Genomic DNA, 113970 nt, shown 5'->3' with positions numbered 1-113970 from the left:
CGGCCCCTTCCGCCGCGCTGATTCCTTTATTCTCGATGGATAGCCGGGTCAGCTGAGCAGGCCCGTAACCCACGGGCGGCCGAGGCCGTCGGGCCTCGGCCAGTCGGGTGCCTCACGCGGCTTTCGCCAGTGCGGCCACGACGGCATCGCCCATCTCGCCGGTCGACACCGCATTGGCGCCCGGAGCGGCGATGTCCCGGGTGCGCAGGCCGGCGGCCAGTACGCTGGCGATCGCGGCCTCCAGCCGGTCCGCCGCCTCGACCAGCCCGAACGAATAGCGCAGCGCCATGCCGAACGAGCCCAGCATGGCGATGGGGTTGGCGAGGCCCTGCCCGGCGATGTCGGGCGCCGAGCCGTGCACCGGCTCGTAGAGCGCCTTGCGCTTGCCGGTGGCCGGATCCTCGGCGCCGAGCGAAGCCGATGGCAGCATGCCGAGCGAGCCTGTGAGCATCGCCGCCACATCCGAGAGGATGTCGCCGAACAGATTGTCCGTGACGACGACGTCGTATTGCTTTGGATTGCGCACCAGCTGCATGGCGCAGTTGTCGGCCAGCACGTGCTCCAGCCGGGCGCCGGGATACTCGTCCTTGTGGACGCGGGTCACCACCTCGTTCCAGAGCACGCCCGTGCGCATGACATTGCGCTTCTCCGCCGAGGCGACGTGGTTGCGACGCCGGGCGGCCAGCTCGAAGGCGACGCGGGCGATCCGCTCGATCTCGTGGGTGGTGTAGAGCTGGGTGTCGACGGCGCGCTTCTCGCCGTTCTCCAGGGTCACGATCTCCTTCGGCTCGCCGAAGTAGACGCCGCCGGTGAGCTCGCGCACGATGACGATGTCGAGCCCCTCCACATGCTCGCGCTTGAGCGACGAGGCATCGGCGAGCGCCGGGTAGCAGATCGCCGGGCGCAGATTGGCGAACAGGCCGAGGTCCTTGCGCAGGCGCAGCAGGCCGGCCTCCGGCCGATGGGCATAGGGCACCCCGTCCCACTTCGGGCCGCCCACGGCGCCGAACAGCACCGCGTCCGCCGCCTCGGCCCGGGCCATCGCCGCGTCCGAGATGGCAGCGCCGTGCGCGTCATAGGCGGCGCCGCCGACGAGGTCGTGCTCGACCTCGAACCTGGCGAGGCCCTGCCGGTCGAACCACTTCACCAGCTTTTCCACCTCGGCGGCAACCTCGGGGCCGATGCCGTCACCCGGGAGGAGGAGAAGATTGAACGATGCCATGGCTATCCCTGCGCGGTTGCGCGTGCGCCGGCCAGCGCATGCGAAAAGGAGGAGCTGAATGGCGCGGTTTCTAGAGCATTTCGCGATCAGATGGAATCGCCTGATCGCATAGAGCTGCGCCAAGCGCCTGAATCTGGGGCGCTTCTCTGCGGGCCGCGCTTGGCGCTGACCCGGTCCAAGGGCGGTCACCGGGCAGGCTGCGCAGGAACACGCGATGGCGACGCTGACGGCGAGGGCCGATTGGCAAAGACCACTCGAAGTTAATCGGGCGGATAGCGGACGGCAGATGCCCATCTACTGGTTTGGAAAATGCTCGACGTGGGTTTCGGCGGTACGACCGATATAGAGAGCGCGGCGGCCGGAGAGCGACACGATATAGCCGGCGCACCCGGCCGCAACGGCCCTCTCGCAGAATCGCTTGTAGGTATATCCAGGCACCAGGTGCTGCGCTTCCCTGATCGCAGTCTGCATCAGCGCGACATCGAACGTCGGCGCGACGGCGGCGTCGACGCGGTGGGTCGCCAGTTCGATGCTCTCGCTGCCAGCCAAATAGTAGGTCGCGGTGGCCCGCCGGAAGTCGATGCAGTAGCTTTCGAATCCGGCTTCAATCAGTCTTCCGACGATCTGGGGAAAGGTCATGGTATTGCTCTCGGCGCCGTCGAGACAGGACCGGGCAATTGCTTTCTGCCGATCGTTCATAAGCTGCTCCGGGATGTGGTTCGATCGTCTTCATCCGATCGGGAATGCAGTCATGCGGCGGCGTCGGGCCAGGCTCCTCAGGAGACGCTCGAGCGCTTTCCGTTCATCTGCATCGAGACATTCAAAGAATTCGGCATCATTGCGGTCGGCAAGCGCGGCCAGGTCCGGCACGAGGTTACTGCCGCGATCCGTCAGCGTGAGTGTCTGTGCGCGGCCGTCCCTCGCGCTGGCCTCGCGCGCGATCAGGGACTTCGCGATCAGCCTGTCAGCGAGCTTGGTGATCGCTCCCCGCGTCATGCCCATCTCGTCCGCGAGCCGGCTGGGCGGCGTCGGCTCCTTGCCGTAGAGCGCGCGCATCAGGCTCCATTCGGCTACCGTCACCCGCTTGTCGGCCAGTTTGTCCGCGAAGGCATGGGACACGTGGTTGGATACCATGCGCAGCCAGAAGCCAATATGTGCGGTGAGGTCCGAGACGGGCTGGATCGACGACATGGCAACCTCGTTCATTGACTAGGAAACTATATCGGTATGATTTCCTAGTCAACTAAATCGCGCATCGGTGTATCGGCAGGTTCGCGCAGCCCGGGGCCGCGCGCGTCATTTTCGGTTCAGCCGGGGTCCTCGCCCTGCCGTGCCGGCGATGCGGCCGTCACCGCCGCGGCCAGCAGGGCGGCGGCCGCCATCAGGCCGGCGGCGAGCAGCACCGCCAGCCCCGGCAGCGCCTGGCTGGCGTCGCCTCGAATCGACCAGGCGAAGGCAAGGGTGAAGAGGCCCGGTCCGATGAGACCGGTGAGGCCGATGATGCTGGCGCTGGCGCCCTGCAGCTGGCCCTGCTCCGCTGCGCCGACCCGCCGGGTCATCAGCGCCATCACCGCCGGCTGGATCAGCCCGACCAGGGCGAAGACGGGCAGGCCGAGCCAGTATACGAGAGCGGTCGGCGCCAGCCCGTAGATGGCGAAGCCGAGGGCGCCGCAGGCCAAGCCGGCCAGCAGGGCGCCCCGGTCGCCGACGGCGCGGCTGATGGGCCCGACGAGGAGCGCCTGCACGACGATGTTGGCGACCCCCGTGGCGGCGAGCATCAATCCCAGCTCAGAGGTGCCCCAGCCGTAGCGGTAGGACGTGTAGAGCACGAAGATGCTCGGCAGCACGTGATGGGCGAGCTGGAACAGGAAGGTGACTGCGGCAAGCCCCAGCAGCTCCGGGTGCGAGCGCAGCAGCGCCAGCGAGCCCAGGGGATTGGCGCGCCGCCAGCGGAAGGGGCTGCGCCGCTCCGGCGGCAGGGATTCAGGCAGGACGAAGAGCCCGTAGAGGCCATTGACGAAGGCGAAGGCGGCAGCCGCCCAGAACGGCACGCGCGGCCCCCATTCGCCGAGCAGCCCCCCGATGGCGGGCCCCAGGACGAAGCCGACGCCCCAGGCGGCGCCGACCAGGCCGAAGCTCTTGGCCCGGTCTTCCGGCTTGGTGACATCGGCAATGTAGGCGCCGGCGGCGGAGAAGCTCGCGGCGGTGATGCCGGAGATGACGCGACCGACGAACAGCCAGGCGAGCGAGGGCGCCAGCGCCATCATCACGTAGTCGAAGCCGAAGCCGAAGATCGACAGCAGCAGCACCGGCCGCCGGCCGTAGCGGTCCGACAGCAGACCGAGCACCGGGGCCGCCACGAATTGCATCAGCGCCCAGGCCGTCCCGAACAGCCCGAGCATCTCGGCGGCCCGCGCCGTGTCGCCGGTGAAGCCCTCGACCAGCTTCGGCAGCACGGGAATGATCAGCCCGAGCGACATCACGTCGATCAGCACGGCGACGAAGATGAAGCCGAGCGCCGCATTTCGGCGCGGGGGCGCGGCGGAGGTCGCGACGGGGGCGGGCATGGATCGGACGGGCCCGGATCTGGCTTGGCGGGAGCTCGCGGGAGCGCTGTTTAGGCCGTCCGGGCGGTGCTGCCAACCCGCCGGCCCTGATCCGGGGCGACAGGCGCGCGGCGCGACTTGCCGAGGCGCCCCCCGGGTGGGCACTGTGCGCCCATGCGGCTCGCCGTCGTCCTCCTTGCCCTACCGATCGGCGCCTGCGCGGCGGCGCCCGCGTTTGACACCCCCCGGTGCCCGCAAGGGACACGCGCCGGCACCGTCATCGAGATGGTCTTCGGCCGCAACGTCGGCCCGGCCGAGGCGGTGGGCGAGCGCGCTTTTGCGCGCTTCATCGACGACGAGGTGGTGCCGCGCTTTCCAGGCGGGCTGACGGTGCTGGACGCGGCCGGCTACTGGACCGATGCTGGCCGCCCCGCGCGCGAGCGGTCCAAGGTGGTGGTGATAGCGGTTCCGACCGACCCGCCGCTGGCGGCCGACGCCGACAGCCTCCGTGCCGTCGCCACGGCCTATAAGGCTCGCTTTCGGCAGAAGTCGGTCCTGACCATGACGCGCCGCAGCTGCATCGGCTGGTGAGCCATCGCCCTTCTTGAGCGCCATGATGTCTCGTCGAACCATCAACCCGCTCACCGCCCGCGGCGCAGCGCGGTCACCTCGATCTCGATCTTCGTGGCGGGCTCGAGAAGGCCGGCGACGACCAGCAGGGTCGCGGCCGGGCGGATCTCGGCCGGCCTTTCTCCGCAGACCCGCAGCAGCGGCTCGGCGTGCGACCCGTCGGTCACATAGTAGGTGGCGCGGACGATGTCGTGCAGGCTGAAGCCGACACTCTCCAGGACCTCAGCGATCGTGGTCCAGGCGTTGCGCGCCTGCTGCTCGGCGTCGGCCGGCAGGGTCATGGTCGCATAGTCATATCCGGTCGTGCCGGCTACGAACACGAAGGGTTCGTCCACCAGCGCGCGCGAATAGCCGAACGTCGCCTCCATGGGCGAGCCGGTGGAGACGAGGTTGCGCGGCATTGCGATGGTCCGGGCTGGAGCATTTTCGCGTTTCTCCGAATCGCCGAAATGCTCTATCTATTTGTTTTATCGCATTTTCTTCGCGCGAACCGGCGTCCACTTCGCTCGAAATGCTCCAGAGGGCCGGGCCTGACGACCCGGCCAGGACGACAGCGTGGGGCGGCGCTAGTTGCCGCCTTCGATCAGGCGCCGGGCGATGACCTGGGCCTGGATTTCGGCGGCGCCCTCGAAGATCGACAGGATGCGGGCGTCGCAGAGCACGCGGCTGATGGCGTACTCCAGCGCGAAGCCGTTGCCGCCGTGGATCTGGAGAGCGTTGTCCGCATTGGACCAGGCGACGCGGGCGGCGAGCAGCTTGGCCATGCCGGCCTCCAGGTCGCAGCGCTTGCCCTCGTCTTTGGCGCGGCCGGCGAAATAGGTGAGCTGGCGGGCGATCATCAGCTCCGCCGCCATCATGGCGAGCTTGTCGGCGACGCGCGGGAAGTTGACCAGGGCCTTGGCGAACTGCACGCGCTCGAGCGCGTAGCGCAGGCCAAGCTCGAGGGCGCACTGGGCAACGCCCACGGCGCGCGCCGCGGTCTGGATGCGGGCCGCCTCGAAGGTCTGCATGAGCTGGCGGAAGCCTTCGCCCTCGACGCCGCCGAGCAGGTTCTCGCCCTTCACCTCGAAGCCGTCGAAGGCGAGCTCGAACTCCTTCATGCCGCGGTAGCCGAGCACCTCGATCTCGCCGCCGGTGAGGCCGTCGACCGGGAAGGGGTCCTCGTCGGTGCCGCGCGGCTTCTCGCCGAGCAGCAGCGACAGGCCGCGGTAGCCGGGCGCGTCGGGCTTGGTGCGCACCAGCATGGTCATCAGGTCGGCACGGACCGGATGGGTGATCCAGGTCTTGTTGCCGTAGACCTTCCAGACGTCGCCCTCCTTCACCGCGCGCGTGCGCAGCGAAGCGAGGTCGGAGCCGGTGTTGGGCTCGGTGAACACCGCGGTCGGCAGGATCTCGCCCGAGGCGATCTTGGGCAGGTAGTGCTGCTTTTGCGCGTCGGTGCCCCCGCCCAGGATCAGTTCGGCGGCGATCTCGGAGCGGGTGCCGAGCGAGCCGACACCGATATAGGCGCGCGACAGTTCTTCCGAGACCACGCACATGGAGACCTTGGACAGGCCCATGCCGCCGTATTCCTCGGGGATGGTCAGGCCGAACACGCCGAGCTCGGCCATGTGGGCCACGACCTCGAGTGGGATGTAGGAATTGGTCAGGTGCCACTCGTGCGCATAAGGCACCACCTCCGCATCGGCGAAACGCTTCATCTCCGAGCGGATCGCCTCCAGCGTCTCGTCGAGCCCGGTGGCGCCGATGCTGGAGCCGCCGTCCATATCGCGCATCAAGGTCACCAGGCGGGCGCGTGCCGCCGGCGTGTTGCCGCCGGCGATCAGCTCCTCGATGGCGGCGGTGCGGCGGGCGGCGACGGTGTGGCCGTCGAGGCCGAGGTCGGCCAGCCGCACGATCTCGTTCTGGCTGATCGGGATGCCGCCGAAGATCTGCGCCGTGTACTCGCCGGCGGCGATGGCGAGCAGCAGCTGCTCCACCTCGCCGAATTGGCCGTCGGCGGTCAGCCGCTCGGCCCAGTGCACCGCCTCGCGCACGCCGGTGACGTAGGTGGCGAGCCACGACAGGCCGTGGGTCGCGTGCTGCTCGGCGTCGAGCTGTGCCGAGGAGACCTTGCCGCCCTCGCTCACCCGGTCGCGCACGGCCGCCGTCGCGGCGCTGAGCAACGATTCCAGATCCAGCGACGCCTGGCGCGCGAGCGCGATGATGTCGGTCGCGGGCTGGGCTGTGGCGGTCGCCGCGGAGCTCATGGCAATGTCCTCGAAATCGGTGCTGCGTGGACCGGTTCTGAACCGTCTAACTGCGTCGCAACATAGCCGAGCCACGGGGCGAGGCAACGGCGATATGCGTGGCGGCGGCTCAGCCGCGGGCGAGCGCGACGCCGGCCACGGCGATGGCCATGCCGGCGATCTGCACGAGCCCCAGCTGTTCGCCGAAGAGGGCGTAGGCCATGACCGCGGCCACCGGCGGGACGAGGTAGAACAAGGCGGAGACGCCGGCCACGGCACCACGGCGGATGAGGCCGAGCAGCAGCAGGATGCCGCCGGTCGACAGGCCGAGCACCGCCCAGGCGAGCCCGACCCAGACCTCGGCCGAGGCATCGAACTCGAGGTTCTCGGTCAGCAGCGCCACCGGCAGCGTCACCACCAGGGCCGCGGCGAATTGCACCGCGGCCTGGGTACGCAGGTCGCCGCCGCCGGTGCGCTTCTGCCAGAGGGTGCCCAGCGTCACCGCCAACATCGACACGATGCAGGCGAAGAGCGCGGCGAGGGGAAGGCCGTCGCTCACGCCGAGCTTCGGTGCGAGCACAAGCGCTACGCCCACGACGCCGGCCACGAGGCCGACCCAACGGCGGACGGTCACCTTTTCGCCGAGCAGCGGACCGGCGAGCAGCCCCGTCAGGATCGGCTGCATCGAGGTGATCAGCGCGGCGATGCCCGCCGGCAGGCCGTGCCTCACCGCCCAGAAGACGCCGCCGAGATAGATCGCCTGCAGCAGGATGCCGGCCACGATGGCGTCGAACCACGCCCGGCCGGTCGCGGGCCATGAGGCGCCGGCGATCAGGGCCAGCAGCGTCAGCAGGGCCGTCGTGCCGACGTAGCGGGCGGTCAGGAAGGTCAGCGGCTCCGCGTGCGGCGCCACGAGCCGGGCGACGATGAAGCCACTGGCCCAGATGAGGACGAAGGCGGGTGGCGCGAGGCGGTCGGGAAGCGAGCGGCGCATGACGGCGCCCAGCAACCACGGCGGGCCCGCCGACGCAACGGCGGCTCGTGCAGGCCGGACTGTGCAAGCGGCGCTGCGACGCCATTCGATTGCCGGCTCAACAGATTGTCTCGACACGCCACGGCCCCCGCCGCGCCATTGCGTTGCCGGCCCCCTTCGGCAAACTGCGCGAGTTCGCCCGAATCCAGCGGCGCTCGCTCTGCCGTGCGGCAGATGGCTCAGCCGACGAAGGAGGCCCGGTGTCCCGGATCGCGTTGGTGTTCCGCACCGTCTACACGGCGGCGCTGCGCTTCCTCGAGCATGACGGCTGGGCGCTGGCGAGCCATATCGCCATGTCGATCCTGATGTCGCTGTTTCCGTTCATCATCGTCATGGCGGCCGTGGCGAGCCTGCTCGGCTCGGCCGAGCTGGCGGACAAGGCGGCGGGCTTTCTCTTCGAGGTCTGGCCGGTCGAAGTGGCAGAGCCCATCGCGCGCGAGATCAGGCATGTGCTGACGGTGACCCGCAGGGACGCGCTGACCGTCGGTGCGCTGTTCGCGCTGTATTTCTCGTCGAGCGGGATCGAGGCTCTGCGCGTCGGGCTGAACCGCGCCTACCGCTGCTACGAATGGCGGCCGTGGTACTGGACGCGGGTGGAGTCCATCGTCTTCGTGCTGTTCGGCGCCATCGCCCTGCTGGTGTTCGCCCTGCTCGTCGTGCTCGGGCCGGTGCTGTGGGCGACGCTGACCAGCTACGTGCCGGCGCTCGAGCCGCTCGGCACGCTGGTGGCGCTGGCACGCTTCCTCATCGCCGGCGCCGTCATCTTCGTCGTGCTGCTGTTCGCCCACATGGCGCTGGCGGCCGGGCGGCGGCGGCTGCGGGACGTGCTGCCCGGCGTCTTCGCCACCATGATCCTGTGGCTCGCCGGCGGCACGATCTTCGGCTATTATCTCGAGGACTTCGGCAGCAGGGGCTACGTCACCACCTACGCCGGCCTCGCCTCCGGCGCCATCGCGCTGGTCTTCCTCTACCTGCTGGCCGCGATCTTCCTGTTCGGTGGCGAGCTCAACGCCGCCCTGGCGGACGCCGAGAACGACGGCATCAGCCCGGGATGAGGCGCGTGCGGCGCCCGAGCTGCCATGGCCAGGAGGCCCGGCGATCGCGTAGAGCACGCGACCGCGGGAGCGGGCCGGCCGATAGGTGCCGACGGCCTCGCTGCCGTCCGCCTCAGCCGGCGGCCTCGACCACGTCCTCGAAGGTGCGCAGGCCGGTGCGCGGGGCGTTGACCAGCACCGACATGTTGCCCGGCGCGTGCTGGTTCTTCCACATCTTGGTGTGGGCGAGGGGGATCTCCGCCCAGGGGAAGACCTCCGACATGCACGGGTCGATGCGCTGGTCGAGCACGAACTGGTTGGCGGCGGCCGCCTGCTTCAGGTGCGCGAAGTGCGAGCCCTGGATGCGCTTCTGCCGCATCCAGACGTAGCGGGCATCGAAGGTGATGTTGAAGCCGGAGGTGCCGGCGCAGAACACCACCATGCCGCCGCGCTTCACCACCAGCGCCGACACCGGGAAGGTCGCCTCGCCCGGATGCTCGAAGATGATGTCCACGTCCTTCTTGCCGGTGATGTCCCAGATCGCCTTGCCGAAGCCGCGGGCGTTCTTGAGCCAGGCGTTGTACTCGGGCGAGTTCACCTTGGGCATCTGGCCCCAGCAGTCGAACTCCTTGCGGTTGATCACGCCCTTGGCGCCCAGCTGCATGACGTAGTCGCGCTTGGACTCGTCGGAGATGACGCCGATGGCGTTGGCGCCCGAGGCGGCGCACAGCTGCACGCCGAAGACGCCGAGACCGCCGGAGGCACCCCACACCAGCACGTTGTCTCCCGGCTTCACCGTATGCGGCGCGTGGCCGAACAGCATGCGGTAGGCGGTGGCGAGCGTCAGCGTGTAGGAGGCCGCCTCTTCCCAGGTCAGGTGCCGGGGCTTGGGCATCAACTGGCGCGACTGCACGCGGCAGAACTGGGCGAACGAGCCGTCTGGCGTCTCGTAGCCCCAGATGCGCTGGGAGGGCGAGAACATGGGGTCGCCGCCGTTGCACTCCTCGTCGTCGCCGTCGTCCTGATTGCAGTGGACGACCACCTCGTCGCCGACCTTCCAGCGCTTGACCTTGCTGCCGACGGCCCAGACCACGCCGGACGCATCGGAGCCGGCCACGTGATAGGGGATCTTGTGCACGTCAAGCGGCGAGATCGGCTCGCCCAGCGCCGCCCACACGCCATTGTAGTTGACGCCCGCCGCCATGACGTAGACGAGCACCTCGTCCTCGCCGATCGACCAGGTGGGGATGGTCTCGATCTGCATCGCCGTCTCCGGCGGGCCGTGCCGGTCCTTGCGGACCACCCAGGCCGTCATCGTCTCCGGTACATGGCCGAGCGGCGGCACCTCGCCCATCGCATAGTGGCCCTTGGCGGCATCGGATTTCAGCTTGTGGACGGCGCTCATAGAAATTCCTACTCGTTTCCGGCTGCCTTCAAGCCGGCATCATAGCCCAATGTTGCGGTGCGCAAAACCGGCCCATCCGATTTGTTACATTTGCGACTTCCGCGGGTCGCCGTGCTACTCTCACGAATGGGAGCCAAGGCCAAGACCCCAAATGGCCGCTTAGGCATATGTGATAGCAAGCGCGGCCGGGGCGGCTCGTCTAAAAGCGCGAGGCGAGACAGGACCCACCATTCCCGTCTAGAATGGTGCAGAGCAACATGACGGCGACGAGCAGAAGGTGGACAGCGACATGACCGGAGCGAAAGCGGGCCAGGCGCCCCACTCCTCGGCGCCCGGGCGCGACAAGCCCTGGATCTTCAGGACCTATGCCGGCCACTCCACGGCGGCGGAGTCCAACAAGCTCTATCGCAGCAATCTCGCCAAGGGCCAGACCGGCCTGTCCGTGGCCTTCGACCTGCCGACGCAGACCGGCTACGACCCCGATCACGAGCTGGCGCGCGGCGAGGTCGGGAAGGTGGGCGTGCCGATCTCGCACATCGGCGACATGCGCGCGCTGTTCGCCGACATCCCGCTCGCCACCATGAACACGTCGATGACGATCAACGCGACGGCGGCCTGGCTGCTGGCGCTCTACATCGCCGTGGCCGACGAGCAGGGCGCACCGCGCACGGCGCTGACCGGCACGACGCAGAACGACATCATCAAGGAGTACCTGTCGCGCGGCACTTACGTGTTCCCGCCGGCACCGTCCATGCGGCTGATCAAGGACGTGGCGCTGTTCACCACGCGCGAGCTGCCGAAGTGGAACCCGATGAACGTTTGTTCCTACCACCTGCAGGAGGCGGGAGCGACGCCGGTGCAGGAGCTGTCCTACGCGCTGGCGACCGCGATCGCCGTGCTCGACACGGTGAAGGCCAGCGGCGAGGTCGACGAGGCGACGTTCGGCGAGGTGGTCGGCCGCATCTCCTTCTTCGTCAACGCCGGCCTGCGCTTCATCACCGAGATGTGCAAGATGCGCGCCTTCGCCGAGCTGTGGGACGAGATCTGCACCGAACGTTACGGCATCACCAATCCCAAGCAGAAGCTGTTCCGCTACGGCGTGCAGGTGAACTCGCTCGGCCTCACCGAGCCGCAGCCCGAGAACAACGTCTACCGCATCCTGATCGAGATGCTCGCCGTCGTGCTGTCGAAAAACGCCCGCGCCCGGGCCGTGCAGCTGCCGGCGTGGAACGAGGCGCTCGGCCTGCCGCGGGCCTGGGACCAGCAATGGTCGATCCGCATGCAGCAGATCGTGGCCTACGAGACGGACCTGCTCGACTACGGCGACATCTTCGACGGATCGGCCGAGGTGACGCGCAAGGTCGAGGAGCTGAAGGCCGCCGCGCGCGCCGAGCTTGCCCGCATCGATGCCATGGGCGGCGCCATCGTCGCCGTCGAGAACGGCACGATGAAACGGGCGCTGGTGGAATCCAACGCCGAGCGGCTGACCGCTATCGAGGCCGGCACGCTCACCGTTGTCGGCGTCAACCGCTGGACCGAGACCGAGCCGTCGCCGCTGACCGCCGGCGAGGGCGCCATCCTCACCGTGCCCGAGACGGTCGAGATGGAGGCGGTGGCCCGCATCAAAGAGTGGCGCAGCAAGCGCGACCAGGCCGCGGCCGATACCGCTCTGGCCGAGCTCGCCGCGGCCGCCAGGGAGGGCCGCAACGTCATGGAGCCCTCGATCGCCTGCGCCAAGGCGGGTGTCACCACCGGCGAATGGGGCGAGACGCTGCGCGACATCTTCGGCCAGTACCGGGCGCCGACCGGCGTGACGGTCGAGACCAAGTCGCCCGAGATGGAGCGGGAGGTCAGGCTGCTGGTCGCCGACCTCGCCGCGCGGATCGGCGAGACCCCGCGGCTCGTCGTCGGAAAGCCGGGCCTGGACGGCCATTCCAATGGCGCCGAGCAGGTGGCGCTGCGGGCCCGCGACGTCGGCATGGACGTGACCTACGACGGCATTCGCCAGACGCCCGGCGAGATCGTCGCCAAGGCGCGGGAGACCAACGCGCACGTCATCGGCCTGTCGATCCTCTCGGGGTCCCACGTCCCGCTGGTGCGGGAGGTGAAGGCGCGCCTACGCCTCGAAGGCCTCGACCACATCCCCGTCGTCGTCGGCGGCATCGTGCCGCCGGAGGACGAGCTCGTGCTCAAGAACATCGGCGTCGCCGCGGTCTACACGCCGAAGGACTACGAGCTTGACCAGGTGATGAAGGGCATCGTGCAGGTGGTTCATCGGTCCATCGACAACCACAGGGCCGCCGCCGCCGAGCCACCGGCGGGTGAGCGCCGGCCGGGCGGAGCGGGCCGCGCCGCCAGCCGCGGCTGACTCCCAGGCTGTGCAGTAACTCGCAGCACCTCGAACGCGGGCATGACCCAGATCGGAGCCAACGTTACCGGTCTCCAGCGCTCCGGGTCAGGATTGCGCGTTCGCGATGTGATTGGTCACCGTGGTGATGAAGGCTCGCAGACGGTGCAGACGCCTCATGTCACGATGATAGCCCATCCAGATATCCCGTCCGGGTGGCTCGGCCGGCAGGTTGAGCCGGCGTAGGCCCGCCATCTGATTGCCGACGACTTGTGGCAGAACGGCGATACCGATGCCTTGGCTGCACATGCGCCCCTGCACATTCCGATTGTTCGAACGCAGGACGGGCCTCGCGTTCGGGAACCTCTCCGTGAGCCAGGCGATATCCGGGAACTGGCCCGTCGACGTGTCATGGGTAATGAGCCGAAAGCCAGCTCCATCGCCGTATGCCGGCTCGGGAGAGTCCGCCGCGACGTAGGCGCCATAGGCCAGTCGGACCAGCCGTCGCTGTACGACATCGGGCGTGTCGAACGGGACGATCCGGAAGGCGATGTCGGCCTCCCGCTGGGCGAGGCTGAACAAGCGTGTACCCGTCAGGACCTCGACATCGACATGGGGATACGTCTTTGCATAATCAGCGATGATTGGCGGCAGGACGTAGGCGCCGAACCAGTCGGCAGATGATATGCGCAGGCTGCCCTGCAGCTTTTGCTCCTGCCCGGCAAGCCGCCGCTCCATGGCCAGAGCGCCTTCTTCCATCTGCTCCGCCAGGGCGATGATGGCGGTGCCTTCGTCGGTCAATACGAAACCGTCGGCGGTTCTCTGAAACAGCGTATGGCCTGTGGCCTGTTCCAGCGCCCTAAGCCGGCGCCCGACCGTCGGGTGGCTCAGGTGAAGTAAGCGGGCGGCGGCGCCCAACGTGCCGGATCGGGCTATGGCCAGGAAAATTCTGACGTCGCTCCACTCCACGGCATGACCCCACAAAAATGAACGGCAGAAGTACAATGTTGTCGGTACTAGAACAAATTTAATCGCCTAGATCCTCCTCGTGCCGGTTCGGATTGCGAGCCGTTCGGGTCGCGTTGCGCCGGACTACGTGGCGCTCGACCATCGCAGCGAGGAAGTACAAGATGAAAACTTGGCTGATTACAGGGTGTTCGGCGGGTCTGGGCAAGCAACTCGCCGAGGCCGTCGCAGGGCGTGGCGATCGCCTTGTCGCCACCGCGCGTTCCACCGATCCCTTGCAGACGCTGTGCGAGCGTTACCCCGATACGGTGCGCAGCATGTCGCTCGACGTCACCCGGCCTGGCGATGCCGCAAAGGCGGTCGCGCTGGCCGAAAGCGCGTTCGGGGGGCTCGATGTCCTCGTCAACAATGCCGGCTTCGGCTTGATCGGGGCGATCGAGGAGGGGGAGCCCAGCGAATATCGACCGATGTTCGAGGTCAACGTGTTCGGCCTGATCGAGACGACCCGCGCCGCGCTGCCGGCGCTGCGCAGGCGGGAAGGTGCCCGCATCGTCAACCTCTCCTCCGGCGCCGGTATCGCCGGTTCGGCGGGCTCCGGCTTCTACGATGCGACCAAATTCGCGGTGGAAGGCCTGTCCGAAGCGCTCGCGGAGGAGCTTCGCCCGCTCGGACTGAAGGTCATCATCGTCGAGCCCGGCCCCTTCCGCACCGAGTTTCTCGGTCGCTCGATCGTCACCGCAAGGCGAGAGATCGCCGTCTACGCCGACACGGCGCACGCGAGGCGGCACTATCGTGAAACCAATAACGGGAGGCAGGCAGGCGATCCCGCCAAGGCCGTCACCGTGATGCTGCAGGCCATCGATGCGGAGCATCCGCCGCTGCACCTGCCGCTAGGGCCGATCGCACATCGGATCGCGGAGCGGAAGCTGGAATCCTTCCGCGCCGACATAGCCGCCTGGCGCGACATCTCCGTCGCGACCGACTTCGACACTGACAACCGGCGCGTTCAACCATGATCACCATGTATGTGACCTACGCCGGGACTGCCGATACGCCATTCGACCGCGACCATTGGATCGACGTCCATCTCCCGCTCGTGCGCGAATGTTGGGGCCCCTATGGACTGGAACGCGTCAGCGGATTTTTTCCGCAAGGCGACGGCGGCGGCCTGATCGCTATCGCGCCCTGCGCCTTCCGCGACGAGGGAGCCATGGAAGCGGCGTTGGCATCGCCAGAAACGGCGCGGGTCATGGCCGACGTGGATCTTGTCACCGCCGTCAAGCCGCAACGCAGCCTGGCGACTCCCCTCTGAGCGGCGGCAGGACAGCCGCGTAAGTTCAATGGAAGGCCGGGGATATGGATATCGGCTTTATTGGCTTGGGCTCGATGGGCTCTGCCATGGCGCGAAACGTCGCGGCCGCGGGCCATCACGTGCGGGCCTGGAACCGGTCGGGGGGCTCGGTCGAGGGCGTCACCATGCTTGGCGTGGCTTCCGAAATCTTCGACGCTGACGCGGTCCTGACGATGCTCTCGGACGACGCGGCGATACGCAGCGTGATCCTCGACGCGGATCTGCTCGCCGCCGCCCGCCCCGGTCTGATCCATGTCGTTGCCTCGACGATCTCGGTCGCATTCGCACAAGAGCTTGTTGCCGCCCATGACAAGGCCGGAATCGGCTTCGTATCGGCGCCGGTGTTGGGACGGCCGGATGTCGCTGCAAAGGGCAACCTCAACGTGCTCGTCAGTGGCGCGCCGGCGGCGATCGACCGCGTGCGGCCGCTCCTCGAGGCAATAAGTGGCCGCATCTGGCGGATGGGCGACGAAGCACCCGCGGCAAACGCGGCCAAGATAGCCTGCAACATGATGATCGCGATGGCCATCGAGGCCATGGCGGAGGCGGTGGTGCTGACGGAGGCGAACGGCGTGCCGCGAGACAGCTTTTTCGAGCTGATCCTCGGTACGCTGTTCGGCAGCAGACCTTACCAGACCTACTCCGCCAATATCTCCGCAGACACGTACGAAGCCGGATTCAGGGCCAGATTGGGCCTCAAGGATCTTCGCCTGGCGAGGGAAGCGGCCGGCGGGGCCAATCGCGTGCTGCCGATGCTTGATGCCGCTCATGCCCGCATGGGCGAGGCGGTCGACGCCGGATGGGGCGACTTGGACTGGTCGGCGATAGCGAGGTTCACGATCGAGAACGGCAGGTGCTCGTGAGCACGACAACATCTCAAGCAGGGACCTTGCCGGCCGTCATGTCCCGGGCCGATGGTGCCCCACTCGAACCGCGTCGCTGGGCGATGTTCGTGATTCTGCTGGTCGGCGCGTTCCTGCCACCGCTCGATTTCTTCATCGTCAATGTCGCACTCCCCTCGATCCGGAGAGAATTGGGCAGCTCGTCTTCTGCCGAGCAGCTCGTCATTTCATCTTATGCTGCGCTCTACGCCCTGACGCTGATCACCGGCGGGCGGCTTGGTGATCTGTACGGTCGCGGCCGCGTGTTTTTCCTCGGCCTGATCGGCTTTGCCGCGGCGTCGGCACTGTGCGCCTTCGCATGGTCGCCCTGGGCGCTGGTCGCCGGGCGCGCATTGCAGGGCGTGACGGCGGCCGTGATGGCGCCGCAGGCGCTCGCCTCGGTACAGGCGATCTTCCCTGAATCGGAAAAGCCGCTCGCGCTCAGCCTTTATGGCGCGGTCTTCGGCTTGGCCGCCGTCGTCGGGCAGGCATTGGGCGGCATCCTGATTTCGCTCGATCCGCTCGGCATGGGGTGGCGGGCAATCTTCCTCGTCAACCTGCCGGTGGCGATCCTGGTTGCGCTGTTCGGCATTCCCCTGCTGAAAGAAACGCGCGCGCGCCACGCGCACAAACTGGACCTTGGCGGCATGGCGTTGTCGATGGTGACACTGGGCGCGTTGATCGTGCCGCTGATCGAGGGGCGAGAGGCGGGCTGGCCCTTATGGGCCTGGCTGTCGCTCATCGCGGTGCCGGTGCTGGCGCGGCTCTTCTGGCGTTATGAAACCCGACTGGCTCGCGCGGGCGGCGCCCCCCTGCTCGATCCGGCCGCCTTGCAGGCGCCGGGGCTAGGCCGCGCGCTGCTGGTCGCATTGCTGTTCTACGCGATCGGCGCCTTCTTCCTGCTGTTCTCGGTCTATCTGCAGGGCGCGCTGCACGCGACCGCGCTGAGCGCCGGCCTCGTTTTCCTGCCGTTCGGCGCGGGGTTCCTGCTGGGGCCGCTGTCGACGCCGTTCTGCAGGCGGTTCCTCGGCGCCTATGTCAATCCGGTCGGCATGGGGCTGGAGACCGTCGGGCTCCTCGGCCTGGTCTGGCTCATCGTGGCGACACCGGCCGGCCTGCCCCCTGCGTCCGTGCCGCTTGCCGCCATCCTGTTCGTCATCGGTTTCGGACAAGGGATCGCGCTGCCGACCTTGATGCGGATGGTGACGGGCCGCGTCGCGCCGGCCTTTTCCGGCATGATCGCGGGCATCGCCAGTTCGACCCTGCAGGTCAGCACTGCGCTCAGCGTCGCGGTGATCGGTGGGATCTTCTACACCGTCCTTGGCGCGCGCACCGATCCGGCGGCCATCACGCAAGCCTTCATCGTCGCCATCCTCTGCATCGCCTGCTGCCTCGCCGCCGGCGCGGGTCTGAGCATCGGCCCCGCCTCCCCCCTTCGAGCGGAGAGCACGGCGACTGACGGAGCTGATGCGGCAGCCCGGCGGGCGTGATAAGCGCTGGATGGAGTGCGATGCGAGCGCTCCCGGTTCGAGGGACGCCGCTCCGATCACGCGAGCCCGTCTGGTCGAGGCGTGCTCGAGGGGGAGGTGCATATATGTCTGGCAGCCAGCTGTTCTCCGGCTACCGTCTGCGTGACGTCCGGCTGAAGAACCGCATCGTCGCGTCGCCCATGTGGCAGTATCGCGGCGAGCGGGGCTTCGCCACGGACTGGCACCTGATGCACCTGGGACGCCTCGCCGACGGGGGCGCCGGCCTCGTCTTCCAGGAGGGCACCACGGTCGAGCGGCGCGCCTGCGGCACCGTCGGCGATATCGGCATCTGGGACGACGCATTCGTGCCCCAGCTGGCCCGCATCGTCAGGTTGATCCGCGCCAACGGCGCCGTGCCGGCCATCCAGCTCATGCACGCCGGCCGCAAGGCCCGCACCAAGCGCCCCATCGACGGTCCGGGCCTGCTGGAGCGCACCGCCGACATCGACGATTGGGACGCGTGGGACGTGGTCGCGCCGAGCGCCGTGCCGTTGAAGGAGGGGCTGGCGCCGCCGCGGGAAATGACGGCGGGCGACGTCAAGGCGGTGATCGACGCCTTCGTCGCCGGCGCGCGGCGGGCAGACGAGGCCGGCTACGACGTGCTCGAGCTCCACGGCGCCCACGGCTATCTGATCCATCAGTTCCTGTCGGAGCTGACCAACTGCCGCGGCGATCGCTACGGCGGCGGCTTCGACAATCGCATCCGCTTCCTGACTGAGATCGTGGAGGGCGTCCGCTCGGTGTGGCCCGCCGCCAAGCCGCTCATGCTGCGGCTGTCGTGCATCGATGGCGCCGGCTGGACGCTCGAGCACACGATCAAACTTGTCGAGCGCGTGAAGGCGCTGGGCGTCGACTGCATCGATTGCAGCTCCGGCGGGCTCGTCGGCTCGCCGATCCCGTCGGGCCAGCCGCTCGACTACGGCTATCAGGTGCCTTTCGCGGCCGAGCTGCGTCGCACGGCCGACATCCCGACGGCGGCGGTCGGCCTCATCGTCCACGCCCGTCAGGCCGAGGACATCCTTGCGGCGGGCGCGGCCGATCTGGTGCTGCTCGGCCGCGAGCTGATCTACAATCCCAACTGGCCGATCGACGCGGCCCAGAAACTCGGCGTCGACCCGGCCTTTGCGGCCCAGCCCGCCCATATCGGGCTTTGGCTCGGCAAGCGCGCATCGACCTCGCCCAGCCTGGTGCCCTCCACCTTTCCCCAAGGTCGAGCCTCGGCCTGAGCCTGACCGCGTCCGCGCATCGCCCGATCGGGAGTTTCCATCCGATCGAGCTCTGCCAGCGGCTCCCGTCAGGCCTTCTGCTTTGCCCGCTCGATCGCCTCCACCACGAACTGGCGCGCCTCGTCGGCATCGCCCCAGCCGCGCAGCTTCACCCACTTGCCCGGCTCCAGGTCCTTGTAGTGCAGGAAGAAGTGCTCGATCTGCTTCCAGGTGATCTCGGGCAGGTCCGTATAGCTGTGCACCTTCTCGTAGCGGCGAGTCAGCTTGAGCGAGGGCACGGCGATGATCTTCTCGTCGCCGCCGCCGTCGTCCTCCATCTTCAGCACGCCGATCGGCCGGCAGCTGATCACGGCGCCCGGGATGATCGGGCGGGTGTTGGCGACCAGCACGTCGATCGGGTCCCCATCGTCGGACAGCGTGTGGGGCACGAAGCCGTAGTTCCCGGGATAGCGCATCGGCGTGTAGAGGAAGCGGTCGACGAAGAGGGTGCCGGCGGCCTTGTCCATCTCGTATTTGACCGGCTCGCCCCCCATCGGGACCTCGACGATGACGTTGACGTCGTGGGGCGGGTTCTTGCCGATCGGGATGGCGTCGATACGCATGAGATGAGGCTTTCCAGTCCATCTGTTGGAAGAAGGCGCCAGAGCGCTTCGCGATCGGGGTGGACATAGCCGATCGCAAGGAAGCGCTCCAGATTCAATAAGTTGGAGCATTCCCTATCCGATCGGATGAGCATTCCGATCGGGAAATGCTCCAGCGCGCCGGCGACCGCGACTGTTTATGGCGAGATGCGTCGGTCAACAAGCTTGCGAGCTGACCAAAGTTTTGCCGGGGTTGGCGATTTTGGCGCGGCCGGTCGTCGCGCAGTCAGCCGAAGGCGAAGGCGATGCGGTCGAGCGGCACACCGCCGAAGCGGGTCTCGCCACGCGTGACGGGCTTGCCGCCCAAGCCTTCGTAGAACCGGCAGGCGCGCTCGTTGTCAGCCAGCGACCAGACCACGAAGGTCTTGAAGCCCTGGGTGGCGAGGTCGCGCCGCACGGCCCCGAACAGGCGCCGGCCGAGCCCGATGCCCTGGAACACCGGATCGAGGTAGAGTTCGTCGATCTCGCCGCCCTGCGGCAGCCCGAGCGAGCGGCTCTGCCCATAGCTGGCATAGCCGCCGATGCGCTCGCCCATGTCGAGGACCACGAGCGGCCGCGCTCGCGCTGCTGCCGCGATGCGCCACCAGCGCGGCCCGCGCTTGGTGATCATGCGCTCCAGGACCACGCCGGGGATGAGGCCGCGGTAGGCCTCGCGCCAGGCGGCGTCGTGCACGACGGCAAGGCCCGCGGCATCGGAGGGCTTTGCACGACGGATGCTGGTAACGAGTTCGCGCACGAGGTGAAGGTTAGGAGAGGCCGCAGCCCGGCACAAGAGGAAACGCATGTGACGAACACGTGATGGAATGCCGCGCATGTGCGGACGGGCGCACGGCCGCCACCATCACCATGTTGGCCGTTTCGGCACCGATTTGGGAATCGGTGCCGCCTTTGTTAAACAGCCCGCGCGCCCGCGCCGGGGGCGACATGCGGATGACGACGAGCGTCGATGACTTTCAGCAGGGACATGAGGGACGAAGCGCGTTACGCGCGGCGCATGGCGCGTATCGCACGGTGGGACCGTCCGGTGGGAGGCGCAGGCGACCGGCTCGGTGCCTGGGCCAACATGCTGCTGGTCGACCACGGGCTGTTCCGTATCGTCTATCTGAACCGCGTGCGGGTAACGCCGAAGTTCTGGCGCGCCGCCCAGCCGGCCCCGCACCAGATCGGCGCGCTGGCCCGGGCCGGCGTGAAGACCGTCGTCAACTTGCGCGGCGGCCGTGAATACGGTTCCTGGCCGCTGGAGCGGGAGGCCTGCGAACGCTACGGCGTCGCGCTCACCGAGTTCGTCGTGCGCTCGCGCGAGGCGCCGACTCGGGACACCATCCTGGCGGCGAGGGCCTTCTTCGACGAACTCACCTATCCCGTGCTGGTGCACTGCAAGTCGGGCGCCGACCGGGCCGGCTTCATGGCGGCGCTCTACCTGCTGCTGCACGAGCGGCGGCCGCTTGCCGAGGCCATGCGCCAGCTGTCGATCCGCTACGGCCACTTTCGCTTCGCCAAGACCGGCATTCTCGATGCGTTCTTCGAGGCCTATGCGCGGCAGGGCGAAGCCAAGGGCATCGATTTTCTGACCTGGGTGGAGACGGTCTACGATCCCGACGAGCTCCAGCGCAGCTTCAAGCCCGGCCTGCTGTCGGACCTGCTGGTCGACCGCGTCATGCACCGGGAGTGATCCGGCCGAGCCGGTTGAACCGGATCGCGCCTTGGGTAGGCAACGGCGGTTGCACCGGAAGTCCCACGAGCCCCTTGAAAATGCTCTCGCGGTCACGCCCGCCGGGCATCGGCGTGAGCCGCGAGGTCGACGACCGGCCCGTCGTCGGTGAGCTGGAGCCGGCTCAGCTTGGCATACACGCCGCCGCGGGCGATGAGCTCCTCGTGGTTGCCGACCTCGGCCACGCGGCCATGGTCCATGACGACGATGACGTCCGCATCGCGCACGGTCGATAGGCGGTGGGCGATGACCAGGGTGGTGCGCCCCTTCATCAGCCGGGCCAGGGCCACCTGCACCAGGCCTTCCGATTCCGCGTCGAGCGCGCTCGTCGCCTCGTCCAGCAGCAGGATCGGCGCATCCTTGAGGATGGCGCGCGCCAGCGACACGCGCTGGCGCTCGCCGCCTGAGAGCCGCGAGCCGCCGGGGCCGACACGGGTCTCGTAGCCTTCGGGCAGCCGCGCGATGAAGGGATGGGCCGCCGCCGCCTCAGCCGCCGCCACGATCTGCGCCTCGCTGGCGTCCGGCCGGCCGAAGGCGATGTTGGCCTTCACGGTGTCGTCGAACAGCACCACCTCCTGGCTCACCAAGGCGATCTGGGCGCGCAGGCTGGCGATCGTCGCGTCGCGGACATCGATGCCGTCGATGCGCACGGCGCCATCGGTCACGTCGTAGAGCCGCGGCACCAGCGCCATCAGCGACGACTTGCCCGAGCCGGAACGGCCGACCAGCGCCGTCGTCTTGCCGCCGGACACCGTGAGGTCGATGCCTTCCAGCGCCGGTGCGTCCTCGCGGTAGCGGAAGCGCACCTTGTCGAAGGTGATGGTGCCGGCGGTGACCGCGAGCGTGCCGGCGCCCGGCCGCTCGACGATGGTCGGCGCCTCGTCCATCAGCACGAAATAGCGCTTCAGGGCAGCCATGGCCTCCTGCACGATGGCGTTGAGGTTGCCGATCGAGCGCATCGGCTGGGCGGCGAGCAGCAGCGCCGTGACGAAGCCGGTGAAGGCGCCGACCGTCGACGTGCCGCCCGAGATGCGCAGGCCGATCAGCACCAGCACGCCGGCGACCGCGATGCCGCCGCCGACCTCGAGCAGCGGGTCGAGACGACCGCGCGCGTTGGCGGCCTTCATCTTCAGCCGGCGCACGTCGTCGAAGGCCTTGCTGGCGCGGCCCTTGAGGTAACCCTCCAGCGCGAAGGTCTTGGCGACGCGGGCACCGGCCAGGCTCTCGGTCACGAGGCCGGCCATGGCGCCGATCTGCTCCTGCGTGGAGGTGGCGACGCGGCGCAGCTTGCGGCCGATGCGACCGATGGGGATCGCCGCGAACGGCACCACCAGCCCGGCGACGATGGTCAGCACGGGGTCGATCCACAGCATGGCGCAGACCAGCGCGATGATCTGCGCCACGTCGCGCAGAAACACCGTCGACAGCCGCGTCAGCGCTTCCTTGATGAAGGCGAAGTCGGTGGTGAAGCGCTGGGTGAAGGCCGCCGGGCTCTCGCGGCCGAGCTGGGCGAGGTCGGCATCGATCAGGTGCGCATAGAGCGCACTCTGCATGTCGGCCTCGATCTGCGTCACCACGCGATTGGTGAGGATGGTCTGCGCCAGGAGCGAGAAACCGCGCACCGAGGTGACCGCGATGACGAAGATCGGCGCGTACAGGATCGCCTGGGTGTCCTTGGCGGTGAAGGCGTCGTAGGCGTGGTTGATCAGGATTGGGTAGAGGCCGGTTGCCCCCGCCACCAGCGCGATGCAGGCGAGCACCAGGAGCAGCGTCGGCCAGTGCGGCTGCATCCAGCCGTGCCACAGCCGCCGCAGCGTCGGCAGCGTGTCGCCCGAGAGGTCAAGAGGGGCCTTGCTCATGGCAGGGGGCTAGAGCGCTTCTCGATCGGGCGCAAGTGCGATCGGATCCGCCCGTGCGATCGGGCATGCGCCGGCTGCGCGCGCCCGCCCGGTCAGACGTCGTCGTGGGCGGCAAGAGGCCGGGCGATGCTCTCGAGCGACTTGCGCTCGGCGGCGATGCCCCAGCGCCACATGACCGCCGCGGCGCCGATCATCAGCAGCGCGCCGAACACGTAGCCGCCGAACACCGCCTGGCGCGAGCCGGTCTCGACCAGCCCGGCGAAGACGGCCGGCCCGGCGACGCCGCCGATGCCGGTGCCCACGGCGTAGAAGATGGCGATGGCCAGTGCCCGGATCTCGAGCGGAAAGGTCTCGCTGACGGTGAGGTAGGCGGAGCTCGCCGCGCACGAGGCGAAGAAGAAGATCACCGACCAGCAGAGGGTCTGGGTCGTCGCCGAGAGCAGGCCGGCGGAGAACAGGGCGCCGGTGGCGATCAGCAGCAGGCCGGAGATGAGGTAGGTGGCGCTGATCATGATGCGGCGGCCGACCGTGTCGAACAGACGCCCAAGCAGCAGCGGGCCCAGGAAGTTGCCGGCGGCGAAAGGCAGGATGTACCAGCCGATGTGCGCCGCCGGCACGCCGTAGAAGTCCATCAGCACCAGAGCGTAGGTGAAGAAGATGGCGTTGTAGAAGAAGGCTTGCGCCGCCATCAGCACCAGGCCCACCAGGGCGCGCCGGCGATGGATGACGAACAGCGCGGTAAAGGCCTCTCCTATGGGCGTATGCGTGCGGGGGCGCAGGCGAATGGGCCCGCCTTCGGGCTCCGGCAGCACCTTGCCTTCGGCCTCCAGCGCGGCCTCGATCTCGGCCGCGATGCGGTCGGCCTCGGCCTTGCGGCCGTGGGTGATGAGCCAGCGCGGGCTCTCCGGCAGCCAGGAGCGCAGCACCAGGATGACGAGGCCGATCGCCGCGCCGATGAAGAAGGCGAGGCGCCAGCCGAGCTCCGGATCGATGATCGCTGGATCGAGCAGCACCAGGGAGCCGGCGGCGCCGAGCGCGGCGCCGACCCAGAAGCTGCCGTTGATGACGAGATCGGTCTGGCCGCGGTAGCGCGCCGGGATCAGCTCCTGGATAGTGGAATTGATGGCCGTGTACTCGCCGCCGATGCCGGCCCCGGTGAGGAAGCGGAACAGCATGAAGCTCCACAGGTTCCAGGCGAAGGCCGTGGCCGCCGTGGCCGCGATGTAGACGGCGAGCGTGATGAAGAACAGCTTCTTGCGGCCGAGCCGGTCGGTCAGCCACCCGAAGCCCAGGGCGCCGAGGACGGCGCCGAGCAGATACGCGCTGGCGGCGAAGCCGACGTCGGCGTTGCTGAAGGCCAGCACCGGGCTGCTCGTGAGCGCCCCGGCGAGGGAGCCGGCGAGCGTCACCTCCAGGCCGTCCAGGATCCAGGTGACGCCGAGCGCCACCACCACCAGCGTGTGGAAGCGGCCCCACGGAAGCCGGTCCAGCCGGGCCGGGATGAGCGTCTCCACCGAGGCGGGCGGGGGCGGCGCCTGGCGGTCCGGCGCGAGGACTCCGTCGCTGCTCACTGCGGGCGCCCCGCCATCCACTCCCCCCGCCTTCAGACACCGTTCACCCGGCGCACGCCACATTTCCCGCTGCTGAATCGCTGCTCGTCCGGCAGCGATTCGATCGGAGGAGGGCTCCGGCCACGCCCACATCAACCGGGCGGGCGCCCGGCGGTTCCGTTATGTGGCCGCCCGTGGCAGACTTGCGCGATGAAACGGATCGACGAATGGCTGATGTGGCGTCCCGGAAGGGAATCGAACCCCTGACCCCAGGTTTAGGAAACCTGTGCTCTATCCTGCTGAGCTACCGGGACCTTGCTGCCATCTACCCGCTCGAGCCGGCGCGGAGCCGGACCGTGCGCCGCCTCCCCGCCGGGGAAGAGCCGCCCCGGCGATCGCCGCCCGCTGACGCGGCCGGGGGCGCCGGTTTGGCGTGTTTACCACATCGACGGCGTTTTGGTAGCGCCGAGACACGGGCTCGTGCGTCTGCGACGGTCGCGGGCACGGCGTGCCGCGCCTAATGATGATGCCGCTTCGCCTCACGGGCGCCGCAGCGCTCGCCTGCATCTTTCCGGCGCCTGCGCGCGCCCAGGCGCCCCCCGCGCCGGCATGCCTGGCCGAGGCGGAGCCGGCCCGCGTCGGCGCGGTCGCTCCGGCGGGCGAGATCACCCTGACGGACGGGCGTCAGCTCAGGCTGCCCTGGATCGACATCCCGCCCGAGCTGCGGGCGGAGGCGCAGCCGGCGCTGGCGGCCTTCGTGGGGCGGGACGTGCTGGTGCTGCCCACCGCCGCCGAGGACCGCTGGGGGCGCGTGCCGGCCGAGGTGGCGGCGCTGCGGCCCGATGGGGAAGCCGATGAACGGCTGGCGACGCTGCTCGCCGGGCGCGGCCTGGCGCGCCTGCGGCCCGATGCGGGTACCCGGCTGCCGGCCGCCTGCCTGGAGCCGCTTCGCCGGGCCGAGGCGCTGGCTCGGACCCGGCGGCTCGGCCTTTGGAGCCAACCTCAGTCTCGCATTCATCAGGCGCGTGAGGTGGAGGAACTGCGCGCGCTCGCCGGCCGCTTCGTGGTCATTGAGGGCCGGCCGGCCAGTGTCGGTGAGCGCAAGGCGTTCACTTACATCAATTTTGGCCATCGTTGGACCGACGACACAACGGTTACGGTCCCGAAACCTGTCTGGCGTATTCTCGTCGATCGTGGCATGTCCGCGTCCGTCCTGCGACAGGGTCGGATCCGCGTACGGGGGATCGTCCAGGACCGCGGGGGTCCGCTGATCGAGATCGTAACGCCGGATGAGGTCGAGCTCAGCGGCATGGAAGAGACGCGTTGAGCGTAGGCTTGGTGTTTCATTTCCGGAACTTGCCAGGCGCCCGGACACGGGCGATCGCCCTGGCATGCGTGGCGGCGCTCGGCGGCTGCACGACGGATCAGCAGGGTGGATCCTCCATCGCGCTGCCGGAGGCGGCGCCGCGCATCCTCGGCATCGAACGGGCGGCCGACCGCGAGCACAACCGGCTGGTCGCCACCTTCGGCGGCCAGTATCGCTCGCCCGCCCTCGAGCGGGACCTCGACGACATCGTGCGGCGGGTCGCCGCCGCGAGCGAACAGTCGGACCAGACCTACAAGGTCACCATCCTCAATTCGCCGGTGGTGAACGCCTTTGCGCTGCCGACGGGCCACGTCTACGTCACGCGCGGCCTGCTGGCGCTCGCCAACGACAATTCGGAGGTGGCCGCGGTCCTCGCGCACGAGATCGCCCACGTCACGGCCAAGCACGCGCTGGCGCGCGCCGAGCTGGAGCAACGCTCCGAGCTCGTCAGCCGCGTCGCCTCGGAAGTGCTGAACGACCCAGGAGCCGGCCGGATCGCGCGCAGCGAAGGGCGGGTTACCCTCGCCAGCTTCTCGCGCACCCAGGAGCTGGAGGCCGACCGCATGGGCGTGGCCACCATCGGCCGGGCCGGGTTCGACGCCTACGGTGCCTCTCGCTTCCTGGTCTCGCTCGGCCGCAACGCCGGGACGCCCTCCGGTCAGCGCCGCCGCGGCATGGACTTCCTGTCCTCGCACCCGTCGACGCCGGAGCGTGTGGCTGCCGCCATCGCCGCCGCCCGCCAGATCGGGCCGCCCGGCTCGGGCGACAGCGAGCGCAACCGCTACCTCAGCGCCCTCGAGGGTCTCGTCTACGGCGACGACCCGGCGGAGGGCATGATCCGCGGCCGCCGCTTCGCCCACCCCACCCTGGCGGTGGGCTTCACCGCGCCGCCGGGGTTCACCCTGGAGAACACCGCCGAGGCGGTGCTCGGCGTCAACCATGCCAACGGGCAGGCCCTGCGTTTCGACAACGTGCAGGTCGCCGAGACCGAAAGCCTGGAGTCGTTTCTTGCCTCGGGCTGGATCGATGGCCTCCTGAACGACAGCGTCCAGTCGACGACGGTCGACGGCATGCCCGCCGCCACCGCCGTCGCCCGCGGCAAGGAATGGTCGTTCCTGCTGGGAGCGGCGCGCTCGGGCAGCCGCGTCTTCCGGTTGCTGTTCGCCACGCGGGCGCTGACGCCGGAGGCGCAGGCGGCGTTTCGCACCGCCTTCCATAGCCTGCACCGGCTCAGCCCGGAGGAGGTCGCGGCGATCAGGCCGATGCGGATCGAGGTGCTGACCGCGAGCGAAGGCGACACGACCGAGACGATGGCAGCCCGCATGGCCCCCATCGACAACGCCTACGAGCGCTTCCTGGTCCTCAACAGCCTGAGCCGGGGACAGGCGCTGAAGCCCGGACGACGCTACAAGGTCGTCGCCGAATAGCGGACCGGGCCGACCGCTCTTTAGAGCATTTCCGCTATTCTTCGAATTGCCGAAATGCTCTATCCGTTTGATTTGTCGCGTTTTCTTCAGGCGAACCGGCGTCCACTTCGCTCGAAAGCGCTCTAAGTCTTTGCTTTGAGCCTGATCCCACAGCGCCGCGCGGGCCGTGGGCGTCAGGCGTAGGCCGCCTCGGCGACGGGCTGCCAGTCGCAGAGCGCGGCGCGCAGCTTGGCCAACGCCCGGTTCTCGATCTGCCGCACGCGCTCCTTGGAGATGCCGAGCCGCTGACCGAGCGCCTCGAGCGTCGTCGATTCCTCGGTGAGGCGACGTTCGTAGACGATCTTGAGCTCGCGTTCGTTCAGCATCGACAGCGCTTGGCGCAGGCGCGCCAGCCGGCGCTCGCCGTCGATGGTGTCGCCGACACGCTCGTCCGGTAGCGGCTCGCCGTCGACGAGGAACTCCATGTGCTCCGCCTGGTCGGGCCCCGCGACGGGGGCATTGAGCGACAGGTCGGGCCCCGACAGTCGCGCATCCATTGCCTCGACGTCCCGCCGCGACACCTTGAGCGCGGTGGCAATGTCGCCGTACATCGCGTCGCCGATGCTGTCGCCGTTGCGCTCGGCCCGCGCCTTGACGCGGCGCAGATTGAAGAAGAGCGCCTTCTGCGACGAGCTCGTGCCGCCCCGCACGATCGACCAGTTGCGCAGCACGTAGTCCTGCATCGATGCACGGACCCACCACGCGGCGTAAGTGGAGAAGCGGATGTTGCGCTCCGGCTCGAAGCGCAGCGCCGCCTCCAGCAGGCCGACGCTACCCTCCTGCACCAGGTCGGAGGCCGACAGCCCATAGCGACGGAAGCGGGCGGCGACGGACAGCACCAGGCGCAGGTGGGCGGACGTCAGCCGGTGCAGGGCCGCGTCATCGCGGTGGTCGCGCCAACGCAACGCGAGCTCGCGCTCCTCGTCGTGCTCGAGGTACGGGGCTTTCGTTGCGGCATGCATGACGTGGCGCGCCACCCCAGCGATCTCACCCATCCCCGCTCCCATCTCCGGTCCGGCCGGTCAAGGCGGCGTCGCGAGCGCCTCGTGGCGGGTGGAGGCCCCGGCCGCGAAGGATGCATGATCACCCGCTCGGATACCGCATCCGGACGGGGCCCTGCACCGGCGGCGCTCAGGCCGCGACCCGATGGCCTAAACGCGCCAACCTGACGCAGGTTCCCCGTTCGTGGCGGCACGAGATGGTGTGCGCGCAAAAAAGCCCGGCCTGGGGCCGGGCTTTTTGCAGCGTAGTCTGGAGAGCAGGGCCGCTAGAGCCTTTCCCGCTCAGAACCAGGAATCGGATCGGGAGGAGACGCTCCAGGGCGACCGGCCCGCGCCCGTGCGGCGCTCAGGCCGCCTCTTCCTGCAAGTCGTCGCTGTCGGCGTCGCTGTCCGCGTCGGCCGTCGCTTCGGCCTTGCCGGTATTGCGCGGGCTCTTCGCCAGGTTCTGGTCGACGAGCTTGCGCGCTTCCGTATCGGTGATGCGGTTGACGGCGGCGAGCTCGCGGATAACCCGGTCGAGCGCGGCCTCGTAGAGCTGGCGCTCGCTGTAGGACTGCTCGGGCTGCGCCTCGGACCGGTAGAGGTCGCGCACCACCTCGGCGATGGAGACCAGGTCGCCGGAATTGATCTTGGCCTCGTATTCCTGCGCGCGGCGCGACCACATCGTGCGCTTGACGCGCGCCCGTCCGCACAGCGTCTGCAGCGCCTTCGACACGATGTCCGTATCGGCCAACTTGCGCATGCCCACGCTCGCCGCCTTGGCGGTCGGCACGCGCAGCGTCATTTTGTCCTTCTCGAAACTAATGACGAACAGCTCAAGCTTGAACCCGGCAACCTCCTGTTCCTCAATCGACTGGATGTGTCCCACGCCGTGAGAAGGGTAAACAATCGCTTCGCCTGTCTTGAAACCTAGCCGGTGAGCTGTTTTCTTTGAAGTCATGATTCGGAACGCCTCCTGATCACGGTCCGTGAAGGACACAGCCGACGCCAAAATGTCATCAGGCGTCGCTATATGCCGGCCGACAGCCTTCGCTGCCGTCCGCCGAACAGTCGATGAAGTCAAAAACCCATCGCTGCGGCCGGACAGCGCATCCGAGCCGCGTGTTGGGGTATCAATCTTCTGGAAACGCGAAGGCCCTCAGATGCCACGCATTGGGCACGCTCGACTGGAAGGCTTTATATATCACAAATTCGCGAAGAATCAAAGCAGGCGCGCCTGACCGCGCCCCCGCCGGGTATGCTGGGGGGTGCCGCTACGGCCTGCCGAATCGGCTTCGCGGGACGGGTGCGCGCGCGTGGCCGCCCCCGCTGGGGGCGGCGAGGCTCAATCGCCGTCGCCGGGCTCCGCCGAGAACAGCTTGAGCTTGTCCGGCTTGCCGTCCCATTCCTTGGCGTCGGGCGGCGCGTCGCGCTTCTGGGTGATGTTGGGCCAGCTCTTGGCGTAGTCGGCGTTGAGCTTGAGCCAGTCCTCAAGCGACCGCTCGGTGTCGGGTTTGATCGCCTCGGCGGGGCATTCCGGCTCGCAGACACCGCAGTCGATACATTCGTCCGGATGGATGACCAGCATGTTCTCGCCCTCGTAGAAGCAATCCACGGGGCAGACCTCCACGCAGTCCATGTACTTGCACTTGATGCAATTCTCGGTGACGACGTAGGTCATCGGTGCCTCTCGGAGACCTTTCCGGTGCCGTGATAGGACGATCGGCCGTTGCGATCGAGGGGGTTGCTGCCGGGGCAGGGGATCCACTCGCGCGGGGCACGCGCTCGGGCGTCGCCTCGCCCGACGGGCTGTTGCGAAAGGGCGCTCTAGCGGCTCCGATCTGGCGGCGCAAGCGTCGCCGCGTCGCAACGGGTCGAAACGCCTGGCGGCCGAGCCGATGGACCGGCCGGGCGGACGCTCGCGGCTTCAGGCCCCTGGAGCGCCACATCCCAACCCGACTGGCTCCCGGCCGCTGCGTCAATCACCGCTTCCCCCGATGTCGTCATAGAGCCCCGCGGCTTCAAGGGCCGGTCCGCGCCGCTCGCCGAGGTCCCGGATGGCGACCACCCGGGTGGCATGCGGCAGCGCCAGCGTCAGCACGTCGCCGACCTTGACCGCGCGCGCCGGGGCGTCCGCGCGCACGCCGTTGACGCGCACGGCGCCCTCGCTGACGAGCCGCGCCGCGGCGCTCCGCGTCCTGGCCATGCGGGCATACCAAAGCCACTTGTCGAGGCGCTGGCGGGCCGGCGCGGCGTTCACCGCTCGCCCGACTCCATGCGCTCCTTCAGGATCAGCAGCTTTGCAAAGGGCGAGTTGGGATCCGGCGCCTTGTCGGGCTTCGGGCCGCTGCCGCGCCGGTCGCCCCTGTTGTCGGACCGGAAGTCCGGCCGCCGGTCGCCCCGGCCACCGTCGTGCCGGCCGCCGCGGCCGGGCCGTCCGTCGCGCGGCTCGCCGCCGCCCGCCTCCGCCGTCCGCTCGGGCCTCTGGTCACGCCCGTGCTCGGGCCGCTGGCCGCCGCGGCCACGGCCGGGACGTCCCGCCCCGCTCCGCGGTCCATCGGCCCGGTTGTCGGCATGTTGGTTGCCCTGGCTCTGTCCGCCCTGATTCGGGCCCGCAGGGCCTTGGCCGTCATGACTCTGGCCGCTGCGGCGCGGCTCGCCCTGACCAGCTCCGTCGCGGCGAAAGCCCCGGCCCTGAGGCCGCGCGCCATCGTACCGCCCCCGGTTCTGCCGCTGGTTCTGGTGGCGGTGGGGACGCCACACCTCGATCTCGTCGGGCTCGGCCGGCGGGGCGGCCGCCGCCGTCTCCGCGTCAGCCACGGGCTCGCCGTCGGTTGCCTCCGCTTCCGCCGTCTCGGCGGCCGGCACAGGGTCCGCCGACGCGGCTTCGGCGGCCACAGCGTCGGGCGCGACGCCGCCGGCGTCCGCGGCCTCGCCGGCATCCGCGTCAAGCGCCGTCAGGTCGCTATCACCGGCCGGGGCTGGCGTCGGCGCAGCGATGATCGTCACCTCGGCGACGGGCTCGTCGGCCGCCGCGGCCGCAATCTCCTCGATCACGGCGGCCTTTGCGACTTCGTCAGCCCCGTCGGCGGCCTCTGTCGTCTCGACGAAGGCCTCGGCCATGGCCGCAGCCGCAGCCTCGGCGACCTCCGAGACCTCCGCCGGCGTCTCGGGCGCCACGGTCGCGCCCGCATCGAAGCCATCCGCGGCTGTCGTGCCGCTCGGCAGCGTGTCGTCCGTGGCGGTGCCGGCGAGCGTTTCCACGCCGCCGTCGACCTCCGGTTCCGTCTCGCCCTCCGTATCGGAAGCGGGCGGGGCCTGGGGCGCCGCGGCCGGCGTCACGGCCGCCTTGGGCACCAGCGGCACCGTGATGGCCGGCCCGCGCCGCCGGTCGGCGACGTAGCCGAGGGAGCGCAGGATCGAGCCGAAATCCTCGCCGGAGCAACCGACCAGCGACGTCATGGATACGGTCACGACGAAGCCGTCGCCGTCGGCGGCGCCGGACGGCGGATCGCCGGGCGTCACGCCCGGGCGGTAGGTCACGGCCGGGCGGATGAGGTCCGCCAGCCGTTCCAGCATGTCGACGCGCACGGCCCGATTGCCGCAGACGCGGAAGCCGGCTGCGCGGTAGAGCTGGCGGTCGATCTCCGGATCCACCGGGATCGACGTGCGTCCGGAGGCGGCGAGGTGCGGCAGGTCGTCGACGCCCTTGGCGACCGGACCGCCATGCTTGAGCGCCCACAGCTGCACCGACAGCGCCCGCGGCGCCGGCTTTAGCAACTGCGGCGCATAGATATGGTAGGCGCCGAAGCGCAAGCCGTGCTTGCGCAGCTGCGCGCGCCCCGCCTGGTCGAGCGCCTTGACGTCCTGCACCACGCGCGACCGTTCGAGCACGCCGAGCGCTTCGACGACCTGAAAGGCGATGCCGCGCGCGAGGCCGGTCAGGTCGGCGGCCTCTTCGAGCGCGAACAGCGGGCCGAGCAGCTTGGCGACATGGGCTTTGAGCCACAGCTCGAGCCGCGCCTGCACCTTGTCGTGGGCCGCGCCGGTGAGCTGCTCGTCGGCGATGAGGATGAAGCGCGGCGCCAGCAGCTTCTCGCCGGCCGCCAGCTTGGCGACGGCGTCGCCGAGCCAGCGGATGGTGCCGTCGTTGGACAGCACCAGCGCCTCGTCGGCGGCAGCCGCCAGCCGCTCGGCGCGCGCCTCGATCTCGCTCGCCAGGGCTTTCTGGGCGGCAGCGCGCAGCGCCTTCATTTCGGAGCCGCTCGCCTCCGGGTCGGGCGCGAACTGGAATCCGCTGAGGTGGCCGATGTGCTGGCCCTCCACGCTCACATCGCCCGCCGGCGTCACTTCTGCTTCCATGTGCGCATTCTCTCTGAGGCGGCGCATCAGAACGCTGGTCCGCCGGTCGACGAAACGGCTCGCCAACCGCTCGTGTAAGGCATCGGAAAGCCTGTCCTCTACCTGACGGGCGCGCCCCTGCCAATGCTCCGGATCGATCAGCCAGTCCGGCCGGTTGGCCACATAGGTCCAAGTCCGCACCTGGGCGATGCGCGCCGACAGCGCATCGATGTCGCCGTCGGTGCGGTCCACCTGGTCGATCTGGCGCGCAAACCACGTATCGGCAATGGCTCCCTCGCGCATCAGCGCGCGGAACAGGGTGCCGACCAGATCGGCATGGGCGTGCGGCGAGACCTTGCGGTAGTCCGGCACCTGGCAAACGTCCCAGAGGCGCATGACCTCGGCCGGCCGCTTGGCGTAGTCGCGCACCTCGGCATCGGCGGCGAGCTGCTCGAGCACCGCCACGTCGTCGGCGACGGGCGCGCGGGTGAGCCCCTCCTCCCTGGGCACCACCGACAGGCTCGCCTGCAGCGCGCGGATGGAACGCATGTCGAGGCTGGCGTTGCGCCATTGCAGCTGGCGCAGCGGGTCGAAGCCATGATCCTCGAGCGCCTGCACCAGCTCGGGCTCGAAGGGCGGGCAGCGGCCGGTGGTGCCGAACGTGCCGTCGCGCATGTGCCGGCCGGCCCGGCCGGCGATCTGACCGAACTCGGCCGGCGTCAGGCGGCGGTAGCCGAAGCCGTCGAACTTGCGGTCGCCGGCGAAGGCGACGTGATCGAGATCGAGGTTGAGGCCCATGCCGATGGCGTCGGTCGCCACCAGGTAGTCGACGTCGCCCGACTGGAACAGCTCCACCTGGGCATTGCGGGTGCGCGGCGACAGCGCCCCGAGCACGACCGCGGCGCCTCCCTTCTGGCGCCGGATCAACTCGGCGACGGCATAGACCTCCTCGACCGAGAAGGCGACGATGGCCGAGCGCGGCGGCAGGCGCGTCACCTTTTTCTCGCCGGCGAAGCTCAGCGTCGACAGCCGCGGCCGCGACACGATGTTGGCGCCCGGCAGCAAGCGCTCGACCAGCGGCCTGATGGTCGCCGAGCCGATCACCAGGGTCTCGGCGCGGCCGCGCATGTTGAGCAGGCGGTCCGTGAAGACGTGGCCCCGCCCGAAGTCGGCGCCGAGCTGGATCTCGTCGATGGCGCAGAAGGCCACGTCGATGTCGCGCGGCATCGCCTCGACGGTGGCGATCCAGTAGCGAGGGCGTGGTGGCTTGACCTTCTCCTCGCCGGTGACGAGAGCCACGGCCTCCGGGCCGACGCGCTCGACGACGCGCTGGTAGACCTCGCGCGCGAGCAGCCTGAGCGGCAAGCCGATCATGCCGCTCTCGTGGGCGACCAGGCGCTCGATGGCGAGGTGCGTCTTGCCCGTGTTGGTCGGGCCCAGTACGGCCGTCACGCCGCGGGCACGCACGGAGGCGGGAAGTGTCGTGAAGGTCATGAGCCGGGGCGGGGCGCGGATGGCGCCATGAGAAAGACCGTCTGGGGCGGCGCCGAGCGCGCCTCGCCATCGAGCTGATCCACCGATGGCAGAGAAGCGCTCCAGCTCCAACAGCTTTGAGCATGCCCCGCGGAGTGAACACGCCGGGCTGACCGGCCTGCGGGACATCGTCCGCCGTCGCTACAAGCGGAACGAGTCCCGAACGAAACGCGGCCGAATCGATGACTCGGACGGAGTCACGTTCTGTTCACCGCTAGATATGGGACCGGATTTGCGATCCGCCACAACGCCACCGGCGGCCGTTCACCCCTGGCGGGCGGCGATGGCGTCGGCCACGGCCACGATCCGCTTGCCGATCTCGGCGTGCAGGATCTCCACCATGCGGCCGTCGAGCGACAGCACGCCCTTGCCGGCGTTCTCGGGCAGGGCGAAGGCGGCGATGATCTTACGGGCGCGCTCCACCTCCTCGGCCGGCGGCGAGAAGATGTCGTTGGCCGGCTCCACCTGGCTCGGATGGATCAGCGTCTTGCCGTCGAAGCCGAAGTCGCCGGCCTGCTCGCACTCGGCCTTGAAGCCGTCCAGGTTGGCGATGTCATTGTAGACGCCGTCGAGGATGTCGAGACCCTCGGCTCGGGCCGCGGTCAGGGCCAGCGACAGCCACGGCAGCATCGGCGCCCGGCCCGGCACCAGGCGCGCCCGGGTCTCCTTGGCGAGGTCGTTGGTGCCCATGACGAAGCAGGCGAGCCGGCTCGCGCGGTCGCGCGCCGCCGCGGCGATCGCCGCGATGTTCAGCATCGCCGCCGGCGTCTCGATCATCACCCAGACGGCGAGGCCTGCCGGCGCGCCGGAGAGGCGGCTGCCGACGTCGGCGAGCACCGCCGGGCTCGATACCTTGGGCACCAGGATGGCGTCCGGGCCGGCGACGGCCGCGGCCGCCAGATCGTCGGCGCCCCACGGCGTGTCGAGGCCGTTGATGCGGATGATCACCTCGCGCGGGCCGTAGCCGCCGGCCTTGACCGCCGCGCATACCTGCTCGCGGGCCGCCTGCTTGGCGTCGGGCGCCACCGCGTCCTCCAGATCGAGGATCAGCGCGTCGGCCGGCAGCGTCTTGGCCTTCTCGAGTGCCCGGGCGTTGGAGCCCGGCATGTAGAGCGCGCTGCGGCGGGGGCGGATGGCGGTCATCTATGCGTTCTCCTACCTGTGGCGATGCGGCATCGTCATCCGTTGACCGATGTCAGCGCACGGCGCAAGCGCTATAGCAGGCGCGTCGTGGTCGCGCGGCGCCCGCCCCCGGGCGCGGCGGCCCCCACGGCGTTGACGCACATTAGATCGGGCGTGCGCATCCGCTCTAGAAGAGCGCCCGCGGTCGTCCCGTTCGCTTTGGTAGAGGAGACGTCATGGCGAGAGCGCTCATCTCATCCGACTTCCCGGCCCAGCTCACCCAAGGCTATCGCGCCTTTCTCGACAGCCGCTTTCCCGGCGAGCGCCGCCGCTTCGAAATCCTTGCCGAGAGGGGCCAGAGCCCAGAGGTGATGATCATCGGCTGCTGCGACAGCCGCGTCTCGCCGGAGGTGATCTTCGACGCCAGCCCCGGCGAGATGTTCGTTGTCCGCAACGTCGCCAACCTGGTGCCGCCGTTCGAGACGGGCGGCGACTATCACGGTACGTCGGCGGCGCTCGAGTTCGCCGTGCAGGCGCTCAAGGTGAAGCACATCGTGGTGCTGGGCCACCAGAGCTGCGGCGGCATCAAGGCCTTCGCCAACAAGGCCGATCCGCTCTCGCCCGGCGACTTCATCGGCAGCTGGATGACGCTGATCGCGCCCGCCGCCGAGCGCCTGGACGAGAGCCTGACCGATGCGCAGCGCACCGCCGCCGACTACGTGACACGCCTGGAGCTGGCGGCGATCGAGCTCAGCTTGCGCAACCTGCTGACGTTTCCGTGCGTGCGCACGCTCGTCGAGCGCGGCCAGCTTGCCCTGCACGGGGCCTATTTCGGCGTCGCCAACGGGGTGCTGATGATACGCGATCCGCAGACCGGCGCCTTCGCCCCGGCGGTCGAGGGTAGCGCGACGAGCCCCGGCCAGGCCATGCGGTGGAGCTGATGCGGCGTCCGCCGGGCGCGATGGCGCCGCGACGAGACATCATCTCGCGCTAGTTTGATGGATGGCCGGGGCTTGACGGCCACCCATCGCCCGAGACGACGAAGCGGCTCAGGCCGCCTTGCGCTTGGCCTGGATGAGCTTGCGGTTGATCAGCGCCTCGGCGATCTGGACCGCGTTCAGGGCCGCACCCTTGCGCAGGTTGTCCGACACCACCCACATGGCGAGTCCGTTGTCGAGGGTCGGGTCCTCGCGGACACGCGAGATGTAGGTGGCGTCCTCGCCGGCCGCCTCGTGCGGGGTGATGTAGCCGCCGGGCTCGTGCTTGTCGATGACGACGCAGCCCGGCGCGTTGCGCAGGATGGTGCGCGCCTCCTCGGCCGTGATCGGGTTCTCGAACTCGATGTTCACCGCCTCCGAATGGGAGACGAACACCGGCACGCGCACGCAGGTGGCGACGAGCTTGATCTTGGGATCGAGGATCTTCTTGGTCTCGACCACCATCTTCCACTCTTCCTTGGTAAAGCCGTCCTCCATGAAGACGTCGATATGGGGAATGAGGTTGAAGGCGATGCGCTTGGAGAACTTCTTGGTCTTCAGCTCGCTCGCCGTGAACACGGCGCGAGTCTGCTCGAACAGCTCGTCCATGCCCTCCTTGCCGGCGCCGGAGACCGACTGGTAGGTCGAGACGACCACCCGCTTGATCACCGCCTTGTCGTGTAGCGGCTTCAGCGCGACCACGAGCTGCGCGGTCGAACAATTGGGGTTGGCGATGATGTTCTTCTTGCCGAAGCCGCGGACCGCCTCGCCGTTCACCTCCGGCACCACGAGCGGCACGTCCGGATCCATGCGGAAAGCGGAGGAATTGTCGATGACGACGGTGCCCTGCGCGCCGATGCGCGGCGACCATTCCCTGGACACGTCGCCGCCCGCCGACATGAGGCAGATGTCGACGTCGCCGAAGTCGAACGTCGCGAGGTCCTTCACCTTGAGCACGCGGTCACCGAAGGAAACCTCCTGGCCGATGCTCCGGCGCGAGGCCAGCGCCACCACCTCGTCGGTGGGGAAGGCGCGCTCGGCGAGGATGTTGAGCATCTCGCGGCCCACGTTGCCCGTGGCGCCGGCGACTGCGACCTTGAAACCCATGACGTCGATCCTTTACGGCGTATGTCGATGATCCTCCTCGGCCGCCCTGCGGCGGGGGCTTCCTCGCCCGGCGGAGGAAGCGGGGAGGACGTGCGTCAGCGTTTCGCGGTTTTTTGGGCCGCGGGCGTCGTGGTCAACGCGTTCGTTCGTTCGCTGCGCATCGGACGATGCATGTCGTCATGTCCCGTGCGCGGGTCAAGCCCGGCAATCGCCCCAAAAACACCCGGCCGGCGCCCGTGTCAATGCGGATGTCACGGCCGCGAGAGCGCAGGGCGGAGCGGTCGCCGTGGCTCGCCGGCACCCGTGCGTTGACCGGCGGTTAACCATGATTTCACGGCGGCCGTCTCGGTAACGGAGAGGACACTCCTTTGCGGCACCTTACGTAACGCAAGACGCCAGCCGCAGCCGAGGCCGTACCCCGGCTCCGCGCGGGGCGCCTCAGGCAGACGAGCCTCCGAGAACGCAAGGAAATCGCGTCGATGAACCGTCACGGCCTCGCCCGTCCGGCGGCCGCACGTATCATGGCCGAGCGTCCGCCCGCGCCGACCGCCGCCGCGCCGGTGCCGCGCGGGCGCCCGCGGCGGCCGCCCGCGCGCCGCTCGTCCTGGCGGTCGATCCCCTATTTCATGCTGCTCCTGCTGGCCGGATTGGGCCTGCTGATGCTGTACACCTCCCGCAAGCCCGGCGACGCGGCGGCGACCGCCGCCCCGCAACCGGCGGCCGGCGCGGGCAGGACGGCGGCGGAGCGGCCTGCAGCCACCGCGGCCGGCGCCGAACATGCCCGCTCGCCCGCCACCACGACCGACGCGGACGCAACGGACGAGCCCGCGGCCGGTACCTGGGAGCGCCTGGCCGATGCGCCCGCCGCATTCACCCTGAGCGCCCTGCCGGACGACGGGGTGACCGCCGGGCTGGTCGAGCTGCCACAGCGCGACGAGGCGGTGCAGCACAGCAGCGGCGGCGGCCGCGACGACGCCGTCAGCCTGGGCACGCTGGAGGGCGAGCCGCTGCTGCGCCTGTCGATCTACCGCCCGGGCCACGAGGAGGTGCCGGCGCCGTCGTTCTACATCGACGTGGCGCGGCGCGCCGGAGAGGCCGGCCTGTCGGTGCGGCGGCTGGCGGCCACGGCCGACATCGACACCCGGTTCGGCCCCGTCGCCGCGGCCGACGTGGTGTTCGGGTCGCGGCAGGGGGATCGCGCCTGCATCGTCTTTCGGCGCCTCGGCGCCGAGCCGATGGTGCGGATCTCCGGATGGCTCTGCGGCGCCGGGCTGAAGCAGCCGACGCCGGGTGAGCTCGCCTGCGTGCTCGACGGCGTACGGTGGGCGCTGACGGAGGAGCCCGGCCTCGCCTCGATCTTCAACGGCAAGGTGAGCCGCCCCGGCTGCAAGCCGGCTGCGCCGGCGACGACCGGAGCGATCGCCGCGACGGTGGACGACAGCGCCCCTGTGGTGGCGCCGGCGGCCAAATCGCCGCCGCGCAAATCCAAGCGTCGCCGTCACCGGCACCGGTGAGGCGGCGTTACCGGCCCTGGGCGTGGTACTCGCCGTTGGGCCGCATATCGACGGCCGACGCCATGCGGTTCGACATGTTGAAGAAAGAAGCGACGGCACCGATGTCCCAGATGTCGCGGTCGCCGAAGCCGGCCGCCCGCAGGCGCTCCCGGTCGGCTTCGACGATGGTCGCCGGCTGCTCGGTGAGCTTCACGGCGAAATCCAGCATGGCTATATGCCGCGGGCTCAGGTCGGCGGCACGGTAGTTCATCACCATCAGCTCACCCAGCGCCGGGTCCTCGGACAGCTGCCGCACGGCGGCCCCGTGGGCGGTGAGGCAGTAGAAGCAGCGGTTGATGCTCGACACCGCCACGGCGATCATCTCGCGCTCCAGCTTCGACAGTCCGGACGGCGCCAGCATCAGGTCGTTGTAGAAGGCGGCGAACGCCTCCAGCTTGGTATTGTCGAAGGCGTAGGCGCGCAGCACGTTCGGCACGAAGCCGAGCTTCTCCAGGCATTTGTCGAAATACGCCTGCATCGCCGGCGACAGTTCGCCCTGGGCGAGCTCCACCGCCATCAGCCCCGTCTCACGCTGCGGCGCCGGCCTGTTGGGGTCGGCCTTGGCGGCCGGCTTGGTCCCCTTCGTGCGCTTCCTGTTGTCAGCCATGGCACTCCTCCCTCGTCGCGCTGCTCTGCGGGCCACGGGCAGTGAGCCGGCCGGCCCGTGAAGCGAATGACCCCGGCCTGCGAGGGCCGGCATAATGCATGTGTTTCTCAAGGTGGTGCAGGGCCGGGTCAAGCCCGGCACGGGGCCGGCGAGCGCCGCGACCGGCGGGCGCCGCTGTCGGCGGGGCGACCGTCGTCATAACCTTGCCGCGCGGCTTCGGCTATGAGAGGGCCCGAAGGCGAGCGAGGGAGGACGAGCATGGATCTCGGCGAGACGAGGGCGGCCGATGCCGCGAGCACCGAGCCCGGCCTTTCGCCTGCGATGGCCGACGGCTTCGCGTCCCTGATCTACGGACGCTCGGCCGGCGAGGACAGGGCGCACTACGCCGGCGAGGGGCTGGACCAGCTGGCCCTGAGCGCGTGGCAGCACCTGGCGGCGCCGCGGGTTCCGGGCGAGGCGCGCATCCGCCTGCTGGACGCCGAGGTGCAGCACGCCGGGCGCCGGCGCGCCATCACGGTGCTCGAAGTCGTCAACGACGACATGCCGTTCCTGCTTGATTCGACGCTGGCCGAGCTCGGCGAAGAGGGGCGCGAGCCGTTGCTCGTGGCCCATCCCATCGTCGACGTGGTGCGCGGCCCCGACCGCGCGGTCACACGCTTCGTCGGCGCGGCCAACGGCCCGCTTCCCGCAGGCGTCGAGCGCGAGAGCCTGATTCAGATCCACCTGCCCCGCATGCATGGGCAGACGGATCGCGACCGCCTGACCGAGGCGCTCGGCAAGGTCTACGCCGACGTCGCCCATGCGGTCGGCGACTTCAAGGCCATGCGGGCCCGCGTCAAGGATGCCGCCCGCGACTACCGGGGCGGCCGGGCCAAGAAGCTGCCGCTGCCGGACGACGAGGCGGAGGAGGCCGGCAAGTTCCTGCGCTGGCTGGTGGACGACAACTTCACCCTGCTCGGCACCCGCCACTACCGCTACCCGGAGGGCAACGTGGCGGCCGATCCGGTCGAGGGCAGCGGCCTTGGCATCCTGCGTGATCCCGATGTGCGCGTGCTGAAGCGCGGCAACGAGCTGGTCACCATGACGCCGGAGCTGCGCGCCTTCCTGCTCAAGCCGGTCGCGCTGATCATCAGCAAGGCCAACGTCAAGTCCCGGGTGCGCCGGCGCGTCCACCTCGACTACATCGGCGTCAAGCTGTTCGACGAGCAAGGGCGGCTCGAGGGCGAGCTGCGTATCGTTGGGCTGTTCGCCTCCAACGTCTACACGCGGGCCGCGAGCGAATTGCCCTACCTCGGCCACAAGGTGGCCCGCGTCATGGCACTGGCCGGCTTCGATCCGCAGAGTTACTCCGGCCGCGCGCTGCTGCACGTGCTCGACACCTACCCGCGCGACGAGATGTTCCAGATCGACGCGGACGCGCTGCACGGCTTCGCACTCGAGCTGCTGAAGCTCACCGAGCGGCCGCGGGTGCGGGCGTTGGTCCGCGTCGACGAGTTCGACCGCTTCGTCTCGGTGCTCGTCTTCGTGCCCAAGGATCACTACGACACCTCGGTGCGCATCCGCATCGGCGAGCTGTTGGCGGACGTGTTCAAGGGGCAGATCTCGGCCAGCTACCCCGCCTATCCGGAGGGGCCGCTCACCCGCACGCAATACATCATCGGTCGTAGCGGCGGGGCGACGCCGAAGGTCGACACGGCGGAGCTCGAGACGCGCATCGGCGCCATCGTGCAGACCTGGAGCGATGCGCTGGCCGACCTGGCCGAGGCCGAGCTGGGCAGCGACAAGGCGCACGAGATCCTCGCCCGCTACGGCGGCCAGGCCTTCAGCGCCGGCTACCGGGAGGGGGCCGGCGCCGAGGTCGCGCTCGCCGACATCCGCATCATCGAGGGCCTCTCGGCCCACCAGCCGCGGGCCGTCGATATCTACCGGCGGGCCGGCGATCCCGATCACCGGGCCAATCTCAAGGTGTTCACTCGCTCCAAGCCGATGCCCTTGTCGGAGCGCGTGCCGCTGCTGGAGAACCTGGGCTTCCAGGTCGTCAACGAGCGCACCTTCCGCGTCTTTCCGGCCGGCGTGCCCGAGGACGGACGCGTCTGGCTGCACGACATGACCCTGGAGCGCCCGGCCGGGGAGCCCATCGATCTTGTCGCGCTGACACCCCTGCTGGAGGAGGCGCTGACGCACCTATTCGCCGGCGCGGCGGAGTCGGACCGGTTCAACACGCTGATCGTCGAGGCGCGGCTGCCCTGGCGGGACGCCGCGGTGCTGCGCGCCTACGGGCGCTACCTCCAGCAGATCGGCACCACCTACGCACAGAGCTACATCGCCGCCGCGCTCATCCGTCACAGCGCCATCGCCGGCCTGCTCGTGGAGCTCTTCCATGCCCGCTTCCGACCGACCGACGAGGCGCCGCGGCCGGAGGAGGGGCGCCTGCGCGGCGAGGTCGAGGCGCGGCTGGCCGATGTCGCCAGCCTCGACGACGACCAGATCCTGCGCCGCTTCCTCAACCTGATCGGGGCGACGCTGCGCACCAACGTCTACCAGCGCGACGCCGCCGGCGGCGAGCGGCGCACCATCGCCTTCAAGATCGCCAGCCGCGAGGTGGACCAGCTGCCGCTGCCGCGGCCGCTCTACGAGATCTGGGTCTATTCGCCGCAGGTGGAGGGGGTCCACCTGCGCTTCGGCAAGGTGGCGCGCGGCGGCCTGCGCTGGTCTGACCGGCCGCAGGACTTCCGCACCGAGGTGCTGGGGCTGGTCAAGGCGCAGCAGGTCAAAAACGCGGTCATCGTGCCGGTCGGCGCCAAGGGCGGCTTCTTTCCCAAACGCCTGCCGCCGGCGTCCGACCGCCAAGCCTGGATGGCCGAGGGCGTCGCCAGCTACAAGACCTTCGTCTCCACCCTGCTCGACCTGACCGACAACATCGTCGGCGATGCCATCGCGCCGCCGGCGGTGACGGTGCGCCACGACGGCGACGACCCCTACCTGGTGGTGGCCGCCGACAAGGGCACGGCGACCTTCTCCGACATCGCCAACGGGCTCTCGGCCGAGCACCACCACTGGCTCGGCGACGCCTTCGCCTCGGGCGGCTCGCAAGGCTACGACCACAAGAAGATGGGGATCACGGCGCGCGGCGCCTGGGAGGCGGTGAAGCGCCACTTCCGCGAACTCGACGTCGATATCCAGGCGGAGCCGGTCACCGTGGTCGGCGTCGGCGACATGTCCGGCGACGTCTTCGGTAACGGCATGCTGCTCTCGCGGGCGATCAAGCTGATCGCCGCCTTCGACCACCGCGACATCTTCATCGATCCCGACCCGAATGCGGAGGCGGCCTTCACCGAGCGCCAGCGCCTGTTCGATTTGCCGCGCTCGAGCTGGCAGGACTACGACAGGAACCGGCTGTCGGCGGGCGGCGGCGTGTTCTCGCGCCAGCTCAAGTCCATTCCGCTGTCGCCGCAGGCCCGTGCGGCGCTCGGCATCGCGCGGGCCGAAGGCACCCCGCAGGAGATCATCAACGCCATCCTGAAGGCGCCCGCCGACCTGCTGTGGTTCGGTGGCATCGGCACCTATGTGAAGGCGAGCGAGGAGAGCAACGAGAGCGTCGGCGACAAGGCCAACGACGCCATCCGCGTGTCGAGCGCCGAGCTGCGCTGCAAGGCGATCGGCGAAGGCGCGAACCTGGGAGTCACCCAGCGCGGCCGCATCGAGGCGGCGCGGCAGGCCGTCCGGCTCAACAGCGATGCCATCGACAATTCGGCCGGCGTCAATACCTCCGACGTGGAGGTGAACATCAAGATCGCGCTCGCCGGCCCGGTGCGCGACGGCCGCCTCGCCGAGGAGGCCCGCAACGCCCTGCTTGTCGATATGACCGACGAGGTTGCCGCCCTCGTTCTGCGCAACAACTACCTGCAAACGCTGGCCATCTCGCTGGCGCAACGCGGCGGGGCGGGCGAGATCGGCTTTGCCCGGCGGCAGATGCAGACGCTGGAGCAGGCGGGCCGCCTCGACCGGGCGGTGGAGAATCTGCCGGACGATGCCGCGCTCGCCGCCCGCGAGGAGCGCGGCGAGCCGCTCACCAGGCCCGAGCTCGCCGTGCTGCTGGCCTACGCCAAGCTCGACCTCTACGACCAGATCCTCGACAGCGCGGTGCTCGACGAAGCCTATCTGGCGCGCGAGCTCTCCCGCTACTTTCCCCCGCAGCTCGTCGAGCGCTTCCCGGCGGACATCGCGGCACACCGGCTGCGCCGCGAGATCATCGCCACCCAGCTCGCCAACGCCATCGTCAACCGCGGGGGCGCCACCATCGTGACGCGGCTGGTCGATCAGACCGGCGCCGACGCGGCGACCATCGTGCGCGCCTACGCCGCGGTGAATGAGGTCTACCGTCTCGACCACCTCAATGCCGACATCGATGCCCTCGACGGCCGCATCGAGGGCCAGCGCCAGCTCGCCCTCTACGCCGAGGTACAGGAGCTGCTGATCGGCCGGATGATCTGGTTCATCCGCAATGTCGATTTCGCCCGCGAAGACCTGGCCGAGATCATCGCCCTCTATCGCGACGGGGTTGCGGCGGTGGCCGCGAGCCTCGCCCACACCCTGCCGGCGGCCGAACGGCAGGATCTGCGCCGCCGTGTGGCGGCGCTGGCCGAGGCCGGCGTTTCGTCGGGGCTCGCAGAGGACGTCGGCGCCATCTCCTCGCTCGACGAGGCGCCGGAGATCGTGCGCATCGCCCGGCGCGCCGGCGCTGATATCGCCGAGGTGGCAGCCACGCATTTTGCCGTCGCCGGCAGCTTCGGCCTGGAGCACCTGACCGAGGCGGCGCGGCAGATCGCCGTCGGCGACTACTACGACCGCCTGGCGCTCGGCCGCGCCGTCGATGCCATCGCCGCCGCCCATCGGCGACTGACGGCGGAGGTGCTGGCCGACGGGGGCCGTGGTGCCGACGGTGTCGCTGCCTGGGCGCAACGGCGCGGCAGCGCCGTCGACCGCATCCGTGCCACCGTGGACGGCATCGCCAGCTCGGGGCTCAGCCTGTCCAAGCTCACCGTGGCGGCGAGCCTGATGGGGGATCTGTCACGCGGGTGACGGCGCCCGCTGCCCGGCGCCACCTGGATGCCGGATGTGGTAGGATGGGCGATGTACGCATCCCATCCCGTCCCGCCTACCTTCGGCGCCGAGTTCCGTGAGCAGCTGGACGAGCTGCTGTGTTGGCGGCGCGACGTGCGGCGCTTCCGGGCAGACCCCGTCGACGACGATCTGCTGCGCCGTCTCCTTGCTTCGGCACAGCACGCCCCCTCCGTCGGCAACAGTCAGCCATGGCGTTTCGTGGCTGTCGACAGCGAGCCGTTGCGCGAAGGGGTGCGGGACGAGTTCCAGCGCTGCAACGCCGAGGCGCTCGCATCCTATGCCGGCGAGCGGGCGGCGAAGTATGCCACGCTCAAGCTGGAGGGCCTGCGGCAGGCGCCGGTCCATCTCGCCGTGTTCACCGACCTCGCCACCGCCGGCGGCCACGGCCTTGGTCGCGCCACCATGCCCGAGACGCTCAACTATTCCACGGTGACCGCCGTGCATGCGCTCTGGCTCGTGGCGAGGGCGCACGGCATCGGCGTCGGCTGGGTATCGATCCTCGAGCCGGCGCGCGTCACGGCACTGCTCGGTGTGCCCCAGGGGTGGGACCTCGTGGCCTACCTGTGCATCGGCTGGCCGGTGGAGGAGCACGTCGATCCGGAGCTGGTACGCCACCGCTGGCAGGAGATGCTGTCCCTCGATGCGGTCTTCAGCCGGATTTGATCCGGCATCGCCTCAATGCCGGAAGTGGCGGTGGCCGGTCAGCACCATGGCGAGGCCTGCAGCGTCGGCGGCGGCGATGACCTCGTTGTCGCGCATCGAGCCGCCCGGCTGGACGACGGCCGTGGCGCCCGCCTCGGCCGCGGCGAGCAGGCCGTCGGCGAAGGGGAAGAAGGCATCCGAGGCGACCACCGAGCCCACGGCCAGACTTTGGGGCAGCCCCGCGGCCCGCGCCGCCTCGGCCGCTTTCCAAGCGGCGATGCGCGCCGAATCCACCCGGCTCATCTGGCCGGCGCCGACGCCGACGGTGGCACCGTCCTTGGCGTAGACGATGGCGTTGGACTTGACGTGCTTGGCGACGCGGAAGGCGAAGCGCAGGTCGGCGAGTTCCTGCGGCGTGGGCTGGCGCTTGGTGACCGTTCTCAGCTCCATGTCGTCGACCACGGCGTTGTCCCGCCCCTGGACGAGGAACCCGCCGGCGACCGTGCGCAGCGTCAGGCCCGGCGCCCGCGGATCGGGGAGGCCGCCGGTCAGCAGCAGCCGCAGATTCTTCTTGGCCGCGACTAGGGCGATGGCTTCGTCGCTGGCGGCCGGGGCGATGATCACCTCGGTGAAGATCTCGACGATGCGCGCCGCCGCGGCGGCGTCGAGCGGCCGGTTGAGCGCCACGATGCCGCCGAAGGCCGACACCGGGTCACAGCGCAGCGCCCGCTCGTAGGCCTCCAGCAGGGTCGCGCCCTCGGCGACGCCGCAGGGGTTGGCATGCTTGATGATCGCCACCGCGGCAGCGCGGGACGGATCGAACTCGGCGACGCATTCGAAGGCCGCGTCGGTGTCGTTGATGTTGTTGTAGGACAGCTGCTTGCCCTGCAGCTGTCGGGCGCTGGCGACACCGGCGCGCCGCGCGCCGGTGCGATAGAAGGCGGCCCCCTGGTGCGGGTTCTCGCCGTAGCGCAGCTCTTCCGCCAGGGTGCCACCCAGCGCCCGGTAGGGCGGAGCCGTCTCGCCGAGCGTGTCGGCGAGCCAATTGGAGATCGCCGCGTCATAGGCGGCGGTGCGCGCATAGGCTTTCTGGGCCAGGCGCCGGCGCAGCTCCACGCCGGTGGAGCCGTCGTTGGCGGCGAGCTCGGCCAGCACCGCCGCGTAGTCGGAGCCGTCGACCACGACCGCCACGTCCACATGGTTCTTGGCGCCGGCCCGGATCATCGCCGGCCCGCCGATGTCGATGTTTTCGATGCAGTCGTCGTAGGAGGCGCCCTTGGCCACCGTCGCCTCGAAGGGGTAGAGGCTGACCACCAGGAGGTCGATCGCGCCGATGCCGTTGGCGAGCATGGCCGCCTGGTGTTCCGGATTGGCGCGAATGGCGAGCAAGCCGCCGTGCACGGCGGGGTGCAATGTCTTGACCCGCCCGTCCATCATCTCGGGAAAGCCGGTGACCTCGGAGATGTCGAGCACGGGCAGGCCGGCGTCCGCGAGCGCCCTGCGCGTGCCGCCCGTCGAGATCAGGTCGATGCCGTGCGCAATGAGACCGCGGGCGAAGTCGATCAGGCCCGTCTTGTCGGAAACGGACAACAATGCGCGGGTGACGCGCCGAAGTTCAGTGGTCATGGTGTGTGAACCGATGCGTGCCGCGGCTCTCGAACGACGGTCGGCGGAGCGGGGGCGAGGACGTGCCGTCCAGTCGGCCGGCGGGGTTTCCGGGCGGCGCTCTAGCACATCCAGACGCCGGCCGACAAATCGGTCGCGAGGGGGATAAACTGGAACGCGAAAGACGCGCTCCAGATTCAAAAGTCTATGAGCATTTCTCTGCCATTGGATGGCCTCATCCAATGGCAAAACGCTCTCTCGAGTATTTCCGCGCTTCTTCGAATCGCCGAAATGCTCTATCTGTTTGATTTGTCGCGTTTTCTTCACGCGAACCGGCGTCCACTTCGCTCGAAAACGCTCTAGGCGCGCTGGCGCGGCTGGTGGCGACCGAGGCGGGCGAAACGCCAGATGATCTCGTCCACCGGCTCGCGCTCGACGGCAACGACGATCTGCTCGGTGCGCCGCGGCCCTTCGGCGGCGGCAAAGTAGACGCTCTCGTCCAGGTCCGGGTTGTAGCCGGGCGCCTCGAAGCTCCACGCCTCCCCATCCGGCAGCAGCAGCATGATCTTGCGGCCGTCCTGCGAGCGGCTGGCGCGAACGCTCGGATGCAGATGAAAGCGCAAGGCGAAGGACAGCGGCCGGCTCGTCGTGGCGAGCAGGCGGTCGGCGCCGTCGAGCCGCTCGCCGTTGTCCGCCAGCACCAGCCGCCGCTCGTGCACGATGCCGAAGCGCCTGAGGTAGCCGTCGTGGGAGGCGACCAGCGTCTGGCCGGCCTCGTCCACGCCCCGGTGCGCCTCCACGCGGGTCGGGCCGGACAGCACGACCGGGCCGAGCCAGCGCCCGAGCCGTTCGCCCAGGGCATCGCCGGTGCCCTCGCCGGCGAAGTGGCAGGAGGAAGCGTCGTTGACCACCAGGGTCGAATGCGCCGCCGTGGAGCGGGCGGCGAGCTGCGCCGTGGGCCGTTCCGCCGCGGCGGCGCCGCAGTTCACCACGAGGTGGCAGCGCGCCGCGGACAGCTCGAAGGACAGGCAGCCGGCATGCGTTTCGCGCGAGAAGGGGCGCGGCGGCGGCTTGCCGACGTCGACGAGCATCAGCGTGCCGCTGGCGGTCAGCCGCTCGTAGCCGCTGGTGGGGGCATGCTCCAGGGGCTGCGCGCGAGCATCGTCATAGGCGAGCAGCGTTGCCAGCAGGTCCGGCGCCGAGACGCCCATGCCGTTGAACAGAGCGAGCTCGCCGTCGCCGTGGCGGAAGAGGCGCAGCATCGGCATCATGCGGTCGATCGCCGTCAGCAAGGCGATCGGCGGCTCGATGCCGCGGGCCGCATAGGTCTGGCGCAGCGGCAGCAGCTCGCTGAGCAGTTCCGTCAGACGCCGGGGGTTGCGGCTGATGTGGCCGCCGTCAGCGAGGATATGGGCGGCGAGCGCGTCGCTGAGCAGGGCGTTGACGCGCGCCTGCAGCCGCTGGGGATCGTGCAGGCAGAGGCCGGCATAGGCGAGCGCGATGGCGACCAGCAGCCGGTCCTCTTCGGCGCTCCTGGCCAGGATGGCGCGGCGCAGCTGCGTGACCGAGCGACCCAGCGCCCGCATGAAGCGAAGATAGAAGGCGCGGTCGGCGCCCTCGAGCACCAGCGGCGCCTGCGACAGGAACGAGATGAGCCGGCGGGCGACGATGCGCGGTTCGGCGCCGATGCCGCGGCGGTCGCCCTCGTGGCGGAGAAAGTCGTCCACCATGGCACGGCCGTTGGCGCGGGCGATGGCGCTGTCGGCGGCGCGCAGGTGGCGCAGCCAGCTGAAGCCCATCAGCGCCTCGGCCCAGGCGACGCTCGGCGGCACGATGGTGAAGGGGGAGCGGCCCTTGGCCTCGACCAGGCGTCCGGCGAAGACGAAATAGCCGGCATAGATGTCGCCCGCGACCGTCGGGTCGCTGGTCCTCAGGTCCTGGGGTGCCACCAGCAGCCGCTCGGGCGCGCGGACCGGCATCGGCCAGACGCCGATCGCGGCCTTGCGTAGTCCCGCCACGAGACGCCGGAAGCCCTCGCGAACGACCAGTGCATAGAGGCTCAGCCTTTCGCCCATGGCCCTCTTTATCCATAGCACCGGCATGAACGCGGGGTTCGCCGGAACCTTTAGATATTTTATGCGGAGATGGTTAACGTTTCGGGCGGGGTTGTGCGGGGCAGCAAGCGCCGCGGCCGAAGCCGCGGCCCGGCCGACGCGAACCCGGCGCCGGCCCACGAAGGGCCGGGCACCGCGCTCGTCGGTCCACGGGATCAGCCGGCGCGTTGCAGGCGGGCCATGAAGAAGCCGTCGAGGCCCGACAGGCGAGGCTCGGCGTCTGGCAGCATGGACGGCAGGGTGCGCACGTCGCCCCGCGGGGTGATTGCGCCTGCAAGCGCGCCGAGCTCGTCCGCCGCGATCGGCAGCCGCTCGAGGCCGGGGGCGCGCGCCAGCAGCGCCTCGATCTGCCCCTCGCCTTCCTCGGGCTCCAGCGAACAGGTGGAGTAGACCAGCCGTCCACCGGGTCGCAGCAAGGAGACGGCCTTGTCGAGCAGCCTGCCCTGCAGCTCGACCAGGCTGGCGATGTCGCCAGGGCGCTTGACCCAGGCCACGTCCGGATGCCGGCGGATGGTTCCGGTGGCCGAGCAGGGCGCGTCGAGGAGGATGGCGTCGAAGGGGTCCGTCTCCAGCGCGAGAACGTCGGCGACGACCTGCTCGGGCGCCAGGCCGAGCCGCTCCATGTTGGCGGCGAGCCGCCCCATGCGCTCCGGCGAGCGGTCGACGGCGACGACGTGGGCACCCGCGGCAACGAGCTGGGCGGTCTTGCCGCCCGGTGCCGCGCACAGGTCGGCGACGCGCTCTCCGGCGCTGACGCCGAGCAGCCGCGCGGGCAGGGCGGCGGCGGCATCCTGCACCCACCACCGGCCTTCGTCGAAGCCGGGCAGCGCGACGACCGGCCGGCTGTCGCGCAGGCGCACCGTCGTGGTCGCGGCCGGCGGTCCGAGCGGCAGCACGACGGCGTCGAGTTGCTCGGCCCACGCGGCCGCATCGCCCACCACGCTGAGGTCCAACCCCGCTTCGTGGCGATGGGCCGCCGCGATGGCCCGGGCCTCGTCGGCGCCGTAGGCACCGGTCCAGCGCGTCGCGAGCCAGGCCGGCGTGTCGTGCGCCAGTGGATCGCCTTCCGCTTCGTCCCCTCCGCGCGGCAGCCGGCGCAGCACCGCGTTCACGAGGCCGGCGAAGGGGGCGGCGTTCCGGTCCGCCTTGGCCAGCGACACCGCGATGTCGACAACGGCGTGGTCGGGCACGTCGAGGTAGAGGATCTGCGCGGCGGCGGTCACCAGGATTGGCTCCAGGCTGCCGCATTTGCGCGGATAACCGCGCTCCAGCCGGCGACCCAGCAGCGCCCGGATCGATCCGAGGCGGCGCAGGGCGACGGTGGTGATGGCGCGGGCCAGTGCCCGATCGCGGTCGGCGAGCCCCTCGCTCGCTTCGGCCAGCGCGCCGTCGATGCCTTCGCCGCCACCGAGCACGGCGACGAGCGCTGCCACGGCAGCGCGGCGCGGCGCCACGCCCGCGCTCTCGGGCGGTCGCCGCGCGCTGGCCCCGCCGCGCGGGTCCGCTCCCCGCCGCCGCGGCGGCGCCCCCTGCCTCAGCCCCATGGGCCGGTCCGGCGCGACCACGGATTGCGCGGGGCGTTACCGATGAAGCCGCCGGGCTCGTGGCCGCCGATGGCCGGCGGCTTGCCCCAGGCCGCGGCGAGCGCTTCGAGCTGCGCGATCCGGTTGGCGGTGGATGGGTGGGTGGAGAACAGATTGTCCATGCCGCGTCCGGACAGAGGGTTGATGATGAACATGGGCGCCGTCGCCGGGTGGGCTTCGGCCCGCTCGTCGGGGATCTGCGCGACGCTGCGCTCGATCTTGACCAGCGCCGAGGCAAGCGCGCCCGGTTCGCCGCAGATCTCCGCACCGATGCGATCCGCTTCGTACTCCCGCGAGCGGCTGATCGCCATCTGTATGATCATGGCCGCGAGCGGCGCGACGACCGCCAGCAGGATCGATCCGATCAGGCCGGGTCCGTTGCCCTCCCGGTTGCTGCCGCCGAAGAACATGCCGAATTGGGCGATGGATGAAATGGCGCCCGCAACGGAGGCGGCGATCGTCATCGTCAGCGTGTCGTGGTTGCGAATGTGGGCCAACTCGTGGGCCATGACGCCGGCGAGCTCTTCGCGCGTCAGCGCGTGCATGAGGCCCGTTGTCGCGGCGACCGCCGCGTTCCGCGGATTGCGCCCGGTGGCGAAGGCGTTGGGCTGCGGGCTGTCGATCAGGTAAACCCGCGGCGGCGGCAGCCCGGCTCGGCGCGCCAGGTCGTGCACCAGGCCCACGAGCGCCGGCGCGCTCGTGCTATCGACCTCTTGAGCGTCGTGCGCGGCGAGCGCCAGGCGGTCGGAGTTCCAGTAGGTGAAGAGGTTCATGGCGATGGCGATGGCGAGCGCGATCACCATGCCGGTGGTGCCGCCCAGAAGCAGGCCGACCACGCCGAACAGGGCGGTGAGGGCCGCCAGCAGCAGGCCGGTCTTCACGTAGTTCATCACGTCCTCCGCAGGCCCGGGAGCGGCTGGCATCCGCTCGCGCGAAGCGCCGGCTCCCCATTCCCGGGCTTTGTCCCGCCGTCCGCCGCCGGGCCGCGCGTCTCGCACCGGGATTGTCCCGCACCTATGTGGGGGGCATAGGCAGGTCGCCGCAAGCATGATGTGCGGCCCGTCCAGGCCCGAGACGAGGAGTTCGCCAGCTTGAAGCCCGTACCGCAGCCACCGCCCGCCGCGGCGACCGAGCCAGGGGTGCCGAACCAGGTGCTGAGCCCCGCTGCGCAGCGCGCGCTGGCCGAGGCGGCCGAGCGGCGCAGTGCCCTCGACCGGAAGGCCGAGGAACTGGCGAGCGCCCGGGAGGTCGCCGGCCGCGGCGGCCCCGACCCGGTCCGCTACGACGACTGGGAGGTCCGGGGCATCGCCAGCGACTTCTGAGCCCGCGCCGGGACCGCCTGGCCCACGTTCGGTTGCCTTGGGGTTGACGCTCGCCGTCCGAGCGGGTTGAAAGCCGGCTGCGCCGTAGCTGGCCCGCCGGTCGCGGACGAGCCCGCATGCGGGCGCCGGGTGAAGGAAGTTGCCATGGCAGACAAGCGGCTCGCGACGCTCAAGAAGCTGCTCGCCCATGTCCACAAGGAGATGGGGCTGGAGTTTGGCTTCTACCTGTGGGACGGCTCGACCGTGCCGGCGACGCTCGCCCCGGGCGCGCTCGGGGTCTGGCTCGGTGACGAGGGCGCCGTCGCATCGCTGATCCGCCGGCCCAATGCCGAGACGCTGTCCAACCTGTGGGCATCCGGGCGCCTCGACATCCGCAACGGCACCATCTTCGACATGGTCGAGAAGAAGCCGAAGGTCCGCACCCGCGACTTCCGCAAGAGCCTCAACCGCCTGCTGGCGCTCCGCACCGCCAGCAAGTTCCTGTTCGTGTCGCGCGGCGGACCCTGGCCGCTGGAGGAGATCTCCGAGGAGAAGCCGAGCTCGGGCGACGCCGCCGAGAACAAGAAGAATATCGGCTACCACTACGACGTCTCGAATGCCTTCTACGAGCTCTGGCTCGATCCGGAGATGGTCTACACCTGCTCCTACTATACCGATTGGGACAACAGCCTGGCACAATCGCAGCTCGACAAGCTGGAGATGGTCTGCCGCCGGCTGCGGCTGAAGCCCGGCGAGAGCGTGCTCGACATGGGCTGTGGCTGGGGCGCCTTCTCGATCTACGCGGCAAAGCATTACGGCGTGAAGACCTACGGGGTGACGCTGTCGGAGCAGCAGGTCGCCTACGCCAACGACAAGATCAAGCGGCTCGGCCTCTCCGACCAGTGCACGATCGAGCTCAAGGACTTCGCCCACGTCGAAGGCCACGATCGCTTCGACAAGGTGGCGGCCATCGGCATGATCGAGCATGTCGGACTTGCCAATTTCCCAACCTATTTCGGCACCGTGCACCGGGTGCTGAAGCCGGGCGGCCTGTTCCTGCACCACGGCATCGTGCGCCCCGGCAAGCATGCCACCAAGAAAAAGAAGCGGGCCGAGTTTGCGGCGCTGACCAAATACATCTTCCCGGGCGGCGAGCTCGATTCGATCAGCGGCAACCTGACGGCTCTCGAGCGCCACGGCTTCGAGGTGCACGACGTGGAAGGCTGGCGCGAGCATTACATGCGCACCTGCCGCCAATGGCACGACCGGCTCTACGAGAACCGCGAGGCGGCGATCCGCGAGGTCGGCGAGGTGAAGTACCGCATCTGGCTCATGTATCTCGGCGCCTGCTCGATCTCGTTCGACCGCAACAACGTCGGCCTCTACCAGACGCTGGCGTCCAAGCGCGTGCGCGGTTCGGTCGGCCTGCCGCCGTCCCGTGCCGACCTGTACCGCGAGCCCTGGCAATACAAGGGCCGAGCCCCCGACCAAGCTTCATAGCCAGGCGCGAGCCGGACCCATCGATCGGCGCCGAAGAACACGTGCGCCGAACGCGCGCAGGCCGCCCTCAGCCGTCCTGCCCCGCGCGCCGGGCGGCGACCTTGGCCAAAGCAGCGAAGTCGCGGGCGCCGTCACCCTGGGCGATCGCATCGACCAGCTGGTCGCGCAACACGCTTGCGAACGGCATCGGCGCATGGACGGCCTCGGAGGCGGCGAGCGCCAGCTTTATATCCTTGAGGCCGAGGCTCAGGGCGAAGGCGGCCGGCTCGTAGCTGCCGGCGGCAATGAGGGCGCCGTAGTTCTTGTAGACGGGCGCTGCGAACAGCGTGCCGGTAAGCATGTCCAGCAGATCGGCCGCCGCGACGCCATGGCCGCGGGCCAGGGCCGTGGCCTCGGCCATGGCCTCGATGGCGGAGCCAAGCATGAAGTTCCCGGCGATCTTGACCACGTTGGCGCGGTAGGGCTCGTCTCCGAACGGCCAGGTCCTCTGGCCGATCGCGTCGAGCAGCGGCTGCACGGCCGCGAGCGCTTCGGGCGCGCCGGCCGCTACCACGTGGAGCTTGCCGGCGGCGGCCACGTCAGGGCGGCCGAAGACGGGGGCGGCCACATAGCCGACGCCGCTGGCGCGGTGGATCTGCGTGAGCTCGCGGGCAAGGTCGACCGAGATCGTCGCCAGGTTGACGTGGACCGGTGGCTTGCCGCTCCCCGCCGCGGCCGCCAGCGCGCCGCTGTCGAGCACCACCGACCGTACCGCCTCGTCGTTGGCGAGCATCGAGAGGACCGCGTCACCGGCGAATGCGTCGGTCACCTGCGCCACGAGGACGGCACCATCCGGCGCCGCGCCCGGGCGCGGCGAGCGGTTCCACACCCGCACCCGGTGGCCGGCCGCCACCAGGTTGGCGGCGATGCCGCGTCCCATAGTGCCCAATCCGATGAAGCCGACCTCCATGGCGGTCTCCGTTCGAAGGCTGTGACCGCCCCAGGCATCAGGGCGATTCCGCATTCCACTGGCACCAAGCTCAAGTGCCGGCGCGCCGGCGTCAGCCGGCGACGGCGTCCAGCTTGCCGAAGCGCTCCGCCAGCAGATAGTAGAACGTCAGGCGCGACTTGGTGCGGTCCGCCTTCATGGCCTTGCAGGTCTCCTCGACGGCGGTGTCGAGATCGGGGCCCGACAGGCCGAGCTTCTTCTTGAGGAAGTTCTCGCGCACCCGCTCACGCTCGCCCGCGTCGTCGCAGGCTACATAGCGGGAATCGGGCTTGCTCAGCACGAGCCGGTAAGTCTTCAACAGACCGGCGACGGCCGCTTCGTTGACCGGGCCCTTGGCATATTTCTTCACGTCGTCGAGGTGTTCGGTCATCGCTACTCCCCCAGAGCATTTCGATCCGGTCAAAATGATCATTGCAGCGGATAGAACTGCTCCAACGTCTTGAACACGGAGCGCTTCTCTTGCGATCGGGATGATTCCACCCACTCCCGAAGCGCTCCCACGGCAAGCGATTCTATCATTTTCCGGTGTCTTCGTCACCTATTGCCACGCGTAAGCTTGGAACGCTCGGCCTGTGATCGGCCGCCCCCGGCTAGGACCGGGCGTCGTGGTTGACGCCGCCTCTACCGCAGGGCACAGAGCCGCAGTGTCGAACGCCGCCCACCGCCTCAACCCGCTGCTGAAGTTCGTCCTCGAGCTCGGGCCCCTGGGCGTGCTACTGCTGGCCAACGCCCGCCCGGCCCTGTTCACTCCGCTTCTCGGCCCGCTGCTGCCGACGAACCTGGCGGCCGACCAGCTCGGCATCTTCACCGCCACCGCTGCCTTCATGATCGCGACCCTCGTGGCGCTGGCAATCCACTACGCGCTGGTGCGGCAGCTGCCGATCATGCCGCTGGTGTCCGGCGTCGCCGTGCTGATCTTCGGCACGCTCACGCTGGTGCTCAAGGACGAGCTGTTCATCAAGCTGAAGCCGACGATCGTGAACTGCCTGTTCGGCACAGCTCTGCTGGGCGGCCTGGCGTTCCGGCGGCCGCTGCTGCCGGTGCTGTTCGATGCGGTGCTGCGGCTGACGGACGAAGGGTGGCGCAAGCTGACCTTGCGCTGGGGCATTTTCTTCTTCGTGCTGGCGGCGCTGAACGAGATCGTCTGGCGCACGCAGTCGAACGACGTTTGGCTCAGCTTCAAGTCGCTCGGGGTGATGCCGCTGACGATCGTCTTCGCCCTGGCGCAGACGCCGCTGCTGATGCGCTACGCCGCGCCGGAGGGCGTCGAGCCGGAGCAGCCCAAGCACCCGGATTCGCTGGTCGAGTGAGCGCAGCCGGCGCCGCGCGCGCCGTGCTGCCCCGCCGATTTCGCGCTTGCGGCATACGCTGCCATCCTCCACGACGGGTCCGAGCCGTTCCGACTGGAGTGCAGACGCGATGACCACCCAAACCTCCGCCCCCGGCCAACTGGACGAGGCCGCGCTCGATCTCGTCTTCCGTAATGCCCGCACACACAACGGCTGGCTGGACAAGCCGGTGCCGGAGGCGCTGCTGCGTCAGGCGGTCGATCTGGCCAAGATGGGCCCTACGAGCGCCAACGCCTCGCCGCTGCGCCTGGTGTTCGTGCGCTCCCCGGAGGCGAAGGAGCGGCTGAGGCCGGCGTTGTCGGCGGGCAACCTCGAGAAGACCATGGCCGCGCCGGTCACCGCCATCGTCGCCTACGACACGCAGTTCCACGAGCTGCTGCCGCGGCTCTTTCCCCACGCCGACGCGCGGGCCTGGTTCGCCGGCAACGCGGCGCTGATCGAGGAGACCGCCTTCCGCAACGGTTCGCTCCAGGGCGCCTACCTGATCCTGGCGCTGCGCGCGGTGGGGCTCGACACCGGTGCGATGTCGGGCTTCGACAAGGCCCAGGTGGACGCAGCCTTCTTCGCCGGCACCAGCGCGAAGTCCAACTTCCTCGTCAACATCGGCTACGGCGACGAGAGCAAGCTGTTCGCCCGCAGCCCGCGCCTCGACTACGACGAGATCGCCACCACGCTCTGACCCCGACGGCCGGCCCGGCACGGTCCAGCCGTCACTTGCGTCCCGACCGGACGGATTCGTCCGATCGGAATGCGCCTGAGCAAAGCCGTCTCAGGCCGCCGGCGGGTCGCGGTAGTAGACGATCTGGTGGGTGCTGACGAACAGCGTGCCGTCGGCGCCCCACAGTTCGGCCGACTGGTCGTGGAAGCCGCGGTCGAAGACGCGGCTGTCCGCCCGGGCCCGCAGCGGCTCGCTGCCCTGACGCGTCAGATCCGCCTCGGTGGCATGGAAGAAGATGCTCATCGACACCGTGCCGGCGGGCACGAGCGCGCCGCGCACCACGAAGATGCGGGCGAAGAAGGTGTCGGCCAGCGCCGCCAGCGCCACGAAATCAAGCGGCCGCGGCGGCGCGTCGGCAATCCAGAGTTCCTGCGCCGCCGGCAGGGGCTCGACGCGCGGAACCCGGCCGAGCGGCTGGAGCTGCGCGAAGCGGAAATCGTAGTTGCGCAGCCAAGCGGAGCCCGCCAGATGCGACGGGAACGGCACCAGGCTCTCGCGCGGCGGCAGTGCCGGCGGCGTGGCCGGGGCGTGCGCGAAGGTCTCCGGACGGGCGCCGAACACGGCGGTGGCCGTGGTGGAAGGCGGCTCGCCGTCCTGCGTGATTTCGAGCGACCAGTGCTGCGTGGAGCGGTTGGTCCGGGCCAGCCGAGGGGTGATGCGGAAGGCACCTTCCGCCACCGGCGCGCAATAGTTCACGGTGAGCGAAACGGGGCTGCCCTGGCGCCGCGGGTGGTCCAGCAGCGCCCGCATCAGACAGGCGGCGGTGACCCCGCCGAACGGCCCGGTGAAGTTCCAGTAGGCCGTGCTGGTGTGGCCCTCGTAACTGCCGTCCGGCCGCGCGGTGAGCTGCGTCGCCGCATCGAGCGGGTGCGGGACCCCGGCTGCCGGTCGGTCGAGGTCCACAGGGGTGGGTTCGGTCAGGCTCATCGGTCTTCCTGGGATAGGTGACGACACGGTCCGTCGATCGGCTTACCGACCGCGAAAGAGGGCTCCAGGCCGGGCAAGCTCATTGGAACGATGAACGCTCCGCCAGGCCATTACCGGCCACGTAATCGACGCCGCGCGGCCGCCGCGCATGATGGGCTCAGGCGCTGGCCGATCAGCCGCCGCAGCAAGGAGCTCAGCCATGACCGACACGACCGCGATTGTCGACCGCTACATCGACATGTGGAACGAGACCGACGATGGCCGCCGCCGGGCGATCATCAGCAGGACCTGGACCGACGAGGCGAGCTATCGCGACCCGATGATGAGCGGCGACGGCCCGGATGGCATCGACGCGATGGTACGCGGCGTGCAGGAGCGCTTTCCCGGCTACCGCTTCCGCCGCGTCGGCGCCATCGACCAGGTAGGCGACGCCCTGCGCTTCAGCTGGCAGCTGGCGCCGGAGGCTGGCGACGCGCTCGCCGGTGGCACCGATTTCGGCGTGCTGGCCGCCGACGGCCGCTTCAGGGCGATGACCGGCTTCCTCGATCAGGCGCCGGCGGCGTGATCGCCGCGGCCAAACCGATACTCTAGCCCCCTGCCGTGGCGCCGGCCGAGACCGCGGGCCGCGCAGGGACAAGGACAGACACCATGCATATGATTGTGCCCTCCGCCTTCCTCCGCCGCATCCTCATGGTCAACGCTTTGTCCTGCGCGGGCCTCGGCGTACTGCTGTTCGGGCTCGGCGGCCTGCTCGAGCCGCTGCTCGGCATTCCGGCCTGGCTGAGCCAGCCCCTGGGCCTCAGCCTGGTCTGCTTCGCCGGCATGGTGGGGCTCGTCGAGGTGCAGGAGCGGGTCCCGCCGGCTCTGGTCTGGGCGATCATCGCCGTCAACGCGGTCTGGGCGGTGGATTGCGTCGTCGCGCTGGCGGCGGGATGGATCACCCCGACGCCGCTCGGCGTCGCCTTCGTGCTAGCGCAGGCCGTCTGGGTCGCCGTCGCCGCCGAGGTGCTGGCGCTCGGCCTCACTCGAACGCCGGCGCAGCCGGCGTAACGCGCCCCGGTCGCCCGACGGCCCTCTCGACGACCATGGCCGGGCTCAGCCTGGCCATGTGTCGTTCCGGTTCTCACGACGATGGATGATCGCGCTTGACCCGACCATCCATCCGCGCCAGGCCAAAGCGGCGGGCTAGTTGCGGTCCTCCGGCAGGATCGGCACCGGCAGCACCTCGATGCCTTCGTCGATCAGCGCCGCGATCTCGTGCAGCGGCGCTTCGCCGCGGATGGCCCGCTTCTCGATCTCGCCCGCGTGCATGGCCCGCGCCTCGTTGGGGAAGCGGCTGCCCACGTCGTCGGAATGCGACTCCACGTAGTGGCGGACGGCCCGCATCATGGCGCGGAGCTCGCGCTCCTTGTCGCTCATCAGCGCCACCGGCGCCGCGCCCGTGGCGGGCGTTTGCGCTGCGGACGCCTCCGGAGCTGGGTTACCGCGCGCGAGCGCCGGGGCCATGATGGACTTGCTCACCTTGGCCGAGCCGCAGGCAGGGCAGCTCACCAGCCCGGCTTCGACCTGCGCCGAGAACGCCTCGCTGTCGCGAAACCAGCTCTCGAAACTATGCTCTGCCTCGCACACCAGCGAATAGCGAATCATATCGGGACGATCTCCTCGTCGTCGCAGGGTCTCATTCCATCCGTATGCAGGAGGCCGCCTCCTGCCGGACATCTCCATCGTCGCCCTGTCGAATATATGTGGCCGGATCGGGCTCGATTCACGTCCGCCCTCGAAAACGATGCCGCGACGGCCGGGGCGTGCCGGCGGTGCAATTCCGAGACGGGCTCCCGCACCAGGCGCGAAAGGATCGACATGATCGAAGTTATGGACGCCGTCAACGCGCCCGGCGCCGTGATCAACGAGGACCGCATCGGCCACCGGACGGCGGGCACGCCGGCCGCCTGGGTCATCGACGGGGCGACCGGCGTCGCAGAGCGGGAGCACGTGCTCGGCGGGCCGGGCAGCGACGCGGCGTGGCTGGCGCAGACCGCCTGTGCCCTGCTCGTTAGGCGCGATCCGGGCGCGATGCTGGTGCAGGACTATTTCGCCGCCGTCATCGCCGAGATTCGGGCCGCCTACGCCGCCGCCGTGCCCAACCTCGCGGCGCTGCCCGCCTACGCCCTGCCGTCTGCCACGATCACCTGGATGCGGCCGGTGCCCGGCGCCATCGAGTTCGCCTATCAGGGCGACTGCACGGCGGTGGTCGTCGTCGGCGGCGTGGCGCGCGTCGTCGGCATCCGCGCACCGGGCTCGTGGGAAGCGCTGATCGACGAGCGCGACCGCGCGAAACTCGCCCGGCAGAGCGACGACAAGGCGCGCATCGCCGCCGTCATCGACGAACTGAGGGGAGCCCGCTCCCGGCTGAACCAGCCCGGCGGCTACTGGATGCTGGGCATCGAGCCGGCGGCGGCGAGCGGCATCGCCGTCGAGCGCGTGCCGTTGGCGGGGGAGGCGACGGTGCTGCTGGCGTCGGACGGCCTGTGGCGACTGGTCGATGCCTTCCGCCTCTACGATGCCTCCGGCCTGGTTCAGGCGGCCCGCGCCAGAGGCTTAGCGGCCCTGCTGGCGGAACTGCGGCAGGTGGAGACGGAGGATTCAGCCGGCACGCGGGCGCCGCGCGTCAAGGAGCACGACGACGCCAGCGGCATGCTGCTCAGAGTATTGGGCCGATAGAGCATTTCCGCGTTTCTTCGAATCGCCGAAGTTCTCTATCTGTTTGATTTCATCGCATTTTCTTCCCGCGAACCGGCGTCCACTTCGCTCGAAACGCACTAGACCAGAAGCGTCGCACGCAAAAAGTCCGATCGGCGACGCGGGTGCCTCACGCCTCGGCCACTTCGGACATCACCGTGCCTGCGTGCCGAACCTTCACCGGCCGCGTGTGCTGGAGCGAAGGGATGCGCTGGCGCGCCTCGGCGACCGCGGCCGGGTCGATTTCGGCCAGGATCACCCCGGGCTCGGTGCCGCCTTCGGCCAGCACGCGACCCCACGGGTCGACGATCAGCGAGTGGCCATAGGTCTCGCGCCCGTCCGCGTGCAGCCCGCCCTGCGCCGCGGACAGGATGAAGGCGCCGTTCTCGATGGCGCGTGCCCGTTGCAGCACGTGCCAGTGCGCCTCCCCGGTCTGCCGCGTGAAGCAGGCCGGCGCGGTGAGGACGGCGGCGCCGGCGGCGGCGAGCGCCCGGTAAAGATAGGGAAAGCGCAGGTCGTAGCAGATGGTGACGCCGAGGGCGCCGATCGGCGACGCCACGACCGGGGCTTCGGCACCCCCGACGTAGGTCGCCGATTCGCGCCAGCTCTCGCCGCCGGGCAGGTCGACGTCGAATAGGTGGATCTTGGTGTAGGTGGCGACGATATCGCCGGCGGCGTCGACGACGAATGCGCGATTGGCCACCTTGTCGCCGTCCTTCAGCGCCAGCGAGCCGATGTGGACCATGAGGCCACGGGCGCGCGCGACGTCGCGGACCGCGGCGATCAGCGGATCGTCGGCCTCGCTGCGGATGTTCTCCATCAGGCTGCGGCGCGAGCGCTCCACCAGCCCGGTCATCTCGGGCGTCTGCACATAGGTCGCGCCGGCATCGGCCGCCTGGCGGATCAGCGCCACCGCATCATCGCGATTGACTGCGGGGTCGCGGCCCGAGCGCATCTGCACACAGGCGGCGACGACAGGAGCGGGGGACACCGGCCCGTCCTCAGCCGGCCACATTCGCCCCACCGGCGAGCAGCGGGTCGAGCTCGCCGCGGCCGTCGAGGGCGTAGAGATCGTCGCAGCCGCCCACATGGCGGTCGCCGATGAAGATCTGCGGAACGGTGCTGGCGCCGTTGGATCGCTGGATCATGACCGCGCGCTCGTCGGGCTTGCCGGTGATCTCGATCTCGTCGAAGGCGACCCCCTTGCGGCCCAGCAGCTCCTTGGCAGCCGAGCAATAGGGGCACCAGGACTTGGTATAGATGGTGACGGGCGCCAACGCGTGTCTCCTTTGCAGTCGCTCATCATCATATAGGCCGGCTTGGCCGCGCCGCTATCTTTGATCTGCGCCGCGAAGGCGCTCCGCGCCGGCACGCATGCGCCGGTTCACACGCCGTCGCGGACCACGCGGGCGAAGGTCAGCACGTCCACCGCTACGGCACCGCCGCGCAGCAGGGCCCGAGCGGCGGCGTTGACGGTCGCGCCGGTCGTCAGCACGTCGTCGAGCAGGATGGCGCGTCGACCTTCGAGCCGCGGCCTGGCCTCATCCGGCACGCCGAAGGCGCCCTGCAGGTTGGCGCCGCGCTCAGCACGGGTGAGGCCCACCTGGGCGCGCGTGCGCTTGCGCCGCACCAGCACCGCAGGATCGCTCGCCACCCCGGTGAGACGGCTGACCACGGCGGCGAGCAAGGCGGCCTGATTGAAGCGACGCGACCACAGGCGCAATCGGTGAAGCGGCACGGGGACGATGAGGTCGGCGTCGGCGACGAGCTCGCGCCCGGCGCTGGCCATCAAGCGGCCGAGCAGGCGGGCGAGCTCGGGCCGGTCGTTGTACTTGAGCTCGTGCAGCAGGTCGCGGGCGATGCCGTCGTAGCGTGCCGCGGCGCGGGCGCGCGCGAATACCGGCGGGTCGGCGATCGCCGCCGGCGATAGCAGCGGCCCCCCGTAGTCGACCGCGAAAGGCGTGCCAAGGCGCTCGCAATAGGGCCGCTCGATGAAGGCGAGGCCGCCCCAGCACGCGGCGCATAGCGCATGCGGCTCCGCCGTGGCGCCGCGGCAATGCACGCAGGCTGGCGGATAGACGAGATCGAGCGCGCCGCGGCCGGTACCGATGAGGACGGCCGCCGCGCGCGCCAGCGCTGCCCGAGCCGCGGGGCGCGACCTGGGCGCCTCATCGACCGGCATGCGGCCGTGTCCCCCGTGCTGCGCGTTCGAGCCTCATTGAACCCGCCATCGCCGATGGCCTAACTTACAGGAAAACCGGACTGCGTCCTCTACGCAGTCGGCGTAGGCTTGATCGAGGATCGGAGCTGCCGCTCCGCGTCGCTCGGCGTGTCGGCGCTCCCCCTTGCCGGGGCCCCCCGCGGCCCCCTGAAGCCCATGGCCGCACCGCCTCTCGTCTTCGATCGCCCGCTCGCCCGCCGTCGCCTCCAGCGCGCTCACGCGGGCGGCGGCTTCGTCGATTTCCTGGCCCACCGCGCGGCCGAGGACCTGGCGTTTCGCCTGTCCACGGTCAAGCGTAGCTTTGCGACGGCTCTCGACCTGGGCAGCGTCACCGGGCATGTCAGCGAGACCCTGGCGCAGGCGGGCGGCCTGCGCATCGTGCGGGCGGCCCCGGGCCCCGGCCTCGGCGGCGACGTGGTCGCCGACGAGGAGGCGCTGCCCTTCGCCGCCCAGGCCTTCGACCTCGTCGCCTCGGTGCTGGCGCTGCAGGGGGTCAACGACCTGCCCGGTGCGCTGGTGCAGATTCGCCGCGCGCTCAAGCCCGACGGCCTGTTCATCGGCTGCCTGCTCGGCGGCGGCACGCTGGGCGAGCTGCGGCAGGCGTTCACCGCCGCGGAGGCGGAGGCGGAGGGCGGCGTCAGTCCCCGCGTCGCGCCGTTCGCCGACGTGCGCGACATGGGCGGCCTCCTCCAGCGCGCCGGTTTCGCGCTGCCGGTGGCGGACACCGAGACGGTCACGGTCCGCTATCCCCACGCGCTGGCGCTGCTGGCCGATCTCAGGGGCATGGGCGCCACCAGCACGCTGCTCGACCGCCGGCGGCAGCCGCTGCGCCGGGCCACCCTGATGCGCATGGCGGCGATCTATCACGATCGCTTCGCTGCGCCCGACGGCCGCATCTCCGCCACCTTCGACATGATCTGGCTGTCGGGCTGGGCGCCGCACGACAGCCAGCAGCGGCCGCTGCGGCCGGGCTCCGCCAAGGTGCGGCTGGCCGATGCGCTCGGCACACGCGAGATCAAGCTGCCGCCAGGCGAGGGTTGATCGGGGGGACGGGCGACGGCGGCTTGCGCTCGGGCCACCCCGCATAGCAAAACTGGCGCAGCGCCCGGCGCAGCGGCGAGGAACGAGCGATGCACCCCTTCACCTTCAACACCGCCAAGTCGATCGTCTTCGGCCCCGGCACGATCGGGCAGATCGGCGATATCGCCAAGGCGCAGCTTGGCCAGCGCGTCATCGTCGTCACCGATCCCGGCATCATTGGCGCCCATTTGCTCGAGCCGGCCGTCGACGCCCTCAAGGCCGCCGGCGTCGCCTTCACGGTCTACGACCGCGTGGTCGCCGACCCGCCCGAATCGATCGTGCTCGAGGCGGTGGCCGCGGCCCGCACCTTCGGCGCCACCGGCGTCATCGGCTACGGCGGCGGCTCCTCGATGGACACGGCCAAGCTGGTGGCGTTGCTGGCGTGCGGCGAGGAAGCGCTCGCCGACATCTACGGCGTCGGCAACGTCAAGGGCGCCCGCCTGCCGCTGGTGCTGGTGCCGACCACGGCCGGCACCGGCTCGGAGGTGACGCCGATCTCGATCGTCACCACGGGCGAAGCGGAGAAGAAGGGCGTGGTGTCGCCGGTGCTGCTGCCCGACGTGGCGCTGCTCGATCCGGAGCTGACCTACGGCTTGCCGCACCACGTGACCGCCGCCACCGGCATCGACGCCATGGTGCACGCGATCGAATCCTACACCTCCGCCAGCGCCAACAACAATCCGCTGTCCAAGCTGCTCGCCAAGGAGGCCCTGCGCCTGCTCAGCGACGGCATCCGCTCGGCGGTGCGCGAGGGCTCGCACCTGGAGGCGCGCGGCCAGATGCTGCTCGGCGCCATGCTGGCGGGCCAGGCCTTCGCCAACTCGCCGGTGGCGGCGGTGCACGCGCTCGCCTATCCCATCGGCGGCCACTATCACGTGCCGCACGGCCTCTCCAACGCGCTGGTGCTGCCGCACGTGCTGCGCTTCAACTGCGAGGTCTGCAACAAGGACTACGCGGCGCTGGCGCCGCACGCCTTCCCGTTCCTGGCGGAGGTGGCTGTCGGCAAGCGCGGCCACGCCTTCGCCGACGCGCTGGCGCACCTCTCGGCCGAGATCGGCCTGCAGACGCGACTGCGGGAGGTGAACATCCCGGAGCACGACCTGGCGCGACTCGCGGCCGACGCGATGAAGCAGACACGGCTCCTGGTCAACAACCCACGCGCGTTGACCGAGGCCGACGCGCTTGCGATTTATCAGGCCGCATGGTGAGTTAGCGGACTGGATCGGCTCCCGTGGGGGCCGCCAACCTCGGTCGACTTGCGGTCGCGAGCGGCCATCCCGTATAGAACGAGGCAAGCAACAGGCGGCTGCTTCGCCGCCTTCCCCGACGTTTCGGTTGCCCCTCAAGGCCACCGTCTATTGGACATCCGGCTCATGCGTGGTGCTCTTGGTGGCCCCCGCGTGCTCCTGCGCCGCCTCCGGGAGGTTATGGCGGAGCCGGTCAGCGCGCAGGAGAAGCTCGACAGGATCGTCGTCCTGATCGCCGGCAACATGGTGGCCGAGGTGTGCTCGGTCTATGTGCTGCGCGCCGACAACAACCTCGAGCTCTACGCGACGGAAGGTCTGAAGCCCGAAGCGGTCCATCGCACCGTCATCTCCACCGACGAGGGTCTCGTCGGCCTGATCGCCTCCAGCGCCGAGCCGCTCGCCCTCTCCGACGCCCAGAGCCATCCGGCCTTCTCCTACAAGCCGGAGACGGGCGAGGAGATCTATCACTCCTTCCTCGGCGTGCCGGTGCTGCGGGCCGGCAACACCCTCGGCGTGCTGGTGGTGCAGAACCGCGCCTACCGCGTGTATACCGAGGAGGAAATCGAGGCGCTGCAGACCACGACGATGGTCATGGCCGAGATGGTCGCGTCGGGGGACGTGCAGGCTCTCGCCCCGCCGGGACAGGACATCGCCGTGCGGCGCCCGCTGGCGCTCAAGGGCGTCAGCCTGGCGGACGGCATCGGGCTCGGCTACGTGGTGTTGCACGAGCCGCGCATCATCGTCCAGCGGATGATTGCCGAGGACGTCAATCAGGAGCTGGTGCGCCTCGACCGGGCGGTGCAGGCGCTCCGCGCGTCGATCGACCGGCTGCTGGAGCGCGGCGACGTCGCCCACCACGGCGAGCACCGGGACGTGCTCGAGACCGTTCGCATGTTCGCCAACGACCAGGGTTGGCTCCGCCGCATCCGCGAGGCGGTGATCAGCGGCTTGACTGCCGAAGGCGCGGTCGAGCGCGTGCAGTCTGACACGCGCGCGCGCATGCTGCGCCAGACCGACCCCTACCTGCGCGACCGCCTGCACGATCTGGACGAGATCGCCAACCGACTGCTGCACAGCCTGGCCGGAACTTCCTTCGGCGGCCACAAGGGCGCGCTGCCCGACAACGCCATCCTCGTCGCCCGCTCCATGGGACCGGCGGCGCTGCTCGACTACGACCGCTCGCGCCTGCGCGGCCTGGTGCTCGAGGAGGGCGGTCCGACCAGCCACATCGCCATCGTCGCCCGCGCCCTGGGCATTCCGGCCGTCGGCGAGGTCGCCAACATCGTCGGTATCGTCGAGACCGGGGATGCGATCATCGTCGACGGCACCAGCGGCGACGTGCAGGTCCGGCCACAGGCCAACGTCGAGGCCGCCTACGCCGAGAAGGCGCGGCTGCGCGCGCGCCGCCAGGAGCAGTACCGCAGGCTCCGGGACCTGCCGGCGGTGACCAGGGACGGCGTCGCCGTCTCGCTGAGCATCAACGCCGGCCTCATCGTCGACATGCCGCATCTGACGGAGACCGCCGCCGAGGGGGTCGGGCTGTTCCGCACCGAATTGCAGTTCATGGTCGCCGAGCGGCTGCCCTCGACCAGCGAGCAGCAGGCGCTCTACGAGCAGGTGCTGGCCGAGGCCAACGGCGCGCCGGTGACATTCCGGACGCTCGACATCGGCGGCGACAAGATCCTGCCTTACATGGAGATCACCGACGAGGAGAACCCGGCGCTAGGCTGGCGGGCGATCCGCATCGGCCTCGACCGGCCGGCCCTGCTGCGCTCCCAGGTGCGGGCGCTGCTGAAGGCAGCGGCCGGCCGCGAGCTGCGCATCATGTTTCCCATGGTGGCGACGGTGGACGAATTTCTGCGCGCCAAGGCCATCGTCGGCAAGGAGAAGGCCTACCTCAAGCGCCATGGCTACCCCAAGCCCTCCGCCGTCGCCCTCGGCGTGATGATCGAGGTGCCCTCGCTGCTCTTCCAGCTCGAGGAGATCTGCCGCGAGGCGGACTTCGTCTCCATCGGCTCCAACGACCTGATGCAGTTCCTGTTCGCGGCGGATCGCGAGAATCGCCAGGTTGCCGGGCGGTTCGACCCGCTCAGCCCGGCCGGCCTGCGGGCCTTGCGGATGATCGTCACCCAGGCCAGGCAGCACGAATGCAGCGCCACCGTGTGCGGCGAGATGGGCGGCCGGCCGCTGGAGGCGATGGCGCTGATCGGCCTCGGCTACCGCGGTCTGTCGATGCCGCCCGCGGCGGTCGGGCCGGTGAAGGCGATGATTCTCGAGCTCGACGTCGGCGCCCTGACCAAGACCCTCGACGAGGCCTTGCGCAAGGAGGGCAGCGTCACCAGTCTGAGGGCGAGGCTCGAAACCTTCGCGGCCGACAACGCCATACCGATCTAGCCGCGGCGCGTTTCTCCTGCCATTCAACGTCCGATGAACGGTTTCACGCCCCCTGAGGATCGGTTGGACGCCATCCTCGCCCGCCACGCCCTCCTCACCGCGACTCTCGCCGAAGGGCCGGACGCCCAGACCTTCGTGTCCGCCTCGCGAGAGCTGGCGGACCTCGAGCCGGTTGCCGCCGCGATCCACCGCTACCGCGCCGCCCGTCGCAACCGCGCCGAGCTCGACGCGCTGGCGGGGGACGGCGCCGCCGACGCCGAGCTCAGGGCACTGGCGGAGGAGGAGCGCTCGGACGCCGCCGACGAGGAGGAGCGGCTTGCGCGCGAGGTGCGGCTGATGCTGCTGCCGCGTGACGCGGCGGACGACAAGAGCGCCATTCTCGAGGTGAGGGCCGGCACCGGTGGCGACGAGGCCGCACTCTTCGCCGGCGACCTGTTCGCCATGTACTCGCGCTACGCGGCGCTCAAGGGCTGGACCGTGGACCTGCTGTCGGCCAGCGAGGGCACGGCCGGCGGCTTCAAGGAGATCATCGCCGAGATCCGCGGCGGCGGCGTGTTCGCCCGCCTCAAGTTCGAATCGGGGGCGCACCGGGTGCAGCGCGTGCCGGCGACCGAGGGCTCCGGCCGCATCCACACCTCGGCGGCCACGGTCGCGGTGCTGCCCGAGGCCGAGGACGTCGACGTCGCCATCGACGAGAGCGACCTCAGGGTCGACACCATGCGCGCCGGCGGCGCCGGCGGCCAGCACGTGAACAAGACCGAATCGGCCATCCGCATCACGCATCTGCCGACCGGCATCGTCGTCCTAGTGCAGGAGGAGCGCTCCCAGCACCGCAACCGTGCCAAGGCGATGGCCCTGCTTCGGGCCAGGCTCTACGACGCAGAGCGCGGCCGCAAGGATGCGGAGCGGGCGGCCGACCGCCGCGCCCAGGTTGGCTCCGGCGACCGCTCCGAGCGCATCCGCACCTACAACTTCCCGCAGGGGCGCGTGACCGACCACCGCATCGGGCTGACGCTCTACAAGCTCGAGGAGGTCATGGCCGGCACCGCGCTCGACGAGCTGATCGATGCGCTGACCGCCGAGCACCAGGCGGCGCTGCTGGCCGCCGACGGATGACCCCGGCCGCGCCGACGCCCGGGCCGCCGGCTGGCGCGATCACGGCGGGTACCGGCCGGGCGGAGGCGCTGCGCTGGCTGGGCGGCGCCTTGCGTGCCGCCGGCATCGCCAACCCCGAGCTCGACGCCCGCATCCTGCTGACCGAAACCCTCGGGGTGCCGTTCGCCGCCGTACTGGCCGAGCCTGCCGCCCCGCTGGGCGGAACGGCCGCCGCCGGGCTGACGGATGCCGTGGCGCGGCGACTCGCCGGCGAGCCGGTGGGGCGCATCCTCGGCATGCGCGAGTTCTGGGGCCTGCCCTTCGCGCTGTCGCCGGCGACCCTGGAGCCGCGGCCGGATACGGAGACATTGGTCGCTGTCGCGCTGGCGCACGCGCGCGGCCAGGGCGGGGGCGCCCCGCGCGTGCTCGACCTGGGCACCGGCACGGGCTGCATCCTCGTCGCCGTGCTGAGCGAATTGCCGCAAGCCTGGGGCCTCGGCGTCGACCGCGCCGCCGGCGCCGCCGCGACCGCGCGCCACAACGCCAGGCGCAACGGCGTCGGCGAGCGCGCGCGCTTTGCGGTGGGCAATTGGGCCGAGGCCGTGGGTGGGCCTTTCAATCTGGTGCTGTCGAACCCACCTTATATTGCAAGTGATGATATCGCGGCGCTGGCTGGCGAGGTGCGGGACCATGACCCGCGGCTAGCCCTCGACGGCGGCCACGACGGGCTCGATGCTTACCGCGCCCTGGCAGCGGACCTGCCGCGCCTGCTGGCGATCGGCGGCTTCGCCGGGCTGGAGGTCGGGCAGGGTCAGGCTCCGGCCGTCGCGGAGCTGTTGCGGCGGGCCGGGCTGCGGGACGTCTCGGTCACCCTCGACCTCACGGGTGTCGAACGTGTGGTATCGGCGACACGATGACGCTGGGCTGGCGCGCCGCGTTCGGAAAATGTGCTTGGCGATAGGGGGCGAAGCGAGTAATGTCCGGGCCATACGGCGCGATTATGAGTGTGAATCGGCGTTCCCCGGGCTGGGACACGCGGTTCGCGGCGCGACGAGGGACAGCAACAACAGCGCATGTGGCGGCCGATGGGCAGGCAAGCCGGACGAGCTGCAATGCGTGGATAACCCTGCGAACCGATGCAAGTCGTCAAAAAATGAGCGGCGGAGGTGACGCTGGTGCGCTCAAACGTGGAGCGCCGAGGCTCGCTTCGCCATGGGTTGTCGACATAGGTTTGGCAACGGCGGGCTTCATTTCGCGAAAGTGAAGCGTGTTGCCCCGGAGAGGTGCGGTGCGCCTTTTCGGAATGTGAGCGCCGGGCAAGATCTGCACGAGGCGATTTGTTGCAACGATCATGCTCCACGCACGTGAACGAAGGCGGCTGGGTTCAGTCCCGAAGCGACGCCTTCTCGTCGGACCGTATCGATCCCTCTTGCCGGTCAGCGCATGAAGCCAGCGCGGGACGGGGATCCGTGTAACCAGGACGATGGCTTCACAAGAGAGACAGATGAGACCAGGCCAGAACAGGCGCATGCGGGGACGCAACCGCAAGGGCCCCAATCCGTTGACGCGTAGCTTCGAGTCCAACGGGCCGGATGTGAAGATCAGGGGAACCGCCCAGCACATCGCCGAGAAGTATGCTCAGCTCTCGCGCGATGCTCAGGTCTCCGGAGACCCGGTCGCCTCGGAAAACTACCTCCAGCACGCTGAGCACTATTACCGAATCCTCGCGGCTGCGCAGGCGCAGTTCCAGCAGACCTACGGCACCTTCCCGCGCCCCTTCGAGGACGGTGACGACCTCGATGGCGACGAGGAGGGGGGCGGCTTCGGCGGCTTGCCGCTCGGCGAGTCGAATGGCCGGGGCGGCTATGGCAACTACAACGGCCAGGGTGGCGACGACGCCTATCCCCAGGGCGCACCGCAGCCGCCGGCCGCGCCGCAGGGACGGCAGCCCTATCGCGACCGCGGCGAGCGTCAGGATCGGTCCGATCAGCCGCGGGGCGAGCGGCAGGGCCGCGGTGACCGGCCCGAGCGCCAGGAACGCGGCGAGCGCCAAGAGCGTGGCGAGCGCCAAGAACGCGGCGAGCGCCAAGAGCGCGGCGAGCGTCAAGAGCGTGGCGAGCGGACCGAGGCCGGCGAGCGCCAGGAGTTTGCTCCGGAGGGCCGCCGCGAACGGCGCGAGCGCTTCCGCCGCGACGACAACCATGACAATCACGGTAACGCAGCGCCGGCGCACGACGAGGCGACCCAGCCCGAGCTGCCCGCGTTCCTGACCACGCCGGTGCGCACGCCCGTCGCCACGGAAGAGGCGAGCGCAGCCGAGCGGCCCGAGGCGGCGCCGCCGGCCGAGGGCGAGACGGCGGAGCGCTTTCCGGTGCGCACGCGCCGCCGTCGCACGCGCGCGCGGGCCGACGAGAGCGCCGCCCCCGATCAGGCCTCCGAGCCGAGCGCGGCGGCGGAGTAGGCCTTTGCCTGCGGCATCCCACGCGGTGGGGTGCCCGAGGCCGAGTCCGGCTGCCGCCCCGTCGGCGACAGCCTCAGGCGGAGGGCCGCAGGATGTTGCCTTCGGCCAGGCGGCCGGCCGTCACCACCTCGGCGTAGACACCACAATCCATGTGCCCGTAGGCGCGCATCAGCGCCCGCGGGATGTCGAGATCGCGCTGTGCCGTCTGCGGGTCGACGTTGGTGGCCGCGCAGCGTACGATTCGCTTGACCACCTTGAGACGGGCGCCGGTGGCTGTCTCCAGGGTCGCGCCGACCATGTCGAGCTCGGCCCAGGCCGGCAGACCGTCGACGGTGAGGTTGCCGCGAAAGCGCCGTGGATCGACCGACGTGCCGACCAGGGCCGATATCTCGGCGACGCTCGCCAGGTTGATGATCGAGACGACCTTGGCGGCGACATCCGAGAAGCTGAACGGAGCAGGCGCGCGCGCCGCTTCCAACACCTTCGGCGGCCCGCGCAGCTCGTCCGCCATGTGGTCCGCGAAGAACGCCTCGACGGCGGCGCGGCCGGCGGCGGCGGACAGATCGGCCGAGACGAGCACGCGGTCGCTGGCCCGATCGCGGATGGCGAGCGTCGTGGTGGCGTCGTCGAAGCGCGTGTCGAGGGCCGCCAGCCGCTCGTTGCGCATCAGCATCAGGAACTTCACCTTGGGGTGATAGCCCGGCGCCGCCGGATCGAAGCCGGATGGCCCGTTCTCGATGGCATAGCGCCGGTCTCCGGCGATCACCCGGCCGGGTTCCAGATCGACGGCGGTCAGCCGCTCCGCGGACAGACCCTTGATGGGATATCGGGAAATGGTGACGACGCGCATGGGGCTCGATAGCAGAAATTTGCCGGCGCGTTGATAGGGGAACGGAATGGCCGGGCTCGACCCGACCATTCCATCCGCTCAAAGGATCAAATTCACGGGGCCGAGCTCCCTAGAGCATTTCTCGATCAGATGGAATCATCTGATCGGTTAGAAATGCTCCAAGTCTTTGAATCTGGAGCGCTTCTCCCTGATCGGGTGGTTCCACCCGATCAAGAGGCGCTCTAGCGCGTTTTCGAGCGAAGTGGACGCCGGTTCGCGTGAAGAAAACGCGATAAATCAAACAGATAGAGCATTTCGGCGATTCGAGGAAACGCGGAAATGCTCTAGATCGCCTTCGCTTCCCGCAGGCGGTCGATGTCGGCCGCAGTATAGCCGACGTCGAGAAGGATCTCCTCCGTGTGCTCGCCGACGGTCGGCGCGCGGTGGCGGATCTCGCCGGGGGTTTCCGACAGGATCATCGGGCTCTGCGGAATCGGTGCGGGCGTGGCGAGACCGGGGAAGTCCACCGGCTTCAGGTAGCCGGTGGCCTTGACGTGCGGGTCGTCCAGCGCCTGCTGCGGCGACAGCACCGGTCCGGCGGGGATGCGCGCCTCCTCGAGCGCGGCGATGGCCTCGGCCGTGGTGCGCTCGGCGCACCACTCGCGCATGCGGGCGCTGATCAGCTTGCCATTGTCGCCGCGCGCCAGGTCGTCCTTGAAGCGCGGGTCGTTGAGCCAGAAATCGGTGTTGCCCATCAGCTTGGCCCAGCGCACGTAGAGCGGCTGGCCCACGACAGCGACCAGCACGTAGCCGTCCTTCGTCGGCAGGATGTCGGCGGGCGCCGATGTCTGGCCGCGGTTGGCGGTCGGCACCCGGTTGACCTGGAGCACCGCCTGCTCGATCAGCGTCGGCCCCATCATGTTGATGGCGGTGCGCAGCAGCGCGCCCTCCACCACCTGGCCGCGGCCGGTGCGGCTGCGCTCCATCAGCGCCGCCAGCGTGCCGAAGGCGAGGCCGAGCGCCGTGCCGAAGTCCACGTAGGAGGCGAAGCAGCGGTAGGGCTGGCCCGGTTCGCCCGTCATGTAGACGGCGCCGGACATGGCCTGGCCGATGGTGTCGAAGCCGACGCGCTCGGAATAGGGTCCCTCGGCGCCGAAGGCCGAGGCGGTGGTGAGGATGACGTCCTCCTTGACCGCCCGCAGGCTGTCGTAGTCGAGCCCCATGGTCTTCAGGGTCGAGGCGGGCAGGTTGGCGATGACCACGTCCGCGCTGGCCACCAGCCGGCGCACCACCTCGGCCCCCTCCGGCCGCATCGGGTCGAGCGTGAGGCTGCGCTTGTTGCGGTTCATCTGCATGAACATGCCGCCGTCGCCGCCCTCGGAGATCGGCGCGACGAAGCGATCCTCGCCGCCGCCCCGCCGCTCGATACGGATAACGTCGGCGCCGTAGTCGGCCAGCAGGGCCCCGCAATACGGGCCGGCGATGTAGCGCCCGAAATCCAGCACCCGAATGCCAGCAAGTACCTTCGACACGTTTGACCTCCCTTGTCCCGCCCGCCGCATCCGGCTTTCCGGCGCAGGAACGTGCTCCTGCCCCGGCGGCCGCCGCGGATCCGACCAGGGGGAGCTATGAGCCTCAATTTAGAACGCGTTTCGGCAAAGGGGAAATCCATCCGGGCATGGACATCCCGCGCGCGATGGGGGAGGGGCCCCCACAAAAATCTGGCCGGCCGACCTTGCTGTTGCCGTGATGCAACACCTACATAGGCTGTGCGGCGGCCCCCGAGGCGCCGGAAGGTTTTCGCGGTGCGGCGAATCTAATGGACGCCGCACCGTTTGTGCGAGGTTGCCTCATTCGAGGGACCACATCAGGGTGCGCCTTCATCGGCGGCCCGTAGGAGTGCCATCCATGAACATCGAGAAGTACACCGACCGGTCGAAAGGGTTTCTTCAGTCCGCGCAGGCGCTGGCGCTGCGTGAAGGCCATCAGCAGTTCTCGCCCGAGCATCTTCTGAAGGTCCTGCTGGACGATCCGGAGGGCCTGGCGGCGGGCCTCATCGATCGCGCCGGCGGCCAGTCGCGGCTCGCCCTTCAGCTCACGGAGCAGGCGCTCGCCAAGCTGCCCAAAGTGCAGGGCGGATCGGGTCAGATCTATCTGTCGCCGGCGCTGGCACGCGTCTTCGATGCGGCCGAGAAGGCGGCCGAAAAGGCTGGCGACAGCTTCGTCACCGTCGAGCGGCTGCTGCTGGCGCTGGCCATCGAAAAGGACAGCGAAGCCGGCAAGGCGCTGGCCGCCGCCGGCGTGACCGCGCAGAATCTCAACGCGGCGATCGAAGCGCTGCGCAAGGGCCGCACCGCCGACAGCGCCTCCGCCGAACAGGCCTACGACGCCCTGAAGCGCTACGCCCGCGACCTTACGCAGGCGGCCCGCGACGGCAAGATCGATCCGGTCATCGGCCGCGACGAGGAGATCCGCCGCACCATCCAGGTGCTGTCGCGGCGCACCAAGAACAATCCCGTGCTGATCGGCGAGCCCGGCGTCGGCAAGACCGCGATCGTGGAGGGCCTGGCGAAGCGCATCGTCGACGGCGACGTGCCCGAGAGCCTCAAGGACAAGCGCCTTTTGGCGCTCGACATGGGGGCGCTGATCGCCGGCGCCAAATACCGCGGCGAGTTCGAGGAACGCCTCAAGAGCGTGCTGGAGGAGGTGCAGTCGGCGGAAGGCGGCATCGTCCTGTTCATCGACGAGATGCACACCCTGGTCGGCGCCGGCAAGGCGGACGGCGCCATGGACGCCTCCAACCTCTTGAAGCCGGCGCTGGCACGCGGCGAGCTGCACTGCGTCGGCGCTACCACGCTCGACGAGTACCGCAAGCACGTGGAGAAGGACGCCGCCCTGGCGCGGCGCTTCCAGCCGGTGTTCGTCTCCGAGCCCACGGTGGAAGACACCATCTCCATCCTGCGCGGCCTCAAGGAGCGCTACGAGCAGCACCACGGCGTGCGCATCCAGGATTCGGCCCTGGTGGCGGCGGCGACCCTGTCCAACCGCTACATCACCGACCGCTTCCTGCCCGACAAGGCAATCGACCTGATCGACGAGGCGGCGGCGCGCCTGCGCATGCAGGTGGACAGCAAGCCCGAGGAGCTCGATTCCATCGACCGCGAGGTGGTGCGGCTGAAGATCGAGGCCGAGGCGCTGAAGAAGGAAAGCGATGCCGCTTCCAAGGACCGTCTGCAGCGCCTGGAGAAGGAGCTGGCCGATCTCGAGGAGCAGTCGGCGGCGCTGACCAGCAAGTGGCAGTCCGAGAAGGACAAGCTCGGCCGAGCCGCCGAGCTCAAGAAGAAGCTGGAAGAGGCCCGCAACGAGCTCGCCAACGCCCAGCGGCGCGGTGAGTATCAGCGCGCCGGCGAACTGACCTACGGCATCCTCCCGCAGCTCGAGAAGGAGCTGGCGGACGTGGAGGCCAACGAGAATTCGGCGGTGGTGCAGGAGGCGGTGACGCCCGACAACATCGCTCAGGTGGTGTCGCGCTGGACCGGCGTGCCGGTCGAGCGGATGCTCGAGGGCGAGCGGGCCAAGCTGCTCAAGATGGAGGAGGAGCTCGCCAAGCGCGTCGTCGGCCAGCACGAGGCGGTGGTCGCGGTGGCGACGGCCGTGCGCCGGGCCCGCGCCGGATTGCAGGATCCCAACCGGCCGATCGGCTCGTTCATGTTCCTGGGCCCCACCGGCGTCGGCAAGACCGAGCTGACCAAGGCGCTCGCCTCCTATCTGTTCGACGACGACACGGCGCTGATCCGCCTCGACATGTCCGAGTACATGGAGAAGCATTCGGTCGCCCGGCTGATCGGCGCGCCCCCGGGCTATGTCGGCTATGACGAGGGCGGCGCGCTGACCGAGGCGGTGCGGCGGCGGCCCTATCAGGTGGTGCTGTTCGACGAGATCGAGAAGGCGCACCCGGACGTGTTCAACGTGCTGCTGCAGGTCCTTGACGATGGTCGGCTCACCGACGGCCAGGGCCGCACGGTCGACTTCCGCAACACGCTGATCATCATGACCTCCAACCTCGGCGCCGAGTTTCTCGTCGCCCAGAAGGCCGGCGAGGACAGCGAGGCGGTGCGCGAGGAGGTGATGGCGGTGGTCCGCAGCCACTTCCGGCCGGAATTCCTGAACCGGGTGGACGAGATCATCCTGTTCCACCGGCTCAAGAAGGAGCAGATGGGCGCCATCGTCGACATCCAGCTCAAGCGGCTGGCGAAGCTTCTGGAGGAGCGCAAGATCGTGCTCGACGTCGACCCGTCGGCGCGCGAGTGGCTGGCCGACAAGGGCTACGACCCGGCCTACGGGGCCCGGCCGCTGAAGCGCGTGATCCAGAAGAACGTGCAGGACGTGCTGGCCGAGCTCATCCTGTCGGGCCAGATCCGCGACGGCGAGCGCGTGCCGGTGACGGCCGGGCCGCTGGGCCTGATCATCGGCAACGAGCCGGTGGTGGCGGACAAGCGGCCCGCCGGCGCGGCGCTCAACTGACGCCGTCGGGGGGGGGAGGCGCGCCTCCCCCCGTCAGCCATTCCCTCCCGTCGCACGGTATCCTGGAGCCGGCATGAGAGGGTCATCGCCGACGACGGAGGCGGCAAGGCTCTCCTTCACGAGGCGCTGCAACGAGAGCTTGAAGAGTTCCCGGCTAATGAACACCAGGCGTCCTTCGCGGGGCGGCCGGCCCTCGTAGGGTTCGATCGTCAGCCGCGTGCGGACACGCTGGATCTCGCTCCATTGGCCGTCGACCCGCACGATGCCCTTCATGCGGAGCACCTTGGCGCCGATCCTCTCCGACAGCGATCGAAGCTGCCGTTCGGTCATGTCGCCCACCGTGCGGGAGACGCTCACGTAGCCGTGCGCGGCGTGCGCCGACGGCGCGTCGCCGTCCGCCTCCGCTCTCGACGACGACAGGAGCGTTGCGAGCGTCGCCTCGCACTGGCGGATGTCCAGCAGCAGGGCTCGCGGATTGAAGCTCGCCGCGAATGCGCGCCAGCCCGAAATGCGGGCCGTGTCGGCGATGTCGCTCTTCGACAGCGCAATGATCCCCGCGCTCGCTAGCGCGTTGCAATAGCTGCGATCGCGCGTCGCCTCGTCAGCGGCCAGCGTGCAGTCGCCGATCACGATGTGCGCTCTCAGGCTGACGACGGGCGCCAGCAGGCTGATCTGGCGAGCGACAGGGGTCGAATCGGCCGCACCCGAAGTTTCGATCACGATCACATCGACCGCGTATCTCGTGGAAACCTCGCGGACCGCAGGCACCAACTGGTCTTGGGTGACGCAGCAGATGCAGCCGTTGCGGATCTCGACGATGTCCGGGACATACGGGCTCAAGAGATCGCCGTCGACGCCGACCTCTCCGAACTCGTTGACGACGACGCCGAACCTGACGCCCGGATTGTCGCGCACGAGGGTGCGGACATAGGTGGTCTTGCCGCAGCCCAACGTGCCCGACACGAGAATTACGGGCGTTTGCATCGTCATCACAGCAGCTCCGGAAACGCCTCGATGGCGCGACTGCGCACGATCACGTCGGCCACAGCCCTTCGATACTCCTGCGCGTCGAGGTGAGTGCCGCACAGGCCGAGCGCGGCGGGGAGATCGGCGTCGGCCATCATGGCAAGGCTCGACAGGACGGCAGGAACGCGGTCGCCGGGCGCGCCGTCCGGCGACAGGAGGATGTCGGACAGACGGATCGTCATGTCCTGCGAGTGGCGACATTCGGCGAGCGATTCGGCGCGCCTCGTCGTGGATTTGGCGAGCGCGGTCTCGCCGCGCAGGGCGTAGGTGCGCGCCAGAACCACGAGAACATCGTCGCGCAGCGCGTATTCGTCGGCCGACAGACGCGCAAGATGATCGCGACTGAGGCTGGCGCTCTGGCCCACCGCGGAGAGCAGGCGCTCGGCCAGGATGCTGCGGACGGCGGCGGGCATCGCCAGCAAGGCGTCGAGCAGCAGGTCGATCTCGGCGGACGACACTGCCACGCTTTCCCCAAGCCGGCTGATGAGGATGGTGAGGATGCGAAGTCGCCGATCGAGATCGATCCTCGTCCAGGACGAGCCGCGAAGGCGGCGGACGTCGCCATCCGCCAGGCGAGCCGCAGCGATCTCTGCCGCGAGATCGGCGTGGCGCAGACCGAACGCGAAGGGTGAGACGGGCATCTTCAGGGTGAGCGCACGACGCAGGAGCACGAGCTGCGCCTCGCGGCGCCAGGTGGGACGCGTCAGCGCCGATGCAGCCTGGACAAGCGCCGGGATCTCGTCCGGCTCCGCCCGTTCGGCACGCCTGCACAGGCGATGTGCCGGATTGGGTGCATCATCGGACGGCTTGGCGGCGTCGGGCGGGCGAGACAGCTTGATGTCGGCATCGGCCGCGGCGACCCCTGCCGCCTCGCGCGTCGCCAGATAGATCCGCGCGCCGCCCGTGGAAAGCTCGATGGCGCGGCCGCGAACGCTTCTCTCAAGGTCGCGCCACGCCGCGACGGCGAGGCGGCCCGACGCGGCGGGAAACTGTTCCACGTAGCGTCCGCACAGGAGCCCGAAGCAGAATGCCGTAAACGCGCCGGCGTCCACACCCCCTTCTTCTTCTCCTAGGAAATCGGGGGCCGGGAGGCCGTCGTTGCGTCCCGCCCGTTCGGCTAGCGCAACGGCAAGCCGCTTGCGTGCCGGATCCAACAGGACCGGCAGGCAGGCGTGGCTGCCGGCGACGACGCTGCTCGCGAGGGCTAGAGCGACCTGGTGGTGGAACCACGGGTCGCGGGATTCGGCAAGGAGGCCGCTCAGGCAACCTGCCCCCAGTATGCGCACCGCCATCTGCTGCTGGACGACGAGCATAGCACGAGCCAGATCAAGACGGGCATGCGGCCGCAGCCCCGAGACGAACAGGCGCGCGCGTGCGCCGTCGAGCCGCGCCAGATACGCAAGCGCGACGGCGGCGGCGGCCGGATCGCCGGCGTCGCTTTCGACCAGACGGGCGATCGCCACTTCTGCCGATTCATCGAGAGCACCGGCCGCGGCCAGCGCCTCGATCTCGACCGCAAGCTCGATGATCCGTTCCGACGATCGGGCCCGCACCGGCATGGGTCAGGCTTTGGTGCTGGTGACGATGCGTTTGCCCAGCGCGCCGTTGTCGTAAGGCGAACGGTGGGTGAGCAACTCGTCGAGGGTCTCCAGCTTCTCGAGCTGGGCCATCATGCTCTCGCGCGAGACAGGAACGGCGCGGTTGTTCTCGGCCGACAGCTTGCCCTCGAGATACACCTTCTCGATGGCGCCGGGCGTGCTCAGCACCGCGATATCGGCGAGCGGATCGGCCCCCAGCACGAGGACATCGCCGCGCTTGCCGACCTCGATGGTGCCGGTCCGATCATCGATCCAGAGTGCCTTTGCCGCCCGCCCGGTGGCGGCCTGGATCGCCTCGCCCGCCGACATGCCGAAGCGGACGAAAAGACGGAGCTCCCACGCTGCATCGCCGTGGTAGGTGAAGGGCATGCCGGTGTCGCTGCCCAGGACGATCGGCACGCCGGCCTCGTGCGCGAGGCGGAAGTTGCGCTCGATGCTCTCGCCGACGAGCTGGGCGCGGCCGACGATGAACGGATTGATCTTGCGTTGAAATTCTTCCCAGTGTTCGAAGTAGATCTTGTAGAAATAACTCAGCGTGGGCGCCCAGAACGTGCCCTTCCGCGCCATCAGGTCGTAGTTTCCCATGTAGTCGGTGTTTTCGAATTTGCCGCCGTCGATGCGCCGCTGCAGCTGCCAGCTTCCTTGGGCGAGGTTCGGCTCGAACTCCCAACCGATGGGTGCTCCGTGGACAATGAGGTCGACGCCATTGTCGACCGCCAGCTTGACGCCGGGGCCACCATACGCATGGCAGTGCACGGGGGCGCCCGCCTTGTGGGCTTCGTCGACCATGGCCGCGATCTCTTCCGCGGTGAGCTGGACGCGGCTCTCGACATGGCCGGTGAGCATCTCGCTCGTGGCCATGATCTTCACTATGTCGGCGTTGCGATAGATGCTGATCTGCTCGCGGACGGCACGGCGTGCATCGTCGACGCCGGTGATCTCGCGCGGCCCGAAGAACATGCCGCGCGCGCCGGTGCCGACGATGGCGGGACCGGATACGAGCAGACGAGGGCCGGCGATCACGCCGTCGCGAAGGGCGCGGCGCATCTCGAAGGGGAGGTCGCGGCGGGCGAGCGGTTCAAAGATCGTCGTGAAGCCGTTCTGGATCCACCACTGCAAGTACGTCGTGGCCCGCATCGCCAGATATTCGTCGGGAATGTCGAGAATGTTGCCCCAATCGACCTCGCCCGCCCACATCGCGATGTGGACATGGACGTCGATCAAGCCCGGCATCACCACCTTTCCCGTGCAATCGACGATGTCCGCGCCGTCCGGCGGCAGGTTCCTTCCGATCTTCGAGATCACGTTACCGTCGATCCGCACGGACACATGCTCGAGCACGTCGCCGTTTCCGACAATGACCTTGGCGGCGTCCTTGAAAAGCGTCGGCATCCCAATCTCCTCGTGAGCTATCTGGGCATGGCGCGGGCAACGGCGCCGGCGGGTTCTTGCGCGTCGCCGATATCGTCTTCGAACGGATCGATCAGCGCTTCGAGCTTCCTTTGGGTATCGGCGAAAGCCGGCGAATAGCGATCCTTCAGCGCTGGCGAGGACGCGTCGAGATCCTCGACGATCCTGGAGGGCCGCCCGCCGAGCACGACGATCCGCTCGGCGCACAGGAGCGCTTCCTCGATGCTGTGCGTCACCATGACCATCGTGGTCCTGCGGGTTTCCCAAAGGCTGCGGACGAACCGCTGCATGCGCCGCCGCAGAGCGACGTCGAGGGCACTGAACGGCTCGTCGAGCAGGAGCGCCTCGGGCTCGGTCGCGAGAGCGCGAGCGATGGCGGTACGCTGGCGCATGCCGCCGGAGAGCTGGTGCGGATAGCGGGCGCGCGCTTCATGCAGGCCGACGGTCATGAGAAGGTCGTCGATCCGGGCGGCCGTGCCGGCTCGATATCTCCCCGACATCCGCGGACCGAACGCAACGTTCCTCTCGACGGTGAGCCAGGGGAACAGGTTCGGCTCCTGAAAGATCATCACCAATTGAGATGTCGGCGCAGCGAGCTGTTTGCCCCGATATAGAGCACCGCCCAGGCTCGGCAGCTGGAAGCCTCCAAGAATTTTGAGGAGCGTCGTCTTCCCGGAGCCGGACGGGCCGAGCAGACAGACGAACTCGCCGGCCGCGATCTTGAGATCGATACCGTCGAGGGCGACGATCTGCTCCCCCTTGGAGCCCTCGTAGGCGACGGTGACGCGGGACGCTTCGACGAGCGGCGGCCCTCGCTCGTTGACCGGAAACGTCATACGCGCCACCAGAAGACATACTTACCGATCGTCTTCAGGACGACGTCGATCAGGAAGCCGCAAAGGCCTATGACGAGCATGCCGAACATGATGAGCTGACTGTTGAAGAGGTTGCGACCCATCATGATGATGGTGCCGAGACCGTCGCGCAGGCCGATCATCTCGGCCACGAGCACCGCCATCCACGCCGCGATGAAGTTGATCCGCAGAAGGCCGAAGACGCCCGGCAGCACGGCCGGAAACACAACGAACACCCAACGCTTCCAGGTCGGGGCTCCGAGATTCTCCGCGATGATGTGATATTCGGGCGGGAGCCGCTCGATCTCCGCCAGAGTAGCGATCGTCAAGATGAAGTAGACGCCCATGAAGACGATGAACATCGCGGTGAAATTGTTGATGCCGAACACCACGATGGCGATTGGAATCCAGGCGATCGGCGCGATCGGCGCCATCAGACGGAGGATGGGGGAGATCAGCATCGTCACGGTCCGGGACATCCCCATGCAGACGCCCGTCACGACGGCTGCAACGAACGAGATTGCCATTCCGCACATGACCCGGAACAGGCTCGACATGACCGCCTGCCAGATCGGGACCGCCTGGGAGCCAAGCCCGACCTTGAACGAGCTTTCCGCCAGCGAGCTCAGGAACACCGACGGCGGCGGGGCGACCGCGGCGATTGCAGTGCCCTGCTGTCGGCCGATGTATTCCCAGGCGGCCAGAACCGTGCACACCGACAAGGTTCCCAGCACGACGGCGCGCATACGCTCGCCGCCACGCCGGGTCGTCGCAGAGACACGCAGAGGAAGCTCGCTCACTTAGCGTTCTCGAGCTTCTTGATCATGTCCATCCGATAGATGTCGGTGGCCTTGATATTCCCCTTCATGTAGCCGAGAGCGGTCAGGTCATCGACCACCGACTGGATGGCCCCGATGTCGACGGTGAAGGAAATCGGCTCCGGCGCGTTCTCGAAGGCCGACAGCAGAACGTCGGGGCTGACGCGATAATACTGGCTGTCCTTCTTCGTCAGGAGCGATACCGCTTTCTTCGGGTCGCCGTTGATGATGGCGGCCCCGCACATCGCGCCCTTCAGATAGGCCTCCACGATCTGCGGCTTGTCCGTCAACGTCTTCTCAAGGACGCTGACCACCGTGTTGGGGGTGTGGGGCGTCCACACCGCGGCGTTGTCGGAGATGAGCGTCGCGCCCTTGTTGACGATGAAGTCGGTCGTATAGGGCTTGATGTGGCTGAGAACGTCCGCCTGGCCGCTGCGGAAGGCGTCGACCATCGCGAGCAGGTCGTCGAAATTGATGATTTCGACCTTGTCCGGCGCGATCCCATGCTCCTTGAAGATGCGTGTCAGGATCAACTCGAGCGTGTCGCCCTGGAGCGAGGCGAAACGTAGCTTCTTCTGCGGATGGCTGTCGATATACGACTTCAGATCGGCGATCGACTTGATGCCGAGGGAGCCATCGGCAATGACCTGCATGATGCCCCAGCCGCCGGCGCCCGCGATGGTGCGGATCGGCACACCGGCGTTGGCTGCGAAGAACGGCAGCGTGAACGGATTGATGCTGAAGTCGATTTCGCCGCCTGCCAGCGCGGCGTTGTTGTCGCCGGGGTTGGCGAAGAACACCGTCTCGACGTCGAGCCCTTGCTTCTCGAAGCATCCGGCTTCTTTGCCCACGAAGAGGGGCGCCATGTCGAGCGCGACGAGATGGCCGACCTTGATCTCGGTCAGCCCGGCGGCGGCCGGGGCCGTGGCGAGCATGAGTGTGGTGGCCGCGACGAGAGCATGCCGCGTGAGCTTCCTGAGCGTCGACATTTGTGGCTTTTCCCTCTGTCGCTGCAACTCGCGGCGGACATGGCCGATCAAGCGGCGTCATATCGGGATAAATGGATCTGATTGAAGTAAGCCGCGCCAGTCCATATTTCAGACTGATCTTGCATTCACGCAGGGCAGCCGACTCATAATGTCGAGATTAGCAGCGCTAATTGGCAGTTCCGGGCGCTGGATCGGGCCCGAATTTTGGAGGCGGCGTCTGTCTGAACTTGATCCAGTGCAAATTTGCACGTTGCCGTGCAATAATCATCCTTTTTTTCTGATCCGCTGGCACACGATATCTGCATTCTTCTCGGCGATGTCGAGCGTGAACACGGAGAAGCTTCACCGCAGGATGGATCAGTACGCTGGAGAGTTATAGTCTAAATTCTGTTCGGGACTGTGCCCGAGAAAGAAGCGTACCGGACTAATAGCGACATTAGCATTCTTAATCGAAACGTTTGTTTTCGGTAGTAGATTGTTATTCCCCGCGCGGCGGAAGTGATTGGCACAGGTATTGCTGGGCATGGGCACGAACCCATCCCTTTACGGGGGCCGCGATATGGTCGATTCAGATCACCCTCATAAGCTCAGTCGGCGCTGCGCTTGCGGCTGCGGCGCGCTCGATGCGCACCGCGAGCCGCCCGCGCAGACGGCGGGCGGCCGTGCCTGTGAGGGGATCGACAGCCGGATCGGTCGGATGGTCGAGACGGCCATGCTCGCCGCGATCGCGCCGGAGCCCATGTTCCGCCGTGCCTTCCTGAAGGCCGTCGGTGCCTCGACGGCGCTTGCCGCGCTCACCCAGTTCTTGCCGATCTCCACCGCCAAGGCGATCGCGGAGGAGGCCGCCAAGCCCGAGAAGGCCAAGCTCAATGTCGGCTACGTGCCGATCACCTGCACGGTTCCGCTCCTGCTCGCCCAGGCCATGGGCGAGTACGGCAAGGAGGGACTGGAGGTGAACCTCGCCCGTACGCCCGGCTGGGCGATCGTGCGCGACAAGCTGCTCTCGGCCGAGTTCGACGCCAGCCATCTCGTGCTCGCGATGCCGATGACCATGTCGATGGGCATCGGAGGGCCGGCCCTCAATACTTACGTGTCCACCGTGCAGAACGTGAACGGCAACGCCATCACGCTGAGCGTCCGGCACAAGGATAGACGTGACCCCAAGGGCTGGAAGGGCTTCAAGTTCGGCGTTCCGCACCAGCATTCGATGCACGCCATGCTGCTGCGCTATTATCTCGCGGAGCACGGCCTGGATCCCGACCGCGATGTCGAGCTCAGGGTGTTCCCGCCGCCCGACTCGGTGGCGAACATGGCCTCGGGCAATCTGGATGGCATGCTGTTCGCTGAGCCCTGGGGCCAGCGCGCGGTGTTCGAAGGGGTCGGCTTCCTGCATATGCTGACGCGCGACATCTTTCCGAACCATCCCTGCTGCGTGGTCTCGGTCACCGACAAGCTCATCGGGGACAATCCGAACAGCTATGGGGCGCTGTTTCGCGCCGTCGCCCGCGCGACCGAGTTCGCGGACAAGCAGGAAAACCGCAAGCAGGTGGCCGAACTGCTCGCGCCCGCGGCCTATCTGAACCAGCCCAAGACGGTGCTGGAGCAAGTACTCGTGGGACGCTACGCCGACGGCCTCGGCGGCGTGGTCAGCGAACCCGACCGCATCGGTTTCAAGGCGCTTCCGCATCGGTCGACGGCGATCTGGCTGCTGACGCAGCTGCGGCGCTGGGACATGGTACCGGCCGACACCGATTACCAGGCGGTAGCCAAGCAGGTGTTTCTCGCGACCGACGCTGCAAAGCGCATGCGGGATATCGGCTTCGAGGCGCCGACGGAGGACCCTTTCAAGCCGGTCGTCATGGGCAGGACGTTCGATCCATCGGCGCCCCAGGCCTACGTCGACAGCTTCGCCATCAAGCGCATTTGACGGAGGCGCCTCATGACACGCGGCTACCACGACATCGGCGGGAATGCCGCCGGTGCCATCCCGATCGTCGAGCTGCCCTGGCTGCAATGGGAGAAGCAGGTGGAGGCGATACGCAACCTGCTGGGCGACGGCACACGCCGCATGATGTCGCTCGACGAACTGCGCCGGGGCTTCGAGTCCTTCGGGGAGGACAAATACAAGAAGCTGTCCTTCTACCGCCGGCGTATCGAGGCGATGATCGACGTTCTGATCGAGAAGGAGGTCTTTACGCGCGAGGAGCTCGATGCGGCGATCGCCGATGCCCGCGCCCGCTGGGAAACGCCGGTTCCGTGCCAGCCATGATACCCCGCTTCGATGCCGGGGACAGGGTGCTGGTTCTCGATCTGGGCAAGTCCGGGCACGTCCGCACCCCGTTCTACGTGCGGCGGCACAGCGGGGTGGTACTGCATCGCTGCGGTGCGTTCCTGAATCCCGAGGACCTCGCGATCGGCAACGTCGCGGGCCCGGTCGTCCCGCTCTACCGGGTCGGCTTTGCAATGACCGACCTGTGGAAAGACTATCGGGGCTTGCCGGCCGACATGCTTTGCATCGAGCTCTACGACCACTGGCTTAATCCGGTGGAGGCCGCCGTCCGTGCGGACTGACAGACTCGCCGAAGCCATGCCCCGGCCCAATCGCCGGCCCGACCGGTGACGGATGCCTTGAGCTTGTTCCTGCCGGCGTCCCGCTGATCGAACGCTGAACCGCCATTCTCGGGAGGCCACCATGAGCGACCAAGAGCACACGCACGACCACGCCCATTCGCATGATCACGCGCATGACGGCCATGAGCCTCTCGTCGTCGAGGACGAGGCGGGCAACATCGAAGGACAGATCCTGGTCGACGCGTTGCAGACCCTGCTCGTCGAACGAGGCCTGGTCTTTCCGGGCGAGGTGCGCCGCGAGATCGAGCGGATCGAGGCGCCCGGCGTTCATCTCGGCGCAAAGATCGTGGCACGTGCCTGGGTCGACGACGATTTTCGCACAAGGCTGCTCGCCGACGGCAAATCGGCCGTCGCCGAGCTCGGCATCGGCGTCGGAGAGGCACAGCTGATCGTGGTCGCGAACGATGCCGACACCCACAATTTCGTCTGTTGCACGCTTTGCTCATGTTATCCGCGTTCGATCCTCGGGCAGCCGCCGGCCTGGTACATCAGCAAGGCCTACCGCGCCCGCGCCGTCCGCGAGCCGCGTGCGGTGCTCGAGGAGTTCGGCCTGGTTCTTCCCGACGGCGTCCGCGTGCTGGTGCACGACAGCAACGCCGACATGCGCTACCTCGTGCTGCCGCAGCGGCCCAAGGGAAGCGAAGGGCTCGGCGAAGATCAACTGGCCGGGCTGATCACCCGCGACTGCATGATCGGGGTGTCGGTGGTCGGCCCGGTGGCGTAGCCGGCCTCACCGTCCTTGAGATGCACCGGCGTGTAGCGCATCAGCTCATCGGCCATGCGAATGTCCTCCGCGACGTCGATGAAGGCCCGCACGGCCGGCGGCTGTGGCTCCCGCTCGAGCACCATCATGCCGATCGAGTTGGTGATCTCGGGCTCGACGAGGGGGATGGCGCGGGTCTGGCTCCAGTCCCCGACCATCAGGAAGAATGTGTTCGGAACGACAGCGAACCAGTGACCAGGCCGCACGTGAGAGCAGAGGGCGAGTGCACAGTTGGTCTCGAGCACCGTGCGCGGCGAAGCCCCGACGCTGGAGAAGACAAGGTCCAGTATTCGACGGTTCTGCATGTCGGGCGTGAGCATGCACAGCGGCAGCCGGCCGGCCTCCGTCCAGGTGACAGAGTTTTTTCCGGCAATGGCGTGTTCGGCCGGCGCGATCAGGAAGTAACTCTCGTCATAGAGGAAATAGGGTCGCAGACCCGTCGATGGGCCGTGGTCCAGGTAGTTGATGCCGACGTCGATATCGAAGTTCTCTAGTCCTCTCTTGAGATTCGTGAAGTTGAGCGAGGTCACGGAGACGCTGACGTGGGGATGGAGCTTGTTGAACGCCGTCGTTATGATCGAGATGCCGGGCATGGCGACCGGGATCACACCGATGCGCACGTGGCCGCCCAGTCCGTCGCCAGCCGACGTGATGTCCTGAACAAGATGTTCGTGGTGATCCAGCGTCCGTCGCGCGAAGTCGAGCACCATCGCGCCTTGCGTTGTGAATCCGCCGAAGCCCTGATTGCGGCGGTCGATGATGGGGACGTCGAAGTCTGCCTCGAGCTGCCGCAGGGCCTGCGAGAGCGCCGACTGCGTGATTCCGCATTCGGCGGCGGCCCGGCCGAAATGGCTGTGGCGCGCGAGGGCGACGAGATAGCGGAGCTGCTTCAAGTTGAGAGCCATGCTTGGGGACGTCCTCGGTGCGGCCGCGGGTGGCCTGAGCGGCGTGTCGCAAGCTGAGAGCGCCCGGTTCATAGGATGCCCTCGCCCGACGGCACGGACACGCTCTCGCTTTCGAACCTGGAGCGCCTCTCCCCGCTCGGGTGAAGGCCACCTCCGAGCGGGCGGCGTTACGACGAGCGGCTATTTTTATAACAGGCGTTCAGTGGGAGAAGCTACGCTTCGCTGCGGCGGCGACCCGCGACCATCCGCCGTGGCCGGTCGTCCGCCCCGGTGCGACGCCGGGCCACGGCGTCTCCCTCGGACCGACGGCGATCCGCGATGCGAGCCGGAAGGCGCGCGCGACCGGGCGCGCGGCATGTCCAGGATCCGTTCGGCGGTCGCCGGATCGAGGTTGGTTCGCCGCGCCGGGCGTGATGTGCTCGACGATCCCGGCGGCGCCTTCAGCCTCGCGGTCCATTCGGACAGCGTCGGACCCTGCCTCGCCGCGGGTGCGGACGGCCCGCTCTTACGCTGCCGTGCGCACCAGGTCGGTGACGACGCGTTCCAGGTCGCGCAGCGAGGCGCAGGTGATGGTGCGGCTGCAATAGGGGGCGTAGCGTGGCATCTCGCTGTCGCCGGAGCCCCAGCGGGCGCGGTGCTCGGGGTTGAGGAACAGCACGCGCTTGGCCCGGTCCTGGATCTGCTTGAGGATGTCGGCGCGCGGATCGCCGTAGTTGGAGCGCGCGTCGCCCAGGATGATCACCGTGGTGTGGCGGTCGATGTCGGCCATGGCCAGGCGCTCGAAGTCCATGAGCGCGTGGCCGTAGTCGGTGGAGCCGCCGTAGCGCTGCATGGTGCGGCCCATGGCGACCTCCACCGGCGCCGTCTCGAACAGCTCCGTCACCTCGCCCAGGTTGCTGGAGAAGGCGAAGGAGCGCACGTCCGGCAGCACCTCGTGCAGGCTGTGCAGGAACATCAGCAGGAAGCGCGACACCTGGGCGACCGAGCCCGAGACGTCGCAGATCAGCATCACGCGCGGCCGGTCGACCTTGGTCTTCTTCCAGATCGTGTAGAACGGCACGCCCTCGAATTCGATATTGGCGCGGATGGTACGGCGGGCGTCGAGCTGGCCGCGGCGCGCCTTCACCCGCCGCCGCGAGTGCAGCGAGACGAGGCGCTTGGCCATCTTGCGCACCAGCCCCTGCATGACCTTCATGTCGGAGCGGTCGAGCTGGCCGATGCGTTGGCGGGCGAGCACGTCCTCGCGCAGCCGCCGGCCCTCGTTGCCGGCAAACAGTTCCATCTGCCGCTCGACGTAGTCGCGCACCTCCTCGTGCAGCTTGGTGCGGAGGCCGCGCAGGCGGCGCGCGCGCGCCGCCACGGCCGGGTCGGCCGCGCCCTCGCCCTGCTCGACCAGGCGGCCGAGCTCCTCGCTGCCCATCAGCTGGAGGATGCGCCACTGGTACATGCCGCGCTGGGTGAAGAAGCGGATGTCCGAGAGGCCCGCCTGCTGGGCCGCCTCGGCCAGCCTCAGCGCGAGCTGGGCGGCGTCGCCCTTCTCGAGCAGGGCGGCCAGCTGCTCGCCCAGGCTCGCCGGCTCGGCCTCCGCCGCCGGCGCCTGGCCGCCGCCGTCGGCCTTGTCGCCCTGGCTGTCGGACTGGCCGGTGGCCTTGCCCGCGCCCTGGCCGGAGCCGCCGGACGAGGCCATGCCGGAGACGCCGGCCTCTTCGCTCTCGCCCTCCTCGCCTTCCTCCGGGCCGTCCTGCCCCTGCGCCGTTTCCTGCTGCTCTCCCTCGTCACCGGCGGCGCCGGCGGGCGGCGGCTGGTCGAACGCTGCGAAGGCGAAGAACTGGTCGAAGGTGTCCCAGAAGGCGGCCTTGTCCTCGCTCGACTTGGCCAGCGCCTGGGACAGGCCGTTGGCCAGCAGCGCCCGGTCGTCGTAGCCGACGAGCCCGAGCACCGCCTCGGCATCGATCACCTCCGAAGGCGAGATGCGCACATCGGCTTCACGCAGCGCCTTGATGAAATCGCCGAGGACCTGGGTCATGACGGGCTCCGGCTCATAGGGGGCGCAACGGTCCTAACGTCATGGCCGGGCTTGACCCGGCCATCCATCCACTGGTGAGCGCGCCATTCGGCCAGCCCTGCCGGGCTGATGTGAATGCGACGGTGGATGGCCGGGTCAGACATGCGGCACCTCACCGCGCTTAGCGCGTGGCCGATGTGGCCTTGCTCAGCAGGTCCGTCAGGCCCTCGTTCACGCGCTGTATGTCGTCCTGGAACTTGAGCAGCACGTTGAGCGTGGTCTCCACCAAGGTGCGGTCGAGCTCGCGGGCGTGCAGCAGCACCAAGGTCCGCGCCCAGTCGATGGTCTCGCTGATCGCCGGCACCTTCTTGAGATCGAGCTGACGCAGGTTCTGCACGAAGGTGACGAGCTGGATCTGCAACCGCTCCTCCGCCTCGGGCACGCGCGAGCGGATGATGGCCCGCTCCAGCGCCTGATCGGGGAAGGGGATGTGCAGGTGCAGGCAGCGCCGCTTCAGCGCGTCGCTCAAATCGCGTGTGTTGTTGGATGTGAGGAACACGATCGGCTTGACGACGGCTGCCACGGTGCCGAGCTCGGGGATCGAGATCTGGTAGTCCGACAGGAGCTCGAGCAGGAAGGCCTCGAACTCGTCGTCGGACTTGTCGATCTCGTCGATCAGCAGCACCGCCCCGCCCGGATGCCGCAGTGCCTTGAGCAACGGCCGCGGCTCCAGGAACTCCTCGCTGAAGAAGGTGTCGTCGAACTCGTGCAGCCGCGCCAGGGAGGCCTTGAGGCCTTCGGCGCCGCTCAGCACGTCGGCGAGCTTGTCCTTCAGCACCTGGGTGTAGAGCAACTGCTTGGAGTATTTCCATTCGTAGAGCGCCTTGGCCTCGTCCAGGCCCTCGTAGCATTGCAGCCGGATCAGCGCCTTGCCGGTGACCGCGGCGGTCGCCTTGGCGAGCTCGGTCTTGCCGACGCCGGGCGGCCCTTCGACCAGCATCGGCTTCTCCAGCCGCTGCGACACGAACAGCGCCGTCGCGATGGCCTCGGAGGAGATGTAACCCTGCGCCCGCAGCCGGTCGTGGATGAGGGCGACCTCATCGGCCGGCCGCCGTGCTGCGGGCTTGTCGGCGACCGGGCCGGGCGCCACGCGGAGGGATTCAAGCGTCATAGCGGATGTCCGTGTCTCGTATGCGTGCGATCCAGCCATCCCGGATCTTCATGTGGATCGACGCTGGAGCAAATGCTCAAGCGCGTAGAAGCGCCCTAGGCTTGGTGGCGTTTGACGAGCGCCGTCGCCAGCCTCTCCTGATAGGCCAGGCGGGCGCGGCGCGCCACGTTCTCCATCGCCTCGACCTCGGCCAGCAGCTTGGCGACTGCCGCCCCATCGGCGCCGCCGCCCGGCAGCGCTTTGATGCGCTCCACCACGTCGGCGGCGAGCAGGCGCACGCCGACCAGCGCCGCCGTGTCGTGGCCGTTACCCGTATCAAGCGCGGCGGCGGCGGCCTCGGCGCCGCGGTCGAGCAGGGACGACAAGCCGACGAGGGCGCCCAGCTCGCTCATGGACTCGGCCGGCACGGCCGGCGCCACCTGTTCGAGCACATGGCGTAGCGCTGCGGCCTGGACGCTGGCCGCGATCGAATCCTCCAGGGTGCGGAACGGCAGCGCCAGCTTGGCATAGGCGTCGCCGCCGGGATCGAGCAGCGCCTCGTCGGGCACCACGCAGGCCTCCAGGGCCACCGGGCAGTGGGCACCGTGCTTGCCCGCGTCGGCGCCGGCCTTGATCACCAGGCCCGGCGTGTCGCGCGGCACCAGAAAGGCGCCGTAGCGCTTGCGGCCGTTCTCCTCGCCGACGATGGCGACGACGACGATCAGCTGGGCGACCGGAGCGTTGGTGACCCAGGCCTTCTCGCCGGTGAGGCGCCAGGCGCCATCGATGCGCTCGGCTCGCGTGGTGAGCAGCTTGGGGTGGGCGCCGGCACCGGCCTCCGAGATGGCGATCGACGTGGGCACGTCGCCGGCGGCGAGCCGCGGCAGCCACCGCGCCTTCTGCGCCGCGGTGCCGCTCTCGGCGATGAAGAAGCGGCCGACCAGCTGGCGCACCGCGAAGGACATGGCGATGCCGGGACGGCCGCTCTCGGCCATCAGGTCGCGTGCCGTCGCCGCGATGGCCCGGTAGCCGCCGTCGCTCCCATAGGGCGCGGGCAGGCCGACGCGGAACAAGCCGCGCGCCTTGGCCTCGGTCAGCCATTCGGCGGTCGAGCGGTGCACGGGTGGTGCGGCGGTCGGTGCCTGCATGACGTTTCCTCGCGTCGGAGCCATCTCACCTTGATGGAACAGCTGTGGCGGATGTCTAGTCCACGGCGATAGACCACAAGTCATGATCTCTGATCATGACTTGTCATGATTGCGGGGCATGGCGTGCGCACGCCATGCCCCATTCTCGTTGAGGCTACGGCGACCTGCCCCCCGGCCTTGCGAATGCCTACGCCGCCCGTCGGTCGAGCAGCCGCGCCGGGACGGCGACCGGCAGGTCGAGCAGCTGCTGCGCCTTGCCCTTGGCCAGCGGGTCGAGCCGGAGGCTGGCGAACTGGCCACCCCCCAGCGCATCGAGACAGTGGAAGTTGAGGGCCTCGAGGCCCGGCAGCTCGTAGCGCTTCACCGCCGGGTGGCGACCGCCCTCGAACTCGTGGGCATAGAAGGCGAGCAGCTTGGCTTCGCTGAGCGCGGCGCGGATATAGGGCATGAACGCCGGGTCGCGGGCAATGACCCCGACGTTGAAGGCGTCGCCCTTGTCGCCCGAGCGTGCCCAGGCGACGTCGACGAGCGGCACCTCGACCATGTCGCCGTCGGCGGGGGCGTCCCCGTCGACGACGGGCCGCACCAGGCGCGCCGCATCGAACGGCTCCGCGGACGGCCCCTCCTGCACGATGATGGTGGCATCGCCGATCGACACGGTGGGCTTCACTTCGGCGCGGTCGATCAGGAACGAAAACACCCGCGCCACTGGCGAAACCGCCGGGCGCCCGCCGAACCAGCCGGTGGTGCCGACCGACATGGAGGTCGTCGGCGAATCGAACTCGCGCAGGAACACATCCATGGCCGCGCGATCGTCGTGCTCGACGCCGACGCGCGTCACCACTTCGCGCGTGTCGCGGGTGCGGGCGTGGGCGCCGTAGCTCGCCTCGGCGCCCAGCACCTCGATGCGGGTGGCGCGAAAGGGCCCGAGGTTGCGGGCCCGCAGCATTTCGTCGACGCGGGTCAGCACGGCCTCGGCCTGCCGCTCGGCCTTGCGCACCGCGTCGCGGCCGACGACCGGCATGGCGGCGATGCAGCGCCAGCCGTCGGTATGGGTCACCGACACCTTGTAGCGGCCCGAGGGAGCATAGCCGCGCGTGCCGTCCACCTTGACGCGGTCCTTGCCGACGGCGGTGACGGCGACGCCGGTGAAGTCGCAGACCACGTCCGGCAGCGCGTAGGCCTGCGGGTCACCGATCTCGTAGAGGATCTGCTCGGCCACCACCGCGGGGGACACCAGCCCGCCGGTGCCGGCGGGCTTGGTGACGACGAAGCTGCCGTCGGCCGCGCACTCAATGATGGGGTAGCCGATATGAGCCCAATCCGGCACGTCCTCCCAGTCGGTGAACAGGCCGCCGGTGGCCTGGGCGCCGCACTCGATGACGTGGCCGGCGAGGGAGCCGGCGGCGAGCCGGTCGACATCGTCACGGCTCCAGCCGAACTCGTGGATCAGTGGCCCGAGCGTCAGGGCCGAATCCACCACGCGGCCGGTGATGACCACGTCGGCGCCCTCGGCCAGCGCCCGGGCGATGGGGAAGCCGCCGAGATAGGCGTTGGCGCTGAGCACCGTCTTGGGCGCGGGGAAGGCGTTGCCGCTGAACATCTCGGTTTCGGTGCGGGCGGCGAAATCGGGCACGCGGGCGAGGAGGTCGTCGCCCTCGACGATGGCGATCTTGAAGGTGAGGCCGGCTTCCGCCGCAAGCGCCTCCATGCGCGCCCGGCAGGCCCGTGCGTTGACGCCGCCGGCGTTGGTGACGATCTTGACGCCCTTGGCCTTGATCGCCGCCAGATTGTCCTTCCACACCCAGTCGGTGAAGTCGTGGGCGTAGCCGAGGTCAGGCCGCTTGGCCCGCACCCGGCCGAGGATCGACATGGTGGCTTCGGCGAGATAGTCGAGGATCAGGTAGTCGAGGTTGCCGCCGGCGATGAGCTGGGGCGCGGCGACGGATGAATCGCCGAGAAAGCCGCCCGCTCCGCCGACCCTGACCGTTCCGTCCTGACGCATGTGCTCCGCCCTTTGACCAATCGTTTGATTGACCGGGACGTTACAGCCGATGCACCGGTGGGGCAACGCGCCCGTGCGCATGGGCGGTCCGGTCGTTCGTCATGGCGGGTCGAGCCGGGATCCGACGCTGGCCGCAGCCGCGGACTATTCCGCCGCCAACCGGGCGCCGATGATCGGCGTCTCGCTGAGCGCGTCGGAGGCGAGCCAATGGTCGAGGAAGGCGGACAGCCACCGGGCGACCGCGCCGTCGTACATGAAGCGGCCCTGGTGGTGCAGCGCCGCGGGCTGGGCGCCGGGCAGGCCCATGCGCTCCGCCGCGCGCGTCGTCCAGCGGTAGACCATAGCGTGGGTGACCTCCGGGTGAAACTGGAAGCCGAAGGCGTTGGGACCGGAGCGGATGGCCTGCACCGGGAAATCGTCCCCCTCCGCCAGCGCGACCGCGCCGCGCGGCGTGTCGAAGCCTTCGCGGTGCCAATGGTAGACATGGGACGGCCAGGGCGCGCCCGCCTCCCGGGCGAAGGCGTGGCCGGCCGCCGTCGGCCGGATCGGGTAGTAACCCACCTCGGCGCGTCCGTCCGGGTGCGCGCAGACGCGGCCGCCCAAGTGCTGCACCAGCATCTGGGCGCCGAGGCAGAGGCCGAGGAACGGCTTGCGCTCCTTGAGCGCGACGCCGATCCAGTCGATCTCGCGCCGCAGCCAATCGTCGCCGTCGTTGGCGCTCATCGGCCCGCCGAAGATCATGGCGCCGGCGTGCAGCACCAGGCTCTCGGGCAGCCGCTCGCCGTAGCGCGGGCGGCGGATGTCGAGCGGATGGCCGCGGTCGACGAGCAGGCGGCCGACGCGGCCGGGCGTGGAGGCTTCCTGGTGAAGGACGATCAGGATCGGACGCTTGTCGCCGCGCGGCGGCTGTATCATGTCGAGCTACCTGCGGTTCCGCCCGGGGCGAGCCAATCTCCGTGGGTCAATCGGCACCGGCGACTCGCTCGAATCGAGCACGTTCCATGCCAGGGCGTCATGGTTTGGGGAAGATTATGCTCTAAATGAGGGCATTCGCGAAAGCTAAACCTCCAGCAGGTGCAGGCGTGCCATGCGTCGGCGCGGCGGGCGCACGGGTGCCGGAGCACCCGCGGCACGGCGGCACCGTCAAGGCGCTGCATCTGCGGCGCGACCGTGATATCCCGGGGCAGAGCGTTTGATTATTGGATGGGGATCATCCAATGGCGCGGAAATGCTCTTAACCTTTGAGTCTGGAGCGCTTCTCGGCAATTGGGTGATTCCACCCGATGGCGAAGCCCTCTAGGGGGTGGCCGATGTCGGACTTCATACTGACGCGTTTCGGTTTCAGCGACGTCAGCAACTGGACGCTGCTGCTCGTCGGCGCCGCCGGCGCCGCCGTGGCGCTGCTCGTGCTGCTCGGGTTCGCGCGTTACGTCAGCCGCCGCTACGGCGACGCGTCGGACGAATAGCCGGCGGGCACGCCGTGGCGCATCCCTTCCTCGTTGGCGCGGAGCTAAACTCCTCGCCCGGCCACGAGAGCTCTGGCAGGGGCGCATAGGAGCACGCGCATCGCCGGTTGAGGCCGCGCTTTCACGGCGCGGGACCCAATCCGCAAGTCTGAAGCGTGGTGGAACTTCGCACAGGATGAGCGGCGATTTTCGAAGAGACATCGCGGCCTATCGGGCTCGGACTCGAGTATTTGCCGCCCGTGGCGCGGCGCCTTCATCACTGGCGCGCATTGGGCGAGCCCTTCGATTTCCTGACCTGGTTCGAATACGCGCTGGCGGACGCCGATGTATTCGAGACGATGGTCGTCGTCTCCGGCGGATGAGGGAATGGTCGTTCGTGAAGCGAGAGGTGGACATCCCGCTGAGCCGCGATGCTGATTTCGTTGCTAGAGCCTATAAGAGTTGCGCGACGAAGATCACTATTGATTTTCCCTCATAATCATCTCGCTCTCAGTCTTTGTTTTGAGCGTCATCATGCCCAAGAACCGGTAGGCTTTTCCGGGGTCATGCCCCAGACTCGATGCTGTCGCCACAAGTCAGTGTGGGGGCGACCATTGCGAATGAACGTGCTCCCTTCAATTGAGGCATGTTTAGGTGCGAGCGCTGGCGCGGGCGCCCGATCGGCACGGTGCAGGCGCCGATCGGAGCGCCGAACGACGCCTGATCGCGGCGCCGTCAACGCCCGCTGCGCGATCGCGTAAAATTGGCGACCAAGGCGTCCAGCGAAATCCGCCCTGCACCGTGCGCCATGATGGCGAGCGCCGTGGCCGCCCAGGTCAGATGGATCGGCCAACCGTCCGGCACCGTAAGCTGAACGACCAGCGTCATGCCAAGCAGGCCGAGCGCGGCGAACCGCGTGCCCATCCCCAGCACCAGCAGGACAGGAAGGACGATCTCGGCGCATCCCGAAAGAAACGCCATCGCGGTCGGCGCCGGGAAGGGATAAGGGCCGCCCGGCAGATGCAGCATGAACTCGTCGCTGAACAGGGTCACCGCCGTGTCGTTGAGCTGGAGGAAGCCATCCCATTTGAGAACGCCCGAGCGCCAGAACGGGACGGCGAGCGCCAAGCGTAGCATGAGCTCTACGAAAGAGGGCTGCGCGACGGCACGGACGAGGCGGTCGGCCTGGGCGACGACGTCGGTGATCCTGGACGTCAGTCCCTCGGTGGTCTTGCCGTGTTCCACAGTGGTCATGACGCGCCTTTCAAATAAAGCGTCGCAAAGGCGCCTGCCTCCGTCATCGCGGCGATGGCAGCGCCAATATCGAAATCGGGGACCTGTTCGATGGCGGCGGCTGCGGCGATGCCGAGCGGCTGAGCCTCCATCAGGGCGGCCAGGAAGATCGCGCCTCCGGGCGGCAGGTGGCGGACGGCCACGTCGTGGTCGGGGCGGGTGATCAGCACGTCTTCGGCCACGCTCGCGTCGATGGCGCCGGAGGGTTCCTCACGGCGATTGGCCGCAAAGATGGTCGCGGCCGCGAAGGGCGAGCGCATAGTGCGCGCCGCCGGATGGGGGCTGAACACGACATCCGCCAGTCGCTCCGGCGGGACCTCCGCCAGCGCACCATTGCCGAGCGGCTCGGTGTCGGCGGCGTGGTAGGCGTCGAGCCAGGCCCGCTCGATGCGGGCGACATCGGCAAGCCAAGGCATGGCCTGCGCGTATTCGTAAGCCGCGATGAAGGCGGGAAAGTCCCGGCCGTACTCGAACAACAGGGGCGATGTCGGCGGCGTCTTGCGGATATGGAATCGCGCCATGGCACGGAAGAATTCAGCGCCCGTGATCCGCTGCACTGCCGGATAGATCGACGCCAAGGCGTTGATCAGGCTGACCGTGACGTTGTTGCGATAGACGTTGTAGCGCTTGACGGCCGCCTTGCCCCGGGGGCCCGCGACATTGTCCGGCGTCGCCCGCGCGGGATCGGTGAGGGCGGGCGCAAAACGCGCCGGGTAGTCGGGCACGAGCGCGTGGACGACCGGATCAGGCTGCATGGCTCTCGTCCGATGAGCGCCGGCCGGCATAGCGGTCGAGGATCGCCTGCGCCGCGGCCGCTTCCCCCTTCAGCGCCGCCCACTCGGGGATGTTGCTGTCCCATTCGATCAGGGTAGGCACCGCGCCGCATCGACCGATGACGATCTCGTAAAGCTTCCACACCGCATCCGCGACCGGCCCGTCATGACTGTCGATCAGCAGCAGCTCGCCCTCGTCGTCCTCCTGCTCGGCATGGCCGGCGAGATGGATCTCACCCACGCGCGCCAGCGGGAAGTCGGCTAGATAATCGAGCGCCGAGAAGCCGTGATTGGTCGCCGAGACGAAGACGTTGTTGGCATCGAGCAGCAGGCCGCACCCGGTGCGCCTCGCAATCGCACGGATGAAGTCGGTCTCGCTCATCGTGGATTCGGGGAAAAGAACGTAGGTCGACGGGTTCTCGAGCAGAATCGCGCGTCCGATTGCCTGCTGGACCTCGTCGATATGGTCGCAGACCCGGGTGAGAGACGCCTCAGTATAGGGCAACGGCAGGAGATCGTTGAAAAAGGTGGTCTCGTGCGTCGACCAGGCGAGATGCTCGGAGACCAGTGCCGGTTCATAGCGCTCCACCAGCCTCGTGAAGCGCGCGAGGTGGGTCTTTTCGAGCGGCTGCGGGCCGCCGATGGACATGCATACGCCGTGCAGCGAGACGGGATTGTCGCGGCGGATGGTTTCAAGGGCGCGATGGGGAGGACCGCCCGCACCCATGTAGTTCTCGGCATGCACCTCGAAGAAGCCTTTCGGCTTACCGTCGGCGAGGATCGCCGCGAGATGTTCATGCTTGAAGCTGGTGCCGGCCTGTCCGGCGACGGGATGCACGGGAAGGCGCCGAGCCTCGGCCGTGGGCGCGGCGGCTGGATGGGCGTTGGCGTTCATGGCGGGCACCTGCCTTCCGGTGGTATCGCTAGAGCATGATCCCCGAAAGTGATCAGTAGTAGTATGGAGATAATGCTAACAATAAAAGAACTTAGGGGGCGAAAATTCAAAGAAAGATCATCACTTTCTTGAGCATGTCCGGCGAAATACGATTAGCCGGACATGCTTTATCTCGTTGTTCTCTAGCAAATCCGGACACGGTATCACTGCATACGTCTGCTGGAATTGCTTCAGTTCGGTCGGGCGAAGATCAGATCGGCTTGAGCGAGCCGTGCTTGCCGTTCGGCAGGACTGCGGATTCGCAGGCGTCGGCCCGAACGAACTTCCACGCGTTGCCTTGGTAATCGACCGTCGAGGTGCCCTGGCAAGTGGTGCCGGGACCGGCGGCGCAGTCGTTCTGGCCCTTTAGAGCGACGCCGTAGCACTTCACCTTCTTGGCGGCGATGGCGGCATCGGCTTCGGCCTTGGTGAGAGGGGCGGCGCTCGCCATCGTGGCGAGAGCAGTGGCGAGGGCGCTGGTGAGGACGGCCGAACTCACGAGGGTCTTTGCGGACATACGGTGTCTCCGGGTGGGATTGTGTTGCGTGTATCCAGAGCGGACACGACGGTACTACGGAGCCCGCGGCGGGGGCGTTACACCGGTTTGAAATTTTTTCTTCCGGCCACATGGCGGTGGCGCGCCGCATCTGTAGCCGGCATCTGGAAAATCAGGCGCAATACTGACGGCGGAAGCACAGTGCTCCAATCCGCGGGGAGGAAATTCTCAGCGGCAGGTCGGCACCCCCGATCGCAGAGGAGCGCCTCAGCGCGCCGTCTCGGCGGCGAGCTGCTCGATCACGGCGTAGGCCGCGGTGATGCGTGCCGGAATGGGGATGTTCCGGTTCGCCAGCATGACGATGCCGATCCTCTTCTCGGGCACGAACGCCACGTAGGCGCCGAAGCCGTTGGTCGAGCCGGTCTTGTTGAACAGAGTCAGCCCCGCGAGAGGCTGGGGCGGTGCAAGCCGCGTCGCCGCATTGGCCTCCCAGATCATGGCGGTCGAGTTGCCGGCCAGCAGCTTGTCCAGCGCGACGGGATAGGGATATTGCTCCCAGCCGAGGCCTTGCACCATCCCGCCGACCTTGAAGTAGCCGATGTGGGTCGCTTCGACGGCGCGCCGCAGCGGCCCTTCCAGCGTCTCCGGCCGGATGTTTGCCTCGACGAAACGGATGAGGTCGGCGGCCGTGGCCTTGACGCCGTAGGTCTCCGCCGCGAAGACCCCCGGTCTCACCCGCATTGGCCTGTCCGCATGGCCGTAGCCCCAGGCATAGTTTCCCATCTCTCTCTGGGGGACGCGGATGTAGCTGTGGCGGAGGCCGAGCTTGGACAGCACCTCGCCTTCCATCAGCTCGGCGAAACTGCCGCTCATCGCCCGCGCGGTGGCATGCCCGAAGAGGCCGAGGCTCGGGTTGGAGTAGCGCCGCTGGGAGCCCGGGGCGGCGGACGGCTTCCACTGCTTGAGATAGGCGAGCATCTTGGCGTCGCTTGTGACGGCGCCGGGGAACTGCAAGGGCAGGCCGCCGGCGGTGTAGGTGCCAAGGTTGAGCAGGCTCGCCGCGTCGATGGGGCTGCCGCGCAGCTCCGGCAGGTAGCGGCCGGGACGGTCGTCCAGCGAGAGTTTGCCGAGCGCCTGTGCATGGGCGGCGAGCGTGGCGGTGAAGGTCTTGCTGACGGAGCCGATCTCGAACAGCGTGGCATCGGTCACCGGCGCGTTGCTCGCCTTCGAGGCGACGCCGTAGTTGAAGACCGCGGATCGGCCGCCCACCGTCACGGCCACGGCCATCCCCGGCACGCCATGGGCCGCCAAGAGCGGGCGGACGACGCGCTCCACCACCGCGGCGATCCGGTCCGGACCTTCGGCCGCGCGGACCGGGGCCGCGAGCAGGCCGGATGAGGTGAGGGCCAGGGCGAGCAGCCCGGCCGCGCGGGGGATGACAGCCATTGCATGTCCTTCGTGACCGGGGACGGCGACTGGCGTGTAGTCGTAAGCAACGGCGCCGTCACGTCCCCCTCACTCCAGCCGGCGGCGGAACAGCCAACCGGCGGCGCTGAGCGCCACCAGAGCGATCGCCATCAGCGGGACGGTGTTTCGCACCACCTCCGCCGCCGGCAGGTCCTTGAGGAACACGCCCTTCACGATGACGAGGAAATAGCGCAGCGGGCTCACCGCCGTGACCGGCTGGAGCCACGCCGGCATGTTCTCGATCGGCGTGGCGAAGCCGGAGAGCAGCATGGCCGGCACCAGGAACAGAAAGGCGCCCAGAATGGCCTGCTGCTGCGTCGCCGCCAGCGCCGAGATGAACAGGCCGATGCCGACCACGGCGAGCAGGTAGAATACGGCGCTGCCGTAGAGCAGCACGAGCGAGCCCCGCAGCGGCACGCCGAACACGAAGACCGCCGCCAGGATGTAGACGGTGATGTGGAAGGTGCCGATCAGCATCGGCGGGATCGTCTTGCCGATTAGGATTTCGTGGGTCCGAAGCGGCGACACCATCAGCTGGTCGAAGGTGCCGAGCTCGCGCTCGCGGGCGATGGAGAGGGCGGTGACGACGAGGCCGATCAGGAGCGCGATGGCCGCCACCAGGTTCGGCACCATGAACCACTGGAACTCCAGGTTAGGGTTGAACCAGTTGCGCGCCGCCACGGCGACGGCGCCACCCTGCGTCGGGCGGCCGGCAGCGATGTCGGCGGCGAGCCCGGCGACGATCTGGTTGAGGTAGCCGGCGACGATCTGCGAGGCGTTGGAGCGGCGCCCGTCGAGGATGATCTGCAGGTCGGCCGGGTGCGCGGCGGCGATGTCGCGCGAGAAGGTCTGGCCGATGTGGACGGCGGCGATCGCCCGCTGCCGGTCGATGCCCTCCCTCAGCTCGCCGGGCCCCGCGGCGCGGATGAGGCGGCCGACGGTCGGCGTGCTGGCGAGGCGCTGCACCAGCTCCTGGCCCCAGGGTCCGGCGTCGCGGTTGAGCACGAGAAGGTCGACGTTCTTCACCTCCAGGGTCGCCGCGTAGGAGAAGACGAGGAGCTGGACGAGGGGCGGCCCGATCAGGATGAGGCGGCTGCGCGGATCCCGCAGCACGGCCAGCAGCTCCTTGACGATCAGCGCCTTGAGCCGCGTCCACATGTCAGGCGATCCGCTTCGCCGTGCTGCGCGCGGCGAGCACGAACAGGAGCGCGCCCATGGCCAGCATCACGCCGATGGCCCGCAGGAACATCGGCCAGATGTCGCCGGCCAGGAAGACGCTCTGGAGGCTGGGAATGAGGTAACGGGCGGGCACGATCCAGGTGACGAGCTGGATGGCGCGCGGCATGGAGCCGATCTCGAACAGGAAGCCCGACAGCAGGAAGGCGGGCAGGAAGGCCGAGAGCAGGGCGAGCTGCGAGGCCAGGAACTGGTTCTTGGTCGCCGCCGAGATCAGCAGCCCCTGACCCAGCGCCGGCATCAGGAAGCTCGCCGACAGGGCGTAGAGCGCCACGATGGAGCCGCGGAACGGCACGCCGAAGACGAAGACGGCGGCCAGGACGCACAGCGTCATGGCGGCAAGGCCCAGGGCGAAGTAGGGCAGGATCTTGCCTGCGAGCAGTTCGGCCGCGGTGACCGGCGTCGCCATCATCGCCTCCATGGTGCCGCGTTCCCATTCCCGAGCCACCACCAGCGAGGTGAGCAGGGTGCCGACCAGGGTCATGACGATGGCGATGGAGCCGGGCACCAGGAAGTTGCGGCTGGCGAGCTCCGGGTTGAACCAGAAGCGCTGCTCGACGGCGATGGGGGACGACGGCCGCGCGGTCTCGGCGCCGCGCTGCGCCGCCCAGGTGGCCACCACCCCTTGCGCGTAGTTCTGCACGAAGCTCGCGGTGTTGGGCTCGGAGCCGTCGACGATCACCTGGATTTGCGGCACGCCGCCGCGGCCTGCCTCGTCGCCGGCGAAGGCGGCCGGGATGACGACGATGCCGCGCACGCGGCCGAACACCAGGTCTTCTTCGAACTGGCGGCGGTCACGGCCGGGCACCACGTCGAAGTAGCGTGAGGCCCGGAAGCTCGCGGCGAGGTCCTGGGTGACGGGCGTCGCGGCCTCCACCACCAGGCCGACGCGGGTGCGGACAGCGTCGAGCGAGACGCCGTAGCCGAAGATGAACAGCAGCACGAGCGGCAGCACGAAGGCGATGAGGATGCTGCTGGGGTCGCGGACGATCTGGTAGCTCTCCTTGCGCACCAGCGCCGCAAAGCGCCGCGCCCGGCCGGAGGGCGGCGGCCCGGACCGGGGCCTGTCGGCGGCGCTCATGCCGCCTCCGCCGCGTCGGAGCGGCGCACCAAGGCGACGAAGGCATCCTCCATGGTCGGGGTCGGCGTGTCGGCGTTCGCCGCGCTCGCCTTCAGTTCGTCCGGCGAGCCGAGCGCGATGGAGCGGCCGCGGTAGATCAGCGAGATGCGGTCGCAGTATTCGGCCTCGTCCATGAAATGGGTGGTGACGAGCACGGTGACGCCCTTCTCGACGAGGCCGTTGATGTGGGTCCAGAACTCGCGCCGGGTGATCGGGTCGACGCCCGAGGTCGGCTCGTCCAGGAACAGCGCCTCCGGCTCGTGCATGACGGCGCAGGCGAGCGCGAGGCGCTGCTTCAGGCCGAGCGGCAGGTCCCTGGCGGACTGGCCGCGGCGGGCGCCGAGATCGAAGATCTCGGTCATCAGGCCGATGCGGCCGGCCTTGCGCGCGCCGGTGAGGCCGTAGACGCCGGCGAAGAAGGCCAGGTTCTGCGCCACGCTGAGGTCGCCGTAGAGCGAGAACTTCTGGGCCATGTAGCCGAGGCGGCCGCGCGCCGCCGCGGTATCGCGGCGCAGGTCGAAGCCGGCCACCCGGCCCTCGCCGGCGGTGGGCTTCAGCAGGCCGCAGAGCATCTTGAAGGTGGTGGACTTGCCGGCGCCGTTGGGCCCGAGCAGCCCGAAGATCTCGCCGCGGGGGATGGTGAAGGTGATGCCGTCAGCGGCGGTGAAGTCGCCGAAGCGCTTGGTCAGCCCACGCGCCTCGATCACCGGATGCGCCGGATCGGCCATCCGCGCCGTAGCGGCCTCGGCGAGCTTGGAGCGTCCGCCTGGGCCGCCGCCCAGCATATCGACGTAGGCGTCCTCGAAGCGCGGCTCCGCCGGCGCGATCGCGCCGGCGGAGGCCACGCCGCGGGCCAGCGCTGAGGGCTCGGCGCCGGGCGCCAGCATCAGGCGGATCGCCTCGCCCTGGATGACGCCGTCCACCACGCCCGCCTGTTGGAGCGCGCGCGCGAGCAGCGGCCGGCGCCGGCCCGCCAGGCCGGTCAGCTTGAACACCCGGCCGGCGGCGCGACCGGTCAGCTCAGCCGGTGGCCCGGTGAACATGAGCCTGCCGCGCTCGAGCAGCAGCACCCGGTCGCAGGCCTCCGCCTCGTCCAGATAAGCGGTCGACCAGACGACGCCGACGCCCTCCCGCGTCAGGTTCTGCACCATGGCCCACAGGTCGCGGCGCGAGATCGGGTCGACGCCGACGCCGGGTTCGTCGAGCAGCAGCAGACGCGGCTTGCGCAGCAGCGCGCAGGCGAGGCCGAGCTTCTGCTTCATGCCGCCGGAGAGCTGGCCGGCGAGACGGCCGGTGAAGCGCTTCAGGTCGGTGAAGCCGAGCAGTTCGTCGAACGTGCCGGCGCGCTCGGGCATGGGCAGGCCGCGCAGGTCGGCGTAGAGGTCGAGATTCTCCTGGACCGAGAGGTCCTCGTAGAGGCCGAAGCGCTGCGGCATGTAGCCGATCGCCGCCTGGATGCGGGGGGCTTCGCGCCCGGTGTCGAAGCCGAGCACGGTGAGCGCGCCGCCGTCGGGCCGCATCAGGCCGGTCACCAGGCGGATCAGGGTGGTCTTGCCGGCGCCGTCCGGCCCGACCAGGCCGGTGATCTCGCCGCCCCCGATGGTGCCCGACACCGCTTCGAGCGCCGGCGGCGCGCGCCCGAAGCGCTTGGTGACGTCGGCCATGTGGACGACGTCCTCAGCCATCGCGCGCTCCCGCCTGCGGCACGCGCACGGTCACCGGCATGCCCTGGCGCAAGGCCGTGTCCGGCTGCTCCACGACCACACGCAGGCGATACACCAGGTCGGTGCGCAGTTCCGGCGTCTCCACCGTCTTGGGCGTGAACTCGGCGACCGGCGAGATGAAGCCGATGCGGCCGCGGTAGGGCCGCTCCGGCGCGGTGTCGGTGGTCACCTCCACCGCGAGGCCGGGATGGATGCGGCCGAGGTCGGGCTCGGCCACATAGGTGCGCACCCAGACCGGCTCGGCGAGCGACACCACGTACACCGTGTCGCTCGGGGCGACGATGGCGCCGGGCTCGCGCACCCGCGACAGCACCACGCCTGAGGCCGGGGCGTGCAGCTGCGCATCGGCGAGCGAGGTCCTCGCCGATGCCAGGTTGGCTTGCGCCGCCTGCAGGCTGGCGCGGGCGGCGGCGATGTCCTCGGCCCGGGTGCCCTGCTCGAGCAGGCGCAGCGCCTCGCGGGCCGAATCGACCCGGGCTGCCGCCATGTCCTTGGCCGACTGGTTCTGATCCAGGACCGCCTGGGACACGGCGCCTCCCGGGCGCAGGCGCCGGCTGCGGTCGAAGGCGAGCGCTGCGTTGGCGAGGTCGGCGGTGCGCTCGGCGAGCTGGGCCCGCGCCTGGGCGATCTCCGCCGGGCGCGGCCCCGCTTCCAGCTTCGCCAGGGTGGCGGCCTGGTTGGCTACCTGGGCCTCGGCGGCATGAACCGCGTCGAGGTAGGGCTGGGCGTCGAGCCGGGCGAGCACCTGCCCGGGCGCGACCGCGTCGCCCTCGTCCACGGTCATCGCCGATATGCGGCCGCTGACGCGGAAGCCGAGCTGCACCTGGCGGATGTCGACGTTGCCATAGAGTGTGAGCCCGCCGCTCGCCGTCCGGGCGAAGCCGAGGCGAGTGGGCAGGTCCAGCCACCACGCCGCGCCGGCGGCGATCGCCAGCACGAGGAGGGCGGCGAGGGCGCGTTTCATGATCCGCCCTCCGTCCGGGGCACCAGGGCGGCGACCAGATCGGCGGCCAGGTCCCGCAGCGCCCCGATCTCGCGCGGTCCGACGTCGGTCCAGGCGAGCTGCCGGAGCGCCGCTGCATGCGCCATGCGGAACACCATCACGCTGCCGAGCAGCGACAATGTCCGCAGACGCACGTGCTCGCTCGACGGCTCCTCGTCGAGGAGCCTGCCGACCAACCGTCCGGTGAGGCGCAGCATCGGCTCCATCAGGCCGCCGTAGACGCGGGCGAAGGCCTCCGTCGGGGCCATCTGCTCGCGGATGAGGAAGCGGGCCCAGGCCTCCGCCTGCGGGCTGACGAACAAGGCTGCCATGGTCTGGAGGATATCGGTGAGCAGCACCCGGGCCTCGTCCCGCCCGAGCGGCGGCCCGCCACTCTCGGCTGCCGCGATGCGTGCGAGGGCGCGCCCTCGCGCTTGGCCGGCGTGAGCGCCGATCTGGGCGGCGATATGCTCGGCGGTGGCGACGTAGAGGCCTTCCTTGCCGCCAAAGTAATAGGGGATCGCTTGCAGATTGACGCCGGCCGCATCGGCCAGCGCCCGGGTGGTGGCGCCGTCGAAGCCGACGCGGCCGAACACGTCGGTTGCCGCCAGCAGCAGCTTCTGCCGTGTGGCCTCGCCGCGCTCGGCCGCGGCGTCGGCGGGTTCTGGACGTGAGGATTTTCGCGCCATGGGCCGGACCATAACCCGGAAAGGGTTATAATTCAATCGAATGAATTAATGTCGAGCCCAAGCCTGTCGGACAGCGGTCACACGCCGTCATGTCCGCCCATGAGTCCGCCAGCACGCAGGACCAGTCGCTACAGGGGTGGGCGTCGCCCGCGAACCTCGCTCGCCGCCTCCACCAAGGCGCCGAGCCGCAGGATGGTGGCCTCGTCGAACCAGCGGCCCACCAGTTGCACACCGATCGGCAGCCCATCGGCGCTGAAGCGGAAGGGCACCGCCAGTGCCGGCAGGCCGGTGAGGTTGAACGGCGCGGTGGCGCGCATGACGTGGTGGGCGGGCACCGTGACGCCGTCGATGACGTGCGCGGCGCGGCCGTGGGGCGGCGCAGGGATCGGCATCACCGGGCACAGCAGCGCGTCGAAGCCCTGGAAGAAGCTAGCGAAGGCGCCCTTGAGCTCCTCCACCAGGGCCTCGGCGGCCACGTAGTCCGCCAGCGCCGGCAGCGGCCGTTCGATCGAAGCCGCCATCACCGGGCCGAGCTCGGCCTCCCGTCCGGCCGCAAGCTCGCGGAAATAGGGCAGCAGCCGGCCCGCGATCAGAGGGGCCATCACCTCATAGAAGCTGTGCCGCTCCAGCAGCGGCAGGCGCACCTCCTCGACGGCGCAGCCTTCGTCGCGCAGCGCCTGCGCGGCATGTCTCACCGCGGTCATCACATCCGGGTCGATCGGCCCGAAGCCCGGCTCGATTATCATGCCGATGCGCGCCGGACGGCTGCCGGCCGCGGCTGCTTCGGCCCGGCTGTCGCCGTGAAAGACGGCGTAGCCGTCCCGATCGTCGGGGCCGGCGAGGAGGGCCAGCCCCAGGGCGATGTCGCGCACGCTGCGCGCCATCGGGCCCACGTGCCAGATGCGCCCGAACACCTCGGGAAAATGGCCTGTGTAGGGGATGCGCCCATGCGTGGCCTTGAGCGCGGCGATGCCGGTGCAGTGCGCGGGGCCGCGCACCGAGATGGCGACATCGCTGCCAAGCCCGATGGGCGACAGCCCCGCGGCGATGGCGGCCGATTCGCCGCCGCTCGAGCCGCCCGGCGTGCGCTCCGGGTTCCAGGGGTTCAAGGTCCGCCCGGTGAGCGCGTTGTCCGTCTCCCACCAGGTCGAGAACTCCGGCAGATTGGTCTTGGCGAGAGCAATGCCGCCGGCCGCCTTGAAGCGCGCCACGCTCGTCGCGTCCGTCGCCGGCACGCGGCCGGCGAACAGGCGTGAGCCGCGCTGCGTCGCCACGCCGGCCGTATCGAGCGAATCCTTGATGGTGAACGGCACGCCGTGCAGAGGGCCGAGGGCGGCGCCCGCCATCAGGGCGGCTTCCGCCGCAGTGGCGGCGGCGAGCGCCGCCTCGGCGGTCACCGTCACCATGGCATTGATGCGCGGATTGATCGCCTCGATGCGGGCGAGATGCGCTGCCACCACCTCGCGCGGCGACAGGTGCCTGTCGCGGATCAGAGCCGCGAGCCCGCTCGCGTCCAAAAAGCAGATGTCGTCCCGGTCCATATCCGCCTCGTCCTGCGTGGGCGATGCGGACGGTCTTAGGGGTCGCGGTGCGCGGCCACCATTGAGTTCGCGGCGCGCATCCTTGCAGAAACTGCAAGGCGGATCGGTGCTAGAGTATTTCCGCGTTTCTTCGAATCGCCGAAATACTCTATCTGTTTGATTTGTAGCGTTTTCTTAACGCGAACCGGCGTCCACTTCGCTCGAAAACGCTCTAGTCTAGGCTGGCGGCGCCGTCACGGTCGCGCGTGCCGCCTCGGCCAGCAGCCAGGTGCGGAAGATCCGCGCGGGCCGGCTTGATCGGCGGAGGCGGGGCGACAGCAGCCGGAAGCTGCGCGAGGAGCGGACCGGCGCCTCGAAGGGGCGCACCAGCCGGCCGCTGGCAAGGTAGGGTGCGACCACCGCATCGAGGGCGATGGCGACGCCCATGCCGCTGGCTGCCGCCTCATAGAGGAGGAGCCCATCGATCCGGCGGATCGGTTCCAGGGCGGCCGGGTCGAGCGCGTGGGCGCGAGCCCACTCCGGCCAGAACTCCGGCCGATGTCCCGGCCCGAGCAGGGCTTGATGCGCGAGGTCCGCTGGCGTACGCAGCGCCCCGCTTGCGGCGAGCGTGGGGTCGCAGACGGGATGGACGTGCACGTCGAGCAGCGGCTCGGAGGGGATGCCCGCCGGCGCCAGTTCGCCGAGCCGAATGGCGAAGTCGAAGGCCCCGCCGTCGAGATCCGCATAATCCTGCGACGGGTCGAGCTCGACCTCGATCGATGGGTGCAAGGCGTGGAATCGGCGAAGGCGTGGCATCAGCCAGCTGGTCGCCAGCGATGGGATGAGGCTGACGCGCACGCGCGGGCGCTCGGGCCCCTCGCGCAAGGCGTGGGTGGCGGCCCGCAACCGGTCGATGGCCTCCCCCGCGTCCGTCAGGTACGTCGCCCCGCGCGGCGTCGGCGTCACCCCGCGCGGCAGTCGCCGCAGCAGGGGCTGGCCGAGGTCCTGCTCCAGCGCCTGGATCCGTCGGCTCAGCGCCGGCACCGACAGGCCGAGCTCGGCCGCTGCGGCGGTGAGGCTGCCGGCCCGCGCCGCGGCCACGAACGCCTCGATGGAGCGGAATGGCGGCAAGGGTCTCACCAGCGCAGCATAGGCGGTACGGCGAGCCGGCGAAAGACGTTGCGGCAGGCGCACGCGTGGTTTCGTAACGCGAGCCAGGGGGCTATGCTGTGGTTCACTTGGCGGGCGATGCTGGTCGGAAGGAGAGACGACCTTGCGTTTCATGCCCTCTGCGTTTGCCGCCCGCGCTGATCGGATGAGGCGGCGCGAAGTTCTTGGGCTCTTCGCCGGCGCGGCGGCATGGCTGGTTCCGCCACGCGCGCGGGGGCAGGGTATGCCCGTCATCGGCTATCTCGGCTCCGAATCGCCGGATCGCTACGACAGTCGCCTCAAGGCCTTCCGGGAGGGCCTGGCGCAGGCCGGCTACGTCGAGGGACGCGACGTCATGATCGAGTTCCGATGGGCCGAGGGCAATTACGAGCGGCTGCCGAGCCTGGCACGCGACCTCGCCGCCCGCAAGGTGGCCGTGGTCGTGGCCCCGGGGGGCGCCGAGGTCGCCCTCGCCGCGAAATGGGCGACGACGACGATTCCGATCGTCTTCGAGATGGGAGGCGACCCGGTGGCGCTCGGCGTGGTCGACAGCCTGTCTCGGCCCGGAAACAATCTCACAGGCGTGTCGAGCCTGAGCGTGGAGGTGTCGCGCAAGCGCCTGGAGTTCATGCGTGAGGTCCGCCCGCACACCAAGGCGTTCGCCGTTGCCGTCAACCCGACGAGCCCGACCGCCAACTCGCAGTTGAAGAACCTGCATGCGGCGGCGGGCAGCCTGGGGTTGGACATCACCGTCCTGGAGGCCAGTCACGAGCAGGAGTTCGGCCGCCTGTTCAGCACGGCGCGTGAGATGGGGGCGGGCGGGCTCGTTTTCAGCTCCGACCCCTACTTCGCCTACCGGAGCAGGGAGCTGGCCGCGCTGGCGGTCCGTCACGGCGTCCCTGCGATCACCCAGTCGCGCGATTTCCCGCTCGCCGGCGGCCTGATGAGCTACGGCGGTGACTTCAGTCAATCGCACCGGCACAGCGGGCTGTACGCCGGCCGCATCCTCAAGGGAGAACGGCCCTCGGAGCTGCCGGTGCAACGGGTCACCAAGGTCGAGCTGTTCATCAATCTGAGGGCCGCCCACACCCTCGGCATCACGTTTCCGCCCTCGCTGCTGAGCAGCGCCGACGAGGTGGTCGAATGACCAGCCCGGCCTGCCGTCGCGCGAGCTGACGCGGTGGTCGATCCGGTCGTCGCCCCGCGCAACTCGCTCTTCAAGAAATACTTCAGCGCTCTGTTCGCGGCCGTCGTCGTGCCTCTCTTGATCGCCGGCGGCGGCGATGCCTGGTTCGGCTATTACGACCAGCGCGCCCGGCTCAACGACCTCCTGAACGCCGAAGCACGGCTGGCGTCGGTCAAGATTCAGGACTTCCTCGACAGTATTCGCGATCAGCTCGGGTGGACGCTGCAACTGCCATGGACGGAGGAAAGCGCCGACAGACACCGGGTCGACGCCCTGCGCCTGCTCCGCCAGGTTCCCGCCGTCGTCAGCCTCAGCCTCGTCGATGCGGCGGGGCGGGAGCGCTTGTTCGTGTCGCGCATCGGCCTGAACCGGCTCGCCAGCCTTGATGACCGCTCGGCGACCGCCCCCGTGCTGGGCGCCCGCTCCGGGCGTGTCTGGTACGGCCCCATCACCTTTCAGGGCGGCTCGGAGCCCTTCATGACCATGGCCGTCGCCGGCAACCGCTCGGCGCTGGGGTCGGCGGTCGCAGAGATCAACCTCAAGTTCATCTGGGAGGTGATTTCGGCGATCCGAGTCGGGCGCAGCGGCGAGGCGTTCGTGCTCGACCGGCCGGGTCGCCTCGTCGCCCATCCCGACATCAGCCTGGTGCTGCGGGCGAACGAAGCCGAGCAGCGGCCGCTCGGGACAGTGCGGGAGGCCATCCTGGCCCGGCCCGGGCAGGCGGCCGCCGCTCAGGACACCACCGGCAAAATGGTGCTGGCCGCGATGGCGCCGATCCCCGGCGTCGACTGGAGCGTCATCGTCAAGCAGCCCCTCGCCGAGGCGTTCGAGCCGATCTATGCCGCGCTGTGGCGCACCGGGGCGCTGCTGGTCGCCGGCGCCGCGCTTGCCGCCGCGCTCGCCTACGGGCTGACCCAGCGCATGATCGCGCCCATCCGGCTGCTGGAGGACGGGGTCGCCCGCATCGGCGCGGGCCAGTTCGACCACCGCATCGACCTGGCCACGAGCGACGAGTTCGAGCGGCTCGCAACCCGCTTCAACGAGATGGCCGGCGAGCTCTCGCTGTCGCAGGAGCGTTCGGAGCGCATCAATCGACTCAAGCGCTTCCTGGCGCCCCAAGTGGCGGAACTGGTCGACCGCACCGGTGATGACAGTGTTCTCGATGGCCGGCGCGTGGAGGTGGTCGCGGTGTTCTGCGACCTCAGGGGCTTCACCGCCTTTTCGGCGCGTGCCGAGGCCGAGACCGTCCTAAGCGTGCTGCGCGAATATTATGACGCCCTGGAGAGGGTGGTGGCCGCTCACGGGGGAACGCTGCTGGGCTTTTCCGGCGATGGCGCCATGGTGCTGGTCAACGCCCCGGTGCCTTGTCCCGAGCCGGCATTGCGCGCCGTCGAGATGGCGCGGGACATGCAGGCGGGCGTTCAGGCGCTTCTGGACGGTTGGCGCGCGCTGGACCACCGGCTGGGCTTCGGCGTCGGGCTGGCCATGGGGCCTGCCACCGTCGGGCAGATCGGCTCGGAAGGGCGCCTCGACTACACCGCGATCGGCACCGTCGTGAACCTTGCCTCGCGCCTGTGTTCGAGCGCTGATGATACCGAGATCCTGGTCGATCGCGTCGCCGCCTGCGAGGTCGGCGGGCGTGTGCCATTGGTGCAGCTGGATGCCCGTGCATTGAAGGGGTTCGACGAGCCGGTGCCGGTGTTCGCGGTCATAGCGGGTCCCGGTCGCCTGGAGGACACGGGGTAGCCGGGCGCCAGTGACGGGCTCGATGTCGAGGTCGATGATGAGGCTCATGCGTGCAGAGCCTCGCTCCCGCCCCCCCTCCACCGCCTTCCCCGGTCCCCTCCCCGTCGCGCGGGTGAGGATCAGGCGCCGCGCAGCGGGACCCTGCGCGCCATGGTGGAGGGGGCCGCGGACGTGCACCGACCAAGACATTCCGGCGACGGCGCGTACAAGCACAGAGCCGGCTTTGCGCCCGCCCGTGTCCATCTTGCGGGTCAGTCAGGGCGCTTGTTAGCTTCGGTCGTCCCCGAGGGGCGTCACCTCGAGGCCGCGGTCGGCACATCGAAGCGGGCGTGCGCTCACCTGAAGGTTGTGGAGCATTCAAAGTGTTCACCGATGCGGTCTCGGAGTTCTCGATCACCGATCATTTGGATCAATTGCTTCAAAGCGTTGGACTGGGCCGCGCCGGCGCCGCCTGCCAGCTGAGCTTTGCGCACGCGGATCCACTGGTCCGAAGCCCGCACAGGCTGGGTGCCGCGACCGCCATCGTTCTCGCGGCGCAAGCTGTGGGGATATGCGAAATCTGGCGCATGCGGACCAAGAGGACGCAAACGATCGCGGTCGATCTCGCCAAGGCCCTGCAAAGCCTCACGTCGCTCTACCTGATCACGATGAACGATCACGCGGTCGACTATCGCATGCATCTCGGCCCGATCGGTGGCCATTTCGGGCAGACGGGCGACGGCCGTTGGATCTTCCTGGTGGGCGCCTATCCCCATCATCGCGACAAGCTGCTCTCGCTGCTGCGCTGCTGGAACGAGCCCGAGTCCATCCGCGATGCCTTGCTCAAGTGGAATTCGCTTGAACTCGAAGACGCTGCAAACGAGCTCAAGTGTCCCGCCGCGGTGGTCCGGTCGGCTGAGGAGTGGAGGGCTCATCCCCAGGGTGGATGGCTCCAAGCCAAACCGGTCGTCGAGATTCGAAAGCTCAATGACACCGCCCCGGTCCCCTTCGATGCGGGGCAGAGGCCGCTGAGCGGGATCCGCGTCCTCGACATGGCCTACGTGCTGGCCGGTCCGCTGGTCAGCCGCACGATGAGCGAGCAAGGAGCCGAGGTGCTGCATCTGCAATCGTCGATGCTGCCGGACCTTCTGGGCATCTACCTCGACGGCAACGTCGGCAAGCGCTCGGCCTTTTTCGATCTGGGCAACGGCGAGGACGAGGCGAAATTCGGCGAGCTGCTGGAGCGCACCGACGTGGTGGTCGACTCCTATCGGGCCGGTTCGCTCGCGCGGCGCGGCTACAGCGCAGAGGATCTGGCCGCCCGGCGGCCCGGCCTGATCCATGTCTATCTCAACTGCTATGGAGCGGAGGGCCCGTGGGCTGCACGCGGAGGCTTCGACCAGCTGTCTCAATGCGTGAGCGGAGTGGCTGCGACCGAAGGCGGTTTCGCCACGCCTCGCCTGGTGCCCACCTATCTCATCAACGACTATCTGGCCGGATATCTGGGCGCCCTGGGGGCCCTCGCGGCGCTGATCCGCCGGGCCCGCGAAGGCGGTTCCTATAGTGTGCGCGTATCGCTGGCGCGCAGCTCCATGTGGATGCAGGACCTCGGCCTCCTGCCCGGCGGACAGGTGCGGCAAGCGCCCGAGCGCGCCGCGCCGCCTGACTTGATCTCGACGGCTACGCCGTTCGGCCGGATGCAACACGTCGGACCCGTTACGGCCTATTCGGACACGAGAGCATATTGGGAGCTCCCCGTAGCGCCTGTCGGCGCCCATCCCCTTGCCTGGACCTGAGCCCTGCGGCTGGGCGACCGGCGGATCCACCGGCCAGGAACCTCGCGCCGGCAGGACGGCGCGAGGCAGGTTCGGCAGCACATGGGTGCCAGCGAAGCCCTTGTCTCGGGTGGCTCAGTCTCTGACTTCGCCCGAGATGAGCCCGCCTTCCATGATCCAACGGTCGCCCTTGAACACCATCAGTTGCAGCTCCTCGATCGGGAAGTGGTCGGTGGCGCTGGTCTTCATCTTGATACCCGGCATGAGCATCGTCGGCGCGAAGCCGTCGATGCTGTTGGCGACCTTCATGACGTTTTCCCGCGTCAGGTTATCGCCCGCCCGCCGTAAAAGGTACTCCAGCGTTTCGCCCGCAGCGTAGCCATAGGCGTTGAGCGAGTTGTTCCGATCACCCTCCGGATAATACTTGTCCATGAAGGCCTTCCACTTCTGTACGCCGGGGTCGTCCGCCCAGGCCGGGTCGGTCGGGTCCTTGATATAGGTGGCCGTCATTGCTCCCTGGGCGTTGGCCAGTCCCGCCGGAATGAGCACGGCCCCGACTTGGGCCGCCACATTGTTGAGGATATGAACGGGTTTCCAGTTGAGCTCGCCGAGCTTGCGCGTTGCCTGCGCGGCAAACTTCGGGGTGGCCAGGTTCATGAACAGGTCCGCGCCCGAGGCCTTCAGCTTGACCATCTGGGAATCGACCGTCGCCTCGGACAGATCGTACGGCGCTTCGGCGACGATCATCGACACCTTGTCGCCAAGACCGTCCCTCACGCCCTTGTAGATGTCCTTGCCGTAATCGTCGTTCTGAACAAGTACCGCAATCCGAGCATCGGGATACTTCGTCTTGATCAGATTTGCGTAGGCACGGCCCTCGGTTTCATAAGAGACATTGAAGGGTATGGTCCAGGGGAACTGTTTCGGGTCGTTGCCGAACTTCGTGCCGCCCGTCGATAGAAAAAGATGCGGGACCTTTTTGGCATTCACATACTTCATGATCGCCGAATTCGACGCGGTCCCGAGCGTCTGGAACAGGAACAGCACCTCGTCGCTCTCGACCAGCTTGCGCGTCTGCTCAACAGCCTTTGGCGGGCTGTAAGCGTCGTCGTACGAGATGAAATTGATCTTGCGCCCGTTGATCCCGCCCTGCTCGTTCAGCATTCGCACATAGGCGGCCTCGACCTTGCCCACCGTGCCGTAGGCCGAGACCGGGCCCGAATACGGCACGAAGTTTCCGACCTTCACCTCTGTATCCGTCGCCCCGGGACCGTTCTGCTTCTCCGCCAGTGCCGGAGACGCGGCCGCCAGGGCCAAGCCGCCCGCCACCCAAGCGCTGCCAACGGAATGCCAGCCCCTCATACATCTATTCATCGTAAGCGTTCCTCCTTATTGCGATTATCATGTCGATAGTCGAGCCCGCTTAGACCGATCCGGCCGAGGTCAAATATAAACTTGACCAAACTAGAGCTTCAACCGCTTCGGTCACGACCGTCACTCGC

At 69.1% G+C, this 113970-nt stretch carries 97 protein-coding genes and 1 tRNA gene; 38 read left to right on the top strand and 60 right to left on the bottom strand.

Annotation, left to right across the window (positions count from 1 at the left end):
- Positions 1-112: 112 nt before the first annotated feature.
- The 4 genes from leuB to IEW34_RS03625 form a co-directional block, all read right to left on the bottom strand.
- Complete coding sequence (gene leuB / locus IEW34_RS03640; protein WP_188607727.1) at positions 113-1222, bottom strand: 3-isopropylmalate dehydrogenase; 1110 nt, start codon at positions 1220-1222, stop codon at positions 113-115.
- Positions 1223-1516: 294 nt separating this feature from the next.
- Entirely contained in the window at positions 1517-1921 is a 405-nt protein-coding gene (locus IEW34_RS03635) for a DUF1398 domain-containing protein (RefSeq protein ID WP_188607726.1), read from the bottom strand.
- Between the two features lie 30 nt (positions 1922-1951).
- The gene (locus tag IEW34_RS03630; protein WP_188607725.1) at positions 1952-2413 is read right to left on the bottom strand and encodes a MarR family winged helix-turn-helix transcriptional regulator; all 462 of its coding nucleotides are present in this window, start codon (positions 2411-2413) and stop codon (positions 1952-1954) included.
- 116 nt (positions 2414-2529) lie between these two features.
- Positions 2530-3789 carry a TCR/Tet family MFS transporter gene (locus tag IEW34_RS03625; RefSeq protein WP_188607724.1) on the bottom strand — a complete coding sequence of 420 codons (1260 nt, stop codon included), beginning with the start codon at positions 3787-3789 and terminating at the stop codon, positions 2530-2532.
- A 153-nt stretch (positions 3790-3942) separates the two neighbouring features.
- On the opposite strand from IEW34_RS03625, the gene IEW34_RS03620 reads away from it, so the two are divergent.
- A complete protein-coding gene (locus IEW34_RS03620) occupies positions 3943-4359 on the top strand; it encodes a DUF3574 domain-containing protein (protein WP_188607723.1) in 417 nt (138 codons plus the stop codon).
- A gap of 50 nt (positions 4360-4409) precedes the next feature.
- Here the strand turns inward: IEW34_RS03620 and IEW34_RS03615 are convergent, their stop codons facing one another.
- The 3 genes from IEW34_RS03615 to IEW34_RS03605 form a co-directional block, all read right to left on the bottom strand.
- Complete coding sequence (locus IEW34_RS03615) at positions 4410-4799, bottom strand: RidA family protein (RefSeq protein WP_188607722.1); 390 nt, start codon at positions 4797-4799, stop codon at positions 4410-4412.
- Positions 4800-4964: 165 nt separating this feature from the next.
- A complete protein-coding gene (locus tag IEW34_RS03610) occupies positions 4965-6647 on the bottom strand; it encodes an acyl-CoA dehydrogenase family protein (protein ID WP_188607721.1) in 1683 nt (560 codons plus the stop codon).
- A gap of 109 nt (positions 6648-6756) precedes the next feature.
- Complete coding sequence (locus IEW34_RS03605) at positions 6757-7620, bottom strand: DMT family transporter (RefSeq protein ID WP_188607720.1); 864 nt, start codon at positions 7618-7620, stop codon at positions 6757-6759.
- A gap of 239 nt (positions 7621-7859) precedes the next feature.
- On the opposite strand from IEW34_RS03605, the gene IEW34_RS03600 reads away from it, so the two are divergent.
- Positions 7860-8714, top strand: coding sequence for a YihY/virulence factor BrkB family protein (locus IEW34_RS03600; RefSeq protein WP_244641735.1), 855 nt, complete (start codon positions 7860-7862; stop codon positions 8712-8714).
- Between the two features lie 112 nt (positions 8715-8826).
- Here the strand turns inward: IEW34_RS03600 and ccrA are convergent, their stop codons facing one another.
- Positions 8827-10098: a crotonyl-CoA carboxylase/reductase gene (ccrA, locus tag IEW34_RS03595; protein WP_188607719.1), complete on the bottom strand. Its 1272-nt coding sequence runs from the start codon at positions 10096-10098 to the stop codon at positions 8827-8829.
- A gap of 289 nt (positions 10099-10387) precedes the next feature.
- On the opposite strand from ccrA, the gene IEW34_RS03590 reads away from it, so the two are divergent.
- A complete protein-coding gene (locus IEW34_RS03590) occupies positions 10388-12466 on the top strand; it encodes an ethylmalonyl-CoA mutase (protein WP_188607718.1) in 2079 nt (692 codons plus the stop codon).
- An 87-nt stretch (positions 12467-12553) separates the two neighbouring features.
- Here IEW34_RS03590 and IEW34_RS03585 read toward each other — a convergent pair whose 3' ends face one another.
- The gene (locus IEW34_RS03585; RefSeq protein WP_188607717.1) at positions 12554-13414 is read right to left on the bottom strand and encodes a LysR family transcriptional regulator; all 861 of its coding nucleotides are present in this window, start codon (positions 13412-13414) and stop codon (positions 12554-12556) included.
- 161 nt (positions 13415-13575) lie between these two features.
- Between IEW34_RS03585 and IEW34_RS03580 the strand changes: the two genes are divergently transcribed.
- The 5 genes from IEW34_RS03580 (at position 13576) to IEW34_RS03560 (ending at position 18398) form a co-directional block, all read left to right on the top strand.
- Positions 13576-14427, top strand: a complete 852-nt coding sequence (locus IEW34_RS03580; RefSeq protein ID WP_188607974.1) for an oxidoreductase — start codon at positions 13576-13578, stop codon at positions 14425-14427.
- Complete coding sequence (locus IEW34_RS03575; protein ID WP_188607716.1) at positions 14424-14723, top strand: EthD family reductase; 300 nt, start codon at positions 14424-14426, stop codon at positions 14721-14723. Before IEW34_RS03580 ends, IEW34_RS03575 begins: the two co-directional genes overlap by 4 nt.
- 44 nt (positions 14724-14767) lie before the next feature.
- On the top strand, positions 14768-15625 hold the full coding sequence (locus tag IEW34_RS03570; protein WP_188607715.1) for an NAD(P)-dependent oxidoreductase: 858 nt from the start codon (positions 14768-14770) through the stop codon (positions 15623-15625).
- An 83-nt stretch (positions 15626-15708) separates the two neighbouring features.
- The gene (locus IEW34_RS03565) at positions 15709-17133 is read left to right on the top strand and encodes an MFS transporter (RefSeq protein WP_244641733.1); all 1425 of its coding nucleotides are present in this window, start codon (positions 15709-15711) and stop codon (positions 17131-17133) included.
- A gap of 104 nt (positions 17134-17237) precedes the next feature.
- Positions 17238-18398 (top strand): NADH:flavin oxidoreductase/NADH oxidase, encoded by a 1161-nt coding sequence (locus IEW34_RS03560; protein WP_188607714.1) that lies wholly within the window; start codon positions 17238-17240, stop codon positions 18396-18398.
- Positions 18399-18466: 68 nt separating this feature from the next.
- Here the strand turns inward: IEW34_RS03560 and ppa are convergent, their stop codons facing one another.
- Complete coding sequence (gene ppa / locus IEW34_RS03555) at positions 18467-19000, bottom strand: inorganic diphosphatase (protein ID WP_188607713.1); 534 nt, start codon at positions 18998-19000, stop codon at positions 18467-18469.
- A 265-nt stretch (positions 19001-19265) separates the two neighbouring features.
- Positions 19266-19823, bottom strand: coding sequence for a GNAT family N-acetyltransferase (locus IEW34_RS03550; RefSeq protein ID WP_244641732.1), 558 nt, complete (start codon positions 19821-19823; stop codon positions 19266-19268).
- 162 nt (positions 19824-19985) lie between these two features.
- Here IEW34_RS03550 and IEW34_RS03545 point away from each other — a divergent pair, with 162 nt between their 5' ends.
- Positions 19986-20711, top strand: a complete 726-nt coding sequence (locus IEW34_RS03545; protein WP_188607712.1) for a protein tyrosine phosphatase family protein — start codon at positions 19986-19988, stop codon at positions 20709-20711.
- Between the two features lie 92 nt (positions 20712-20803).
- On the opposite strand, the gene IEW34_RS03540 is transcribed toward IEW34_RS03545, so the two are convergent.
- The 3 genes from IEW34_RS03540 to IEW34_RS03530 all read right to left on the bottom strand — a co-directional run bounded on the left by IEW34_RS03540 (position 20804) and on the right by IEW34_RS03530 (position 24473).
- A complete protein-coding gene (locus tag IEW34_RS03540) occupies positions 20804-22609 on the bottom strand; it encodes an ABC transporter ATP-binding protein (protein WP_188607711.1) in 1806 nt (601 codons plus the stop codon).
- Between the two features lie 92 nt (positions 22610-22701).
- Positions 22702-24243 carry an MFS transporter gene (locus tag IEW34_RS03535; RefSeq protein ID WP_188607710.1) on the bottom strand — a complete coding sequence of 514 codons (1542 nt, stop codon included), beginning with the start codon at positions 24241-24243 and terminating at the stop codon, positions 22702-22704.
- A gap of 153 nt (positions 24244-24396) precedes the next feature.
- A tRNA-Arg gene (locus IEW34_RS03530) sits at positions 24397-24473 on the bottom strand.
- Between the two features lie 206 nt (positions 24474-24679).
- Between IEW34_RS03530 and IEW34_RS03525 the strand changes: the two genes are divergently transcribed.
- Positions 24680-25486 carry a thermonuclease family protein gene (locus IEW34_RS03525; RefSeq protein WP_188607709.1) on the top strand — a complete coding sequence of 269 codons (807 nt, stop codon included), beginning with the start codon at positions 24680-24682 and terminating at the stop codon, positions 25484-25486.
- The gene (locus IEW34_RS03520) at positions 25483-26952 is read left to right on the top strand and encodes a M48 family metalloprotease (protein WP_244641730.1); all 1470 of its coding nucleotides are present in this window, start codon (positions 25483-25485) and stop codon (positions 26950-26952) included. Before IEW34_RS03525 ends, IEW34_RS03520 begins: the two co-directional genes overlap by 4 nt.
- Positions 26953-27125: 173 nt before the next feature.
- On the opposite strand, the gene IEW34_RS03515 is transcribed toward IEW34_RS03520, so the two are convergent.
- From IEW34_RS03515 to IEW34_RS03490, 6 genes are all read right to left on the bottom strand, one after another.
- Positions 27126-27986: an RNA polymerase factor sigma-32 gene (locus IEW34_RS03515; protein WP_188607708.1), complete on the bottom strand. Its 861-nt coding sequence runs from the start codon at positions 27984-27986 to the stop codon at positions 27126-27128.
- A gap of 352 nt (positions 27987-28338) precedes the next feature.
- Complete coding sequence (locus IEW34_RS03510) at positions 28339-28935, bottom strand: CarD family transcriptional regulator (protein WP_188607970.1); 597 nt, start codon at positions 28933-28935, stop codon at positions 28339-28341.
- A gap of 381 nt (positions 28936-29316) precedes the next feature.
- On the bottom strand, positions 29317-29652 hold the full coding sequence (gene fdxA / locus IEW34_RS03505; RefSeq protein ID WP_188607707.1) for a ferredoxin FdxA: 336 nt from the start codon (positions 29650-29652) through the stop codon (positions 29317-29319).
- Positions 29653-29949: 297 nt separating this feature from the next.
- Positions 29950-30231, bottom strand: a complete 282-nt coding sequence (locus IEW34_RS03500; protein WP_280516254.1) for an RNA-binding S4 domain-containing protein — start codon at positions 30229-30231, stop codon at positions 29950-29952.
- Positions 30228-33806, bottom strand: coding sequence for a helicase-related protein (locus IEW34_RS03495; protein ID WP_188607706.1), 3579 nt, complete (start codon positions 33804-33806; stop codon positions 30228-30230). The genes IEW34_RS03500 and IEW34_RS03495 overlap by 4 nt, the downstream gene beginning before the upstream one ends.
- 303 nt (positions 33807-34109) lie before the next feature.
- Entirely contained in the window at positions 34110-34988 is an 879-nt protein-coding gene (locus tag IEW34_RS03490) for an HpcH/HpaI aldolase/citrate lyase family protein (RefSeq protein ID WP_188607705.1), read from the bottom strand.
- A 215-nt stretch (positions 34989-35203) separates the two neighbouring features.
- Here IEW34_RS03490 and IEW34_RS03485 point away from each other — a divergent pair, with 215 nt between their 5' ends.
- Positions 35204-35908, top strand: coding sequence for a carbonic anhydrase (locus tag IEW34_RS03485; protein WP_188607704.1), 705 nt, complete (start codon positions 35204-35206; stop codon positions 35906-35908).
- A 108-nt stretch (positions 35909-36016) separates the two neighbouring features.
- On the opposite strand, the gene IEW34_RS03480 is transcribed toward IEW34_RS03485, so the two are convergent.
- A complete protein-coding gene (locus IEW34_RS03480) occupies positions 36017-37051 on the bottom strand; it encodes an aspartate-semialdehyde dehydrogenase (protein WP_188607703.1) in 1035 nt (344 codons plus the stop codon).
- A gap of 479 nt (positions 37052-37530) precedes the next feature.
- Between IEW34_RS03480 and IEW34_RS03475 the strand changes: the two genes are divergently transcribed.
- The gene (locus IEW34_RS03475; protein ID WP_188607702.1) at positions 37531-38565 is read left to right on the top strand and encodes a hypothetical protein; all 1035 of its coding nucleotides are present in this window, start codon (positions 37531-37533) and stop codon (positions 38563-38565) included.
- A gap of 7 nt (positions 38566-38572) precedes the next feature.
- On the opposite strand, the gene IEW34_RS03470 is transcribed toward IEW34_RS03475, so the two are convergent.
- On the bottom strand, positions 38573-39121 hold the full coding sequence (locus IEW34_RS03470) for a peroxidase-related enzyme (RefSeq protein WP_244641785.1): 549 nt from the start codon (positions 39119-39121) through the stop codon (positions 38573-38575).
- Positions 39122-39469: 348 nt separating this feature from the next.
- On the opposite strand from IEW34_RS03470, the gene IEW34_RS03465 reads away from it, so the two are divergent.
- Positions 39470-44293 carry an NAD-glutamate dehydrogenase gene (locus tag IEW34_RS03465; RefSeq protein ID WP_188607700.1) on the top strand — a complete coding sequence of 1608 codons (4824 nt, stop codon included), beginning with the start codon at positions 39470-39472 and terminating at the stop codon, positions 44291-44293.
- 51 nt (positions 44294-44344) lie between these two features.
- Positions 44345-44998, top strand: a complete 654-nt coding sequence (gene bluB, locus IEW34_RS03460) for a 5,6-dimethylbenzimidazole synthase (RefSeq protein WP_188607699.1) — start codon at positions 44345-44347, stop codon at positions 44996-44998.
- 12 nt (positions 44999-45010) lie between these two features.
- Here the strand turns inward: bluB and purH are convergent, their stop codons facing one another.
- The 4 genes from purH to htpX form a co-directional block, all read right to left on the bottom strand.
- On the bottom strand, positions 45011-46603 hold the full coding sequence (gene purH, locus IEW34_RS03455) for a bifunctional phosphoribosylaminoimidazolecarboxamide formyltransferase/IMP cyclohydrolase (RefSeq protein WP_188607698.1): 1593 nt from the start codon (positions 46601-46603) through the stop codon (positions 45011-45013).
- Positions 46604-46941: 338 nt separating this feature from the next.
- Positions 46942-48657 (bottom strand): heparinase II/III family protein, encoded by a 1716-nt coding sequence (locus IEW34_RS03450; RefSeq protein WP_244641727.1) that lies wholly within the window; start codon positions 48655-48657, stop codon positions 46942-46944.
- A 194-nt stretch (positions 48658-48851) separates the two neighbouring features.
- Positions 48852-50240, bottom strand: coding sequence for an RsmB/NOP family class I SAM-dependent RNA methyltransferase (locus tag IEW34_RS03445; protein WP_188607696.1), 1389 nt, complete (start codon positions 50238-50240; stop codon positions 48852-48854).
- Positions 50231-51169: a zinc metalloprotease HtpX gene (htpX, locus tag IEW34_RS03440; protein ID WP_188607695.1), complete on the bottom strand. Its 939-nt coding sequence runs from the start codon at positions 51167-51169 to the stop codon at positions 50231-50233. Before htpX ends, IEW34_RS03445 begins: the two co-directional genes overlap by 10 nt.
- 201 nt (positions 51170-51370) lie before the next feature.
- On the opposite strand from htpX, the gene IEW34_RS03435 reads away from it, so the two are divergent.
- Both IEW34_RS03435 and IEW34_RS03430 read left to right on the top strand, forming a co-directional pair.
- The gene (locus IEW34_RS03435; protein WP_188607694.1) at positions 51371-51601 is read left to right on the top strand and encodes a DUF1674 domain-containing protein; all 231 of its coding nucleotides are present in this window, start codon (positions 51371-51373) and stop codon (positions 51599-51601) included.
- 144 nt (positions 51602-51745) lie between these two features.
- Complete coding sequence (locus IEW34_RS03430; protein WP_188607693.1) at positions 51746-53080, top strand: class I SAM-dependent methyltransferase; 1335 nt, start codon at positions 51746-51748, stop codon at positions 53078-53080.
- Between the two features lie 67 nt (positions 53081-53147).
- Here IEW34_RS03430 and IEW34_RS03425 read toward each other — a convergent pair whose 3' ends face one another.
- Entirely contained in the window at positions 53148-54029 is an 882-nt protein-coding gene (locus IEW34_RS03425; RefSeq protein ID WP_188607692.1) for an NAD(P)-dependent oxidoreductase, read from the bottom strand.
- A 91-nt stretch (positions 54030-54120) separates the two neighbouring features.
- On the bottom strand, positions 54121-54438 hold the full coding sequence (locus tag IEW34_RS03420) for a DUF2853 family protein (protein ID WP_188607691.1): 318 nt from the start codon (positions 54436-54438) through the stop codon (positions 54121-54123).
- 274 nt (positions 54439-54712) lie between these two features.
- On the opposite strand from IEW34_RS03420, the gene IEW34_RS03415 reads away from it, so the two are divergent.
- Positions 54713-55378 carry a septation protein A gene (locus tag IEW34_RS03415; RefSeq protein ID WP_188607690.1) on the top strand — a complete coding sequence of 222 codons (666 nt, stop codon included), beginning with the start codon at positions 54713-54715 and terminating at the stop codon, positions 55376-55378.
- Between the two features lie 109 nt (positions 55379-55487).
- Positions 55488-56096, top strand: coding sequence for a malonic semialdehyde reductase (locus IEW34_RS03410; protein WP_188607689.1), 609 nt, complete (start codon positions 55488-55490; stop codon positions 56094-56096).
- Between the two features lie 90 nt (positions 56097-56186).
- Here the strand turns inward: IEW34_RS03410 and IEW34_RS03405 are convergent, their stop codons facing one another.
- The gene (locus IEW34_RS03405; protein WP_188607688.1) at positions 56187-57062 is read right to left on the bottom strand and encodes an acyl-CoA thioesterase; all 876 of its coding nucleotides are present in this window, start codon (positions 57060-57062) and stop codon (positions 56187-56189) included.
- A gap of 199 nt (positions 57063-57261) precedes the next feature.
- Here IEW34_RS03405 and IEW34_RS03400 point away from each other — a divergent pair, with 199 nt between their 5' ends.
- Together IEW34_RS03400 and IEW34_RS03395 are read left to right on the top strand one after the other, a co-directional pair.
- A complete protein-coding gene (locus IEW34_RS03400) occupies positions 57262-57627 on the top strand; it encodes a nuclear transport factor 2 family protein (protein ID WP_188607687.1) in 366 nt (121 codons plus the stop codon).
- Between the two features lie 83 nt (positions 57628-57710).
- Positions 57711-58112, top strand: coding sequence for a hypothetical protein (locus tag IEW34_RS03395; RefSeq protein WP_188607686.1), 402 nt, complete (start codon positions 57711-57713; stop codon positions 58110-58112).
- 135 nt (positions 58113-58247) lie between these two features.
- Here IEW34_RS03395 and IEW34_RS03390 read toward each other — a convergent pair whose 3' ends face one another.
- Complete coding sequence (locus tag IEW34_RS03390; protein ID WP_188607685.1) at positions 58248-58709, bottom strand: DUF1178 family protein; 462 nt, start codon at positions 58707-58709, stop codon at positions 58248-58250.
- Between the two features lie 213 nt (positions 58710-58922).
- On the opposite strand from IEW34_RS03390, the gene IEW34_RS03385 reads away from it, so the two are divergent.
- Positions 58923-59783 (top strand): hypothetical protein, encoded by an 861-nt coding sequence (locus tag IEW34_RS03385; RefSeq protein WP_188607684.1) that lies wholly within the window; start codon positions 58923-58925, stop codon positions 59781-59783.
- A 148-nt stretch (positions 59784-59931) separates the two neighbouring features.
- On the opposite strand, the gene IEW34_RS03380 is transcribed toward IEW34_RS03385, so the two are convergent.
- The 3 genes from IEW34_RS03380 to IEW34_RS03370 all read right to left on the bottom strand — a co-directional run bounded on the left by IEW34_RS03380 (position 59932) and on the right by IEW34_RS03370 (position 61983).
- Positions 59932-60792, bottom strand: coding sequence for a carbon-nitrogen hydrolase family protein (locus IEW34_RS03380; protein ID WP_280516253.1), 861 nt, complete (start codon positions 60790-60792; stop codon positions 59932-59934).
- Between the two features lie 10 nt (positions 60793-60802).
- Positions 60803-61078, bottom strand: coding sequence for a glutaredoxin 3 (gene grxC, locus IEW34_RS03375; RefSeq protein WP_188607683.1), 276 nt, complete (start codon positions 61076-61078; stop codon positions 60803-60805).
- 107 nt (positions 61079-61185) lie between these two features.
- Positions 61186-61983: a ComF family protein gene (locus tag IEW34_RS03370; RefSeq protein WP_188607682.1), complete on the bottom strand. Its 798-nt coding sequence runs from the start codon at positions 61981-61983 to the stop codon at positions 61186-61188.
- A 195-nt stretch (positions 61984-62178) separates the two neighbouring features.
- On the opposite strand from IEW34_RS03370, the gene IEW34_RS03365 reads away from it, so the two are divergent.
- The 6 genes from IEW34_RS03365 (at position 62179) to IEW34_RS03340 (ending at position 70299) form a co-directional block, all read left to right on the top strand.
- A complete protein-coding gene (locus IEW34_RS03365; protein WP_188607681.1) occupies positions 62179-63063 on the top strand; it encodes a methyltransferase domain-containing protein in 885 nt (294 codons plus the stop codon).
- Between the two features lie 89 nt (positions 63064-63152).
- On the top strand, positions 63153-64310 hold the full coding sequence (locus tag IEW34_RS03360) for an iron-containing alcohol dehydrogenase (RefSeq protein WP_188607680.1): 1158 nt from the start codon (positions 63153-63155) through the stop codon (positions 64308-64310).
- A gap of 165 nt (positions 64311-64475) precedes the next feature.
- Positions 64476-66743, top strand: coding sequence for a phosphoenolpyruvate--protein phosphotransferase (gene ptsP, locus IEW34_RS03355; protein WP_188607679.1), 2268 nt, complete (start codon positions 64476-64478; stop codon positions 66741-66743).
- A gap of 33 nt (positions 66744-66776) precedes the next feature.
- Complete coding sequence (gene prfA / locus IEW34_RS03350; protein WP_188607678.1) at positions 66777-67859, top strand: peptide chain release factor 1; 1083 nt, start codon at positions 66777-66779, stop codon at positions 67857-67859.
- Positions 67856-68755 carry a peptide chain release factor N(5)-glutamine methyltransferase gene (prmC, locus tag IEW34_RS03345; protein ID WP_188607677.1) on the top strand — a complete coding sequence of 300 codons (900 nt, stop codon included), beginning with the start codon at positions 67856-67858 and terminating at the stop codon, positions 68753-68755. Before prfA ends, prmC begins: the two co-directional genes overlap by 4 nt.
- Positions 68756-69342: 587 nt before the next feature.
- Positions 69343-70299 carry a DUF4167 domain-containing protein gene (locus tag IEW34_RS03340; RefSeq protein ID WP_244641721.1) on the top strand — a complete coding sequence of 319 codons (957 nt, stop codon included), beginning with the start codon at positions 69343-69345 and terminating at the stop codon, positions 70297-70299.
- Between the two features lie 73 nt (positions 70300-70372).
- Here IEW34_RS03340 and IEW34_RS03335 read toward each other — a convergent pair whose 3' ends face one another.
- Both IEW34_RS03335 and IEW34_RS03330 read right to left on the bottom strand, forming a co-directional pair.
- A complete protein-coding gene (locus IEW34_RS03335) occupies positions 70373-71149 on the bottom strand; it encodes an MOSC domain-containing protein (RefSeq protein ID WP_373288183.1) in 777 nt (258 codons plus the stop codon).
- Between the two features lie 323 nt (positions 71150-71472).
- Positions 71473-72660: a CaiB/BaiF CoA transferase family protein gene (locus IEW34_RS03330; RefSeq protein WP_188607675.1), complete on the bottom strand. Its 1188-nt coding sequence runs from the start codon at positions 72658-72660 to the stop codon at positions 71473-71475.
- Positions 72661-73036: 376 nt separating this feature from the next.
- Between IEW34_RS03330 and clpB the strand changes: the two genes are divergently transcribed.
- Positions 73037-75652, top strand: coding sequence for an ATP-dependent chaperone ClpB (clpB, locus tag IEW34_RS03325; RefSeq protein ID WP_188607674.1), 2616 nt, complete (start codon positions 73037-73039; stop codon positions 75650-75652).
- Positions 75653-75685: 33 nt separating this feature from the next.
- Here clpB and IEW34_RS03320 read toward each other — a convergent pair whose 3' ends face one another.
- The 6 genes from IEW34_RS03320 to IEW34_RS03295 are packed head-to-tail and all read right to left on the bottom strand — an operon-like array spanning position 75686 to position 82347.
- Entirely contained in the window at positions 75686-76642 is a 957-nt protein-coding gene (locus tag IEW34_RS03320) for a CobW family GTP-binding protein (protein WP_188607673.1), read from the bottom strand.
- Positions 76642-78237, bottom strand: coding sequence for a hypothetical protein (locus tag IEW34_RS03315; RefSeq protein ID WP_188607672.1), 1596 nt, complete (start codon positions 78235-78237; stop codon positions 76642-76644). Before IEW34_RS03315 ends, IEW34_RS03320 begins: the two co-directional genes overlap by 1 nt.
- Before the next feature lie 3 nt (positions 78238-78240).
- On the bottom strand, positions 78241-79668 hold the full coding sequence (locus IEW34_RS03310; RefSeq protein ID WP_188607671.1) for a metal-dependent hydrolase family protein: 1428 nt from the start codon (positions 79666-79668) through the stop codon (positions 78241-78243).
- Positions 79669-79685: 17 nt separating this feature from the next.
- Positions 79686-80522 carry an ABC transporter ATP-binding protein gene (locus IEW34_RS03305; protein WP_188607670.1) on the bottom strand — a complete coding sequence of 279 codons (837 nt, stop codon included), beginning with the start codon at positions 80520-80522 and terminating at the stop codon, positions 79686-79688.
- Complete coding sequence (locus IEW34_RS03300) at positions 80519-81340, bottom strand: ABC transporter permease (RefSeq protein WP_244641720.1); 822 nt, start codon at positions 81338-81340, stop codon at positions 80519-80521. The genes IEW34_RS03305 and IEW34_RS03300 overlap by 4 nt, the downstream gene beginning before the upstream one ends.
- Positions 81337-82347: an ABC transporter substrate-binding protein gene (locus IEW34_RS03295; RefSeq protein WP_188607669.1), complete on the bottom strand. Its 1011-nt coding sequence runs from the start codon at positions 82345-82347 to the stop codon at positions 81337-81339. Before IEW34_RS03295 ends, IEW34_RS03300 begins: the two co-directional genes overlap by 4 nt.
- A gap of 697 nt (positions 82348-83044) precedes the next feature.
- On the opposite strand from IEW34_RS03295, the gene IEW34_RS03290 reads away from it, so the two are divergent.
- From IEW34_RS03290 to IEW34_RS03275, 4 genes are all read left to right on the top strand, one after another.
- A complete protein-coding gene (locus IEW34_RS03290) occupies positions 83045-84274 on the top strand; it encodes a CmpA/NrtA family ABC transporter substrate-binding protein (RefSeq protein ID WP_244641719.1) in 1230 nt (409 codons plus the stop codon).
- 12 nt (positions 84275-84286) lie between these two features.
- Positions 84287-84616 (top strand): SH3-like domain-containing protein, encoded by a 330-nt coding sequence (locus IEW34_RS30890; RefSeq protein WP_188607667.1) that lies wholly within the window; start codon positions 84287-84289, stop codon positions 84614-84616.
- Positions 84613-84918 (top strand): SH3-like domain-containing protein, encoded by a 306-nt coding sequence (locus IEW34_RS30885; RefSeq protein WP_188607965.1) that lies wholly within the window; start codon positions 84613-84615, stop codon positions 84916-84918. The genes IEW34_RS30890 and IEW34_RS30885 overlap by 4 nt, the downstream gene beginning before the upstream one ends.
- A gap of 121 nt (positions 84919-85039) precedes the next feature.
- Positions 85040-85702 (top strand): nitrile hydratase subunit alpha, encoded by a 663-nt coding sequence (locus tag IEW34_RS03275; RefSeq protein ID WP_188607666.1) that lies wholly within the window; start codon positions 85040-85042, stop codon positions 85700-85702.
- Here the strand turns inward: IEW34_RS03275 and IEW34_RS03270 are convergent.
- From IEW34_RS03270 to IEW34_RS03245, 6 genes are all read right to left on the bottom strand, one after another.
- Positions 85636-86634 (bottom strand): LysR family transcriptional regulator, encoded by a 999-nt coding sequence (locus tag IEW34_RS03270; protein ID WP_244641717.1) that lies wholly within the window; start codon positions 86632-86634, stop codon positions 85636-85638. The two genes, IEW34_RS03275 and IEW34_RS03270, sit on opposite strands and share 67 nt — an antisense overlap.
- A 517-nt stretch (positions 86635-87151) precedes the next feature.
- Positions 87152-88672 carry a VWA domain-containing protein gene (locus tag IEW34_RS03265; protein WP_188607665.1) on the bottom strand — a complete coding sequence of 507 codons (1521 nt, stop codon included), beginning with the start codon at positions 88670-88672 and terminating at the stop codon, positions 87152-87154.
- Positions 88673-88832: 160 nt separating this feature from the next.
- The gene (locus IEW34_RS03260; protein ID WP_188607664.1) at positions 88833-89822 is read right to left on the bottom strand and encodes an AAA family ATPase; all 990 of its coding nucleotides are present in this window, start codon (positions 89820-89822) and stop codon (positions 88833-88835) included.
- Between the two features lie 95 nt (positions 89823-89917).
- Entirely contained in the window at positions 89918-90949 is a 1032-nt protein-coding gene (locus tag IEW34_RS03255) for an acyl-CoA dehydrogenase family protein (RefSeq protein ID WP_188607663.1), read from the bottom strand.
- A gap of 187 nt (positions 90950-91136) precedes the next feature.
- The gene (locus tag IEW34_RS03250; RefSeq protein ID WP_188607662.1) at positions 91137-92954 is read right to left on the bottom strand and encodes an acyclic terpene utilization AtuA family protein; all 1818 of its coding nucleotides are present in this window, start codon (positions 92952-92954) and stop codon (positions 91137-91139) included.
- Between the two features lie 144 nt (positions 92955-93098).
- Entirely contained in the window at positions 93099-93869 is a 771-nt protein-coding gene (locus IEW34_RS03245) for a glutamine amidotransferase (protein ID WP_188607661.1), read from the bottom strand.
- Between the two features lie 395 nt (positions 93870-94264).
- Here IEW34_RS03245 and IEW34_RS03240 point away from each other — a divergent pair, with 395 nt between their 5' ends.
- Both IEW34_RS03240 and IEW34_RS30880 read left to right on the top strand, forming a co-directional pair.
- Entirely contained in the window at positions 94265-94420 is a 156-nt protein-coding gene (locus IEW34_RS03240; protein ID WP_188607660.1) for a hypothetical protein, read from the top strand.
- A 239-nt stretch (positions 94421-94659) separates the two neighbouring features.
- Complete coding sequence (locus tag IEW34_RS30880) at positions 94660-94782, top strand: hypothetical protein (protein WP_280516252.1); 123 nt, start codon at positions 94660-94662, stop codon at positions 94780-94782.
- 352 nt (positions 94783-95134) lie between these two features.
- Here IEW34_RS30880 and IEW34_RS03235 read toward each other — a convergent pair whose 3' ends face one another.
- The 12 genes from IEW34_RS03235 to IEW34_RS03180 form a co-directional block, all read right to left on the bottom strand.
- Positions 95135-95653: a DoxX family protein gene (locus IEW34_RS03235; RefSeq protein WP_188607659.1), complete on the bottom strand. Its 519-nt coding sequence runs from the start codon at positions 95651-95653 to the stop codon at positions 95135-95137.
- Positions 95650-96447 carry an HvfC/BufC N-terminal domain-containing protein gene (locus IEW34_RS03230; protein WP_188607658.1) on the bottom strand — a complete coding sequence of 266 codons (798 nt, stop codon included), beginning with the start codon at positions 96445-96447 and terminating at the stop codon, positions 95650-95652. Before IEW34_RS03230 ends, IEW34_RS03235 begins: the two co-directional genes overlap by 4 nt.
- The gene (gene bufB, locus IEW34_RS03225; RefSeq protein WP_188607657.1) at positions 96437-97360 is read right to left on the bottom strand and encodes an MNIO family bufferin maturase; all 924 of its coding nucleotides are present in this window, start codon (positions 97358-97360) and stop codon (positions 96437-96439) included. The genes IEW34_RS03230 and bufB overlap by 11 nt, the downstream gene beginning before the upstream one ends.
- Before the next feature lie 250 nt (positions 97361-97610).
- On the bottom strand, positions 97611-97916 hold the full coding sequence (locus tag IEW34_RS03220; protein ID WP_188607656.1) for a BufA1 family periplasmic bufferin-type metallophore: 306 nt from the start codon (positions 97914-97916) through the stop codon (positions 97611-97613).
- 246 nt (positions 97917-98162) lie between these two features.
- Positions 98163-99341 carry a class C beta-lactamase gene (gene ampC, locus IEW34_RS03215; RefSeq protein ID WP_188607655.1) on the bottom strand — a complete coding sequence of 393 codons (1179 nt, stop codon included), beginning with the start codon at positions 99339-99341 and terminating at the stop codon, positions 98163-98165.
- A gap of 69 nt (positions 99342-99410) precedes the next feature.
- On the bottom strand, positions 99411-100520 hold the full coding sequence (locus IEW34_RS03210; protein ID WP_188607654.1) for an ABC transporter permease: 1110 nt from the start codon (positions 100518-100520) through the stop codon (positions 99411-99413).
- Position 100521: 1 nt separating this feature from the next.
- The gene (locus tag IEW34_RS03205; RefSeq protein ID WP_188607653.1) at positions 100522-101679 is read right to left on the bottom strand and encodes an ABC transporter permease; all 1158 of its coding nucleotides are present in this window, start codon (positions 101677-101679) and stop codon (positions 100522-100524) included.
- Complete coding sequence (locus IEW34_RS03200; RefSeq protein WP_188607652.1) at positions 101676-103403, bottom strand: ATP-binding cassette domain-containing protein; 1728 nt, start codon at positions 103401-103403, stop codon at positions 101676-101678. The genes IEW34_RS03205 and IEW34_RS03200 overlap by 4 nt, the downstream gene beginning before the upstream one ends.
- Positions 103396-104406, bottom strand: a complete 1011-nt coding sequence (hlyD, locus tag IEW34_RS03195) for a secretion protein HlyD (RefSeq protein WP_188607651.1) — start codon at positions 104404-104406, stop codon at positions 103396-103398. The genes IEW34_RS03200 and hlyD overlap by 8 nt, the downstream gene beginning before the upstream one ends.
- Positions 104403-105113 carry a CerR family C-terminal domain-containing protein gene (locus IEW34_RS03190; protein ID WP_188607650.1) on the bottom strand — a complete coding sequence of 237 codons (711 nt, stop codon included), beginning with the start codon at positions 105111-105113 and terminating at the stop codon, positions 104403-104405. Before IEW34_RS03190 ends, hlyD begins: the two co-directional genes overlap by 4 nt.
- 128 nt (positions 105114-105241) lie before the next feature.
- On the bottom strand, positions 105242-106654 hold the full coding sequence (locus tag IEW34_RS03185) for an amidase (protein WP_188607649.1): 1413 nt from the start codon (positions 106652-106654) through the stop codon (positions 105242-105244).
- 216 nt (positions 106655-106870) lie between these two features.
- Entirely contained in the window at positions 106871-107764 is an 894-nt protein-coding gene (locus IEW34_RS03180; protein WP_188607648.1) for a LysR substrate-binding domain-containing protein, read from the bottom strand.
- Between the two features lie 184 nt (positions 107765-107948).
- Between IEW34_RS03180 and IEW34_RS03175 the strand changes: the two genes are divergently transcribed.
- The 3 genes from IEW34_RS03175 to IEW34_RS03165 all read left to right on the top strand — a co-directional run bounded on the left by IEW34_RS03175 (position 107949) and on the right by IEW34_RS03165 (position 112489).
- Positions 107949-108929 carry an ABC transporter substrate-binding protein gene (locus tag IEW34_RS03175; protein ID WP_188607647.1) on the top strand — a complete coding sequence of 327 codons (981 nt, stop codon included), beginning with the start codon at positions 107949-107951 and terminating at the stop codon, positions 108927-108929.
- Positions 108930-108962: 33 nt separating this feature from the next.
- Entirely contained in the window at positions 108963-110714 is a 1752-nt protein-coding gene (locus IEW34_RS03170; protein ID WP_188607646.1) for a cache domain-containing protein, read from the top strand.
- A gap of 362 nt (positions 110715-111076) precedes the next feature.
- Entirely contained in the window at positions 111077-112489 is a 1413-nt protein-coding gene (locus tag IEW34_RS03165; protein WP_188607645.1) for a CoA transferase, read from the top strand.
- 114 nt (positions 112490-112603) lie between these two features.
- On the opposite strand, the gene IEW34_RS03160 is transcribed toward IEW34_RS03165, so the two are convergent.
- On the bottom strand, positions 112604-113830 hold the full coding sequence (locus IEW34_RS03160) for an ABC transporter substrate-binding protein (protein WP_188607644.1): 1227 nt from the start codon (positions 113828-113830) through the stop codon (positions 112604-112606).
- Positions 113831-113970: the final 140 nt, after the last annotated feature.

The sequence above is a fragment of the Chelatococcus reniformis genome (genome assembly GCF_014640075.1).
GTDB lineage: Bacteria > Pseudomonadota > Alphaproteobacteria > Rhizobiales > Beijerinckiaceae > Camelimonas > Camelimonas reniformis.
This window is presented reverse-complemented; position numbering and strand designations above follow the sequence as displayed.

Bases quoted from the DNA above. Each gene is read 5' to 3' on its own strand.
- leuB (WP_188607727.1), bottom strand. From the start codon at position 1,222: ATGGCATCGTTCAATCTTCTCCTCCTCCCGGGTGACGGCATCGGCCCC.
- IEW34_RS03635 (WP_188607726.1), bottom strand. From the start codon at position 1,921: ATGAACGATCGGCAGAAAGCAATTGCCCGGTCCTGTCTCGACGGCGCC.
- IEW34_RS03630 (WP_188607725.1), bottom strand. From the start codon at position 2,413: ATGTCGTCGATCCAGCCCGTCTCGGACCTCACCGCACATATTGGCTTC.
- IEW34_RS03625 (WP_188607724.1), bottom strand. From the start codon at position 3,789: ATGCCCGCCCCCGTCGCGACCTCCGCCGCGCCCCCGCGCCGAAATGCG.
- IEW34_RS03620 (WP_188607723.1), top strand. From the start codon at position 3,943: ATGCGGCTCGCCGTCGTCCTCCTTGCCCTACCGATCGGCGCCTGCGCG.
- IEW34_RS03615 (WP_188607722.1), bottom strand. From the start codon at position 4,799: ATGCCGCGCAACCTCGTCTCCACCGGCTCGCCCATGGAGGCGACGTTC.
- IEW34_RS03610 (WP_188607721.1), bottom strand. From the start codon at position 6,647: ATGAGCTCCGCGGCGACCGCCACAGCCCAGCCCGCGACCGACATCATC.
- IEW34_RS03605 (WP_188607720.1), bottom strand. From the start codon at position 7,620: ATGCGCCGCTCGCTTCCCGACCGCCTCGCGCCACCCGCCTTCGTCCTC.
- ccrA (WP_188607719.1), bottom strand. From the start codon at position 10,098: ATGAGCGCCGTCCACAAGCTGAAATCCGATGCCGCCAAGGGCCACTAT.
- IEW34_RS03590 (WP_188607718.1), top strand. From the start codon at position 10,388: ATGACCGGAGCGAAAGCGGGCCAGGCGCCCCACTCCTCGGCGCCCGGG.
- IEW34_RS03580 (WP_188607974.1), top strand. From the start codon at position 13,576: ATGAAAACTTGGCTGATTACAGGGTGTTCGGCGGGTCTGGGCAAGCAA.
- IEW34_RS03575 (WP_188607716.1), top strand. From the start codon at position 14,424: ATGATCACCATGTATGTGACCTACGCCGGGACTGCCGATACGCCATTC.
- IEW34_RS03570 (WP_188607715.1), top strand. From the start codon at position 14,768: ATGGATATCGGCTTTATTGGCTTGGGCTCGATGGGCTCTGCCATGGCG.
- IEW34_RS03565 (WP_244641733.1), top strand. From the start codon at position 15,709: ATGTTCGTGATTCTGCTGGTCGGCGCGTTCCTGCCACCGCTCGATTTC.
- IEW34_RS03560 (WP_188607714.1), top strand. From the start codon at position 17,238: ATGTCTGGCAGCCAGCTGTTCTCCGGCTACCGTCTGCGTGACGTCCGG.
- ppa (WP_188607713.1), bottom strand. From the start codon at position 19,000: ATGCGTATCGACGCCATCCCGATCGGCAAGAACCCGCCCCACGACGTC.
- IEW34_RS03550 (WP_244641732.1), bottom strand. From the start codon at position 19,823: ATGCGTTTCCTCTTGTGCCGGGCTGCGGCCTCTCCTAACCTTCACCTC.
- IEW34_RS03545 (WP_188607712.1), top strand. From the start codon at position 19,986: ATGACTTTCAGCAGGGACATGAGGGACGAAGCGCGTTACGCGCGGCGC.
- IEW34_RS03540 (WP_188607711.1), bottom strand. From the start codon at position 22,609: ATGAGCAAGGCCCCTCTTGACCTCTCGGGCGACACGCTGCCGACGCTG.
- IEW34_RS03535 (WP_188607710.1), bottom strand. From the start codon at position 24,243: ATGTGGCGTGCGCCGGGTGAACGGTGTCTGAAGGCGGGGGGAGTGGAT.
- IEW34_RS03525 (WP_188607709.1), top strand. From the start codon at position 24,680: ATGATGATGCCGCTTCGCCTCACGGGCGCCGCAGCGCTCGCCTGCATC.
- IEW34_RS03515 (WP_188607708.1), bottom strand. From the start codon at position 27,986: ATGGGTGAGATCGCTGGGGTGGCGCGCCACGTCATGCATGCCGCAACG.
- fdxA (WP_188607707.1), bottom strand. From the start codon at position 29,652: ATGACCTACGTCGTCACCGAGAATTGCATCAAGTGCAAGTACATGGAC.
- IEW34_RS03495 (WP_188607706.1), bottom strand. From the start codon at position 33,806: ATGACCTTCACGACACTTCCCGCCTCCGTGCGTGCCCGCGGCGTGACG.
- IEW34_RS03490 (WP_188607705.1), bottom strand. From the start codon at position 34,988: ATGACCGCCATCCGCCCCCGCCGCAGCGCGCTCTACATGCCGGGCTCC.
- IEW34_RS03485 (WP_188607704.1), top strand. From the start codon at position 35,204: ATGGCGAGAGCGCTCATCTCATCCGACTTCCCGGCCCAGCTCACCCAA.
- IEW34_RS03480 (WP_188607703.1), bottom strand. From the start codon at position 37,051: ATGGGTTTCAAGGTCGCAGTCGCCGGCGCCACGGGCAACGTGGGCCGC.
- IEW34_RS03475 (WP_188607702.1), top strand. From the start codon at position 37,531: ATGAACCGTCACGGCCTCGCCCGTCCGGCGGCCGCACGTATCATGGCC.
- IEW34_RS03470 (WP_244641785.1), bottom strand. From the start codon at position 39,121: ATGGCGGTGGAGCTCGCCCAGGGCGAACTGTCGCCGGCGATGCAGGCG.
- IEW34_RS03465 (WP_188607700.1), top strand. From the start codon at position 39,470: ATGGATCTCGGCGAGACGAGGGCGGCCGATGCCGCGAGCACCGAGCCC.
- bluB (WP_188607699.1), top strand. From the start codon at position 44,345: ATGTACGCATCCCATCCCGTCCCGCCTACCTTCGGCGCCGAGTTCCGT.
- purH (WP_188607698.1), bottom strand. From the start codon at position 46,603: ATGACCACTGAACTTCGGCGCGTCACCCGCGCATTGTTGTCCGTTTCC.
- IEW34_RS03450 (WP_244641727.1), bottom strand. From the start codon at position 48,657: ATGGGCGAAAGGCTGAGCCTCTATGCACTGGTCGTTCGCGAGGGCTTC.
- IEW34_RS03445 (WP_188607696.1), bottom strand. From the start codon at position 50,240: ATGGGGCTGAGGCAGGGGGCGCCGCCGCGGCGGCGGGGAGCGGACCCG.
- htpX (WP_188607695.1), bottom strand. From the start codon at position 51,169: ATGAACTACGTGAAGACCGGCCTGCTGCTGGCGGCCCTCACCGCCCTG.
- IEW34_RS03430 (WP_188607693.1), top strand. From the start codon at position 51,746: ATGGCAGACAAGCGGCTCGCGACGCTCAAGAAGCTGCTCGCCCATGTC.
- IEW34_RS03425 (WP_188607692.1), bottom strand. From the start codon at position 54,029: ATGGAGGTCGGCTTCATCGGATTGGGCACTATGGGACGCGGCATCGCC.
- IEW34_RS03420 (WP_188607691.1), bottom strand. From the start codon at position 54,438: ATGACCGAACACCTCGACGACGTGAAGAAATATGCCAAGGGCCCGGTC.
- IEW34_RS03410 (WP_188607689.1), top strand. From the start codon at position 55,488: ATGACCACCCAAACCTCCGCCCCCGGCCAACTGGACGAGGCCGCGCTC.
- IEW34_RS03405 (WP_188607688.1), bottom strand. From the start codon at position 57,062: ATGAGCCTGACCGAACCCACCCCTGTGGACCTCGACCGACCGGCAGCC.
- IEW34_RS03400 (WP_188607687.1), top strand. From the start codon at position 57,262: ATGACCGACACGACCGCGATTGTCGACCGCTACATCGACATGTGGAAC.
- IEW34_RS03395 (WP_188607686.1), top strand. From the start codon at position 57,711: ATGCATATGATTGTGCCCTCCGCCTTCCTCCGCCGCATCCTCATGGTC.
- IEW34_RS03390 (WP_188607685.1), bottom strand. From the start codon at position 58,709: ATGATTCGCTATTCGCTGGTGTGCGAGGCAGAGCATAGTTTCGAGAGC.
- IEW34_RS03385 (WP_188607684.1), top strand. From the start codon at position 58,923: ATGATCGAAGTTATGGACGCCGTCAACGCGCCCGGCGCCGTGATCAAC.
- IEW34_RS03370 (WP_188607682.1), bottom strand. From the start codon at position 61,983: ATGCCGGTCGATGAGGCGCCCAGGTCGCGCCCCGCGGCTCGGGCAGCG.
- IEW34_RS03365 (WP_188607681.1), top strand. From the start codon at position 62,179: ATGGCCGCACCGCCTCTCGTCTTCGATCGCCCGCTCGCCCGCCGTCGC.
- IEW34_RS03360 (WP_188607680.1), top strand. From the start codon at position 63,153: ATGCACCCCTTCACCTTCAACACCGCCAAGTCGATCGTCTTCGGCCCC.
- ptsP (WP_188607679.1), top strand. From the start codon at position 64,476: ATGCGTGGTGCTCTTGGTGGCCCCCGCGTGCTCCTGCGCCGCCTCCGG.
- prfA (WP_188607678.1), top strand. From the start codon at position 66,777: ATGAACGGTTTCACGCCCCCTGAGGATCGGTTGGACGCCATCCTCGCC.
- prmC (WP_188607677.1), top strand. From the start codon at position 67,856: ATGACCCCGGCCGCGCCGACGCCCGGGCCGCCGGCTGGCGCGATCACG.
- IEW34_RS03340 (WP_244641721.1), top strand. From the start codon at position 69,343: ATGAGACCAGGCCAGAACAGGCGCATGCGGGGACGCAACCGCAAGGGC.
- IEW34_RS03335 (WP_373288183.1), bottom strand. From the start codon at position 71,149: ATGCGCGTCGTCACCATTTCCCGATATCCCATCAAGGGTCTGTCCGCG.
- clpB (WP_188607674.1), top strand. From the start codon at position 73,037: ATGAACATCGAGAAGTACACCGACCGGTCGAAAGGGTTTCTTCAGTCC.
- IEW34_RS03320 (WP_188607673.1), bottom strand. From the start codon at position 76,642: ATGACGATGCAAACGCCCGTAATTCTCGTGTCGGGCACGTTGGGCTGC.
- IEW34_RS03315 (WP_188607672.1), bottom strand. From the start codon at position 78,237: ATGCCGGTGCGGGCCCGATCGTCGGAACGGATCATCGAGCTTGCGGTC.
- IEW34_RS03310 (WP_188607671.1), bottom strand. From the start codon at position 79,668: ATGCCGACGCTTTTCAAGGACGCCGCCAAGGTCATTGTCGGAAACGGC.
- IEW34_RS03305 (WP_188607670.1), bottom strand. From the start codon at position 80,522: ATGACGTTTCCGGTCAACGAGCGAGGGCCGCCGCTCGTCGAAGCGTCC.
- IEW34_RS03295 (WP_188607669.1), bottom strand. From the start codon at position 82,347: ATGTCGACGCTCAGGAAGCTCACGCGGCATGCTCTCGTCGCGGCCACC.
- IEW34_RS03290 (WP_244641719.1), top strand. From the start codon at position 83,045: ATGGTCGAGACGGCCATGCTCGCCGCGATCGCGCCGGAGCCCATGTTC.
- IEW34_RS30890 (WP_188607667.1), top strand. From the start codon at position 84,287: ATGACACGCGGCTACCACGACATCGGCGGGAATGCCGCCGGTGCCATC.
- IEW34_RS30885 (WP_188607965.1), top strand. From the start codon at position 84,613: ATGATACCCCGCTTCGATGCCGGGGACAGGGTGCTGGTTCTCGATCTG.
- IEW34_RS03275 (WP_188607666.1), top strand. From the start codon at position 85,040: ATGAGCGACCAAGAGCACACGCACGACCACGCCCATTCGCATGATCAC.
- IEW34_RS03265 (WP_188607665.1), bottom strand. From the start codon at position 88,672: ATGACCCAGGTCCTCGGCGATTTCATCAAGGCGCTGCGTGAAGCCGAT.
- IEW34_RS03260 (WP_188607664.1), bottom strand. From the start codon at position 89,822: ATGACGCTTGAATCCCTCCGCGTGGCGCCCGGCCCGGTCGCCGACAAG.
- IEW34_RS03255 (WP_188607663.1), bottom strand. From the start codon at position 90,949: ATGCAGGCACCGACCGCCGCACCACCCGTGCACCGCTCGACCGCCGAA.
- IEW34_RS03250 (WP_188607662.1), bottom strand. From the start codon at position 92,954: ATGCGTCAGGACGGAACGGTCAGGGTCGGCGGAGCGGGCGGCTTTCTC.
- IEW34_RS03245 (WP_188607661.1), bottom strand. From the start codon at position 93,869: ATGATACAGCCGCCGCGCGGCGACAAGCGTCCGATCCTGATCGTCCTT.
- IEW34_RS03240 (WP_188607660.1), top strand. From the start codon at position 94,265: ATGTCGGACTTCATACTGACGCGTTTCGGTTTCAGCGACGTCAGCAAC.
- IEW34_RS03235 (WP_188607659.1), bottom strand. From the start codon at position 95,653: ATGACCACTGTGGAACACGGCAAGACCACCGAGGGACTGACGTCCAGG.
- IEW34_RS03230 (WP_188607658.1), bottom strand. From the start codon at position 96,447: ATGCAGCCTGATCCGGTCGTCCACGCGCTCGTGCCCGACTACCCGGCG.
- bufB (WP_188607657.1), bottom strand. From the start codon at position 97,360: ATGAACGCCAACGCCCATCCAGCCGCCGCGCCCACGGCCGAGGCTCGG.
- IEW34_RS03220 (WP_188607656.1), bottom strand. From the start codon at position 97,916: ATGTCCGCAAAGACCCTCGTGAGTTCGGCCGTCCTCACCAGCGCCCTC.
- ampC (WP_188607655.1), bottom strand. From the start codon at position 99,341: ATGGCTGTCATCCCCCGCGCGGCCGGGCTGCTCGCCCTGGCCCTCACC.
- IEW34_RS03210 (WP_188607654.1), bottom strand. From the start codon at position 100,520: ATGTGGACGCGGCTCAAGGCGCTGATCGTCAAGGAGCTGCTGGCCGTG.
- IEW34_RS03205 (WP_188607653.1), bottom strand. From the start codon at position 101,679: ATGAGCGCCGCCGACAGGCCCCGGTCCGGGCCGCCGCCCTCCGGCCGG.
- IEW34_RS03200 (WP_188607652.1), bottom strand. From the start codon at position 103,403: ATGGCTGAGGACGTCGTCCACATGGCCGACGTCACCAAGCGCTTCGGG.
- hlyD (WP_188607651.1), bottom strand. From the start codon at position 104,406: ATGAAACGCGCCCTCGCCGCCCTCCTCGTGCTGGCGATCGCCGCCGGC.
- IEW34_RS03190 (WP_188607650.1), bottom strand. From the start codon at position 105,113: ATGGCGCGAAAATCCTCACGTCCAGAACCCGCCGACGCCGCGGCCGAG.
- IEW34_RS03185 (WP_188607649.1), bottom strand. From the start codon at position 106,654: ATGGACCGGGACGACATCTGCTTTTTGGACGCGAGCGGGCTCGCGGCT.
- IEW34_RS03175 (WP_188607647.1), top strand. From the start codon at position 107,949: ATGAGGCGGCGCGAAGTTCTTGGGCTCTTCGCCGGCGCGGCGGCATGG.
- IEW34_RS03160 (WP_188607644.1), bottom strand. From the start codon at position 113,830: ATGAGGGGCTGGCATTCCGTTGGCAGCGCTTGGGTGGCGGGCGGCTTG.